Source organism: Luteibacter flocculans (assembly GCF_023612255.1).
Classification (GTDB): domain Bacteria; phylum Pseudomonadota; class Gammaproteobacteria; order Xanthomonadales; family Rhodanobacteraceae; genus Luteibacter; species Luteibacter flocculans.
Window position 1 is genome coordinate 3,092,770 of the sequence record NZ_CP063231.1, and the last position, 112,337, is coordinate 3,205,106.

Consider the following 112,337-nt stretch of genomic DNA (forward strand, 5'->3'; position numbering starts at 1 on the left):
CGACGCGCGCCCGACGTGGCGGGGATCACCTTGAGGCCGTGTGCGGCCTGCAGGATGAGGTCTTCGATGCCGCACTCCCCTTCCAGCATGTGACCCAGGTGCCGGGTCGGCTGCAGGCCGAGCAGGACGTCGACGTTCGCCATGGCGAGATCGGCGTCGAGTAGAAGGACGTCACGGCCGCCCATCGCGAGCGCCATGCCGAGGTTGACCGCCACCGTGGTCTTGCCCACGCCGCCCTTGCCGCCGGCAATCGCGATGCTGCGGGTGGGGCGGCGATCGGCGAGCCAGTGGAGCCCGGCGGCCTGGGTGGAATCGACGTGTGTGCTCATGAAGTAAGTCACTGCCGTGGGAGTCGGTTGCGGTTGAAGAGAAAGAGGGTCAAGCCAGGGCCGGCGCCACACCGCCGAAGCGGTCGGCGAGGATGGCGTCGTCGGGTTCGTCGCTGCGCTGCTTGACGAGCTGCGCAGCCAGGCAGACCAGCTTGCGCGCATCGGCGGACGCAATGTCCTCGGGCACGCGCTGGCCGTCGGTGGTGTAGTCCAGCGGCAGGCCGTGGCGGATCAGTGCGGACAGCGCGCCGCCGATCAGCGGCGCCTCGTCGAGCTTGGTGAGAATGGCGCTCTGCGGAGCCAGCGGCGCATAGGCGCGCACCGCGTTGTCGATGGCCTGCGCCTGCGCGTTGGCCGCCAGTACGAGACAGACGCGCAGATCCGAGGTCGCACGCAGCGTCTCGAACTGCTGCTGGAGCTTCGGATCGTTGCCCGCCAGCCCGGCCGTGTCGACCAGTACCGTGTTGCGGCCGCGCAGCTGGAGCAGCACGTTGCGCAGACTGTTGGCATCCTGCGCGTTGAACACGCGCACGCCGAGCAGGCGGCCATAGTGTTCGAGCTGTGCCCCGGCGCCGATGCGGTACTGATCCGTGCTGATGAGGGCAACGTTGGACGCGCCGTGACGCAGCACCGCGCGCGCGGCGAGCTTCGCGATGGTGGTGGTCTTGCCGACGCCGGTGGTACCGACCAGCGCGATGACGCCGCCGCCGACCGTGTCGAAATTCCGTCCGCTCGTACGGATGTTGCGCGAAAGAATGCCCAGCGGCAGATAACGCGCCTGCTCGGGCGTCATGCCCGGCGGCAGTTCCGCGCACAGCGCGCGAGCGACGTCGGCGTCGATGCCCAGCCGGGTCATCTCGCGCAGCACGCGGGCGCGCAGCGGCTGCTCGCGATCCATCTGGTTCCAGGCCAGCGTCGAGAGCTGCACTTCGAGCATCTCGCGCAGGTTGTTGATCTCGGCACGCACGCCGTTCACGGCGGCATCGTTATTGGGCGTGACGGTGGCGGCGCGCACCACGTCTGCGACGCTGGCGGCCAGCGCCGCGCTCGATTGACGCTGCGGAGCATTGGTGTTCGTCTGGCTGGCCGGTGCCCCGCCCTTCGCGGCACGTTCGACGGCCGCCGCGGTGGCGGCGCGGGCCTGATCGATGCGTGCGGCGCGCTCGGCGTCATCGCGCAGGGCGCGCAGCGGCGACTCGTCGCGCTTCGGCGCGTCGACACCGAAGCCGGCCTCGCGCACCAGTGCTTCGTCGTAATCCAGCGCAGCGATGATCTCGATGCCTTCATCCAGGCGGCGCGTCGACAGAATCACGGCGTCCGGGCCTTGTTCGTCCCTGACCTGGCGCATGGCCTGGCGCATGTCGGGAGCAACGAATCGTTTGATTTTCATGCGTTCGATCCTGTCTTTGTCCTGGCGCCTCTTTCCCAGGCGCCACCATGTTCGTTCGGTCCGCGCGCCTATTCTTCGCGCGGCGTCTCATTCCTATCGCCCGAGGGCCGTCACCAGCTTGACGCGACGGTTGTCCGGAACCTCGTTGTAGGCGAGTACATGCAGGTTTTGGGCCACATGCCGCGTGAAGCGCGACAACCACGGACGAAGTGCCGGCGAGACCAACAAAACGGCCGGTTCCCCCGCCGCTTCCTGACGCCGCGCGGCGTCCGCGACGCTCTGCTGGAGGCGATCCGCAAGACCCGGCTCGACGGCCGCGCCGGCAGGACCGCCACCCTGCAGGGACTGGAGCAGGATCTGCTCCAGTTCCGGCGCCAAAGTAATGACAGGTACTTCCGTCCCGAGGCCGGCGATTTCCTGCACGATCTGTCGGCCGAGGGTGACGCGCACCGCGGCGGCGAGGACGCCGGGATCCTGGCTCTGGCCTGCATGCTCCGCCAACGATTCGACGATGCCGCGGAAGTTGCGGATGGGTACCCGCTCCGCAAGCAGGTTCTGCAGCACCTTGACCACGGCGCCGAGCGACAGGCGCTTCGGTACGAGGTCTTCCACCAGCTTCGGCGTCTGCTGGGCGAGGCGGTCGAGCAACTGCTGCACGTCCTGGTGACCAATGAGCTCGTGCGCGTGGTTCTGCAGGATGTGCGAAAGATGGGTGGCGATCACCGTCGCCGGATCGACCACGGTATAGCCGAGCGTCTGCGCGTGCTCGCGCATGCCCGGCTCGATCCAGACCGCATCAAGGCCGAACGCGGGGTCGCGTGTGGCGATGCCGTTGATCGTGCCGTGTACGCGGCCCGGATCGATCGCCAGCATGCGCTCGGTGTGGATTTCCGCCTCGCCCATCGGCACGCCCATCAGGGAGATGCGGTAACCGTGCGGCGCCAAATCGAGGTTGTCGCGAATGTGCACCGACGGCACCAGGAAACCCAGTTCCTGCGAGAGCTTGCGGCGCACGGACTTGATCCGCGCCATCAGCTCGCCGCCCTGCGCCTTGTCCACCAGCGGAATCAGGCGATAGCCCACTTCCAGACCGATGGTGTCCACCTGGGCCACGTCTTCCCAGGACAACTCAAGCCGCTCGGCAGGCGGCGCGGATTCCAGTGCCAGCTCGGTACCCGGAGCCCCCGTCCCGGCGGCGACACCTGCCGCGGCGTCGAGCTGCGCGCGATTCAGTTTCCACGCCGCAAAGCCGGCGATGCCCGCCAGGATGAGGAACGGAATGTTGGGCATGCCCGGGATGAGACCCATCGTGCCGAGCACCGCCGCCGCGACACCGAGCGCCTTGGGCTGGCCGAAGAGCTGCCCCATCACGTGCTTGCCCATCTCCTGCGACTTGGAGACGCGCGTCACGATGACGGCCGTGGCGATCGAAAGCATGAGGCCGGGCACCTGCGCCACCAGGCCATCGCCGATAGTCAGCAGCGTGTAGGTGCGCGCGGCCTCGGCGGCGGAGAGGCCATGCTGCAGCATGCCGATGAAGAACCCGCCGATGATGTTGATCGCGAGGATCAGCATGCCGGCCGTGGCGTCGCCGCGTACGAATTTCGACGCACCGTCCATCGAACCGTAGAAGTCCGCTTCCTCGCGCACTTCCTGGCGGCGCTCGCGCGCCTGCTCCTGCGTCAACAGACCGGCATTGAGGTCGGCGTCGATCGCCATCTGCTTGCCGGGCATCGCGTCGAGGGTGAAGCGCGCCGTCACTTCGGACACGCGGGTCGCACCCTTGGTCACGACCACGAAGTTGATGATGGTGAGGATCGCAAAGACCACGAAGCCGACGGCGAAGTTGCCGCCGATGACGAACTCGCCGAAGGCCTCGATGACCTTGCCCGCGGCGCCCGGGCCATTGTGGCCGTGCAACAGCACCACGCGGGTCGAGGCAATGTTCAGCGCCAGGCGGAGCAACGTGGCGAACAGCACCACGGTGGGGAACGAGGCCAGTTCCAGCGGTCGCATCACGTACATCGTCGCCAGCAGGATCACCAGCGAGAGCGCGATGTTGAAGGTGAACAGCAGGTCGAGCATGAACGGCGGCAGGGGCAGCATCATCATGCCGAGCATGATCAGCATCGCCACCGGCGCCACGATGCCGCGGCGGCCGATCTGGCGGAACGTGCCCATGAGGTTGGTGGAGGCTGCCATCGTCAGTTGTCCATGCGGTAGGGACCCATCAATTCAGGGTCGATGTCCTGCTTCGGGAGGTCGGGCGGGAGATCGCCCATGGCGATCGCCTGCTTCAACCGGAACACATAGGCCAGGATCTGAGCCACGGCGATGTACAACGCCGACGGGATTTCCCGGCCGATCTCCGTCGTGTGATACAAGGCGCGTGCCAACGGCGGCGATTCCACCACCGGCACCTTCGCGCCACCCGCCACGTCGCGGATCTGCTGGGCGATCACATCCATGCCCTTGGCCACCACGCGCGGCGCTCCCATGCGGTCTTCGTCGTATTTCAGGGCTACGGCGAAGTGGGTCGGATTGGTCACGATCACGTCGGCCGTCGGCACGTCTTCCATCATTCGACGGCGCGCCATCTGATGCTGCATCTGACGGATTTTCGACTTCAGCTCCGGACTGCCCTCGTTTTCCTTGTGCTCGTCCTTCACTTCCTGCTTGGTCATCTTCATCTTTTTGGTGAAGCTGAACTTCTGCCAGGGCGCGTCCACCAGGGCGATGGCGCCGAGGGCGCAGGCGAAGACGAGGGAGGCATGCCCGAAGATGCCGAAGGCCTGGGCGATGCCGTTGCTCACCGGGCCGGTGCCTGCCGTGTACATCTCCTGCGTCGAACGGCGCAGGAACCAGGCCAGCGCACCGCCGATCAGCAGCAGCTTCAGCAAGGATTTGCCGAGTTCGACCAGCCCGTTCATCGAGACCAGTCGGGAAAACCCCTTGATCGGATCGAGCCGGTCGAACTTCGGGATGAGTGCCTGACCCGAGAAATTGAGCCCGCCCATCAACGCCGAGGCGGCGATTGCGGCGATCGCCGTCACGGCGAACACCGGGCCCAGCAGTTTCAAGGCTTCCAGCGCAGCCGCTGCCAGCGCGCGTGAGATGCCGTCGACCGCGAACAGGTCGTCGCGCGAATAGCGCAGCCCCACGTGCATGATGTTGGCCGCATGCACAGCCATCTGCTCGCGCGAGGCGATCATGGTGGTGACGCCCGAGAGCACCACGACCGCGGTGGAAAGGTCGCGCGAACGCGGGAGGTCGCCCTTCTCGCGGGCTTCGCGAAGGCGTTTGTCACTAGGGGCTTCGGTGCGGTCTTCCTTGTCGGTCTCGCTCATGGCGAGGACCTCCCGACGAGTTGACGCATGGCGTCCCACGCCTCGGTCTGCAGCGAATCGAACGCGCCCGGGAGCGCGCGCAACGCAAGCCAGACAGCCAGCAGGCCGAGACAGATCGTGATCGGAAAGCCGACCGCAAAGAGATTCATGGACGGAGCGGACCGGCTGATCGCACCGAAGCCCAGGTTGACCACCAGCGTCGCGGTCAACGCCGGCAAGGCCACGCGTACCGCGCCACCGAACAAGTGGCTGGCGAACTCGAGCACACCCCAAAGACCGTTGGTGCCGATGCCCTGCTCGCTCACCGGCAACGAGCGGAAGCTATCGGCCAGCAGCGCAATCAGCTGCAGGTGACCGTTCATGACCAGGAACAGGAGCGTCACCAGCATCGTGTAGAACTGGCTAAGCACGGGCGTGGTGCCGCCGACACCGGGATTCACGGTCTCGGCGAAGCCGAGGCTCATCGCCTGCGACACGAGCTGGCCGCCGAACGACACAGCTTCGAAGATCAGCTTGAGGATGAAACCGAGCGAGGCGCCAACCAGCACCTGCTGGGCGAGCGTCGCCACGCCCTCCGCCGAGAGCGGCCGGATATCGAGCGGCGCCAACGGCCCAAGCGCCATGGTCAGTAGCAGCGCCAGACCGAGGCGAATCCGCGCAGGAATCATGGTGGCACCCAGCACGGGCGCCACGAGCAGGAGACCCGAGATCCGCGCCAACGCCCAACACGCGCTGCCCACCCACCCTTCGAGCTGGCCGACGTCGATCGGCATCAACGTACCGCCTGGGGCAGGTTCTCGATCAAGGTACGCGTGAACTGCACCAGCGTGCGGAGCATCCACGGGCCAGCGATGATCATCACTAGGGCCATGGAGATCAGCTTCGGAATGAAGCTCAAGGTCTGCTCGTTGATCTGCGTAGCCGCCTGGACCATGCCGATGATGAGACCGACCGCGAGCGCGGTGAGCAGCAGCGGCGCGCCAATCAGCATCGCGATGTGCAGGGCCTGCTGGCCAAAGCCGATGACCGATTCCGGCGTCATTGGAAGAAGCTCCCCGCCAGCGTGCCGAGCAGCAGAGTCCACCCGTCGACCAGCACGAAGAGCATGATCTTGAACGGCAGAGAGATGATCATCGGCGAGACCATCATCATGCCCATCGACATCAGCACGGAGGCGACGACGAGATCGATGATGAGAAACGGAATGAACAGCAGGAAGCCCATCTGGAACGCCGTCTTGAGCTCGCTGGTGACGAACGCCGGCAGCGCCACGCGGTATGGCACCGCATCCTTGTCCGCATAGGGCTGCTCACCGGCGAGCCGGGTGAACAACTGCAGGTCGGGTTCGCGCGTCTGCTCGAGCATGAAGTGGCGGAACGGCGCGGCAGCCAGCGGCAGCGCGTCCTGCACGCTCATCTGCCCATCCATGTACGGCTTGACGCCTGCGTCGTACGCCTTGTTCATCACCGGCGTCATCACGAACAACGTGAGGAACAGCGACAGACCGAGCACTACCTGGTTCGGCGGGGTGCTGTTCGTACCCAGCGCCTGACGCAGGAAGCCCAGCACGATGATGATGCGGGTGAACGAAGTCATCATCAGCAGGATCGCGGGCAGCGCGGTCAACGCCGTCATCAGCGCCAGCATCTGGATCGACAGCGACCACGTCTGGCCGCCGTTGCCGGCCGGCTGCACGTTGAGCAACTGAATGCCCGGCGGCTCCGCGGCAAACGCAACCACGGGTGTTGCGAGCAACAGGATCAGGAACCACCAGGCGGAACGCAGGATCGCGCGCGAGCGGCGGGGGGCCGCGGGACTGGCAGACTTCATGGACGCTTCCACTGGTTAAGCACGTCGCGGAAGCCGCGAATGGCAGGCGACGACGGCGGCAGCACGTCCTCCGCGATCGGGGTGTCGAGCACGTGCAGCGTCCGCAGGCCACCGGTCGGCGAGGCGCCGACGAGCAACTGGGTACCGCCGACCTCGATCAACATGACCTTTTCCTTGATACCGACCGGCATCGATTCGATGACGCGAATCCGCCGACCGCCCGGACGCACCCTTGCCTGGGCGCGACGGCTCAGCCAGCCGACGAAGAAAATGAGCGCCACGACACCGAGCAGGCTGATCAGCACGCGGACGATTTCCGCGCCCGAGTCGACCGCGGGCGCAGCGGCGGGAGCCGCCAGCACGACGCACGGGAGAAGGGCTGCGACGAAGGCGGCGAACTTACGGCGCACGAGAATCACCGCAGCTTGCGGACGCGCTCGGCCGGGCTGATCACATCGGTCAGCCGGATACCGAATTTCTCGTTGATGACGACTACTTCGCCGTGCGCGACGAGGGTGCCGTTCACGAACACGTCGAGCGGCTCGCCCGCGGCGCGGTCCAGTTCCACCACCGACCCCTGGTTCAGCTGGAGCAGGTTGCGAATGCTGATCTTGGTGCGGCCCACTTCCATGGCCATGGTGACGGGCACATCGAGGATGACGTCGAGATTGACCTCACTGCCGAGGCCCATGGTGGCGGCGATAGACGCCTCGGCACCGTTGTCGAGTTCTTCGTGGATGGTGGGTTCGTTCATGGCCGTTCCGTGTAAGAGAGGGTATGCCGGGTTGCTATCCCCTTGAAGCAAGCGGCGTGCCACGATGTCTGCGCGGCGTGAATCGCACGTTTCTGCGCTGGATCAGTCACTTGGACGCCGGGGCGAGGTCGGGAACGGAAGGTGACGCAGGAGGGCAGACGGAAACCTGACGCTCGACGGCAGTTAGTCACCACGACGGGGCATTGACGCGTCACATGGCGGAGAGCTCGCCGCCCGCAACGAACAACGGATGCATTGCGACGTAAGCGTGCCGACTGAGGACAGAATGGGCCGAAAAAAAACGGTTCTTCGCTGAATTCCGGGGCTCTGTCTGGATACGTCGGTTCGTTCGCCGAAGCGTGACTGCATATGTCCGGCGGTTGGCGGGGCTGTTGGCTCGGACGGAGAGGCCTGAGCCTTCGGTGTCCCCCTCGCTGCTCAGACAGGTCCTCCGCGCTCGCAAAGGATGGCCGCTGGCGCGGCCCATGTACCTAGTGGCCTTCGGCCGCTCTCTTGTGCGGAAACTCGCATCGAGGGGGACACCGAAGACTCTCACGATGACTGAGGTCGCGTGTCGGGAGAGCCGCAGACGCAGCTGCGAGCCCCATACGTCGTGCCTGCGAAAGCAGAGGAATCCAGCGACTCCACGCGAACGATCACGAAGGCAAGCCACCCGGCCCGCCGGAGCTATCAACGGGCAGCGTTTTTCTTGAAGAAGATAGCGGTTGCCACCCCTACCATCGTTAATGCAATGGCGCCAATGAGCCAGAAAACGACATCATGCTCGAGATTTTGATAAAGACCGTCTTCGTAGCTGGCAATTTGGGCAATCAAGAACACGGACATGCACGCTATCCATTCTTTGATCCATGAAGGCCGGCTCTGCTGCTTAGAGGTTGCTCCAGAGGCAATCATCACGGGTGCCCACGCATGATCCATGGTTGAACAATCATCGGATCAACGATGTGATCGTTCAGGTAAGTGCCAATGCTGTACCCGACACCCCAGCCAAACATGCCTACGGCACCGACTGCTCCGCCTCTTGCGGCACCTGCTGCCGTACCCTCCAGAATTGCGCCAGCGACGCTGCCGAAAGCAGCTCCCTTCTCTATCTTGTCAGCCAGATAATCACTGAGTGGCGGGCGCCCGCCAGCAACGTATCGAGACTCTTCAAGTGTCAATTTGCGCATCATCATCTCCGAGTGAATTCTCTACCGCTTGTAGAGCGGGAGAAAGCTACGGAGGCTCGTGAGCTATGTATGTAAGGGGTGGGCCGCTTGTACTGTAGTACTTGGCTCTAGGCATTATTTGTCGGCGCTGTACCGCAGTCGACCGCGGCACAGGGGCTCAAGCCGGCTCGGTCACCGGCTGGACTGGAACTGGCGTGGAGCGCGGGGCGCTACGACGCAGCAGCGATTCGAACTGGATCGCCTTGTTGCCGCTGGAGTTCGCCATGCGACCACGGAAAACCGGTACGTCCTCGGCAAAGATGGTGGCCGTCTCGGGGAGACTGATCGGAATCACGTCACCCTTGCGCAGGTGCAGGAAGTCGCGGATCGTCAGTCGGGCTTCCGCGAGCATGGCCGTGACTTCGACTTCCGCATCGAGGATTTCCTCATGGAGGTTCTGGATCCAGCGATCGTCGCGCTCGGCACGGTCGCTCTGCACGCCGGCATCGAGCAATTCGCGGATCGGCTCGACCATCGAATACGGCAGCGTCAGATGGACTTCGCCGCCACCGCCATCCAGTTCGATATGGAAACGCGAGACCACCACGGTTTCCGTGGGGCTCACGATGTTCGCGAACTGCGGGTTGATCTCGGAGTTCAAGAACTCGAAGTGCATCTTCAGGACCGGTGCCCAGGCCTCGGCCATCGCACCGAAGGCTTCCTGCAGCACGATCTGGATCACGCGGTTTTCGGTCGGGGTGAAGTCACGGCCCTCGATACGGGCGTGGTATCGGCCGTCGCCGCCGAAGAAGTTGTCGATCACGGTGAAGACCAGACGCGGTTCGAACACCATCAGCGCAGTACCGCGCAGCGGCTTGATCCGAATGAGATTCAGATTGCTCGGGACCGCCAGCGAGTGCACGTACTCGTTGAACTTGGTCATCTTCACGCCGAGCACCGACACTTCGCACGACTTTCTCAACACATTGAAGAGATTCGCGCGGAAATACCGGGCAAAACGATCGTTGACCATCTCCAGCGTGGGCAGGCGACCGCGAACGATGCGGTCCTGCTGGGTGAAGTCGTAATCGAGGATGCCACCGGGCGGCGGTAGCTCGACCTCGGTCTCGACCGCGCCACCTTCCACTCCTGCGAGCAGGGCGTCGATTTCTTCCTGGGTGAGGATGTCGCTCATGGCCGAGTGATTCCCGTCACTGCATGATGAAGCTGGTGAAATAGACCGCATCCACACCGGGGCGGCCGATCTTTTCCTTCAGTACCCGCTGGATCTCCGCGAGCGCCGCAGCCTGCAGCTTCTGCTTGCCCTTCACGTCGGACAGGCTCTTCACGTCCTGCGCCGAGAACAGCATCAGCAGTGCATTGCGGATTTCCGGATCGGCTTCCTTCGCCGCGGCGATGGCTTCCGGGTCGTGCGACATGACGTTCACGCCGATCTGCAGAAAGCGCAGGGCATTCTCGTCCTGGAAGTTGACGACGAAGGCGGGATCGAGCTGGAGATACAACGCCGGCTTGGACTTCGCCGCTTCAGCGGCGTTCTCCGCACCCTTGGCGTGACCGCCTTTGAGCATGACCCAGGCGCCCGCGCCACCCGCAGCGAGGACCACCAGCGCGCCGATGATGAGCAGCAGGCCTTTCTTCTTTTTCTTGGGTGCCTGTTCGGTCACTTCGTCGGGTACAGCAGCCATGCGGGGAAAACCTCTTGCCTGTCGAATGGAATGGGCCCGGGCGACTCGGCGCCTGGGCCTCGTGAATCGTATTGCAAACCGCGTGCCATGCTCACCGAGAGACAGGAGCGCGCCACAGCGCGGTTGGCGCCCCCCGGCCCGAAGGACTGGCGGTCGAAAATTTGACGACCGACGGTTTTACGTCAGGCAAACGTCAGGCGATCTCGTCCAGAAGGCTGCGGCTTACGGAGGAAACGGCGACTGTCTCTGCGGCGCCGGATGCGCCCGACTCTGCGCCCTGCCCCTGCGAACCGTCGCTGCGCCCATCCGCAGCTTCGCCGCCCTGACGCTGCCCCACGTCCGCCTGCCCCAGGGAGAGGCCATGATGGGCGAGCATGCTGTCCAATTGCGAAAGCGTCTGCTGCACGGCGTGCACCGCCGCAGGATGCTGCGCCAGAATCGCCACGTTGACCTTGCCCGCGTCGAGGTGGACGCGAACGTCCATGCTGCCCAGCTCCTCCGGATGCAGCTTGATGCGTGCTTCCTTGATCTGACCGGAGCCCATCCAGGCAATCTGTTCGCCGAGTTCCTGTGCGAACTGCGGCGTAGTCGCCGCCTGAGTAGCCTGCACCTGCATCACCGGCGCGGCGTTACCCAGCTCAGGGGTATGCATCAGCGGCATCGGGCTATTGGCAGCGTCGACGACGGGGCCATTGTCGTCCTTCGTCGATGCTGCCGCACCGCCTTGCGTCGCCAGCAACGCCGCGAACGACGGCGGCACCACACCCGCAGCCGCACCCGCGACACCCACAGCCGGAAGGGTCGTCTTGTCGAGTAGCGCGGCGGTCGCGTCCGGCACGACGGTACCGGCGGCATCGCCGCCCGCGCCGAGCGCGCCAGCCAACGGCGCGGCAGCGCGAGGCATGCCGAGCGCGGCGCCCGCCTGTTTCGTGACGCCCAGGGCGGCAGCGGCCACGTCGACCGCTTTCGCCGGCACGCCGATCAATGAAAGCATCGTCGCCGCGATGGACGGATCGTCTACAGCGGACGCTTCCTTATCCGAAGGCTTTGCGTCGGGTTCCTTGTCCACCTTGGCATTGGCGGCCGCCGAAGCCGGCGCTGCCGGGGTTGCCTTGGCGTCCTGCGCGTCACGCGCCTGGTCTCGCGGCGCGTGCGCGTCTGCATGGGCCGCATCCAACGCTGCGTCGAAACGCTTCGTGGAGGCGCCGCCCTCCTGCTCGCGACCGGCCGCGGTCGGCGTCGCAGCAGCGGCAGGAGCCGGCGGGCGGGCGATGTTGAGAGCAAGCGTGGCGTTGTTCATGCGATGTACCCGTTCAATGCGTGCATGGGGATGAGGTGGCCGGTCGGACACATCAAGCGTCGCTTCGCGTCGGACGACGGTGCTGCGAACGTTCGTCGGCCTGTTCCTGTTCGCGGCGATCCTGGCTCTTGCGTTCCTGCTCGCGGTATTTCGTGGTGACCGAATCCAGTGCCTTGGCGCGGCCGCGGGCCGCGGTCCAGTCCTCGCGAGCGCGTTCGAGCGCACGCTCGCGGCGCTGTACCTCGCCCAGCTGCTGCACGATCGCCATATCGATCTTTTGCAGGAACTGCTGCCGGTTGAGCAACGCGCTTACGCCAATGCCACTCGGCATCTCGGCGTATTCGTTGCGGTAGCGACGCAACTCCACCAGCTGGTGTTCTGCATCCGCAAGCGCGCGCTGCTGTGTCGCGAGCGCTCGGGTGGCGTCCTCGGCCTTCTCGGCTGCGAGGTTCACGACAGGTTGAAGGCGGTCGGCGCGGGAGGGCATCAGTTCACCTGAGTGACGTCGGCGAGACCGGCTTGAGCCTCTTCGAGGTTGACCGGCACATCGGTTTCCTGCTGCAGGAAGGCCGACAGTTTCGGATAGAGCGCGATGGCCTCGTCGGTGCGCGGATCGCTACCCTTCTGATAGGCGCCCACGGCGATGAGATCGCGCTGCTGGCGATACGCCGAATAGACCTGACGGAAACGCTGCGCGGAACGCATGTGCTCCTTCGTGACCACCGCGGGCATCACGCGGCTGATCGACGCCTCGACATCGATCGCCGGGTAATGACCCGCTTCAGCCATGTCGCGCGAAAGCACGATATGGCCGTCGAGAATGGCGCGTGCGGAGTCGGCGATGGGATCGTGACGATAATCGTCGCCTTCGGTCAGCACGGTATAGAACGCGGTGATGGAACCGCGGCCCTCGGCATCGTTGCCCGCACGTTCGACCAGCGCCGGCAGCATCGCGAACACCGACGGCGGGTAACCCTTCGTGGCCGGCGGCTCGCCGATGGCGAGCGCGATCTCACGCTGTGCCTGGGCGTAACGCGTCAGGGAATCCATGAGCAACAGCACTCGCTTGCCCTGATCGCGGAAATGTTCGGCGACCGCCGTGGCCACCTGCGCACCGCGCAGGCGCGACAACGGCGGCGCATCGGCGGGGGCAGCCACTACCACGGCACGGCGACGACCTTCCTCGCCCAGCGTGTGGTCGACGAATTCCTTCACTTCTCGGCCGCGCTCGCCGATCAGACCGACGACTACCACGTCCGCATTGGTGAAGCGCGTCATCATGCCCATCAGCGTCGACTTACCGACGCCCGAGCCGGCGAACAGGCCGATGCGCTGACCGCGGCCAACGGTCAGCAGTGCGTTGATCGCGCGCACGCCGGTATCCAATGGCGTATCGATCGGCTGGCGCAGCATGGGATTGATCGGCTCGCGGCGCAGCGGCGTGCGCTCGCGCGCGAGCAACGGCCCCTGCCCATCCAGTGGCGCGCCATCGGAGCCGATCACGCGACCGAGCAGCGAATCGCCGACCGGTACACCGGACACCGCAGCCACGGGTATGACGCGGGCATTGGGCAGCACACCATGCATCTCGCCCGTCGGCATGAGCAGCAGCCGGCCATCGGAGAAACCGACGACTTCCGTTTCCAATTGCTTGCCGTCAGCGCCCGCGACCATGCAGCGAGCGCCCACAGGCGCCTCGCAGCCCACGGCTTCCAGCGTCAACCCGACCACGCGGCGCAACTTGCCTTCGGCCTGCAACGGGCGAACGTGCTCTGCGCTTGCGCGCTGTGCCGCCAACGTCTCGCGCCAGCGCGCATGCCGAGCGGCAACGTGTTGATCCCCGCTCACGGTGATTCCGCGCCGTCGCCAGAATCGGCGGAAAACTGGCCTTGCAGGAGTCCGTCGATCACGGCCGCAAGCCGGGTACGCACGCGCCCGTCGAGGCGCGAATGCTCGCTCTCCAGGCGCACGTCGCCGCGCTCCAGCGTCGCATCGTCCACGACCGTGCCTTCGTGATCCAGCGACGAACGATGTTCCCGCACGATGGCGGCGTCAGCCGGGTGCAAATGAATCTTCAAGTGATTCGACGCGGCCGGCAGGACGTCCACGGCCTGCCGCACGACCTCGGTGATCGTCTCGGGACGCGTGGCGATCTCGAAACCCAACACGCGCTCGGCGATGACCGTCGCCAGCGCGACGAGGTCGCCCGCGACGTCGTCATCGAGATCTTTGAAAGGACGCTCCACCGCGGCGAACAAGGCATCGAGCCGGGCGACCTGCGCTTCCAGCTCGCGCTTGGCCATCGCCCTGCCCTCGCTGAGGCCGGCATGAAAGCCTTCCTCACGAGCCTGACGTTCGATCGCCTCGATCTCGGCGACCGTGGGCCGCTGCGGGCCTTCGTCGACCGCCTCTTCCGCTTCGCGAACATCGGGCGCGCCGACGACGGGAAGCTCCCAACGCTCGAAGTTGGCGACCCGCTCGCGGGTGAGGATGGAAGTCAGGCTCATCAGACGAATTCTTCGCCGCCGCCCGCCAGGTTGATCTGCCCGGCGTCAGCAAGACGCCGCGCGGTGGCGAGCACTTCCTTCTGTGCCGCGTCCACCTCGGAAAGGCGAACCGGGCCCTTGACCTCGAGGTCGTCGCGCAGCATGTCGGCGGCGCGCTTGGACATGTTGGCGAAAATCTTCTCGCGAATGGCGGTTTCGGCCCCCTTGAGGGCGGTGATGAGCCGAGCTGAGGGTACTTCGCGCAACAGAGTCTGCATGCTGCGATCGTCGAGTTCGGCCAGGTCGTCGAAGACGAACATCAGCTCCTCGATGCGCTCGCCGAGGCCGGAGTCGATGCCGCGGATGGACGCCATCAGCTCGGCTTCGCGCGCCGTCTCCATCGCGTTGAGGATATCGGCCGCGGCTTTGAGGCCACCCACGTTTGCAGACTTGAGCTTGGTCGAATTGCCGGAGAACTGACGCTCCATGATTTCGTCGAGCTCGTTGAGCGCATGCGGCTGCACGCCGTCGAGCGTGGCGATACGCATGACCACGTCGCTGCGCGTACGGGCCGGCAGGTAGCCGATGACCTCGGCGGCCTGATCGGCCTCCAGGTGAGCCATGACCAGCGCGATGATCTGCGGATGTTCCTGGCCGATCATCTCGGCGATGGCGCGGCTCTCCATCCACTTGAGCGATTCGAGGCCCTTGCTGCTGCGGCCCAGGAGAATGCGATCGATCAGACCGCCCGCCTTGTTTTCACCCAGTGCATTGACGAGGATGCGGCGGATGTAATCCTCGGTACCCACACCGATCGACGTATGCTGACCCACGTCTTCCTGCAGCTTGGTCAACACATGGTCGACCTGCTCGCGGGTGACGTTCTTCAGTGCGGCCATGGCCGTACCGACGGCCTGCACGTCGCGTGCGCCAAGGTGCTTCAGAATCGACGCTGCATCTTCCTCACCCAGCGTGAGGAGCAGGATCGCCGCCTTCTGTGCGCCCGTCAGGGCCTCTTTCTGCTCAGCTGCCATCGTCGGATACCCAGCTCTTCACGACTTGAGCCATCTGTTTCGGATTTTCGGCAGCCATGCGCTTGGCAAGGCCGACCTTTTGTTCGTAGGCGAGCAGCGCGGGGGAACCGAGCTGGGCCTGGGACGAGGTACTGACACGATCGGGCGTCATGTCGTCGTCATCGACCATGACCGACACCGTGGGCATCGGCCCGGCGAGCGCGACGTTGTTCATGACCACCGGCGCCGGCTTCAGCAGCCCCTTCAGAATCGGACGCAGGACGAAGAAACCGACGATGAGCGCGATCATGACACCAAGCCCCTGCTTGATCAGATCAAGCATGCCCGGCCGCTCCCAGAAGGGTGTGCTCTGCGGCGCATCTTCGGCGAGCGTGCCATGGAACGGTTCGTTGATGACGCTGACGCTGTCGCCGCGCGTGGCGCTGAAGCCGACCGCATTCTTGGTGAGCTCGGTAAGGCGGGCCAGTTCCTCGGTGGTAAACGGCACGCTCTTCGTCTTGCCGTCCTTGTCGGGAACCTGCTTGTTGTCGACCACCACGGCCACCGACAGACGAGCGACCTTCCCCGCCGGATCGGTGACGTGGCTCACCGTGCGATCGAGTTCGTAGTTACGCGTGGCGCTTTGCGTCTGCTGCGTCGGCGATTGCGCGCCCTGCGTGCTGGCGGTCTGCGCGCCGGTCTTGCCACCCGCAGCGGGATTCGCCGCCGTAGCGTTGGCACCCGTGTTCGGCGGCTGATTGCTCAGCGCGCCGGGCACACCGCCGTTGTTCGCCGCATCGGTGCGCGTATCGCTACTGGTCTGCTCGCTGCGCAGCGCAGGGTTGTCGTGGTTGAAGGTTTCGCTGGCCTTTTCGGTCTGCGAGAAATCCAGATCGGCGAACACCTGTGCGCGCACCTTGCCGGCGCCAACGAGCGGCGTGAGCAGGTCTTCGACGCGCTGCGTGTACGTCGCTTCGATGCGATTGGACAGGCGAAGGCGGCTGTCGCCGATCGCGGAAGCACTGTCCGGATCGCTGACAGTGAGCAGATTGCCCGCCTGGTCGATGACCGAGACCTGGCGCGTGTCCAGGTCGGGCACGCTGGCGGCCACGAGATGGACGATGGCGGCCACCTGGCCCTGGTCGAGCTGGCGACCGGGATACAGCGTGACGACGACCGAGGCGCTGGCCGGCTTGTTGTCGCGGATGAAGGCCGACGGCTTGGGCAGCGCGAGATGGACGCGGGCGGCACGCACGGACTGCAGCCCGGCGATCGTGTTGGACAGATCGCTTTCGAGCATCGACTGGTAGCGCGAGCGCTCGGCCATGTCGCTCATGCCGAACGGCGAATCCGCCTGCGGCATGGCGCTGGCGGCGCTGCCCTGCGGCAGCCCTTGTCCTGCGAGCTTCAAGCGGATACCGGCGACATCGGCAGCGGGCACGAAGATGGAGCTGCCATCGGCGCTCAAGGTGTAAGGCGTATTCCCAGCCTGCAACGCCTGGGTGACGGCGGCGGCGTCTTTCTGTTCGAGGCCACCGTAGAGCAGGCCGTAGTTCGGCGCACGCGACCACATGACCGCAGCGATGCCGATAGCCACGGCGGCAGCAATGCCTGCCAGCAGGAGAATCTGTCGTACAGCGGGGGTCTGCGCGAGCGACTTCAACGAGTCCATGCGCGACGCATTGCTGTCCGTGGTGGCTACGCCGTTATCTGCCATGGTTCGACTCGAATCCTGTCATTGCGTGCATGTCGCGTCAGATCGACATGTTCATGATTTCTTTGTACGCATCGACCATCTTGTTGCGCACCTCGGTCATGGCGCGGAACGAAAGATCGGCCTTCTGCCCCTGGATCATCACCTGCGCCAGATCGATGCCCGGATCGCCACGCTCGAAAGCCGCCGACATCTTCGCGGCCTTGTCCTGCGTCTTCGCCACACCCTCGATCGACTGCTTGAGCAGATCGCCGAACTCCCCCTTGGCCGCCGGAGCCGCCTCGCCCACACCGCGCAGGGCGGGCATCTCGGTTTGCGCGCTGATGCGGCGCATCTGGAGCAGGAGGCTGTTGACGTCGATCGTGGTCATGACGGTTTTCCAACGCGGGAACGGGTTTGCGACACCCGATGCACGACCTGTGCCAACTCGTCGACGATCAGCCGGCCTGCACCGTCTCGGACAAACCGTACTTGCGCAGCTTCTCCACCAGCGTGGTGCGCTGGACGCGAAGCAGCTTCGCTGCATGAGCCACCACGCCGTTCGCGGAGTTGAGCGCCTGGCGGATCAGCCCGATTTCGATACCGGCGAGGTGATCCTTCAGATCCAGGCCACCCTGCGGCAGCACGGACGGATCGCCTTCGCTGGCGAACGAGAACGACTCGGTGACTTCCGGCTCCGCTTCCATCATCGCGATGAGGGCGGCACCGGAGACTTCTTCCACCGGCAGCGCGCCGCGGTATTTTTCCGGCAGATCCGGCGCACGCACCTCGCCCTGCGGCATGAGGATGGCCATGCGCTCGACCAGGTTGGACAGTTCGCGCACGTTGCCCGGCCAGCCGTAGCGGCAGAGTGCGCCCATGGCGCTGGGCGAGAAGCGGACGGACGACAGCCCGCGCTGCACGAGACGCTGGTTGAACTCGGAGATCAGGGCCGGCAGGTCTTCGAGGCGCTGACGCAGCGGCGGCATTTCCAGCGGGAACACACTGAGGCGGTAGAACAGGTCTTCACGGAAGCCGCCGCGCTCGATGGCGCTCTCGAGATCACGATGGGTCGCGGCGATGATGCGCACGTCGCAGCGCTGCGGACGATTGCCACCCACGCGCTCGAACACGCGTTCCTGCAGCACGCGAAGCAGCTTCACCTGCATGGGCAGGCTCATGTCGCCGATTTCGTCGAGGAACAGCGTGCCGCCCTCGGCCATCTCGAAGCGGCCCTTGCGGGTGCTGATCGCGCCGGTGAAGGCCCCCTTCTCGTGACCGAACAGCTCGCTTTCGAGCAGTTCGGCAGGAATCGCGCCACAGTTGATCGCGACGAACGGCTTGTCGCGGCGCGGCGAGCAGTCATGGATGGTGCGAGCGACCAGTTCCTTGCCGCTGCCGGATTCGCCGAGCACCAGCACGCTCGAGTCGAACGGTGCGACCTGACGGATCAGGGCGTTCACGCGCTGCATCGGGCCAGACTGACCCACGAAGCGGCGGTTGGAATGCGCCGGCTCCATGCGCGACTGCAGCGTGCGCAGGGCTTCCGACAGGCGCTCGTAGCGCAACGGAATGTCAACCAGTTCCACGTTGTTGGTGCGGGTGTCGTCGGCGATCAGCGCCGTGGCGAGCGGGGAGTCCGCGGCCACCAGCATCGGCAGGTTGCGTCCGCCGCGACCCAGAGCCGCGAGGTGGCTTTCCAACTCATTCTCGTCTTCGACATTGCCGACATAGACACCACGCCAGCCTTCGACACCCTCGACCGCCTGCGCACCGCGGGCCAGTACCGGGCGATAGCCCAGGAAGGCCAGCGCGGAGACGACATTGTCGGCACGGGAGCTGTCGGATTCGACGACGAGAAAGTGGGAAGACTTCACGTGGATACCTCGCTTGGCGTGTGTTTCGAAGGTCATCGAGGAATTCGCGATGGAATCCCGTCGGCCTCGTTGCAAGGTATCAATCAAGGAGCGTGCCAACGCCGGAATTCCGACGCATGCCGGAGGAAATTGACGTGGCGGCGGGTTGCGGCGCGGCGTGGGCAAAGCCGGCAAGGAAGTGGCCGGACGCCGTCGGAGCGCGCTGAGCGTCAAGGATGACGACGCGTGTTCAAAATGTGACGCTGGGCGCCACGCGACGTTCCAACGTCACGTGACGTAAAAGGTCACATGGGCTCGGAGGCGCCTTCCGCGGGCCGTCCGAGCGCCCTGGCCTCGGCGACCTGGCGCCGATGCTGGCGGAAAACGAGGCGTTCGATGCCGTCCCGGACCGCCTCGGAGAGCCCTTCGAAGCCCACGAAACCCTTCCCGTCCACCGGCCCGGGCAGGCGAAGGCCGGGCAACTCCAGAGGCAAAGCCCGGCATACGTCGAAATGGATCTTGAGCAGAACCGGCTCGCCCACCGGCGGCAGCGCCGCCCAGGACAGCACGGCACCCGCGGCATTGAAACGCAGGGGCACCCGCGGCGGCAGGCCGGACTGCGGAAGCAAGAGACGGTTCACGATCTCCATAAGGACGTTGAGCTTCGCATCGAGGCGAGCCACTTCCTGAGTCAGCGGGCTATCGTCCTCGACGCTGTCGCTGCGCCGGTCCATGAGTGCGGACACGGCGACGAGAACGCTGGCATTTCGGTCGTTGATAAGCGCGAGGGCGGCCGCATCGGGCCGAGGACAGGCATCGCAGGTGGCGTGAAATGCCGCCTGCCAGGCGACCCGGTCCGAAAATGCGTTCCAGCCTTCGTCGCTCATGCGTTTCACTCCTGCCGAAGCCGCCGCTTAGAACGAACTATACGCGGCCACCGCGCGGCGCACGCGGCGGGAAGTTTCCCAGGCCACCGCCGCTTCGTCGCGAGCGACCGAGACCAGATCCTTGATGAGGCCATCCAGCAGCATGATGGACTTCAAGGTTTCGAGCGTTTCCGGCGCGGGCCGCATGCTGCCCGCGCGCAATACGGGCTCGCGCTGTGCTTCGAGTTCGGTGAGATCGTCCCAGCGACTCTCGCTGGCCGCTGCGTGCATCGATTCGGTCAGGACCAGCGCCCGATCGAGATCGCACCAGACCTCGGTCATGCCCCGGCTCCGGCCACCTGGCGTGCCTCGACAGGAATGGCCACCCAGCTCTGGCGGATCTGGCCGAGCAGACGGCTGACTTCGTCAAGCGCCTCGGGGTCGCTGTGCACGTTGGCTTCGAGCAAGCGGCGACTCATGTAGTCGTACAGCGCGTCGAGCTGATTCACCAGCGGCGTCTTCACCTCGGGATTCAACGCCGATTGCAGGCCACCGACAATTTCCAGTGCCTTCGAAATCGCTTCGCCCTTGCCCGCCACATTGCCCGTGGCGATGCAGCCGCGGGCGAAGCGCATGCGTTCCAGCGCGCCATCCATGAGCATGGTGATGAGCCCGTGCGGATCGGCGGTTTCGATGCCGCCCTGCGTACGGACCTGCTGGTAGGCGCCTGCGCCCTGGGAATATCCGAGTGCCATGTCTTGAGTCCTGGTTACCGCTACTTGTTCGCCGTCAGCGCGTCGAACTGCTGCTGGAGATAGCTGCTGGTGCCCGCCAGCTTGGTCATCATTGCGTCGAGCGCCGAGTACTGCTTGGTGAGGCGGGCGGCATAGTCGTCCATCTGCTGGTTGAAGGCAGTGGCCTGATCGTCCAGGTCCTTCGACTTCTGGTTCAGGTTGGCCGTGCGCTGAGTGAGGATGCCGGTGGTCGAGGTCCAACTGGTGATCAGCTTGTCCAGCTGCGGCGCGATCCCGTTATCGCCGCTGAGCAGGTTGCGGGTCTCCTTCGGATTCTGCGCAAGCACCTTGTTGAGCTGGTTGGTGTCGAGCTTGAGCGTACCGTCCACCTGAAACGAGACGCCAAGATTGCTGAGCGACGTCGGGCCGCTGGTGGTGCCGGTGGCCTGCGAACCGAGCAGCGAGGACACCTGGCTCTTGATGGAATTGACCGTGGCATCGCCGATCAGCGCGCCGACCTGGTTGTTGGTGGCGTCGTACTTGGTCAGCGTCTTATAGGTCGATATGAACGAGTTATAGGCGCTGACCAGCGAACCGAGCGCCGTGCTCACCGCCGTCGTGTCGTTGGCGATGGTGATGCTGCTGCTGCCGACCTTCGACAGGGTGACGGTCACGCCATCGATCGCCTGGGTGACGACGTTGGACGAACTCGTTGCCGGCAGACCATCGATCGTGAACTGGGCGTCCTGCGCCGGGGTCGGCGTGGTACCTGTGGCCGGATCGAAATTGAACTGCGCGAGATTGCCGTCGCCGCCGCTGCTGGTCACCGTGAAGGCATTGGCCTTGCCGGTGGCCGCCGAGGTCAACACAAGATGCGCGCCATCCGTACCGGTGACGATGCTGGCGTTGACGCCAGGATTGTCCTTGGACTTGTTGATCGCGTCGCGGATGTTCTCGAGCGTGTTCGCGCCGGCTTCGATGTCCAGGCTCATCGACTTGCTGCCGATGGCGATGGTGAGGTTGCCCGTACCGACGGCGGTCTTGGAGTCCGTGAACGCGGCGGACGTGGTCTTTTGCGACGTGGCCAGCTTGCTGACGACGATGTTGTAATTGTTGGGCTGCGCGGTGTTGTCGGCGCTGGCCGAGAGGACCGTCGAATCCTGGACCGAGGTGGTCTGCGTGGTGAACGCGGTGCCGTCCGTGAGGGACTTGATCGCGGTCTGCAGGCTGGTCAGCGACGAGGTGAAATTGCCCACCGCGGAAATCTGGGTGGTATTGGCCTGTTTATCGGCCGCGGCCTGCTTGTCCTGCGCACTACGCTTGTTCGCAACGAGACCGCTGACGATCGTGGCGACGTCGATGGAACTGGAACCGATGCTGACTGGATTGGTGGCCATGAAGCTCTCCTTGAAGACGCCTCACTGCCCTGGGCGCCAATTTGTCGACGGCTGGCGCTCTCGCGAACGCCAGCCGTGACAACTAAGCAATTACCCTGCCAAGGTCCGGGTTACCCCGGACCTCTTCGCTCATCCTGTTACTGGAGGAGCTTCTGGACGATCTGCTGGCTCTGGTTGGCCTGGGCCAGGACCGAGACGCCGGCCTGCTGCAGGATCTGCGCCGAGGACATGTTCGCCGTTTCCTGGGCGAAGTCGGCGTCGGTGATGGCCGACTTCGACGCGGTCAGGTTCTGCGAGATGTTCTGCAGGTTGGAGATCGTGGACTCGAAGCGGTTCTGCACGGCGCCGAGGTTCGAACGGAGGTCCGAGATCGACTGGAGAGCGGCATCGACGCGGTTGATCGTGTCGTTGGCGCCATCGACCGTCTTGATGCTGGAATCGGCCAGCGTGGTCGTGGTGGCGACGTTGATCGCGCCAGCCGTCAGGCCGGAGGCCGTGATGTCGGCAGCGGTACCGCCCACCGTGATCGTGGAGGCCGAGGCAAACTTCACCGCACCGTCCGAACCCACGTAGGCATTGATGCCATCGCCCGACTTGGCGTTGACGGCGTCAGCCAGATCCTGCGCGGTGTTGTACGTACCGGACAGGCTGAATGCGGGGTTGCTGCCGACCTGCAGGGTGACGTTACCGAGCGTGACCGGAGCGGCCGAGCCGGCGTCCACACCATCGACGGTCTTGAGCGTGCCGAGCTGGGCGACGTCCGTACCCGCAACGACCGGAGCGGTGGAAGCCTTGCCCGTGGTGCCGCTGGTGAGGACGAGGTGGTTCGTGGCGTCGAAGCTGGCGGTGGCACCCGAGGTGCCGGCGGTCAGCGCCGTGTTCAGCTTGGTGAGGAAGCTCGCCTGATCGGTGGCGCCGGTCACGGCGGCAGTCTGGCCATCAACCGTGATCGAGAAGTTCGCGGTGTAGTCAGCGATGACGCTGGAAGCGGTCGTGACGCCGGCCGTGTTGGCGGCAGCCTTGAAACCGCCGATCGAACCGGTAGCGAGCTGGCCGACCTGGTTGGCCTTCACGCCCTTGTCGAGGCCGACGGTGATCACTTCACCGACGTTGGCACCGACCTGGAAGCTCAGCTGGTTGGCCGAACCGTCGAGGACCTTCATGCCGTTGAAGTTGGTCTGCGTGGCAATACGGGTCACTTCCGAGAGACGCTGCTGCACTTCGGAGTCCAGCGCGGCGCGGTCGCTCGCCGAGTTCGACGCGTTGGTCGACTGCACGGCCAGCTCACGGATGCGCTGCAGGTTGTTCGTGACTTCGTCCAGCGCCGACTCGGTGGTCTGCGACAGCGAGATACCGTCGTTGGCGTTGCGGACTGCCTGGTTCAGGCCGTTGATCTGCGTGGTGAAGCGGGTCGAAATGGCGAGGCCGGCGGCGTCGTCCTTCGCGCTGTTGATGCGGTTACCCGACGACAGACGCTCAATGGCCGAAGCGAGCTTCGTCTGCGAAGCGCCCAGGTTGCGCTGAGCGTTCAGCGACATGATGTTGGTGTTGATGGTCAGAGCCATGGGATTGATCCTTGGTAAGCGGAACCGAATTGCCGGAAGTTGTGCGGCTTAGTCCGGCGGGGTTCCCTGGGGAAGCCTTCCGCCTCAGAGAGGTTTACGGCGCGCCGAGGGGAAACTTGAGGACTTTTTCTACCTGTCAACAACTTTCTTGATCAGGGCCGTGTAGGCGTGAAGCCCCTGGCTCTGTCGGGGGAACTTATCGGCCGGATCGGCTCGGGGTTTAGGAATAATTTCACTGTACTTAATGGCTCGCAAAAAAAAGGGAGCCTTGCGGCTCCCTTCATGCATCTCGATAAGAACGCAACGATCATTCGAGCAGCTTGAGCACCAGTTGCTGTGATGCATTGGCCTGCGCAAGCACGGACATGCCGGACTGCTGAAGAATCATCGCCATGGATTTCTCGGCCCCCTCCTCTGCCACGTCGGCTTCCCTGATGCGAGTTCGCGCTTCAGTGAGGTTCCCGCGGATGTTGTCGAGATTCTGAATCGTCGATTCGAGACGATTCTGCACCGCACCGAGTTGCGAGCGCACGGCGCTTACGGTCTCCAGTGTCGCGTCGGTACTCGCGATGAGCTTGTACGCATCGTCCTTGGTGAGCACCGAGCCATCGGCCAGCGAGGCCGATGTATCCAGATCGTAGTTCGATGCAAAGCCAAGCTTGGTCGCTTCGGCACCGGAAACGGTCAGTGCGGATTTCGAATTGAAGTGCAGTGTTCCGTCCGCCGCGACGAAAGCCGAAATGCCGGCCCGGCCATTCGCATTCAATACATCGGCGACCTGCTGCACGCTACGGAACGAACCGACGACGTCGATCTGCTCACCGGACTTGGTCGCAAAGCTCAGATCGCCCTTCGCCAGTTCGAGTCGCGTGCCGCGCGCACGTTCGATGTTCAGGTCATTGGTCTTGCTATCGATCGTCACCTCGTAGTCGGCACCCAGCGCCGTCTTCAGAAAGGTCTTGGCCTCCTCCGCGCTATTCCCGGTATAGCCCGCCCAATCCACGTCAACGCCAAGGTACGTCTTCGTGCCCAGGCCCGCACCTTGAGCGGCGGACCAGTCGGTTGGCATGGCCTGGGCCGCCTTGGAAGAAAACAAGGCACTGAGATCGACGACACCACTGGCAAGATGCCCGACGCTTTCCGCCCGCATGCTCCGGTCGAGACCCATTTCGATGGTTTCCCCGATATTGGCACCGACTTGGAAAGACAGCTTATCTCCGGTTCCGTCGAGTACCTTCATGCCGTTGAAGCTGGTCTGCGTGGCGATGCGCGTAATCTCGCTGAGCCGCACCGCCACCTCGGCGTTGAGCGCCTTGCGATCCTCGGCGGAATTCGAACTGTTGAGCGACTGCAGTGCGAGCTGGCGGATGCGCTGCAGATTGTTGGTCACTTCATCCAGCGCGCCTTCGCTGGTCTGCGCGAGCGAAATGCCGTCATTCGCATTGCGCCGCCCCTGAGCCAGACCATGAATCTGCGTCGTGAAGCGCGTGGAGATGGCAAGCCCCGCCGCATCGTCCTTCGCGCTGTTGATGCGCATGCCGGAACCCAGACGCTGATAAGCGGTCGCCAGCCTGGCCTGCGTCAGCCCCAGCGACCGCTGCGCGTTGAACGACGCCATATTGGTATTGATGTGAAACGCCATGTCGATGCCCTTCCTCTTCCATGCGAACACGCCACAAGAATCGCGACGGCGTTGCGTGTTCGCGGCTGTGTGATTGCCGCTAGAGGAGATCGACTTGGTGCCGGCGTATTGTTGACGGCGAAGGATGGCGTTGTTGTCGGGTTACGAGCCGCTCGGCGTCATCCACAAAATATGAGGCGCATTGAAGATCAGTGCTGCGATCGCCCAAACAAAAAGGTTCATCGCGCATGGCCGGGGAAGGTTTTCTCGCTGTTGCTGTTGACGACTCGCTTCGTCGGTCTGGCTCGCCTTCGGCCTCGCATCGGCGCCTGTGCCGCTTCGGGAAGCCAGCCCCCGGGCTCGCAGCGCTGCGGCCTACGGCTCTCCCAACACGCGACCTCAGTCATCGTGAGAGTCTTCGGTGTCCCCCTCGATGCGAGTTTCCGCACAAGAGAGCGGCCGAAGGCCACTAGGTACAAGGGCCGCGCCAGCGGCCATCCTTTCCGAACGCGGAGGACCTGTCTGAGCAGCGAGGGGGACACCGAAGGCTCTGGCCTCGTCGCACGAGCTAGCGGTAGCTCCGGGATTCCGCGATGAACCAAACAAAAAGGGCAATCCATTGCTGGATTGCCCTTCTTCCGCCGTTGATAGCCGTCGAGTACGGTGGTTGCCGACTACTTCAGATAATTGAACAACGTCAGATTCTGCATCTTCACAAAAGCCTGCTGTGCCGCGGTCAGCGCGGTCTGCTGCTGCACGAACTTGCTCGATGCGCTGGCGTAGTCGAGATCCTGCAGATTGGACAGCGTGGTGTCGTACTGCAGCTTCGTGTCGTCGCCGATCGCTTTCTGCTGGTCGAGAATGTTCATCCGCGCGCCGATCTTCGTGCGCGTGTTGAGGAAGCTCGTGGAGGCCTGATCCAGATTCTGCAGTTGCGCGTTGATCTGGTTGTTCATTGGTGCGCCACCGCCGGGCGCTTCGAAGGCATTGATGATGCCCGCGACGGTGGAAAAGACGTCCTGCGACGACGACGGTCCGACCGCAAAGGTGTCGCCGGTCGCCGGCGTGCCCGTGATGTTGAGCTGCGCACCCTTGAAATTGATCGTGCCAGTTTCGCCTGTATACGTACCCGTGCTCAGCGGCGGATCGGTGGGAAGCGCAGCGGCATCGCGAATTTCGTAATCCGTGGGCGAGGTAAAGGTAATCGTGTAGTTGCCGCCATCCCAGGACGACGCATCGGTCACCGACGTGGCGCCGACCACGGCCGATCCCGTATTGGCTGCGCCTGCGGTGGTGACGAAGGTGCCATTGCCGCCACGGATGGACATGAACACATCCGAGCCGCTGTCACCGGTGGCGACCTGCAAGCCGGCTGCCGCCGCGACCATGCGCTGGTTCTGATCGCCGCCGTAGCTCACGTTGAGACCATCCGCGGTGAACGGCTGGGTGGTCGTCCGGCTGCCAGCGAAGACATATTCGCCCTGCCCATCTCGTGTATTGCCCAGTGCGACAAGCTGCTTGAGCGTCTGCCGCAACTCGGTGGCGATCGACTGGCGCGATTCATCCGTCTGCGTGCCGTTCATGCCTTCCAGCGTGAGCGAGCGGATGCGGTCGAGGATGTCGCCGGCCGACGAGAGCGCCTGCTCTTCGACCGACAGGCGCGTGGTGGCCGATTGGATGTTGCGCGTGTACTGATCGTTCTGTGCGCTGGCGGAATTGGTATCCACCGCGCGGGCCGCGGCGGCCGGATTGTCGGCAGGCGTCTGGATGGCCTTGCCGTTGCCGAGCGCCAGCTGCGTCTGCGACATCTGGTACTGGCGATCGAGCAGTGTGTTGACCGCCTGCTGCTGACCCCAAGAAGTGGAAATGCGCATGATCAGCCTCGTACCGCGCTCAGAAGGGAATCGAAGATGGTGTTGGCCGCATTGATCACCTGTGCCGACGCCGCATAAGCCTGCTGAAAGCGCAGGAGACTCGCCGCCTCTTCGTCCATGTTCACTCCCGAAAGACTCTGCTGGGCCGACGTGGCCTGGTCGAGGATGCTTTGCTGCGCGTCCAGCGCCGTGTTCGCCTGGGCACCCGCGGTGCCGACCTGGGCGATCAACTGGCTGTAGGACTTGCCGACCGTGGTGACACCATTGTCGAGCACGCCCTGATTGGCTACCGCCGCCAGGGCGAGCGCATTGCCGTTGTCGCCGCTGGCCGACGCTGCGGGTTTCACACCGAACGTGTCGTTAGCGGCAGGTACACCGGAAAGCTTGAGGGTCCACCCGTTGCCAGTGATCGTGTCGCCGTCCGCATAGGTCTGGGCCGGGCCACCGTTGATCGAGTACGAGGTGGGCGAGCTGAACACGATGCTGACCGGCGTCTTGAAGGCCGGATCGGTGGGGTCGGTGACGGTAAGGGCGCCGAGCGTCGCCTTGCCCGTGTTGATCGCGCCCTTGCTCGCCATCAACGGCCCGGACGCCGCGATCTTGCTGGTATCGGTCACCGCCACGCTGATGGTGGAGGCGGCGTTACGGGTCGGCTGGATCTGGAAGCTGTCACCTGCCTGCGGCGTGCCGGACGGCACTGTGAGCGCCAGACCATCGATAAGGATCGGATCGGCCGCTGTGCCGGTACCCGTCGACGGCACGGCGACGCCCGCAGTCGTGGTGACGTTCCACTTGGTGCCGTCATAGCGCATGAGGTAATCGGCACTGCCCAGCTTGCCGACGTCGGTGACGGCCGCCGTTACCTGCGCGTTGCCCTTATTGCTGGTGCTGTTGAAGACCGCCGGGGCGCTGATGTCGAAGAACTTCCCGCCCGCATCGCCGTTGAGATCGACACCTTGCGCGTGCTGCTTGTTGAACGCGTCGGTGAGCGCAATGGCAGCGCGTCCCAGTTGGTTGCGCGCCGGATCGAGCACGTTCGTACGGAAGTCGAACGCAGCGCCGAGCGAGCCTGAACCGAACTGATTGCTGATGACCGAACCGGTGGGACCGACGACTTCCAGGCGCGAGGAGTCGTACTGATTCTGCGCCGTGGATAGTTTCGAGGCGTCGGTGCCGTTCACCAACGGCTGGCCGTTGCCGATCGACACGGTGACCATGCCGTCGCTGCCCTGGCTGACGTTCACGCCGACGATCTGCGAGAGCTGGGAGATCGCCTGGTCGCGCGCATCGAGCAAGTCGTTGGGAGAGGCGCCACCGACTGACGCACGCTGAATCTCGCCGTTGAGGTCGGCAATGCTGCGCGCGAGGCTGTTGATGTCGCCAACGGCGGCGGTGATCTGCTGGTTGGTCTGCTGATCGATCTGCTGGAACTGCGACGACAGCGAGCGGAACGTGGAGACCAGCGTATTCGCCTTGCCGATCAGGGCTTGGCGACTCGCGGTATCGACGGGCGCATTTGCCACGTCGCTCACGGCACCAAAGAAACCGTCAAGCGCCGTCTGCAGATTGGCAGAGCCGCTCACCGCATTGTTCGCGGCCGACGTCAGTCCGGCGTACTGGAGCGCCCGGCTCTGGCTTGACGTGGCGGACCACACGGACTGCGTGAGGAACTGGCTGTACGCGCGCTGCACGCTGACGGCATCGGCACCGCGGCCGACGTAGTAGCCACCGTTGTATTCCGGCGCGCGCGCGTTGAACGTCGTGGTCTGCCGCGTGTACCCGGCCGTGTTGACGTTACTGATGTTGTGTCCGACGGTGGACAGGCCCACTTGCGAAGCAAGCAGTCCGGAAACACCGGTGGAAAGCAGGTCGGCCATCCTCGTATCCCTTCTATGGTTTCATTGGCCCGCGAAGCTACAGATCCGCCGCGATATGCTTCAGCGCGGAAAGCGCCTGCGCCATCACGGGGCCATTGGCGATGTCGGTCAGCTTGCGGGCGTAGCTCGGATCGGTGGCGTAACCGCCCTTCACGAGCGCGTGGGCGAAGCCCGCTACATCGTCGCCCCGCCCCACAGCCGCCGCGTAGCGGGGGCTACTGGAAACCATGTCGGCATAATCCTTGAACGAATCGGAGGGCGAGTCGTACGCACGGAAGCTGTCCTTGCGACGGACCGCCACGCCATCTTCGTATTCGACGGTGGGCACGTTCACGCGCTTGCCATCCCAACTGCTACCGGCCTTGATGCCGAACATGTTGAAGCTGGTGGTGCTGCCCTGGGCAGGCATGTGCTTGCCCCAGCCGGTCTCGAGTGCGGCCTGCGCCAGCAGCGCACGCACGGACACGCCGAGCTTCTTCGCCGCCTCGATGGCGTGCGGCGCCAGCTTCTGCACAAATTCTTCCGGGCTGGAAATGGACAGCTTGCCCACCGCCCCCGCGACGGCATTGGCGCCATCGCCGACCGCACGCCCTGCCTGACCGAGCATGCGCTCGAGCGAGTCCATGAGCCCGCTGTCCTGATCCGACGGCGAGGACACGGCGGCCGCTGTCGATGCGTCACCCGTTACGCCTGCAAAGAGATCGTTCGACGCGCTGCCCTTGGCAGCGGTACCGCCAAGCTGGCGAACCAGCATGTCGGCGATGCCGATCCCCTTGCCCTGCGACAAGGTGAGCGACAACTGGTGATCGAACATGTCGCGGTAGGCATCGACGGCCTGGGAACCCATGATGTCGTCGCCCAACGCCGAGCTGGCGTCGCGCATGGACTTCAGCATCATCTGCGTGAAGATCGACTCGAACTGCTTTGCCACCGTGGGCAAGGCGGCCTTCGAGTCCGTCTGCGCCGCCGAACGAAGGCCCGCAAACGCGGACATGTCCGTGTAGGTGCCAAGCCTCTGCGTATCGACGGGTGCGACCATGTCAGATCACCACGAGTTCGGCGTGCAGGGCACCGGATTCCTTGAGCGCCTGCAGAATGGAAATGAGATCGCTCGGCGATGCACCCACCTGGTTCACCGCGCGCACGATGGCGTCCAGGCTGGTGCCCGGCCCGAACTTGAACATGTGGCCACCCTCTTCGCTCACCGCAACCTGGCTGCTGGGCACGACCGCGGTCTGTCCGCGGCTGAACGGCGCCGGCTGGCTGACCTGGGGCTGCTCGCTGATGGTGACCTGGATGGAACCATGGGCCACCGCAGCGGCACCGACCTTCACGTCCGAACCGATCACGACGGTGCCGGTCCGCGAATTGACGATGATCCTCGCGGGCGCGTCGCCCGGCGTCACTTCGAGCGCCTGGATGGTGGACAGCCAGCTCACGCGCTGCGACGGGTCCAGCGGCGCGCGCACCGCCACGGAGCCGGAGTCGATGGCATTGGCCGTACCCGCACCGAAGCTCTGGTTCACCGCCTGCGCGATACGCGCAGCGGTGGTGAAGTCGGCCGTGTTGAGGTTGAGCATGAGGTCGCCGCCCTTGTCGAACGACGTGGCAACGCTGCGCTCGATGCTGGCACCGCCCGGAATGCGACCGCTGGCCGAGATGTTGACCTGCACGCTGGAGCCGCTCTTGCCCTGCGCACTGACGCCACCCACCACGACGCTACCCTGAGCGATCGCATAGACCTGGCCGTCGGCACCCTTCAGGGGCGACATCAGAAGTTCGCCGCCGCGGATGCTCTTTGCGTTGCCGATCGAAGCGACGGTGACGTCGATGCGCTGGCCGGGCTTGGCGAAGGGCGGCAGTTCGGCCGTGATCGTCACGGCCGCAGCGTTCTTCAACTGCGGGCGCACGTTGGCGGGCACGTTCACGCCGAACTGCTGGAGCATGTTCTCCAGGCTTTGCGTGGTGAAAGGCGCCTGGCTGGTCTGGTCGCCACTGCCGTCGAGGCCCACGACGAGGCCATAGCCGATCAACTGGTTGCTGCGCACGCCACCGACCTGCACGAGGTCGCGAATGCGATCGGCGTGCGCAGGAAGCATGGCGCCGAGAGCCAGCACGGCAGCAGCGGTGCGAACGATGGCGCGAAAGCGGCGCATGGCGTTCATCAGAAGGGCATCCACTTCGAGTCGAAGAAGCGCGACAGCCAGCCGCGCGTGTTGGCATCGGCGAGCGTGCCCTTGCCGACGTATTCGATGCGCGCATCGGCAACGCGGCTCGATGCAACGACGTTGTCGTTGCCGATGTCTTGCGGACGGACGATGCCCGAGATGCGGACCAGTTCCTCGCCCTGGTTGATCGTGAGCCACTTCTCGCCGCGCACGACGAGTGCGCCGTTCGACAGTCGCTGGGCGACGGTGACGGTGATCTCGCCGGTGAGCTGGTTGCTCTGGCTCGACGTGCCGTCGCCGGCAAAGGCGTTGTTGCTGGACAGCGAGCTGTCGGCGCTCTTTCCGCCGATTTTCAGGCCCTGGCCGAGCAGCGTCGGCGACGAGATGGTGTTGCCGTTCTTCTTGTTCGTGCTCGTCGCAGCCTTCTTGCTCGCCTGCGTCGATTCCACGAGGGTGATCGTGAGGATGTCGCCGATACGGTGCGCACGCGGATCCGCAAACAGCTCCATGGACTGCTGGTCGGCGTAGATCGAGCCGGTAGCCTGCGGCTGCGCGGCGGGTTCGACCGGCAACGTGGCGGTGTACATCGGCTTGGGCGTGGGCGGCACCATCGCGCATCCGCCGAGCGCGAGCAGCGGCAGCGCGGAGACGAGAAATCGGGCGAAGGAACGGTTCATGAGCGGTCTCAGGTCTTGTTGGAGATGAACTGGAGCATCTGATCGGCCGCCGAGATCGCCTTCGAGTTCATCTCGTAGGCGCGTTGCGTCTCGATCATGTTCACCATTTCCTCGACCACGTTGACGTTCGACGTTTCGAGGGAGTTCTGTTCGATCGTGCCCAGGCCGTTCAGGCCGGCGGTGCCGGTCTGCGGTGCGCCGCTGGCGGCGGTCTCCAGGTACATGTTGTCGCCGCGCGGCTCCAGGCCCGCGGGGTTGACGAAGTCGGCGAGCTGGATGGTGCCGATCTGCTGCGACGCGGCGTTGCCCGCCGTGGTGACGCTCACCGTGCCGTCCTTGCCGATGCTGATGGTCGACGCGTTGGCGGGAATCGTGATGGCGGGCTCGATGGGATAGCCGTCGTTGGTCACGATCTGGCCGTCCTGATCGCGCTTCAGTGCGCCGTCGCGCGTGTAGCCCACCGTGCCGTCAGGCATCGTCACCTGCAGGAAGCCGCGGCCTTCGATGCGCATGTCGAGCGGATTGTCCGACTGCTGCACGCCACCCTGCTGGAACATCTTCTGCGTACCGACGACGCGCACGCCGGTACCGATCATGAGGCCGGTGGGCGACTGGGTCTGTTCGGTGGTCTGCGCGCCGGCCTGCCCACGGTTCTGGTAGGAAAGGTCCTCGAACTCCGCGCGCGAACGCTTGAACGCGGTCGTATTGGTGTTGGCGAGGTTATTCGACACGACATCCATGCGCGTCTGCTGCGCGTCGAGGCCGGTCTTGGCGATCCAGAGGGACGTGAACATCGTTGACTCCTGCGCACTTGGCGCTCTACGTGCCGGCGACGGAATTGCGTCGCGCGACGGTGGTTATCCCACCTGTAGCAATTTCGATGCCGACTGGGCGTTCTCGTCGGCACTCTTGATGGAACGGACCTGCATCTCGAACTCGCGGGAGAGCGAAATCATCTTCACCAGCACGTCGGAAGGGTTGACGTTGCTCGACTCCAGCGTCCCCGAGACCAGCTTCACGTTGGCGTCGGCGGGGGCCTGGCTGCCGTCTTTCATGTGCATCAGGCCGTCGGCGGCGTAGCTGAGCTGATCATTGCCGGGGTTCACCAGCTTGATCCGGTCGGTGGTGGCGACCGTGGCGGGCGACTCGCCCAGCGGCACGACGGAAATCGTGCCGTCGGAACCGATCTTCACGCTGGACGCCTGAGGAATCGTGATCGGACCGCCGCCGCCCAGCACCGCATTGCCGCGCACGTCCGTCAACAAACCGTCGGCGTCGATACGCAGGTTGCCGGCGCGGGTATAGCCCTCGGTACCGTCCGGCGTCTGCACGGCGATCCACCCGTCACCCTGGACCGACACGTCCAGGTCGTTGCCGGTCTGCATCTGCTGTCCGGCCGTGGTATCCCAGCCCGTACCCTGGGCCACGCCGTTGATGCGCGTCTTCAAGCCATCGCCACTGACGGGCAGGCTCTGGAACGCGGACAGTTCCGCCTTGAAGCCGGCGGTATTGGCGTTGGCGAGGTTGTGCGCCACCTCGGCCTGCGCGCGCATGATCTGCGACGCGCCAGTCATGGCGACATATACGGAGCGGTCCATGGCGTTTTCCTCGTGAGCCGATGATGGCGGACGCGGCGATGCCGCGCCCGCCGTCTACGTCAGTTGCGGATGTTGATGATCGTCTGGGTCAGCTTGTCGTCGGTGGAGATGACCTGCGCGTTCGCCTGGTAATTGCGCTGCGCCTTGATCATGTTCACCAGCTGCGCCGTGAGATCGGCGGTGTTGGACGATTCCAACTGGCCCGACTGCACGGTGCCCACGTCACCGGAGTTGCCAACGCCGCGAATCGGCTGACCCGACTCGGACGACGGCACCCAGTTGGTGTCGTTGAGCTGACGCAGCCCCTGGTTGTTGGCGAACGTGGCGAGAGCGAGCTGGCCCAGCGGCGTGGAAACGCCGTTGGAATAGTTGGCCGTCACGGTTCCGTCCTTGGCGACGTCGATCTTCGAGAACTTGCCGGCCGGGTAGCCATCGGTAGGGCTCGCGGTAGTGGCGTAGTTGTCGCCGAACTGCGTGATCTTGTTCACGTCGACCGTGAGGTTCAGCGGCGCCGCGCCCGGGTTCGGAGACACCGCGCCGAAGTTGAGCTTGCCACCGGCCGGCGTGGTGATCGCGCCACCCTGGCTGAAGGTGATCGGCTGCGCCGCTCCCACCTGCGTGCCATCGACGGTCATGTACGCGTTCCACGTGTTGGGCGCGGCGGCGTCTTTCACGTAGTAGACGTTGGTCGTGTGCGTCGCACCGAGCGAGTCGTAGGCCTGGAACGTCGACAGATAATTGTAGGTCTGGTCGTTGGTGGGATCGAAGGCACCACCGGTCGGCGCCGTGGCGCTGGCCGACAGGTTCGCGGTGAGGGTCACCGAGGTACTCGCCTTCGCCGGGCTGGAACCCGTGGTGATCTTGAGATCGGCCAGGGTACTCATGTCGTAGCCACCGCTGGCGGTCGGCGGGTAGACCTGCACGAACTGGCCGGTGGCGTTGACGATGTTGCCGTTGTCGTCCGGGTGGAAGTTACCGGCGCGCGTGTACGAATAACCGGCACCGTCGCGCAGCGTGAAGAAGCCCGCGCCGCTCAGACCGAAGTCGTAGGAGTTGCCGGTCTGGCTGAGCGTGCCATCGCTGAACTGCTGGGCGATGTTGGTCAGGCGCACGCCGCTGCCGGCGGCGTTGGCGGAAAGGTTCTCACCGGCAACCGAGTAGACCTGGGAGAACTCGGCACGCGAGCCCTTGAAGCCCACCGTGTTGACGTTGGCGATGTTGTTGGCGGTGACTTCCAGGTCGGAAGACGCCGCGTTGATGCCGCTGAGGGCGATTTCGAATGGCATGGGGTATTCCTCGCTGGACTTACAGGATTTGCGCGATCTGACTGAGCAGGGCGCCGCCGTAACCGGCCACCTGCACGTAGGTACCGTCGGTGCCCGAGGCGCCGACGCCTTCCACCTTGCCGCGAACGAACGTGTCGATCGCGGTCCCGCCGGAAGTAGCGGATATCTGGTAAACGCCGTCGGCGAGCTGCGTGCCGTCGTCGGATTTGCCGTCCCAGGAGAACTTGACGAGGCCGGCATCCGGCTGGCCCAGCGGCAAGGTGCGCACGACGTTGCCGGCCTGATCCTTCACCGTCACGTTCACGTAGGTGCCGGAGCTGCCGACGTTCACGGCGCCGTTGAGCGCGCCATCGGTGAGCTTGCCGGCCGACGAAGGCACGAGCACTTCCTGGCCCACCAGCGACGCGGCGCGAACGAACTGGTCGCCGGTCAGGTTGGTGGCCAGCGAGTCGAACGACTGCTGCAGCTCCTGCGTGGCCGCCACCTGCGAGAACTGCGCCATCTGGGCCACCATCTGCGTGGAGTCCATCGGCTTGGTCGGGTCCTGGTTGGTCATCTGCGTGACCATCAACTTCAGGAAATCCGATTGCGTGAGCGTCTGCTGCTGGAGCTGGCCCGACGACGACGTGGCGGTCGACGAGGAGGCGGCGGAACTGTTGCCGTTGATGGAATCGACCATGAGATGTCCCTTACTTGCCGAGGTCCAGCGTCTTCTGCATGAGCTGCTTGGCGCTGTTCATGACTTCGACGTTGTTCTGGTAGGAGCGCGACGCGGAGATCATGTTGACCAGTTCGTCGACCGGGTTGACGTTGCTTGAATAGACGTAGCCGTTGGCGTCGGCCAGCGGATTGGAAGGCTCGTAACGCGACTGGATCGGCGCCTGACTCTCGGAAACGCCCAGTGTGCGCACGCCGCCGTTTTCCATCTCGCCGTTGACCTGCTGCTGCACGGCCGAGAACAACGGCTGCTTAGCGCGGTAGGCCCCGGCTTCGCTGCTGGCGAGGCTGTCGGCATTGGCCATGTTGCTGGCGGTGGTGTTGAGTCGCGCGGACTGCGCGGCCATGCCGGAACCGGCGACGTCGAAGATCTTGAGCAGGCTCATGAGCTGGACCCCGTGATGGCGAGACGCATGGTGTGGATCTGGCCGTTGATGAAGCTGAGGGAGGCTTGGTAGTGGATGGCGTTGGCCGCGAACTGCGCCTGTTCGACCTGGGTGTCGACGGTGTTGCCGTCCATCGTGGGCTGGGTCTCGGCGCGGTAGGCGAGCTTGCCGGCGTCGGCGAGTGCCACAGCGGGATTGCCGCCAATGTGGCCGGGTTCCGTTGCCGTCATCGGCAGGGACGTACCCTCGGCGGCACCGGTGGCGGCGGCCATCGCCTTGCGGAAGTCGAGATCACGGGCGAGAAAGCCCGGCGTATCGGCGTTGGCGAGGTTGGAGGAAATGACCTCCGCACGGCGCTGCCACAGGCCCAGGGCCTGTGCGTGTACGCCGAACAATGCATCCGATTTGTCGAGCATGGGCTCTTACCCCTGTGACCTTGGCCCGAGGGGTTGAGCAATTCGCGTGCCATATCGCCGTCGGCTGCTGCAAACGGCGCTGTAGCGCCGTTCGGGCCGTGGTCTGGAGCCACCGGGAGGGGGCGGGCGTCGGAATTCCGGCGCTTGCGGCGACGGCGTGTCGCCGCCGCCCCTGGAACAGATCGGATCGCGCCGTCAGGCGGGCAGCAGTTCCAGCACAGCGGTCGCCAGGATGTCCGGCTGGAACTTGGCGATGAACCGGTCGGCGCCCACGCGCTCGACCATCGCCTCATTGAAGACGCCGCTCAGGGAGCTGTGCAGCAGCACTTTGAGGTGACGCAGTTGCGCGTCCTCACGGATGGCGCGGGTCAGTGCATAGCCGTCCATCGACGGCATTTCGATATCGGAAACGACCAGGGCGACACGCTCGGCGGCGGGCCCCGCGGCCATGCGATGAAGAATCTCGAGTCCTTCGGACCCGTCCTTGGCGATCACACTCTCCAGATCCATCTTGCGGAACAGGTCCACCAACTGTGTGCGCGCGACGAGGGAATCGTCCACCACCAGCACACGACGGTTGCGCGCAGGTTGCGCCTGGGCCGCGTGCTGCACGTTTTCAGAGAGGTCCACCGCGCGCGGATCGACGCTCGCCAGAACCTGCTCGACGTCGACGATGGCGATGAGGTCGCCATCCAGGCGAGTCACAGCGTTGACCCGGGGGCCGTAGCCGAGCGCGGAGGGGGGCGCCGCCATCTGGGCACCATCGACATGCACGATGCGGTCCACGTCGGAGACCAGGAATCCCTGCACCGAGCGGTTGAATTCGGTGACGATGAGGTGCGCGCTGTCGACAGTCGCCAGCGGCGGGTAGCCCATCGCTGCAGCGAGATCCACCACCGGGATCGTATGACCCCGGTAGTCGAAACTGCCGGCGACCAGGTCATGCATGCTGGGCATGTGCTCCAGCCGCGGCCGACGCAGAACCTCGCGAACCTTGAACACGTTGATGCCGAAGGCCTGCCGCTCGCCCAGCCGAAACAACAGCATGGCCACGCGATTGTGCCCGGCCAGGCGGGTGAAGGTTTCCACGGTGTCGAGAAGCGGTCGTGCCATGGGCGGGCATGTCGTCGAGAGAGGTATGCGATCCGTATCGGCGGCCCCGACACTTTCTGTAGGTGCGTTCGGCACAACGCCGATCCCGCGGCATCCAGAGGCGCCGGGCTTGTCCGTCGCACCCCAAAGACATTCTTGCCTGTGGGCGCACTCCTCATGGCAGCGAAGGCCACACGTCAATGGCACGGCGATTGCTTGACTCAAGAAAACCGGCCCCCGACCGATCTAAAGGGGCGACTAACCGACCAAGCGAAAGCGAAATCATGACCCTCCTCTGGAGCCAGCACGTCCGCCTCATCGCCCATGCCGCTGCCAGTGGCGACGCCGCGCGAGTCCGCGCGCTCGCCGCGCAATACCCGGCCGCCGCCAGCGCGATGGGCGCCCTGCTCAAGCCTGCCGAGCCCCGTACCGTGGCGGCCACCACGATCCAGGCGATCGAACAGCAAGGCATGACGCTGACCAATACGCAGGCGCTCGGCACGACCCTGCAGGAACTCGGCACGTCGATCGAAGGCGCCCGCGACACCGCCGGGCGTTTGACGGACGCCAGCGCCAGGATTTCGACGGCCATCGACCAGGCCCTTTCCGGCGTCGCCGGCATCGTGGACGCCGACACCAACGGACAGGCGACCTCCGCCGAACTGGACGGCCAGTTGCGCCTGCTGCGCAGCGCCCTGTCCGGCATGAGCCGCAATCACGCCCAATTCGCCGAATACTTCACTGCCATCCGCAAGCTCACGGCGACGGTGCAGGACATCGCCCACCAGACCAACCTCGTCGCGCTCAATGCCGCTATCGAGGCGGCGCGTGCCGGTGAAGCCGGTCGTGGCTTCGCCGTCGTGGCGGACGAAGTGAAGCAGTTGGCGGAAAAGACCACCCAGGCCACCGCCGAGATCGACCAGGTCACCCAGGCCGTCGGCGAATTCTCCGGTCACCTGGACGACACCGTCCAAACCAGCCTGCGTCGCCTCGAACAATCGCAGTCCGGCATCGCCGGCATGCAAAGCTCGCTGGGGCGCATCGACGACGCCGTGCGCGGTGCGCGCGGCAGCCTCGAATCCGCTCGCGAGGGCATGCTGGCCATGCAGGGTCGCATCGCGGCCATCCAGGCCAGCCAGGCCACGGTCGGCCGCGTGGCGAACGAAGCGCGCCGGCAGGCCGACTCGGCGGCGCGCGCGGCCGTATTGGCGCATCGCCTGGGCCTCGCCCGGCTCGAGACCGAGGGCAACCTCGATGCCGCCAGCCTCAGCCAGATGATCCGCGAGGCAAGCCAGGGCCTGCGCTATGCCCTTGAGCTCGCCTCGCGCGACCCGTCCGGCCTTGACCGCCGCTGGCTCGATACCACGCCGCTGATGCGCTGCATCGACCAGCTCCGCGCGCTTCGTCCGGATGGCTCGGCCGATGCCGTGCGTGCGGCCGGTGAGCGCTTCTCGACGCTGGCCTCGCAGTACGCGATCACGCTGGGCGAAGGGCGCCACGCCGACGCCGGCCATATGCTGCCTGGCCTTACCCGGGAGCTGGACGCGATCACGCACGGTCTGTCCGTTTCGCTGGCCGAGCGCGCTGCATGATGCGTCGCGTCCTCGCTGTCGCCACGACCGCCGCCCTGCTCGCCTGCCCGCTCTGCGCGGTAGCCGCGCAGTCGCTGGACGTCGTGCGCGCTACGGCGGTGGACTGGCTGCAGCAGCACCGCACGCTGCCCGGCGCGCGCATGACGGCGGAAGCCGGCACGCTCGACAGCCGTCTGCATCTCGCCGATTGCCCGAGTCCGCTCGACGCATCGTTGCCCGGTAACCGGCCCCTGGGGGCTCGCGTCAGCGTCATCGTCCGCTGCCCCGTACCCGGCGGCTGGACGGTCCGGGTACCGGTCAGCGTGAAGATGTTCACCAGCGTCCTGGTCACCAGCCGGCCGCTTGCGCGCGGGGACGGTATCGGCGCCGCCGACGTTCATGCTGAAGAGCGCGACGTTGCCAGCCTCGCCTACGGTTACGTGGCGGGCCTCGATCAGATCGGCGGTCGCGCCCTGGCACGCCCGCTCAACGCGGGGACGGTACTCACCCCCGGCATGCTCGCCGGCCGACAGGCGGTGCGCATCGGCGACGCCGTAAGCATGGAGGCCAATGTCGACGGCGTGACGATCCGTGCGGAGGGCGTCGCCATGGGCGCGGGCGACACAGGCGCCCGGCTCAAGGTTCGCAACGCCTCCTCGGGCAAGATCCTCGACGCGATCGTCAGCGGCCCGGGGACCGTGGCCGTCCTTCCCTGACTGAAACCGGAACCAGCTCACATATCACGGCCATTGGCCGGTTAAAGTTCGCCGACGGACCGCCGATACAGGGTCTGACGGAACACCAGCTCCGAGGGACACACCCATGACCAACACGATCAAGCCCGGCCTTCAGGCTCCCCAGCCCCAGGTGCAGCTGCGCTCTCAGAACACTGCTGCCGGCTCCGCCAGCGCAGCGTCGGGCACGGTTGCCAGCCGCCCGAGCGACGACAGCGTCAAGATCACCGACTCGGCAAAGGCGCTCGACGCCGCCAGCCGGGGCGACGGCATCGACACGAAGCGCGTGGAAGACATCCGCGCCCGCGTCGCCGATGGCACGTACAAGCCCGATGCCCAGGCCATTGCGAGCAAGTTCCTCGCGATGGAAGGCCAGATGGGTGGCGTGAAAGCATGAGCGGCCCGCTCGGCTCCGACTTCGATACGGCGCTCGCTGCCGTGATGGGCGACCTCGCTCGAGAAGTCGACGCCCTGCACGCCAGCCTGGTCGAAGAACGCATGGCGCTCGACCAGGCTGATTCAGCCGCGCTCGAAGCAGCCGGCCGCACGAAGAGCGACCTGCTGGACCGCATCGAAAAACTGGAGGTCGAACGCCGCCAGTTGTCCGACGCTTCCGGCATCGACAGCCTGAACGACCCACGCTGGGCGCACACGCTGGATCGCCTTCGCGAATGCCGGCAACTCAACGAAGTGAATGGCCGCATCGTCGGCCAACGGATCGGCCAGGTTCGCCAGGCGCTCGCACTGATCTCTGGCGAGGGCCCGGCAGGCAGCACCTACGGTCCCGATGGCGTCGCCAAGGTACGACTCCGTTCCGCGATGCTTGCCCAGGTTTAATCCCTACGAAACAGCGACACTCAAGGCACCACCCAGACGGCGAGAAGGAAGCAATGGCAGTAACTCCCCAAGCTGTCGCGGTAAACGACGACGGCATCCTCCCCATCGTCCGCGTGCCCATTCTCGACCGGAAACAATCGCTGTTCGCCTACGAACTGCTCTTTCCGCGTCCTATCGGCAGCGACATCGATGCCGCATCGCTTGCTCATACCCAGGCGACGTTGAGCGCGATTGCCGACGGCAGCCTCAAGCGCCTCGTTCGCGACAACCGCGCATTCCTGCACATGTCGCGTGAGCTGCTGCTCGAGCACGCCGACATCCTGCGTCACAACGCACGATTGGGTGCCAGCATCAGCGCCGATGTCGGCACCGACGAAGATCTGCTGCTCAAGCTCCGCGAGATGAAAGGCCACGGCTGCCTTTTCATGCTGGAAGACTTCAACCTGCCGGCAGACCCGGAGCACCGCGCCGGTGTCGACGCGCTACTGCGGATCGTTCAATTCGCCAAGGTTGCCGTGAATCACCGCCACCCCGTGGCGGCGCGCGCGCACATGGATTACGTCCATGCGTTCGGCGTCAAGGTGATCGTCACCGGTATCGATGACCACGAAACCTTCGTGGACTACGCCGAGCAGGACGTGGACGGCTTCCAGGGCAAATACCTGCTTCGTCCGGAGCGAGTGGACATGCCCCGCCTCACACCGAGCAAGCTCGGTGTGCTGCGCCTCATGGGCGCGCTGCAGGACCCGGACAACGGCCCCGTCGAGCTTGGCAAGATCATTCGCGACGACGCTATCCTCAGCTACAAGCTCCTCGGTTGCGTGAACTCGGCGTACTTCGCGCTGCCTCGCCAGCTCAAGTCCGTGGAGCAGGCGGCGGTGTTCTTCGGCGTCAACCGCATGCGCAACTGGATCTTCACCATGGCCGTCTCGGGCATGGACGAGCGTCCGCCGGAGCTGCTTCGTCTGGCGCTGATCCGCGCGCACATGTGCGAAAAACTGGCGCGCGCGGTGAAGCCGGACTTGCAGGAGATGGCGTTCACGGCGGGCCTGTTCTCGCTTCTCGATACGCTCATGAACGTGTCGATGGCCTACGTGCTCGAACACCTGCCCCTGGCTATCGAGATTCGCGAAGCGCTACTTGAAGGCACCGGGCCATTCGCACCGATCCTCGACCAGATCCGTCATTGGGAACAGGGCGAACTGGACGGTGGTTCCGCGCTGCGCGAGGAGCACGTGAGCACCATGGCCGCGATCTATGTCGAGGCGGCGAGCTGGGCCGACCACGTCTACGCGTTCGCTGACGGCTCCGCTACGGCAGAAGCATAACGAAGGAGGCGCCGGCTATCCTGCCGGCGTCCGCTGCTGCACCCGCCAGATCGCAAGCCCTCCGCCCAGTACGGCGAAGAGAAGCCAGACGCTGGCGGTCATGGCGTCGTGTACCAACCACATGGCGCCCGCTACCGCCGTCACCACCACGGCGCCGATACCGATCGCGAACAACGCATCGCCACGCAGACGGCTGGCCTGCGCCAGCAGCAGCGCACCGACGGCAGCCATCAGAAACGCCGCAAGCCGAACGATCAGCACGGCGGACGGCGGCTCCGGCAAGGCCGGTAGAACGTCGAGCAGGCTACGCTCCCCCACCTGCACGTCGAAACCGTCGCCACCCTCGCGATTGCTGGCAGGCACGAGCGTGTCGCCATCGATCCGGGCGAGCACCGTCATCGACTGCAAAGGCACGGCTTCCCAACTCACTCGGAGATCACCGAGCCGCGGATGCGCCGGCTTGCTGCTGGTGACCAGGGCGTCGTCGACGCGCTGAAACGTGGCGGCAAAATTGGGCGGCAACTTCTTCTCGTCCGGCGGTACGCTGACCCTGCCCGGAAACGCGCGAAGAATCGGCTCGGACAGCTTGAAGTTGCCGAGCTTCACCTCACCCGCCTCGAACTGCCGCCCCTGCACCGGAAAGGCACCGGGGTTCACGTGCCCGGCTGGCTTGGCGAAGCTGGTCGCGTCAATCGGTCGATCGACCCAATCGAGTTCGTAGTGGGTGGCGCCGCCGACGGTGATCTCGCGCCACTGGAACATCTCCACGTGACGGATGAGGATCGGCGATTCCGCGCTGACGTTGAACTCCTTGTCGCGCGGTGCCTCGACAATCTGCGGCACGCCGCTGACGCGGGTAAGTGAGCCGTACTGGCCTGCCGTGGGACGCCCGGCCGCCCCGAGGTCCAGCACCGGCGCACCGTGGCGCGCCAGCGCGGCGGCGTAGTCCATCACGCGGCGCTCGTTCCACGCGATCAGGCCCAGTCCGGCCAGCAACAGGATCGCGCCGGCCACCCGGAAACCCAGGGCCACGCCAGCCTGCTTCACCTTGTACCTCGACGTCATCCTGCCCCCTTCATGCAGTCGCCCAGCCCTCGGTTCCGGCCAGTCGCTCAAGCATATCGGCCGCGAGATAGCGGCCTTTATCGTCCCTCTTCACCGAAGCGACGGCGCAAGCGGGATCGTGGGTGAAAAACAGCCTCACATCGCGCGCGATCTTGTCGTCCAGAAAGGCCTTCTTCTCGTCGATGAGCTTCTCCGGCCAGCGGTCGTAGCCCATCGTCACGGGCAGGTGCACCCAGGGCCGCCCCGGTATGAGGTCGGCGCAGAATACGACGCCCGCCACTTCCGCCAGCATCAAGCCTGGCGTGTGACCTTCAGAAAACTCGAAGCGCACGGCCTTACCAAGCGACGACGACGCGCCCTCTCCCACCAGTTCGAGCCGACCGCTGTCTTCCAGCAGTCGGACGATCTCCGGAATGAACGAGGCGCGGTCGCGCGGATGAGGATCGCGAGCACGTGCCCAATGCTCGGCACCGACAAGGAACCGCGCATTCGGGAACAACAACCGCGCAGGCTCGCCCTCCGCCCATGGCGCAAGCAATCCACCGGCATGATCGAAATGCAGATGGGAAAGCACCACCGCGTCGATGTCTTCGTGACGCACCCCCGCCTCGGCCAGCGAATCCAGGAGAACGTGCCGTTCCTCGACCACGCCATAGCGTTCGCGCATGGCGGGGTCGAAGAACGCGCCGATCCCCGTCTCGAACAGGACGTTGCGGCCGTCGAGATCGGTCACCAGCAGGCAGCGGCACGCAAGCGGGATACGGTTGTGTTCGTCGGGCTCGATCCAGCGCGACCACATCGCGCGCGGCGCGTTGCCGAACATCGCGCCGCCGTCGAGCCGCTGCGAGTTACCGATCAACGACCAGAGTTTCATGCGTGCATCCTCATTGCACCTTGCCGAGCCCCGAAGGCCGCCGCGGATCGCTCGCGGCCTCCAGCGTCTGCGTACGATGATCCCAGGTCACCACGTTCATGAACCCCCAGGGCGAACGATTCTTGAGCACGTGCCCCATGTCGGTCAGCGTCTTGGCCGTGGCGTCGTCGAATACGCCGGCCTCCACGTCCACGCGGTCGGGCAGGTATTGATGGTGATAGCGCTTTTGCGCGGTGATCTGCGATGCGCTCTTGCCATCGACGAAGGCCAGAATGCCCTCGAGCACCTGCGTGATGATGGTGGAACCACCGGGCGAACCGATCACCGCGGTGCGATCGGCACCGAACACGAAGCTCGGCGACATCGACGACAGCATGCGCTTGCCGGGTGCGGGGGCGTTGGCGAGTGTGCCGCGCAAACCGAACGCGTTCGGCTGTCCTGGCACGAGCGCGAAGTCGTCCATCTCGTCGTTGAGGACCACGCCGGTGCCCTTCGCGATGAAGCCCGAACCGAATTCGAGATTCACCGTCAACGTGGAGGCCACCATGTTGCCGTCCGCGTCGATGATCGAGAAATGCGTGGTGTGCATGCCCGGCTCCGGCGCCATGGCGGTCGGCAGCAGGTCGGAAGGCGTGGCCTTGTCGGGGGAGATCGTCGCTCGCAGGCCATCGGCGTAATACGGCGACAGCAGCATGTCGAGCGGCATCTTCACGAAGTCCGGATCGCCGAGGTATTCGTTGTGATCGCGGAACGCGCGGCGCATCGCCTCGATCGTGAGATGCGTGGCGTGGGCGGCATCGAGCTTGGTCAGATCGAAGCCGGAGAGAATGTTGAGCACCTCCGCAATCGCCACGCCACCCGACGACGGCGGCGGCGCGGTGACGATGCGATAACCCTTGTAGTCCACGCGCAGCGGTTCGCGCTCCTTCACCTTATAGGCTTCGAGATCGGACGCCTGCCAGTTGCCCCCGGCATCGCGCGATGCGGAGACGAGCAGCGCGGCTGTTTCACCCTTGTAGAACCCATCGGCGCCCTTCGCCGCAAGACGCTCGAGCGTACGCGCCAGATCGGGCTGGCGAAGTGTCCAGCCCTGCTGCGGCACCTTGCCGCCCGGCAGATACACCGCCGCGGACGCCGGATAACGGGCGAGCACCGCCTTGCGATCGTCGATGGCGCTGAGGAAACGCGCGTCGGGCTGGAAACCTTCCTTGGCGATGCGGATGGCCGGTGCCAGCGACACGGACAGTGGCAGCTTGCCGTAGTGCTCGGCCATCCAGACCAGACCGGCCGGCTCACCCGGAATGCCCGCCGAAAGCGGACCGTTGGTCGACACGTCACGATTCGGCTTGCCGTCCTTGCCGACGTAGGTCTTCATGTCCACGGCCTGCGGTGCCGTCTCGCGCGCGTCGAGGAACACGTCGCGGTTGTCCGATGCACGGTGCAGCAGGGCCATGAAGCCACCGCCGATGCCCGAACTCTGCTGCTCGACCACCGCCAGGGTGGACGCCACGGCTACCGCTGCGTCGAACGCGTTACCGCCCTTGCCCAGCACTTCGAAACCGGCGTTGGTGGCGAGGAAGTTGGCACTGGCAATCGCCGCGTGCCCCGGTCCCCGCGAAGGAGCCGGCGTGTCGAGCGCAGCCACCTGCCCGGCGGTGACGACAAGAAGAAAGCTCGCGGCGAGCATGCGCCACGACGGGGCACGGACCATAGGGTTGTCTCCGATGGGGATATCGACGCGGACGAGATTACCGCATGACGCCCGGGCGAACGCTTATTTGGCGTTCTGCGCCATCAGGTGCTCGTACTTGAGCATGAGCTGCTCGCGGGTCTCCACGTGGTCCGGATCGTGCGGAATGCATTCCACCGGGCACACCTCGACGCACTGCGGGTTGTCGAAATGCCCGACGCACTCGGTGCAGAGGTTGGGATCGATCACGTAATACTGCTCGCCGAGCGATATGGCCTTGTTCGGGCACACCGGCTCGCACACGTCGCAGTTGACGCAGGTGTCGAGGATCAGGAGGGACATGCGGCGATTTTACCGCAAGGCGCGAGGTAGCGCGTTGCCCGCGTGAGTCGGCGCTGCGCGCCTGTAAGCCGGCCGCTGTGCGGCCTGTAAACCGTAAGCAGGCAAATGAAGAAGGGCGCCAGCGGCGCCCTTCTTCACGGTTCACGCTTTACGCTTCACGCACTCACATCGCGACGAAGCGGAAGGTCGCGCCGCTCGGGGCCACGGCGTCAGCCACGCGCTGCTGGTCGGCCTGATCGCCGATGAACAGCACGATCACATTCTTGAACGAGCCGGCGTTGGCACCCTTGAACGCTTCGATCATCAGATCGGCAGTCTTGGCCGAGTCCGGGCCACCGAAGACGAGCATGTTGCCCGGCGTGACGCCGCGGGCGACCGTGCCCTGCACGTTCTCGAGCTGGCGCGCGCGACCGTCCTGACCGGCCTGGTCGTCACCGGCGGGCACGAAATACGGGAACGGACGGTCCGCCGTCATGCCCTGCATGTTCTTCCGGACGATCTGGCCGAAGTACTGGCTCCACGCCTTGGTATCGCTCGGGTTGGTCGGCTTCGCGACGGCGGCTTCCTGCTGCGTGGCAGCCTGGTCGGTGTCTTCGGACTTGTTGCAGGCCGAAAGGGCCAGGGCGGCGGTCAGGGCCACGGACGCGGCGAGGACGAACTTACGCATGATGATCACCTTTGATTTTCAAGAGTTGCGCCAGCGCTGGCGCATGGCCTGCTGCACCGCCGGATGCACGAAGCCGGAAATATCGCCACCCAGGCGACCGATTTCACGCACGAGCGAGGAGGAGATGAAGCTGTATTGTTCCGCCGGGGTCAGGAACAGCGTCTCGGCCTGAGGAATCAGGTGACGGTTCATGCTGGCGAGCTGGAATTCGTATTCGAAGTCCGACACGGCGCGTAGGCCACGCAGGATGACGCCTGCCCCGATCTCCGTCACGAAGTCGGCAAGCAGGCAATCGAAGCCGCGCACGTCCACGTTCGGCAGGTCGGCAAGCGCCAGCCTGGCCAGGGCGATGCGCTCGCCGAGACTGAAACCGGGCCCCTTGTTGCGGCTCTCCGCTACCGCCACGACGATGCGGTCGAAAAGCGGCGCCGCGCGCGACACGAGATCGGCGTGCCCGTTCGTAATGGGATCGAAGGTGCCGGGGTAGACGGCAAGTCGCGGATTGGCCGGCACTGGAGTCATGAGAGGCGGGTCGGGGAAAACGCCGGTTAGCTTAACGGATCGGCCGGGGTGCGGCGATAGAGGGCGTAGGCCACGTCCCCGGCATGCCCTTGGCGGTGCGGCAGCCATGTGTCGGGAAGTCGGAAGGCCGCCGTGCGCGGGGCTTCCACGTAGATCCATGCGCGGGGCGCCAGCCAGCCGCCCTCCTCCAGCGCCCGGGCCGCTTCCGCCCACGCGTCCAGGGCGAACGGCGGGTCGAGCAGCACGAGATCGAAGGGGCGGCCGGCAGCTCGCAGCCAGCGCGTCGCGTCGTCGCCGGCCACCTCGCCAGCCACCTTGAGCCGGGCAAGATTGGCCTTCAGCGCCGCGGCGAGGCGCGGCTCACGCTCCACGAAGGTCGCCGCCGACGCGCCGCGCGAGAGGGCCTCGATGCCCAACGCGCCGGTACCGGCGTAGAGATCGAGGCAACGAGCCCCTTCGACGACAGGCTGGAGCCAGTTGAACAAGGTCTCGCGGACCCGCTCCGGGGTAGGCCGGAGGCCCGGCATATCCGGTACCTCAAGCTTCGAGTTGCGCAGGGTTCCGCCAATGATGCGGATACGGCCGGGAGTATTCATCGCTCAGCGGCCAGTGAAGGCTGGGGTGGTAGCATGCGCCCATTGTCTTTGAATCCCCCGTGCAATGCTCAAGTTCTGGAAAAAGAAGACCACCGAGCCGGCGCCGGCCGAGTCCGCGGCCACCGACGAGCGGGCTGACCTGGTCGCCGATCCCGCGTCGTCCGCCGAGAGCGGCGTCGCCACCTCCGAAGCGCTGGCCGAGGCCGCTGCGCCGGAACCTCAGGTGCCCGACATCGACGCCGAGGTCGAGGCCTCCGTCGTGGTCGAAGCCGCCCGTGAAGCCGAACATGCCCCGGCAACGCCGGCACGACGTAGCTGGCGCGAACGTCTCTCGGGCAGCGGGTTCGCCAAGAGCCTTTCCGCGCTCTTCGTAAAGAATCCCCGGCTCGACGACGACCTCCTCGACGAACTGGAAACCGCGTTGATCACGGCCGATGTGGGCGTGGACGCCAGCACGCGACTCGTGGAAGACCTCCGCAAGCGCATGCACAAACGTGAGTTCGCCGACGCCGACGCATTGCTGAAGGCGCTGCGCAGCGAATTGGTGGCGCTGCTGAAGCCGGTCGAGACGCCGCTCGACGTCGCCACCGCCAGCCCCTTCGTGATCCTGACCGTCGGCATCAATGGCGTGGGCAAGACCACCACCATCGGCAAGCTGGCGCGCCGTTATGTCGATGAAGGCCGCAACGTCATCCTCGCCGCAGGCGACACGTTCCGCGCCGCCGCGGTGGAACAGTTGAAGACCTGGGGTGAGCGCAACAAGGTGCCCGTGGTCTCGCAAGGCCAGGACGCCGACTCCGCCAGTGTCATCTTCGATGCGCTGCAGGCGGCACGCTCGCGCGGCGCGCAGGTGCTGATCGCGGACACGGCAGGGCGCCTGCACACGCAGGGCGGCCTGATGGACGAGTTGGGCAAGATCGGCCGCGTGATGAAGAAACTCGATCCCAGCGCACCGCACGAGGTGCTGATGGTCATCGACGGCACGACCGGGCAGAACGCCATCAGCCAGGTGCGTCAGTTCCGCGAGACCGCAGGCGTTACCGGCCTGGTAGTCACCAAGCTCGACGGCACCGCAAAAGGCGGCGTGATGTTCGCCCTCGCCCGCGAATTCGGCCTGCCGATCCGCTACGTGGGGCTGGGTGAAACCGCCACCGATCTGCGTGTGTTCGACGCAGAGGCCTTCGTAGACGGCCTGCTCCCGGCGGCTCTCGGCGGTTGAGTGAACGGCATGGCGGAAAAGCCGCGGCCATGACCCGCCGACTGCGAATCGGGCTTTACATCGTCGGCGGCATCTTGGCGATGCTGATCCTGGCGATGTTCATCGCGATGTACGTGGTGCTGCAGCCCGCGCGCTTCACGGCGCTGCTGCAGTCGCGAGCGCGCGACGTCGGGCTCGAACTCACGCTTGCCAACCCGGCCAGCCCCACCGTCTGGCCCAAGCCGGCGCTGGAACTGGAAGGCATCACCTTGCGCAGCCGCGGTGTGGACACACCCATGCTCGTTGCAGCACGCGGCAAGCTCGTGCTGCCGTGGCACACGCTCATGGGCGGCGAAGCCCGCATTTCGCGGCTCGAGGTCGAAGGCGCGCGGATCGACGTCGATGCCGTATCGACGTATCTCGACACCCTGCCCTCGCGCCCATCGACGGCCGGCGCCATGCTGCCTACCGCGGACGCGGGTTTTCGCGTGACGCGAGGCACGCTCACCCGCGGCAATGCACTACTGCTCGCCAACGTGGACATCGATGCGGGACGTCTTGCGAACGGCCGTCCATTCACACTGGCCCTTTCCGCATCCACGCCGGACGGCATTCCCTACGCACTGGAACTTGCGACCACGCCATCGCTGGCGCAAGGCGTGCTGACGTTGAGCGATCTGACGGTCGGTTTGTCGAGCACGTCGCGGTTCGACGCGACGATGCGCGGCACCGCGACCTGGCGTGGCGCTGCCGACGTGGGCGGCACCTTGTCGGGAAAGATCACGCGCACGGCGGCGCCGCCGTATGACATCGTGCTCGCCGTGACGCCTGCCAACCAGCGCGATCCGTTGTATGTGGCACTGAAACTCGACGGCGACAACGACCATACCGATATCCGCATTCCGCCCATCGCTCTGGCCGATTGGTGGGCCGGTCTTCGCACCGGTGCGCCAATCACGCCGCCACCGCTGCTCGGCACGCTCGAAGCGAAGGCCGTAGACGTCGGCGCCGTGCATGCCACCGGGCTCCGCATCAAGGCTTCGCCGACCGAGCCCGTCAACGCATCCACGAGCGCCCTTCCCGCGACGGCCCACAGCGCGCCATGAATCGTTTCGCCGAAGAGCTGCTGCGCTGGTTCGACCACCACGGGCGCAAGGATCTGCCGTGGCAGCATCCGCGCGATGCGTATCGCGTGTGGCTGTCGGAGATCATGCTCCAGCAGACGCAGGTGATCACCGTCATCGGTTATTTCCAGCGTTTCGTGGAGCGCCTGCCGACGCTCGCCTCGCTCGCTGCAGCCGACGAAGACACCGTGCTCGCACTGTGGTCGGGGCTGGGCTATTACCGACGCGCGCGTTTCCTGCATCGCGCGGCGCAATTGTGCGTGGAACGGCATGACGGCGAACTGCCGCGCGACCTCGACGCGCTCATGGCCCTGCCCGGCATCGGCCGCTCCACGGCCGGAGCGATCCTTGCGCAGGCGTACGGCCTGCGCTTCCCGATCCTCGACGGCAACGTGAAGCGCGTGCTGACGCGATACCACGGCATCGCCGGGTTTCCGGGCGAAAGCGCGATCGAGAAGCGGCTATGGATTCACGCCGACGAACACACGCCCGCGGAACGCACGGCCGACTACACGCAGGCCATCATGGATCTGGGCGCCACCGTCTGCGTGCGCAGCAAGCCTGCGTGCCTGATCTGCCCACAGGCGGCGACGTGTGTCGCCCATCGCGACGGCCTCACCGCGGTGCTGCCCACGGCAAAGCCCGGAAAGAAGATTCCCACGCGATCGCTCGCGATGCTGCTCCTGCGCGATGCACAAGGTCGGGTGCTGCTGGAGAAACGCGGCCCGCAAGGCGTCTGGTCGGGGCTATGGAGCCTGCCGGAAGCCGCGGACGTCGAGGCCGCCGGTGGTGTGGCGTCTCGACTGGCCCGTGTACGCAACGCCGATCCGCTTCCCGCCTTCACCCACGTCTTCAGCCATTACCGGCTGGACGTCTCCCCCATCCTGTTCGACCATGCCACCCCGCTTACCGCTGTGGCGGACGGCGAAAGCCGGCGCTGGTGCGATCTCACGCAGATCGCTTCGCTTGGCCTGCCGGCACCGGTGCGCACGCTACTCGACAACCTTCCGGAGATCACCCCATGACGCGCATGGTTCACTGCGTGAAGCTCGGCCGCGAGGCCGAAGGACTCGACTTCGCTCCCTGGCCCGGCGACCTGGGCAGGCGCGTCTACGAGAACGTATCCAAAGAGGCGTGGGCCCAATGGCTGTCCCACCAGACCATGCTCATCAACGAGATGCGCCTCTCCCCGCTCGACCCGAAGACCCGCAGCTTTCTAAGCGGCGAAATGGAGAAATACTTCTTCGGCGGCGAGGTGGCCCAGCCCGCGGGCTACGTTCCACCCGATCCCAACGCTTGACGCCGACGCCGTCACCCGATTTAATACGCGGCTCCACTCGCCGCAACGCTCGTTGCAGGCACCCGTGGCTCGGTAGCTCAGTTGGTAGAGCAGGGGATTGAAAATCCCCGTGTCGGCGGTTCGATTCCGTCCCGAGCCACCATTATTCAAGTGATTTGGCCCGCCACCTTGGCGGGCTTTTTCTTTTGTGCTTCCCCCATGCCTCCTCCTCTTGGCGTTCGCTGCGGTCCGTCTCCGGTCGGGCGATAACGCTTAGAGGGCGTCGGGCACAAACTTCGCCAAGCATTGGTGCTTGGCTCGCTTACCCACTGGAATCAGCACGGCGGCCGTCACGTGGTAAGGCTTGCCGGTCTTTTGGTCCTGGGAGTCGACGAAGGTGCCCGCGTGATACTCGATATCGCACTGATCGTATTTGTCACAGACCGCCAGCTTTGTGCAGATGATTTTGCCATCCCGTTCGTAGATGTAATACGTGGCTTCCGAATAGGGGGGGCGTGGGTAGGCTTCGGTTCGGATGGTGACCGCGGGGACCTCCGCGGCGCAGGCCGAACCCGAAAGAGCCAATGCGGTAATCAGTAAGCGAGCAATCCAGGGGATGCGCAGGGTCATTCCAGTGGCCTTCCGTGAGGATGCACCGATGGTGCCGCATCCCCGTTTCGCCGCCAAGCCGGTCCAGGCTCGGCCGCAGCTACAAAGTACTCACCTAGCGTCGGAGGCATTGTCCAGGAGCCCCATGCCCTCCCGTAGTGCGGGGGGATGACGGACAGTCTGTGGTCTTATCTGCGATCGCTCAGACCTGCCGCGTCGCGCCGTCTTGCGTGTCCCAGCGGCCCGCCCACTAACCGCCAGGCGTCGGCGCCGGTGGCGGCGTGGGCGGTTGCGGTGCGACCGGCGGCGGGGGCGGCGTTTTGGGCGGCACAGGCGTGTATTGCGCAGACGCCATGCGCCAACCGTCGGGGCCCTTGACCACGCTCGCACCGAGGGTCAGGCGTCGCTGCATGCCTTTCATCGCGAAGACGACGGTGCCGGTGACGAATGCGCTGTTGCCGTGGGTACGTGTCTTGACGTCCTCGAACGAGGTTGGCGGCATCTCGCTCTTCTTGTCCGGCGCGTAGAAGCCGAGCACCGCATCGTGCTCGTCCACTTCGCCGCGCGGCGATACCTCGACGAACTGGGGCAGGAGGATCGCGCGGAGCGCGGGGACGTCGAAGTCGTGCTCTGCCTTCATGTAACGGGCGACCGCTGCCTCGGGAGTGCTTTCGGCGGCGCTGACCGTTCCGGCGGCGGAAAGGAGTGCGAGGGATAGCAGGGCCATTCTGGAGCGCGACATGGACATCTCTCGTGACCGAAGGTAGCCGGATCATCCGGCGCAGCCGATGCTTGCGCATGGCCCGTTCGTCACCCTGCCCCGTGCTACCGGCCACCACCTGCTGTGCCGGTGTCGATCACCACCGGAAGCACCCGACCGATCGATGGATCACGTGGCGCTGACCCGAGGCAACACCATCCAGCCACCCGAAAGGGTTTCCTTGAGCACTTCGACACGTCGCATCTGCCCCGTCACCGCCGAGGCTGACGAGAGTGCGAACTCGACCGCGCGACCTTCGGTGGGAAACAGATGCTTCGCGCCGCCGGGCAGTACCACACGCCAGACCCGTTCGTTCATGCCTGGGTAGAAGATGAAAATGCGAAACGGACGGCCTGCGTCGTTCATCGACGGCGCCTGCGTCGCAGTTCGGCTTTCACGTCCCACGAATGCTCCCCGACGTTCTTCACGGCACTTCGCAAGACGTTCTCACTCACGCCGAGAGCGCGCGTCCAGTAACGGATGTCCGAACGCAACGTGACATTCACTCGCGTCAGGTCGGTCGGCGCGGCGACAAAGATCTCTTCGTTCATGGCGCGGCCTCGTAGGAAGAAGCACCTGTACCACGAGCTTTGTTACGCGCACGTAACTTCGACGCGGACGCTCAGATGTTCACGTCCCTGCCCCGCGTCGCCTCGCACTGACGCAAGGCGCCATCCAGCACGGTGGCCTCATCCAATGCGCTCGCGGGTGGGGCCGACTCATGCAGCATGAGCGACAGGCGCGCTTCCATCGCGCGCACCAACTGCCCACGCGCGTCCTGCCCGCATGGCGTACGCGGCTTCCACAGGCTCAGCTCGCGGGTACGCAGTACCAGGCGATCGATATACGGACTCTGGTCTCGCGACGGTTGTTTTTCCGCATCGGCGAGCTGCGTTCGCCAGAGGTCCAACTCAGCGTGCAAATCGGCGGTGTCGGCGGCGAGTGCCTTGGCGTCCCTCTCCCTGGCGCGATGCGAGGCCGTGAATGCAAGCATCGCCGTCGTGGCGGAAGCGATGAACGCCACCGCTACGATGATCCACACCACCTTGCGTCCATTGGCCGGCTTGCCGGGCGAATCGTGATCCAAGTTCATGTCGCCTCCGGCGTCCGTCGATCGAGCCGTCTATTCTGCCTCAGCCGGGCCCCGCGGGCGGTTTTCCTGGGTGGACATGGCGTCGCGGGCGGTAACGTGTCACGACACGGGCGCACTGCTCTGGCTATAGTCGGCGTTCCCGTTCGGAAGGAAGCTCGTCCCCATGATTCGATTCCGTCACCTGGCCATCGCCGCTGCCCTGGCTATTTCCGCGACCTCGGTCGCCGCCAGCGAGTTGAAGGTGATGACGTTCAACGTCCGCACGATCACCGGCAACGACGGCCTCAACGACTGGAATCATCGACGCGACCTCTTCGCCGATACCATCCGGCAACTCCATCCCGACGTCATCGGCACGCAGGAACTGCACAAGCAACAAGGCGACGACACGGTGGCGGGGCTACCGGAATACACCTGGTTTGGCCGCGATCGTTTCGGCAAGCACACCGACGAGCACATGGGCATCTTCTACCGCAAGGACACGCTCAAGCTCGTCGAATCGGGTGATTTCTGGCTCTCCGACACGCCGGACAAGGTCGGCAGCATTACCTGGGGCAACCTCTTTCCGCGCATGGTGAACTGGGCGCTGTTCGAACGCATCTCCGATCACAAGCGCTTCTACCTGCTCGACACGCATTACCCGTACCGCGACAGCGATGAGGATGCCCGCTCGCGCAGCGCGCATGAAATGAACGAGTGGATCGCCAAGCTGCCGAAGGACGTGCCGGTCATCGTCACCGGCGACTTCAACACGGGACCGGACAGCGAATCGCACAAGACCCTGACGGCGACGCTCAAGGACGCGTGGGAAACCGCGCCGAAGCGCGAGGGCCCGGCCGAGACGTTCCACAACTTCACAGGCAACGCCACCAAGCGAATCGACTGGATTCTCTACCGCGGTGTATCGCCGACGTTCGTGCAGACCGTTACGACGTCGAAAGACGGACGCTATCCGTCGGATCATTTTCCGGTGTTCGCCGACTTCGACCTCTGAGGAATGGACGGCAGTGGAGCGGCTGCTTGCGCCGCCCCACCGCCGGCTTGCCTACGGCGCGTTGGACGTCGATGATGGCGACCATCCATCCCGGGGGATACACCATGCGCCGACTTCTCGCTGCTGCTTTTCTGGCCGTCACCGCCTTCTGTGCTCACGCGGCAACGCCGCCCGCAACCAGCGCCTCCTATTTCGACAACACCGGCCGCGACGATGTGCTGTCCGGCGGCCAGAAGTCGATCGTCATCGACACGCCCAAGGGCAAGTTCAAGGTCTGGACCAAGCGGGTCGGCAACAATCCGACCATCAAGGTACTTCTGCTGCATGGCGGCCCGGGGGCAACGCACGAATACTTCGAGGCGTTCGACAGCTACTTCCCCGGTGCGGGGATCGAGTATTACTACTACGACCAGCTCGGCTCGGCCTTCAGCGACAAGCCGACCGATCCGTCGCTCTGGGACATCCCACGCTTCGTGGACGAAGTGGAACAGGTGCGCCAGGCGCTGCACCTGGACAAGGACAACTTCTTTGTCCTCGGGCATTCCTGGGGCGGCGTGCTCGCAATCGAATACGCGCTGAAATATCCGCAGCACCTCAAGGGGCTGATCATCTCGAACATGATGGACAGCATTCCCGCGTACAACGAGTACGCCACCAAGGTGCTGATGCCTGCCATGGACCAGAAGAAACTGGCCGAGGTAAAGCGACTGGAAGCGGAGCACAAGACCGACGATCCGGCATACATGGCGATCCTCATGCCGATGCACTACGAAAAGCACATCCTGCGCATGCCGGCCGCGCAGTGGCCGGAGCCGGTGGAACGTGCCTTCGGTCACATCAACGAGCAGATCTATGTGTCGATGCAGGGCCCGAGCGAGTTGGGCGCCAGCGGCAAGCTCCTCCACTGGGATCGCAGCGAGGCCTTGAAGACGATCAAGGTTCCGACGCTGGTCATCGGGGCGCAGTACGACACGATGGACCCGAAATACATGGCCGCCATGGCGAAGAAGATGCCGGACGCGCGCTTCCTGCTGTGCCCCCAGGGCTCGCACCTTGCCATGTACGACGATCAGAAAACCTACTTCACGGGGCTGATCAAATTCCTGAAGGACGTGGACGCGGGCAAGCCGCTGAATTGACGTGCCGGATGGGCCCGGGCCCTTGTGGGAGCCGCCATGGCGACGAGAGCTTGCCGGTGGGAGCCAGCCTGCTGGCGATGGAGCTTGCCTCGCCGCTACACCGCTTCGTTGGCTTATCGCCACCAGGGTGGCTCCCACCGGTGCCTTGGCCTATCGCCGCGGGGTGAACCAGGTAAGTCTTCGCTCCTGAGACGCCTTTCTGGCAACATCGTTCGGTTATCGACGCGCAGTAGCGCGCCTGCCGGATGCACAAGCCCATGAATTTGCAAGCCAATTACGAACAGATCCCGCTCAAGGATTACGCCGAGCGGGCCTACCTCGACTACTCCATGTACGTGGTGCTGGACCGCGCCCTCCCCTTCGTGGGCGACGGACTGAAGCCCGTGCAGCGGCGCATCATCTACGCCATGAGCGAGCTGGCGCTGGGCGCCACCGCCAAGCCGAAGAAATCCGCGCGCACCATCGGCGACGTGATCGGCAAGTTCCATCCGCACGGCGACTCGGCCTGCTACGAGGCCATGGTCCTCATGGCTCAGCCGTTCTCCTATCGCTACCCGCTGGTGGACGGTCACGGCAACTTCGGTTCGCCGGACGATCCCAAGAGTTTCGCGGCCATGCGATATACCGAGTCGCGCCTCACGCCGATCGCGGAAGTGCTGCTCTCCGAACTGGGCCATGGCACCACCGATTGGGTACCCAACTTCGACGGCACGCTGGAAGAACCGTCCTGGTTGCCCGCGCGCGTGCCCCACGTCCTGTTGAATGGCTCGATGGGCATTGCCGTGGGTATGGCCACCGATATCCCGCCGCACAACCTGCGCGAGGTCGCCAGCGCCTGCATTCGCCTGCTCGACGATCCCGACGCCACGATCATCGACCTGTGCGAGCACGTGCATGGTCCGGACTACCCGACCACCGCCGAGATCATCACGCCGCGCAAGGAAATCGTGGCGATGTATCAAAACGGCATTGGGTCGATCCGCGCCCGCGCGGTCTACGAGCGTGACGACGGCAACATCGTCATCACAGCCCTGCCCCATCAGGTCTCGCCATCGAAGATCCTGGAGCAGATCGCTGCGCAGATGCGCGCGAAGAAGCTACCGATGCTGGAAGACCTGCGCGACGAGTCGGATCACGAGAATCCGATCCGACTCGTGCTCGTGCCGCGCTCCAATCGCGTCGACGTCGACGAGATGATGCAGCACCTCTTCGCCACCACCGACCTGGAGAAGAGTTTCCGCGTCAACCTCAACATGATCGGCCTCGACGGCCGGCCGCAGGTGAAGGACCTCAAGATGGTCCTCAGCGAGTGGCTGCGCTTCCGTACCGATACCGTTACGCGACGCCTCAACCACCGTCTCGGCCGTGTCGAGCGTCGACTGCACATGCTCGAAGCGCTGCGCATCGCCTACCTCAACATCGACGAGGTGATCCGCATCGTCCGTACCGAGGAAGAACCGAAGCCCGTGCTGATTGCGCGCTTCCGGCTCGACGAGGAACAGGCGGACTACATCCTCGAGACGAAGCTGCGCCAGTTGGCGCGGCTCGAGGAAATGAAGATCAACGAGGAACGCGACAAGCTCGAGGAAGAGCGTGCGCGGATCAATGTCCTGCTCAAGTCGCCAGCCAAGCTCAAGGGCCTTATCAAGGAAGAGCTGCGCAGCGACGCCGAGAAGTACGGCGACGAGCGTCGCTCGCCGCTGATCGAGCGCAGCGCCGCCCAGGCGCTCGACGAAAGCGCGCTGGTCGCTTCCGAACCGGTCACGGTCGTGCTGTCACAGAAGGGCTGGGTACGCGCCGGCAAGGGGCACGACATCGACGGCGAAGCGCTGTCCTACCGCGATGGTGACAGCCTGCTGGCCGTGGCCCGCGCGCGGACCACACAGCAGGTCGCGTTCATCGACTCCACCGGCCGTGCCTATGCCACCGCCGCGCATACGCTGCCGTCGGCACGCGGCAACGGCGAACCCTTGACCGGCCGCTTCAGCCCACCGGCTGGCGCCCGCTTCGATGCCGTGGTAGCCGCGGACAACGATACCCGCGTCATCCTGGCCACCGACTTCGGCTACGGCTTCGTGACGCGCTTCGAGGCACTCACCGGCCGACAGAAGGCGGGCAAGCAGATCATCACGCTGAGCGATGGCGCACGGGTACTGGCACCTGCGCTTACGGCCGATCCGTCGCGTGACCGCATCGTCGTGGTCACCGGCGAAGGCCATCTGCTGATGTTCTCGGTCGCGGAACTGCCGGAACTCGACAAGGGCAAGGGCAACAAGCTCATCGAGATCCCGAAGGCCAAGCTGGTCTCCGGTGAGGAACGCGTCGTCGGCATCGCCGTGGTCGCCGAGGGCAAGGGCGAGGTCACGCTTTATGCGGGGCAGCGTAAGCTCACGCTGAAATGGGCGGACCTTGTCGAATACGGCGGCAACCGCGCCACGCGCGGCGGTGTACTGCCGCGTGGCCTGCGTCGTGTGGAGCGCATCGAAACCACCGGTTGATGCGGTGGACTTCGGTGGGAGCCAGTCTGCTGGCGAAGGGAGCTTGCCGCGAGCACCCATCGCCAGCAGGCTGGCTCCCACCACGTTACAACCGAGTCACGTCCCACGACACCATTCGTCCGTCCTTGTACGGCATCACGCCATGGAAAGGCCGCGGGTCGGTGTCGAACACCAGCGGCAGGAAATGGCGATCGCCCTCCCACATCGGCAGGGCATCGAGGGCATCGAGCGCCACCCACTCCAGCGACCCCTCGGGATTCGATGCGAGGGGCGTACCCTCGAAGCGGGTGATGACGAAGATGAAGCCGAGCCAGTCCTCGCCCCGCTTGCCGAAACCCGGCCAGTTCAGCGTGCCGCGCAGGCGCATTTCCACACACTCGATGCCGGCCTCTTCCCTGATCTCCCGGCGCATGCACGACGCGACGTCCTCGCCTGGCTCCATTTTTCCGCCGAGGCCATTGTATTTGCCCAGGTGCTGATCGTCTTCGCGGGCGTTGCGGTGGATCATGAGGACGCGCTGGCCGTCCGGCGACAACACGTACCCGAGCGTGGCGACGATGGGGGTATAAGGCATGGCGAGGGAAGGCTTGGGGAAAAACGCTGGAGTTTACGCCTTGCGCCGCTCGCCCGCGTCATCGCCCTTGCACTGCCAGGCCCGTCCGGCGAACATCGTCCGATGCTCCCGCTCCCTTCGTCCCTCGCGCTTGGCGCATCCGCGCTGCGGTTTCTCGCTATCGGTTGCCTCGCGGCCCTTGCCGTCGGCTGCGCCGATCCGGCGGATGCCGTGGACGGGCGCGACGTCGTCTTCGACAGCCAGTCCTATTTCGTCGTCAACGTAGACACGCGTAACGAGGACATCGAACTGATCTGGCGCAACCCCGATACCGGCGAGCCCTTCGGTGGCATCGAAGCGCTGAAGACCTGGACGGCGGGCAAAGGGCGCCCTCTGGTCTTCGCGACCAACGCGGGCATCTACGACCGCGAGTTCAAGCCCCTCGGGCTTTACGTGGAGAACGGCAAGACGCTTGTGCCGCTGAATCTGGTGCATGGCAATCCGCGTTCGGGCAACTTCTCGTTGCTGCCCAATGGCGTGTTCGCCGTCTATGACGACGGCAGCGCGGAGGTCCGTAGCAGCGAAGCCTTTCGCGCGGCAGATCGCAAGCCGCGCTGGGCAACGCAGTCCGGGCCCATGCTGGTGATCGACGGGCAGATCAATCCCCAGTTCGACAACGGCTCGGACAGCATGAAATGGCGCAGTGGCGTCTGTGCTCGCACCTCGCACGACGTCGTCTTCGTGGTCAGCCGCGCGCCGGTCAATTTTCACAGTTTTGCGCGGCTGTTCCGCGACGAGATCGGCTGCCGGGACGCGTTGTTCCTCGACGGCACGATCTCGCAGGCATACACGCCGGACGACGGCTACGTTGGCGCACCCGTGTTCATGACCAAGCCTTACGCCGGCATCGTCGCGGTATTTCCGAAGCGGCGCTGATCGTCAGGCGCGAGCGTTACCTCGTTTGCCTCCATGAATGATTGCTCCCAGTATCTACCCCGCGTGACAACGGCTCGTAAGTGCGTTGGAGTTCGGATGTCCCGTCGGAATAGGCGTTACTCACACTCCTGTCCTTACCGATCATGTGACGGTCGAGCGCGGCATCGGCATATCGCGCATGCCCGGGCGATCGATCGCGAAGCTTGATATTGAACACATGGGGCCCTGTGGTTCTCGATATCATTGCCATGTAGACCCCCACCTCCGGATTGTCTCCGTACGGGCGATTGCGCAATTTTGCTTGATTGAGCTTGAACCTCGCCGTCTGCTCCTGGAGCAAGTCCAGAAAAAACGGATTACCGCTGTGGGAGCCGAAGGCGTTGGTGTTGAACTCACCGAGCATATTCAGATCCCTGTTGGTCACGAGTGGGCCTGTGAGTATTTCGTCTTTCGCTGCCTGCAGAGGATTTTCGCCGAAGGCGGGCTTGAGCATGTCGTCCGTATCGAGGTACATACCTCCCTTTTTGTACTGGATGTAGTTGCGGAGGATGTCACTGGCTGCGGCCAGATTCCGCGTTGCCCTCTCATTCTTCTGAAAGAAAAGAAATGCCTCGTAGTGCGTCGATGCCTTGAAGCCTTCGAACAGCTCCGTGTTTCGCAGATCCACCACCTCCACACCCGGCAGCTTGCTGCGTAGCCTGCTGAGGCTCCCAGAGGTAGCATCATCCGGCAGCACGTAGAGCGTCGGCTTATACCCTTTCGCATTTGCGATGCGGCTGTTGTCGCCAATAAGGTCCGTCAATGCCTTTTCCTTGAAAGGCAGCCCGTCCTTGCCACGCACGCCGCCGAGCCTCATCAACTCGTTGACGTCACCAATCCAAATTTGATTGATTACTTTTGGAATGTCGCTCCTCGGTCCCTGGCGGACACTCGGCCATGACACAGGATCGCGACTGATTCCGAACTCGGTCAGTGCCGCACGCCTGGCCTCACCCGTAGCGCGCGGAGAAGGCACCGCCGGAGCACCCGATGGCCCGCCCGTGACTACGGACTTCCATGCACGGGCGGCGGTGTCGTACTCGACCTCCTCCCACAGTTTTCCGTTCCGGTCGACCAAGCGCCATCTGCATGTTTGCAGATCGAAACGTATGGGCGTCTGGTAGCCGTTCAGGGGCACCATGATGTTTCCGTCCCTGGGCCGATCGATGCCTCGGAAGATGCCCTCCCCCCAGCGCGGCTCGCGCCATTCGATGGGTGGCGGCCTATCGGGAAAACCACCCAGCAACCCGGTATATGGACGCGGATGCCACTCGCCGTTGGTCAACGTAATTGGCCGGCTATTGCCCGCGGCCGTCGGGTGGTAGATCACTCTCTCGACGCTGCCATCGGGCTTGGAGACATTTCGGCTCTTGAACACCTGCCCACGTATCTTTACGTACTCTTGCCCGACGCTATCGCGATACAGATTCGGAGACGGCGAATGCATGGCGCCGGTATCGACATCGCGCACCGCAAACTGCCGCGCGAGACCGTCCCATGCCTCAGATGATCGCGGCGCCGCAACGTTGGCAGGCATCGGGAGCGTAAAGCTTCGCCCCACCGTGGAATGGCGACCGAAGGTGGCCAGTTTGCCTATGGATCGGCCCAGGGCCTTGCCCGCGTAAATGAGTGGACGGGCAAGTAGCGGCGGCCCTACCTCCAGCGCGATGGAGAGTCCAGCCATGCCCAGCTTCCCGTAACAGCCTTCTGCGCCATCCACGAAGCACTCCACGGCTCCCGTCATTCCCATACCGCCTTCCACGAGACCGTAAAGCGGCAGAACCATGCTCAGAAGATCCGACGCACCATTGACGTGATGCGCGACCTCCAGCCGGTCCTTCCGCGACGTCGAAACGGCCATGTGTCGCGATTCGTTCCGAAGCTGGACGAAAAAGGCGAGCGCACTCGCCCGGAGGAAATCGCCCTCGATTGGAACCATTTGCACGTCGCTTCGCCCGCCCCGCAGAAGAATCCGCGTCGCGGCTGCTCGCTCGCCTGAGACGATGGATTGGACGATGTAGGTGCGCAACGCGGCATCGGTTCGGAACAGAGTCGATATGTCGCCGAGGCTGCGGAACGCGCGAAACGCGCTGCCACTCGGCGCATGAGGAGTGTAAAGAACGAACGCTTGGTCTCCCTCCTGGCCTGTCTCGAAAAGCACGACACCACCGCCTACGCTGGCCTCTCCGACGTGAAGATGGCGCACAGCAATTCGCGACGTGGCGCTCGGATGGGCAAGGGCGTGAAGTATCGAGCCAGTCGTTTTTTCCGTCAGTTCGGACCGTGGCAGCGAACCGCCGCTCGCTACCAGCTCGAACGCCATTCGGTGTCCCAACGCCAGTGCAAATGCGTCGAGGTCTATCGTCGCTTGAAAACGATCGACCGCATCGATGTAGCGCTTGGCGACATCCGCCTCACGGACGATACGCGTGACTACTTCATCGGACAGACCGGCGATAGGCAACCCTCTGTCGTCAAGGACCTCGTAATGCGAGAGCTGTCTTTGCGTCGCGACCATGTTCTCAAGCGCGATCTCTGTAAGGCTCAGTTTTTTGCCGGTGTGCCAGGTACCTTTCTCGTCGACCTTGTTCCAATTGCCGTCGTCACCCTGCCAGCGTCGTTGCTTACCCTTGTGGTGTTCGCGGTAGGTCCACTCGAACACGGAAATCGCGTCTGGATCGGTCACTTCCAAACCGGCTGCGACCAGCAGCTTCCTCAGGATGTCTCGTGACAATTCTTTCAAGTCACCAGGAATCGCCAGATCCTTGGTGGTGGCATCGAACGATGCACTGAATTTCTTGAGATAGGTTGCCGCCTTCGTCCACCATGCTCGTTTGGCGGCCATCGTCCCGTCGACAACGTCATCGGGCATCAGCAGCTCGAGAACGCGGCGACTGTTGTAGGCATGGATGACAAACCGTTGATCGAGATCGTCCACCGGGTCGCCATGCGAAGCCAACGTGTGTACGAGTTCTTCTGCCTTCATCGTAGCCTGGGTGGCATGACGGAGTGCCTCGGCGAACTCGCTGGATGCGTTCTGAATCACGCGGCCAATCATCCAGACGAGCCCATTGTCGACGGCGTGCGTGCGTACGGTCGCTGACTCACCGAGCGCCTGCACGATCCACGCATGCATGACCGCGGCGCTGTCGAATACCTTTGTCGAAAGATTGGGAGAAAGCAGCAGCACCTTCCCACAATCGCCCTGAGGAAAGGTCGTGCATGCGCGCTCAGAGACCATCAGCGCGTCGGAGGGCACCACGCTGTTATCGCCTTTGCCTGCGAGGGTGACTTCAATGCCAAGCACGCCAGGCGATCCTTCGCCCGCACTTGGATCAGGAGAAATCACCGCAGAGAGAAGCGACGTGGCCGCCTCGTCGAGCGAGCCCTCGTGGACGCCTGCCTCCACCTCCAGCTTCCTGAGTGCGCCTATCGCTCGCGCCACCCATTGCTTTCGCGTCGGAGCCACCCTCTCGGTCGTGGACCTTCGCTCCGGAAGGGGCTGGTTCCAGAATGCGTCGGACTGCTTGTCGTACGCGTGCTTGAAGCTGGCCGATGTCGCGAGGGCCGCCTCCACCTTGGTCAACCCGGAACCGCCGGCAAGTTCAGAAATCCTCGCGGCGGCGGCCGTAGTGCTCGCAGCGCTGAAGAAGCCTGTCTCGGACTGGTTGTAAACCGGAAAGACACCTTTCGCGGCGATTGCTTCCCGATAGACGTCCAGCAGGCGACGGGAGGACACCGTCTTGCTCGCTTCATTCCCATCCGCTGTGAACGTCGTTACGTAGATGTCGCCAACATCGTATTTCCGCAGAATACCCGGAAACTTCTGGTTCAATTCGTCAGCAAGCGCCCTCTTGGATGCCGACGCGAAGTCGGGCCTACCGGCTATCACCGAGCGCATGTCGCTCAGCAATTGATTGATCGCCTCGGCATCGGGCATCGCCACGGCGGCACCGAGTTTCGCGTTGTCGGCGCCAGTGACTCGCGTCAGCAAGCGCGCTGCGTCCAAGGCATCGTCTGCAGACACTATCTGCCCGTCAGCAAGCTCTTGCGCTGACGACGATGCGGTCTGGCTGAGGCTCATGGCAATCAGCGCCGTCAGCGTATGTCGCACGAACGGTCCCATAGGTAGTCCTTTACGTCTGTGGTGCCCGAGAGTTTTGCGGGCGAGACCACCAGGACCTATAGGCCTTCGCTACATCCGGCGTAGTCTATTGCCGCAGCATGCGATCGCAGATCGCTTCGTAGAGATCGGGCAAGCGTTCCAGATCGGCCAACGACACGCATTCGTCCACCTTGTGGATCGTTGCGTTGACCGGTCCCAGCTCGATGACCTCGGCACCCATCGGTGCGATGAAGCGGCCGTCGGAGGTGCCGCCGCCCGTGCTTTCCTCCGGGTCGATGCCGCAGAGTTCGCGGCAGACTTCGGCCGTGATGCGACGCAGGCGCCCGCCAGGGGGAGCAAGGAAGGGATGGCCCGAGAGATGCCAGTCGAGATCGAACGCCACGTCATGCGCCCGAAGGATGGCCTCCGTGCGCTCACGCAGGCCATCGGCCGTACTGGCGGTGGAGAAACGGAAATTGATCAGCGCTACCAACTCACCGGGGATGACGTTGTTCGCGCCAGTGCCCGCGTGGATATTGGACACCTGGAACGACGTGGGCGGGAAATCGGCATTGCCATCGTCCCAGCGCTCCGCAACCAGGGCCGCAAGCGCAGGTGCGAAACGATGAATCGGATTCAGCGCCTTGTCCGGATAGGCCACATGGCCCTGCACACCTTTTACGGTCAGCGTGCCGGACAGGGAGCCACGTCGACCGACGCGAATGAGGTCGCCGAGTGTCTCCTTGGCCGAGGGCTCACCGACCACACAGGCATCGATCCGCTGCCCGCTGCGCGCGAAATGTTCGACCACCTCGCGTACGCCATGCAGCGCCACGCCTTCCTCGTCGCTGGTAAGCAGCAGGCCCACCGTGCCCGAATGCTGCGGATGTGCCGTGACGAAGCGCTCCAGCGCCACGACCATTGCCGCCACCGAGCCCTTCATATCCGCCGTACCGCGGCCATAGAGCATGCCGTCGTGCTCGGTGGGCTCGAAGGGCGGAAACCGCCAACGCTCCTCCGGACCCGGGGGAACCACGTCGGTGTGCCCGAGGAAGGCCAGCACAGGTTCTTCCGTGCCGTGGGTCGCCCACAGGTTGTCGACATCGCCGAAGCGCAGATGTTCGATATGGAACCCTAAGCGTTCGAGACGCGCAGCAATCAACGGCAGGCAACCTGCATCGTCGGGCGTGACCGAGCGGCGGCGGATCAAGTCCCGGGTGAGATCGATGACAGCAGACATGGCTACTTGGCGAATCGCTTCTTGAAGGCGTTGTCGGAGAAGCCGACGGACACCGTGTCCCCATCGACGACCACCGGACGCTTGATCAGCGCAGGATATTCCTTCAGCAGCAACGTCCATTCCGGATCGGTACGCGGAGCCTTGCGCTGTGGCAGCAGCGTGCGCCACGTAGTGGACGCCTTGTTTACCAGCTTTTCCCATCCGCCAAGGTGCTCGGCCCAGGCTTTAAGCGTGGCGGCAGGCACCGGGTTGGCGCGGTAATCGATGAAGTCGTGCGCGACGTCGAAGCGCGCCAACCAGTTGCGCGCCTTCTTGCAGGTATCGCAGTTGGGCAGACCGTAGAGCGTGATCGTCATCGCGTCATTCGCCGCTGCGCAGGAGTTCGTTGATGCCGGTCTTGGAACGCGTCCTCTCATCCACCTGCTTCACGATGACTGCCGCGTAGAGACTGTGGCTGCCATCCTTCGCCGGAAGGCTGCCCGACACGACGACGCTGCCGGCCGGCACGCGGCCGTAGCTGACCTCGCCGGTGGCACGGTTGTAGATACGCGTGGACTGGCCGAGGAAGACCCCCATGCCGATCACGGAGCCCTTCTCCACCACCACGCCTTCCACGACCTCGGAACGCGCGCCGATGAAGCAACCATCCTCGATGATGGTCGGATTGGCCTGCAGCGGCTCCAGCACGCCACCGATGCCGACGCCACCAGAGAGATGCACGTTGGCACCGATCTGCGCGCACGAGCCCACGGTCGCCCAGGTATCCACCATCGTCCCGGCGCCGACGTAGGCACCGATGTTGGTGTAGCTCGGCATCAGCACGGCATCTTTCGCGATGTGTGCGCCACGGCGTACCAGCGCGCCCGGCACAACGCGCGCGCCGAGGCTCGCGTACTCGGTGGCATCGCCATCCGTAAAGCGCAGGGGCACCTTGTCGAACGCGCTGGACGGACCGCCATCCATGACGCGGTTGCCATTCATGCGGAAGTAGAGAAGCACCGCCTTCTTCAGCCACGCGTTGACCGTCCAGCCGCCTTCACCGTTGGGTTCTGCCACGCGACGCTCGCCGGACTCCAGCAGATTGAGCACCTGCTCAACCGCCTCGCGAAGATCGCCCTCCATCTCGTTCTGGGTGAGGGAGGCGCGACGCTCGAAGGCGTCGTCGATGATGGATTCAAGCGTTTGCATTTGCATGAGGGGAAATCCTGGGGCTTTCGGAGCCGATATGCCGCAACAGGCACGTCCGCACGATCTCCCGATGGTTGGGCGATAGCGGGGCGTCGCTGCGATCGGTGAGTTGGAAGAAGTCCTCGACACGTTCGCCGAACGTGGCGATGCGCGCATCATGCACGCGTACTTCAGCTTCGGCCAGCGCTTGCGCCACGGCGGCAAGCAAGCCGGGACGATCGGTGCAGACCAGGGCGAGTTGTGTGCGTTCGCCCGCGTCCACGAACTCGATGCGCGGAGCCATCTGGAAATGCCGAAGATGCCGCGAGAGGCTACGCTTGGGTGGACCGTGACCCACCGGCTGCTCGAGCGCGCGGAGCATGCGCCCGCGAAGTTCCTCGGCGCGCTGCAAGGTCGCGGGTGCCTGCGAATCCGATTCCAGCAGGAGGAACGTATCGAGCGCCTTGCCGGTGCTGGAGACGAGCACGCGCGCCTCGACCACGGAGAAGCGCAGGCGATCGAGCACGGCCGTCACCGTCGCGAACAGACCGTCGCGATCGGGCGTGTAGATGAAAAGCTCCGTGCTGCCGCGCACCGAGAATGGATGCACTTCCACCAGCGGTGTGGCGCCGTGCGCACGAAGGATGGCGGCGGTCTGCCAGGCGATCTGTTCGGGACGGTGGCGCAGGAAACTCGTGTCGGGAAAGTCTGCCCACACTTTCGCGATGGCATCGGCCGGCACGTGTTCCGCCGCCAGCATGGCGAGCGCGCGCTCGCGGCATTCGCGCACGCGCGAGGTGGCATGGCCGGGCTGCGCGAGATCGCTGCGCAAGGCGAAGCGCGTGGCCGTGTAGAGATCCGCGAGCAGGCGGTCCTTCCACGCGTTCCAGAGCTTGGGACTGGTGCCGATGATGTCGGCGATGGTCAGCAGGTAGAGATGATCGAGGTGTTCCCAGTCCTGCACGATCGCACCGAAGCGATGTACCACGTCGGGATCGGTGATGTCCTGGCGCTGCGCGGTGGTGCTCATGGTGAGGTGATGGCGCACAAGCCATGCAACCAGCTCGACGTCGTCCGTCGGCAACTCGAGACGCGTGCAGAATGCGCGCGCCTCTTCTTCGCCCAGCACGGAATGGTCGCCACCACGGCCCTTGGCGATGTCGTGAAACAGCGCGGCGAGCAACAGAAGTTCAGGCTTTTCCAGGTGCGGCCAGACCTCGCAGGCGATGGGAAAGTCGCGACGGGCGGCGGGATCGGCGAAACGCGCCACGTTGCGCAGCACGCGCAAGGTGTGTTCGTCGACGGTGTAGACGTGAAACAGGTCGTACTGCATCCGCCCCACGACCTTGCCGAAGGCTGGGAGGATCGCCGCAAGCAACCCATGTCGGTTCATGCGCCACAACGCTTCCACCGCGGGCGCCCCTCGACGCAGCAGCGTGAGGAAGGCCGCCAGCACCTGGGGATCATCGGCCAGCGATTCGCCGAGCGCTGAAACAGCATGCTGAATGCGTCGCATGGTTTCCGCGGTAAAGCCCGTGATTCCCGGCTCGTCGAGGCGCGCAATGAATATCTCGACGAGCGCCGAAGGCCGGCGTACGAACAGATGCGGATTGCGCAGTGCGATACGCGAGCCATAGCGAACATAGTCGCTGCCCACCGGCTGCGGTTCGGCCGCCGGGTCCAGCATTTCCTCGAAGCGCTCGACCAATTGCGTGCCGGAACGCTCGATCTGCGTCGCCGCACGGTAATAGCCCTGCATGAACTGCTCGACGCCAAGGTTCTTCGCGTGCTCGTCCTCGAAACCGAGCCGAGCCGCGAGCGCGCGCTGGTAGTCGAACAGGAGACGCTCTTCGGCGCGACCGGCTTCGAGATGCAGCGCGTAGCGATAGCGGCGGAGCGTTTCTTCCGCGCGGGTCAGCCGCGCCGCCTCGACCGGTTCGAGCAGGCCTTCGGCCACCATCGCGTCGAAATCGGGCGCATGCGCCAGTCGCATGCCCAACCAACGGAGCGCGTCCAGCGTGCGTAGCCCGCCGGGGCCATCCTTGAGGTTGGGCTCCAGGTTCTGCGCGGTATCGTCGTAGCGCGCGTGGCGGGCGTCGCGCTCGGCCAGGCGGGCGGCCAGATAAGCGCGTGGCGGCCAGATGTCGGGATCGTCGAGGATGCCGCGCAAGGCGGTGCCGAGGATCGGCCATCCCGCCAGGCGCCGCGCATCGAGCAGGCTGGTGAAGACGCTCGCGTCCTGCGCGGCAAGTTCGCGACACTGGTCCACTGTACGCACCGCATGGCCTGGCTTGAGGCCTACATCCCACAGGCACGCAAAGAACAGCTCCAGCGCCCGCGAGAGCGCGGGCGAGCTTTCGCCCACCATGGCCAGTAGATCCACGTCGGACCGCGGAAACAGCATGCCGCGACCGAATCCGCCCACCGCGAACAGCGCGGCGGCGGCCATGTCACCCAGACAGGCGCCCCACACGTGAACGACGATGCGCTCCACAATCTCGGCCCGACGGCGGGCCAGGGCGGAGGCGTCCTCGCCATCTCGGAACGCCACCGTGAGCGCCCGATCCACGTCACCAAGCAATTGGCGCAGCGAGCGGCGCGCTTCCGGCGAGACGCCCGAACGGGGCACGACGGCGGGCAGGCGTGGAAGCGGTGGCAGCGTCACGTCCGAACCTCCTGGGAAAAGCTCGTTTCCGGCGCGCCTTGCGGCACGACCCGGTACGCTTCGGCGCGCATACGGTGCGCCGTACTACGGAAGAACGATCAGGCGGCGTCGGGCCACGGCGTAAGGATCTCGAAGCCGTCTTCGGTGACGGCAATGGTGTGTTCCCATTGCGCCGACAGCGAATGATCCTTGGTCACCACGGTCCAACCGTCCGGCAGCGACTTCGTCTGCGGCTTGCCGGCGTTGACCATCGGCTCGACGGTGAAGGTCATGCCAGGCTTCAGTTCAAGCCCCGTGCCCGGGCGACCGTAATGCAGAACCTGTGGCTCGTCGTGATAGACCTTGCCGATGCCGTGGCCGCAGTACTCGCGCACGACGGAGAAACCCGCCGCCTCGGCATGCTTCTGGATTGCCGCGCCGACGTCGCCGAGCGTGGCGCCGGGTTTCACGGCCTCGATGCCCTTCATCATCGCTTCGAAGGTGGTGTCCACCAGGCGCTTTGCCAGCACGCTCGGCGTGCCCACGAAATACATGCGGCTGGTGTCGCCGTGCCAGCCGTCCTTGATCACGGTCACGTCGATGTTGACGATGTCGCCGTCCTTCAACACCTTGCTCGGGCTAGGAATGCCGTGACAGATGACGTGGTTGACCGAGGTGCAGGTCGTCTTGGGGTACCCGCGATAGCCCACGTTGGCCGGAATAGCCTTCTGCACGTTCACGATGTGATCGTGGGCGAGCTGGTCCAGATACTCCGTGGTAACGCCCGGCTTCACGTGCGGCACAAGCATCGCCAGCACCTCGGCGGCCAGACGGCCGGCCTCGCGCATGGCCTGGATTTCATCGGGGGTCTTCGGTACGACAGCCATAGTTCTCTCTTTTTTCTTTGCCCTCAGGGGATTGGGCCTGCCTTCCCAGATGGGGGCGCCCCTCCCGGTTGCCAGCCTCGGCTTGCGGCGAGAGGCTTCCAAAGGCTACAATCGGCGAGTTTTGCTGACCGGCGCAGTCATCCACAGGATGAACACGGCGGCGATTCGAAGCGCGATTGTAACCGCACGGCGCCACGCTTGGCCCCGGCGCAAGGCAATCGCTTTAACGCCACACACGCATCGGCACCGCCTTCGGGGTGCCCTACCTGTCGTCGTCGCGAAAGGCGTCGCGTCCAGGTCGGGTCGAAGCCGGGGATGCGTGGAGGTCCCAACCCCCATAGAACCGCCAGAGCGGTTCGCCCAGGAGTATTCCATGGCACAAGTCACCATGCGCGAGATGCTGGAAGCCGGCGTCCATTTCGGTCACCAGACCCGTTACTGGAACCCCAAGATGGCTCCGTACATCTTCGGCGCCCGCGGCAAGATCCACATCATCAACCTCGAGAAGACGCTCCCGCTCTTCAACGACGCGATGAACTTCCTCTCGGGCCTGGCCCAGAAGGGCGGCACCATCCTGTTCGTCGGCACCAAGCGTTCGGCCCGCGAGTCCCTCGCCGAAGAAGCCGCTCGCGCCGGTCAGCCGTTCGTCACCGCCCGCTGGCTCGGCGGCATGCTGACCAACTTCCGCACGGTGAAGCAGTCCGTCGCTCGCCTGAAGGAACTCGAAGCCGCCGAAACCGACGGTTCGTTCGAGCGCCTGGTCAAGCACGAAGTGCTGGCCCGTCGTCGCGAGCGCGAGAAGCTGCAGAACTCGCTGGGCGGCATCAAGGACATGAACCGTCTGCCGGACGCCCTCTTCATCGTCGACATCGGCCATGAAGACATCGCCGTGCAGGAAGCCCGCAAGCTCGGTATCCCGGTCGTCGCCGTTGTCGACACCAACTACGATCCGGCCCTCGTCGACTACGCCATCCCGGGTAACGACGACGCCATCCGCGCCATCCAGCTCTACGCCCGCGCCGCTGCCGACTCCATCCTGGAAGGCAAGGCTGCCGCTCCGAACGCCGCCCGTGGCGACGCCAACGAGTTCGTCGAGCTGGACGAAGAAGGCAACCCGGTCGCCAAGGACGAGGCCCCGCGCGGCGAGCGTCGTGGCGCGCCGGCCAAGAAGGGTGCCCCGCGTCGCGAAGGCGGCCGTGACGGTGGTCGCGGCGCCCGCGCGTAAGCGCCCGCCCCTTCCGCATCACCCGGCGCCGCGGCAACACCGCCGCGGCGCCCATCAAAACATTGAGGAATTACCATGGCTGACATCAGCGCTAGCCTCGTCAAGGAACTGCGTGAGCGTTCCGGCGTTGGCATGATGGAGTGCAAGAAGGCACTCGTCGAAAACAACGGCGACATCGAAATGGCGATGGAATGGCTGCGCAAGAACGGCATGGCCAAGGCTGACAAGAAGGCCGACCGCGTCGCCGCCGAAGGCCTCATCGCCGTCGCGAGCAAGGCCGGCTCGGCCGTGCTGGTCGAAGTGAACAGCGAGACCGACTTCTCGTCGCGCAACGAGCACTTCATTCAGTTCACCAAGGACGTGGCCAACGTTGCTCTCGAGACCGGCGTTGCCGACATCGAAGCTCTGAAGGCCGCCAAGCTCGGCGACGCCTCGGTCGAGGAAGGCGCGAAGGCGCTCACCCTCACCATCGGCGAGAAGTTCGAAGTCCGCCGCATGGCCAGCGTGCAGAACGACGGCCCCATCGGCGCCTACTCGCACAGCGGCCGCATCGGCGTTCTGGTCGCGCTCAAGGGTGGCTCGGAAGAGCTGGCCAAGGGCATTGCCATGCACGTCGCCGCGATGAACCCCAAGTTCATCAAGGTGGAAGACGTTCCGGCCGACTTCCTCGAGAAGGAAAAGGAAATCGAGCTTTCGAAGATGACGGACAAGGACAAGGCCAAGCCGGCCGACATCCTCGACAAGATCGTCTCGGGCAAGGTCAACAAGATCCTGGCCGAAGTGACCCTCGTCGGTCAGCCGTACGTGCTCGACGGCGACGTCACCGTGGCGGAAGCCCTCAAGAAGGGTGGCGCCGAGATCGTGTCGGTCGCGCGCCTGGCAGTTGGCGAAGGCATCGAGAAGGTCGCTGACGATTTCGCGGCCGAAGTGATGAAGCAGGCCGGCCTGGCGTAAGCCTTTCCCGTAAGCTGCAAAGAAAAGGCCGCGATTGCGGCCTTTTCTTTGCGTGAAGCGTAAACAGTGAACCGCACGTAGAAGCTGCTCCGTTTTTGCTGTTCACGGTTCACTCTTCACGGTTCACTCTTCACGCTAAACTACGGCCGTTTTGCCCCACACAATCTGGAGACCCCCATGAGCAATCCGCTGAACCACCGCCGCATCCTGCTCAAGCTCTCCGGTGAAGCCCTCATGGGCAGCGAGGATTACGGCATCGATCCGAAGGTGATCGGGCGGCTCGCGAAGGAAATTCTCGAAGTTCGCGACGCCGGTGTGCAGGTGGGCGTCGTCATCGGTGGCGGCAACATCTTCCGCGGCGCTGGCCTCGCGGCCGCGGGCATGGACCGCGTCACCGGCGATCACATGGGTATGCTCGCCACCGTGATGAACGCGCTGGCCATGCAGGACGCCATCGAGAAACTCGGCGGCGAGGCACGCACCATGAGCGCCATCAAGATCAACGAGGTATGCGAGGACTTCATCCGTCGTCGTGCCATCCGTCATCTGGAAAAGGGCCGCGTGACCCTGTTCGCCGCGGGCATCGGCAACCCGTTCTTCACGACGGATTCGGCCGCCGCGCTGCGTGCTGTCGAAGTGGGTGCGGACCTTCTGCTCAAGGCCACCAAGGTCGATGGCGTGTATTCCGCCGATCCGAAACGCGATCCGAGCGCCCAGCGCTACGACCATCTCACCTATAACCAGGTGATCGAGCGTCGGCTGGAGGTCATGGATACCGCCGCCATCGCCTTGTGCCGAGAGAACAAGCTGCCCCTGCGCATCTACGACATGACCGCGCCCGGCAACCTCATGAAGATCATGCACGGCGAGGCGGTAGGTACGCTCGTCGACGCCGGCTGAACCGACGCTTCCGTGGCACGGCGCAGCATGGCCGTGCCGACGCCGCTGCTATACTCGCCTGCTGACCCGTTCCACCGGATGAAAGCCCATGATCAACGACATCAAGAAAGATGCTGAGACCCGCATGGGCAAGAGCATCGACTCGCTAAAGCACGACCTGAAGACGATCCGCACCGGCCGCGCCAACCCGTCGATCCTCGAGAACATCCGCGTGCCCTATTACGGCACCGACACCCCTCTCTCGCAGGTCGCCAACGTGACCACGCCGGATGCGCGCTCGCTGTCCGTGAAGCCGTTCGACAAGAGCATGGTCGGCCCGATCGAGAAGGCCATCATGGCGTCCGATCTGGGCATCACGCCGACCACGATGGGCATGGACATCCGCCTGAACTTCCCGCCGCCGACGGAGGAGCGCCGCAAGGAACTCGCCAAGAGCGTGGCGAAGGAAGGCGAGCAGGCCAAGATCGCCATCCGCAACGTGCGCCGCGATGCCGTGCAGCACGTCGCCAAGCTGCTCAAGGACAAGGAAATCACCGAGGACGACCAGAAGCGCGCCGACGACGACATCCAGAAGCTCACGGACAAATACGTGAAGCTGGTCGACGACGTGGTCAAGGAAAAGGAAAAGGAGCTGATGGCGCTCTGACGCGCCATCGGAACCGTCCCATGGCAGCGAGGCCCGACGCCCGGGTACCCCGCCACCTCGCCATCGTGATGGATGGCAACGGCCGCTGGGCGAAGCAGCGCTTTCGCCCGCGCACGTTCGGTCACCATGCCGGCCAAAAGGCCGTTCGCGAGGCCGTGGAATTCTGCCTGCGCCAGGGCATCGCGTCGCTGACGCTGTTCGCCTTCTCCAGCGAGAACTGGCAACGGCCGCCCGGCGAGGTATCCGCCCTGATGGAGTTGTTCCTGAAAGCGATCGACCGCGAGGTGGACGAGCTTCACGGCAACGGCGTGCGCATTCGCTTCGTGGGCGATCTGGAACCCTTCGCGCCCGAACTGCGCGAGCGCATGGAAGCCGCCATGGCGCGCACCGAGAACAACGCCGCGCTCAACATGAACGTGGCAGTGAACTACGGCGGTCGCTGGGATATCGCGCGCGCCGCACGCCTCGCGGCAGAAGCGGCAGCTCGCGGCGAATTCGCCATCGGCGATATCGACGAACAGCGCCTGCACGGTTATACCTGCCTGGCCGACCAGCCGCCGCTGGACCTGTTCATCCGCACCGGCGGCGAGCGCCGGGTAAGCAACTTCCTGCTCTGGCAGATCGCCTATGCCGAGCTCTACTTCACCGACACCCTGTGGCCCGACGTCGACCAGGCCTGCCTTGCCGAGGCCCTGGACGACTATGCCCGCCGCGAGCGCCGCTTCGGGCGCACCGGCGAACAGGTCGCGGGCTGACGCCGGAATCCCATGCTCAAGCAACGCATCATCACCGCTGCGATCCTCATACCCCTGGTCCTGGCGCTGATCCTCCTGCCGCCCACCGGCTTCTTCGCCGCGCTGATCGCTATCGTCTTCGTGGGCGCGGCGTGGGAATGGAGCCTGCTGGCGGGCTGCCGCACCCAGGCAGGCCGTGCCATCGTCACGGTGGCAGCGGCCGCGATCTTCGCCGCCCTGCTGATCATCCGCACGCCGGGCCTGCTGACCCTGCTGACCGTCATCGGCGTAGCCTGGTGGATCGGCTGCTGCTTCTGGCTGCGAAACTTCAACTTTTCTGCCGCCCCCAATGCAGAGAATCGCCTGCTCAAGCTCGGAACCGGCGCACTGGTGATCGTGCCCGCCTTCGCCGCGGCCACACTCCTGCACTCCAGTGAGCGTGGCAACTGGTGGACCCTGCTCGCGCTCGTGATCGTCTGGGCCGCCGACACGGGCGCCTATTTCAATGGACGGCAGTTCGGCCGGCGCAAGCTGGCGCCGCGCATCAGCCCGGGCAAGACCTGGGCTGGCGTGTACGGCGCGGTCATGGCGGGCGGTCTCGTGGCCTTCCTTGGTGGATACCTGCTCGGCGTGCGCGGCACCTGGCCGCTGTGCGGCATGGTCGTGCTCGGCATCGCCACCGTCGGCATTGCCGTTGTGGGCGACCTGTTCGAGAGCCTGATGAAGCGCCATGCGGCCGTGAAGGATTCGGGCGCGCTCTTCCCTGGGCATGGCGGTCTGCTCGACCGTCTCGACAGCGTCTTCGCCGCCTTGCCTGTGTTCGTGGCCGGCAAGCTCCTGCTGGGCCTCTGAGCATGAGTCCGCGTCAGGTCGCGGTGCTGGGCGCTACCGGCTCCATCGGTGGCAGTACGCTCGACGTCATCGCCCGCCATCCCGAGCGTTTCCGCGCCAGCGTGCTCGTGGCCCATCGCGATACCCAGGCGCTGGCCGTGCTGTGTGAGCGCTTTCGTCCCGACCTGGCGATCATCGCCGATCCCGCCATGGAAGCCGACCTTGCTCGCCGGCTTGCAGCGGCCGGCGTCGTCTGCGAGGTGGCCTCCGGCGCCGACGCCGTCACCGCGGCGGCAGCCGGACCGCTGTGCGACACGGTCGTCGCCGCCATCGTCGGCGCGGCAGGCCTCGATTCCACCCTGGCCGCGGCGCGCGCGGGCAAGCGCCTGCTCCTGGCCAACAAGGAATCCATCGTGATGGGTGGCGCCCTGCTTCTGGACGCGCTGCGCCAGGGCGGTGGCGACCTCATCCCTATCGATTCCGAACACAACGCCATCTTCCAGTGCCTGCCTGGCGGACGGCCCGACCTCGCTCGGTCGGGCGTTCGCCGGCTCATCCTGACCGCCTCGGGTGGCCCCTTCCGCGGCCGGAAGCGCGCCGATCTGGGCGCGATCACACCCGACGAAGCCTGCGCACACCCCAAGTGGTCCATGGGCCGGAAGATCTCGGTCGACTCCGCCACCCTGATGAACAAGGGGTTGGAAGTGATCGAAGCCCATCACCTGTTCGCCGCACCGGTCGATGCCATCGAAGTGGTGGTCCACCCGCAAAGCCTGGTCCATTCCCTTGTCGACTACGTGGACGGGTCGGTCCTCGCGCAGCTCGGCAACCCGGATATGCGCACCGCGATCGCCTGCGCCCTCGCCTTTCCCGAGCGGATCGAGGCGGGCGTGGCGCCCCTCGATCTGGCCGCCCACGCCCGGCTCGACTTCGAAGCCCCCGACCTGGAAACCTTCCGTTGCCTCGCCCTCGCCTTCGCGGCGCTGCGCGCGGGTGGCGATGCCACCGCCATCCTCAATGCCGCCAACGAGGTAGCCGTAGAGGCGTTCCTCGCCGGTTCCCTCCCCTTTTTGGGCATCTCGGAACTGGTAGAGCGCGTACTTGAGGAACTGCCGGCCCAAGCCGTGGTCGATGTCCAGACCCTTGTGGCACGTGACGCCGAAGCTCGTCGGGCGGCGCGGGGCGTGCTCCATCGCGCTTACTGCTAAACTCGCTCCACTCCAACACTTTTTCCACCGAGACCCTCCCTCCCCGATGAGCCCTGTCCTAGGTTCCGTGTTCTGGCTGCTGGTTACGCTCGGCGTGCTGGTGACCTTCCATGAATTCGGCCACTACTGGGTCGCTCGCCGCTGTGGCGTGCGGGTGTTGCGCTTCTCGGTGGGCTTTGGGCGCCCGCTGTGGCGTCGCGTGGCGAAGGACGGCACCGAGTATCAGATCGCAGCGATTCCCCTTGGCGGCTACGTCAAGATGCTGGACGCCCGCGAGGGCGACGTCTCGCCGGCCGAGCGCGACGAAGAATTCACCGGCAAGTCGGTGTGGAAGCGGATCGCCATCGTCGCGGCCGGTCCCGCCTTCAATCTCATCTTCACCGTCGTCGCCTTCTGGGCGATGTACATGATTGGCAAGCCGGATGTGGCCCCGGTCGTCACCGCAAATACCGGTAGCGTGGCCGCCGCTGCGGGCATCCGCCCGGGCGATCGCCTGATCGCGATGAATGGCGATGCCGTGGCCACGTGGAGCGACGCCACCGAGATCCTCGCCAACGCGCTGCTCGGCAACGAACCGCTGCCGGTGCGCGTCAAGGGCCTCGACGGCACCCAGCGAGACGTGGTGCTGCCCGTGCAGCGGCTCGATGCCGGCGGCGACATCGGCAAGCGTTTCGACCAGCTGGGACTCGGCCTGCAAGCGCCGCCGGTCGTCGGCCAGGTCGTGCCGGGCGATCCCGCTGCCCTCGCCGGCATCCGCACAGGCGACCGCATCCTCAGCGTCAACGGCAAGCCGGTATCGGATTTCAGCGACTTCACCCGGATCGTGCCGGAGCAGGCTGCGATCTCGCCGAAGCTCAACGTCGCCGTGCAGCGTGACGGCCAGACAAAGACCATCGAAGTCACGGCGCGGATGAAATCCGAACAGGGCCAGCCCACGCGCTGGCTGATCGGCGTGGCCCGCCAGGCCCCGGAAGAAGCCACGCTCCGCTACGGACCCGTGCGCGCCTTCAGCGAGTCGCTTCGCGCCACCTGGTCGGGCACCACGTCCACCTTCAACCTGATCGGCAAGATGCTCTCCGGCGAGGCATCCACCAAGAACCTCTCCGGTGTCATCGGCATCGCGCAGGTGGCCAACGATTCGGCCAATCGCGGCCTCGGCTGGTTCCTCAACTTCCTCGCCCTGGTCTCGCTCAGCCTTGCCATTCTGAATCTGCTTCCCATCCCGGTCTTGGACGGTGGGCACCTGCTGTATTACCTTATCGAGTTGATCAAGGGCAGCCCGGTCAGCGAACGCACCATGATCGCCGGCCAATATGTGGGCATCCTCCTGCTGTTCACGCTGATGGGGCTCGCGTTCTTCAACGATATTCAGCGAATGCTCGTGTCGTGAGTCGGTGCCGCGCAGTACGCGGGTCCGACGCACGTGCGCGCCTTCGCACGGCATCACCGTATCACCCAGGCTACGGGCGCACACGCGCTCTGCGCCGAACGACGCTGGGCATGAGCCCGGCGCGTGCTCCTCTTCGGTCGCCGGCCTCGTCCGCCGTCGACTGGAATTAACCCAACGGAATCGACGATGAAGCGTATCGCCGCCCTGATCCTGCTTGCCTCCCTGTCCGCCAATGCGCTTGCCGCTTTCGAGCCGTTTGTCGTTTCCGACATCCGTATCGACGGCCTGACGCGCATCGCGCAGGGCACGGTGCTGAGCTACCTGCCGATCGAAAAGGGCGAGACCCTTAGCGACGACAAGGCCCAGGCCGCTATCCGCGCCCTGTACCAAACCAAGTTCTTCAGCGACGTCGAACTCGACCGCCAGGGCGACATCCTGGTGATCAAGGTCATCGAGCGTCCCGCCATCGCCAAGCTCACGCTGCGCGGCAACAAGGACATCAAGGAAGACGACCTGCGCAAGGGCCTGAAGGAAATCGGCCTGGCCGAAGGCGAGACCTTCGACCGCCTGTCGCTCGACCGCGTGCAGCAGGAACTGATCCGCCAGTACTACAACCGCGGCAAGTACAACGTCTCGGTCGAGCCACACGTCACGCGTCTGGATCGCAACCGCGTGGCGATCGACATCGAAATCCGCGAAGGCAAGGCAGCGAAGATCAAGGAGATCAACGTCGTCGGCAACAAGGCTTTCAGCGACAAGGAAATTCGCGACGGCTTCGAGTCGAACACCACCAACTGGCTGTCCTGGTACTCGAAGGACGACCAGTACTCGCGCGAGAAGCTCTCCGGCGATCTGGAGAAGCTCAGCAACTACTACATGAACCGCGGCTACGCCGACTTCGGCATCGATTCCACCCAAGTGGCGATCAGCCCGGACAAGCGCGCCATGTACGTGGACGCGAGCGTGAAGGAAGGCGAGGTCTACACCGTCTCCGACGTGAAGCTGCTCGGCGAACTGATCCTTCCCGAAGAGACCCTGCGCAAGCTGGTCTTCATCCACAAGGGCGACACCTTCAATCGCGGTGCAATCGAAGCCAGCACCGACGCGATCAAGGGCATCCTCGCCAACATCGGCTACGCGTTCGCCAAGGTCACGCCGATTCCGAAGCTCGACAAGGACAAGCGCACTGCCGACCTCACGCTCTTCATCGAGCCGGGCAAGCGTGTGTACGTTCGTCGCGTGGTGTTCCAGGGCAATACCCGTACGGAAGACGAGGTGCTGCGCCGTGAAATGCGCCAGCTCGAAGGCTCCTGGTATTCGCAGGGCGCCATCGATCGTTCGAAGACCCGCCTGCAGCGCCTCGGCTACTTCAAGACCGTGGACATCGACAAGGCACTGGTTCCCGGCACCGTCGACCAGGTCGACCTGACCGCCAAGGTCGAGGAACAGTCGGCCGGCTCGCTGATGTTCGGCGTGGGTTACTCGCAGTATTCCGGCATCATCCTGTCGGCGTCCGTGTCGCAGAACAACTTCCTCGGTACGGGTGACCGCTTCTCCATCGGCGCGGAAACCAGCACGTACTACAAGCGCGTCAACGCGAGCTACACCAACCCCTACCTGACCGACTCCGGTATCCAGATCGGTTACAACCTGGGTTACAGCAAGCTCGACTACGGCGATACCGACCTCGCCAACTACACGTACAGCACGAAGTCGTTCGAGACCACGCTGTCGTTCCCGATCACCGACTTCGACTCGGTGTCGACGAGCCTGGGCGTCAGCTCCAATCTCATCAACACCTCGTTCTACACGCCGAGCCAGCTCGTGGCGTACCAGGACGCCATTGGCAACAAGACGATCCATTCGTGGACGTCGAGCCTCGGCTACTCGCACGACACGCGCAACAGCTACTGGGCCCCGACCCGCGGTGGTCAGCTCACGGCATCGGTCTCGGGTTCGCTGCCGGGCTCCACCGTGCAGTACTACAAGCTGTTCGGCGAAGCCAACCACTACTGGCCCATCGGCAAGGGCTTCGTGCTCTACCTCGACGGCCAGATCGGGTACGGCAAGACCTACGGCCAGACCTACGATCACAACGGGTACTACTACACCGTCGGCGCGGACGGCCAGCCCGTCCAGCACCTGCTGTACCAGAAGGGTGACAAGGTCGAATTCCCGTTCTGGGAGAACTACTACGCCGGTGGCGTGCGCGACGTGCGCGGCTTCCAGGACAACACCCTCGGTCCGCGCTTGTGCGACGGCGGCAGCACCACGCTGGCGCCGAACTCGAAGGGCCAGTGCACGGGCGGCTACTACAGCTACGGCCAGCCGGTCGGTGGCGCGTTCAAGGTGCTGGGTACGGCGCAGGTGTTCCTGCCCCTGCCCTTCCTGAAGGACGTGAACACGGCCCGCGTGTCCTGGTTCGTGGACGTCGGCAATGTCTACAAGAACTATGGCGCGTTCGACGCCAGCGAGCTGCGTGCCTCCACCGGCCTCTCGCTGCAGTGGCAGGCGCCGATCGGTCCGCTGATCATCAACTTCGCCGTGCCGTTCCGTAAGAAGGACGCCGACAGCCGCTTCGTCGAGCGCATCCAGTTCACCTTCGGCAACACGTTCTAAAGCTCCAATCAAAGAACCTGTAGAATCAGAGGGGTGGCTCAAACGCCACCCCTTTCTTTTGGGAGTTTTCCGTGAGCGGGAATCCGCAATTCACTCTTGGCGAACTGGCCGAGCGGTTCGGGCTGGAGGCGCACGGCGATCCGGCCACCACCGTGGACGGTGTCGGCACCTTGGCGACAGCCACGCCCAACCAGTTCACCTTTCTGTCGAACCCGAAATACACCTCGCAGCTCACCGAATCCCAGGCGGGCATCGTGGTACTCGCGGCCGAGTCCCTGCCCTTGCGCCAGGGCGCTGCGCTGGTAGCGAAGGACCCCTACGTCGCTTACGCGAAGATCGCGGCGCTGTTCGAAAAGCATGCCGATGCGCCGCATGGCATCCACGTGAGTGCCGTGGTGTCGCCGTCGGCACGCGTGCATCCCAGCGCGAGCGTCGGTCCTTGCTGCGTCGTCGAAGATGGCGCCGTCATCGAGGAAAACGCCGTACTCGGTCCGCATTGCACGATTGGACCGGGTTGCGTCGTCGGTGCAGGCAGCCGCCTCGTGGCGCGCGTGACCCTCGTCATTCGAGTCACCCTCGGCAAGCGTGTCCTCGTGCATCCGGGCGCGGTCATCGGCTCCGACGGGTTTGGCATCGCGTTCGACCGCGACCACTGGGTCAAGCTTCCCCAACTGGGCGGCGTGCGCATCGGCGACGACTGCGAGATCGGGGCCAACACGACCATCGACCGCGGTGCGCTCGACGACACGGTGCTCGAAGAGGACGTACGCCTCGACAACCAGATTCAGATCGCCCACAACGTGCACATTGGCGCGCACACGGCCATGGCGGGCTGCTCGGCCGTCGCCGGTAGCGCGAAAATCGGCCGTTACTGCCTCATCGGCGGCAATGCGGGCATCCTGGGCCACCTCGAACTGGCCGACCGGGTTACCATCACGGCAAAAAGCCTCGTGACGGCATCGATCAGGGAATCCGGTGAATATTCGTCCGGCTCCCCGCTGCAGGAGAACCGCCTATGGCGGCGAAATGCAGCGCGCATGAAACATCTCGACGAGTACGCGCGTCGCCTCGCGGCGCTGGAAAAGGATAAAGGGCAATGACCGAAACGAAAGCTGCCGTGACGCTGCCGGTGGACGTGGAGCAGATCCAGCGGCTTCTGCCGCATCGCTACCCGTTCCTGCTGGTGGACCGGGTCATCGAGATCGATCCGGGCAAGACCATCACCGCGATCAAGAACGTCACGATCAACGAGCCGTTCTTCCAGGGTCATTTTCCCGGCCATCCGGTCATGCCGGGCGTTTTGATCGTCGAAGCCATGGCGCAGACGGCCGGCCTGCTCACGCAGATCACCAGCCAGATCGACGGCCAGTCGGGCAGCCCGCTGTTCTACCTGGTCAAGGTGGACAACGCGCGCTTCTCCGCTGTGGTCGCCCCCGGCGACCAGCTGCGCATGGAGGTGTCGCTCAAGCGTCTCATCCGCGGCATGGGCCTGTTCGAGGCGCAGGCCAAGGTCGACGGCAAGATCGTCGCCTGCTGCGAACTGATGTGCGCCGCGAGGGCCGACAAATGATCCATGCCACCGCGCAGATCGATCCGTCCGCACGTATCGCGGACAACGTCAGCATTGGTGCCTACAGCATCATCGGCGCGGACGTGGTCATCGGCGAAGGCACGACCATCGGTCCGCACGTGGTGATCGAAGGTCCCACCGTCATCGGGCGGGACAATCGCATTTCCCAGTTCGCCTCCATCGGCGGCCCGCCGCAGGACAAGAAGTGGCAGGGTGAGCGCACCGAGGTCGTCATCGGCGATCGCAACCTCATCCGCGAGTTCGTCACCATCAACCGCGGCACGGGTGACGGCGGCGGTATCACCCGCATCGGCAGCGACAACTGGCTGCTGGCCTACGTGCATGTTGCGCATGATTGCCAGGTGGGCAACCATGTCGTTTTCTCGAACTACTCGGCCCTGGCCGGGCATGCCGAGATCGGCGACTGGACCATCCTCTCCGGCTATTCCGGCGTGCATCAGTTCTGCAAGGTGGGCGCGCACGCGTTCATCGGCATGGGCTGTCTCGTGGGTTCGGACGTGCCGCCGTTCGTGATGATGGCCAACGAGACGCGTGGCCGTCCGCGCGGCATCAACAGCGAAGGCCTGAAGCGACGCGGCTTCGACACCACCCGCATCGCCGCCATCAAGCGTGCCTACCGCACCTTGTACATGGCAGGCCTGCCGCTCGCCGAAGCACGCGAACAGCTGATGGCCCAGGCCGAAACGAGCGAAGACGTGCGTCAGATGCTCGAATTCATCGACCGGAGCGAGCGCTCGCTCGCCAGGTAATGCCCGTCGGCGCCGCCATGGCGCCGACGCTTCACAAAGCCGCCTCGCCGGCTGCGGGAGACCACCCCTACCATGCAGCAGACCATGCTCTCGTCCGATGCTCCGCTCATCGCGCTCATCGCGGGCGAGGACTCGGGCGACCAGCTTGGTGCCGATCTCATCGATGCGCTGCGCGAGCGTTACCCGCTTGCGCGCTTCGTCGGCATCGGTGGCCCGCGCATGCTTGCGCGAGGCTTCGAGTCCTGGTACGACATACGCGAGTTGTCGGTGATGGGTTTCGCCGAAGTGGTGAAGCATCTTCCGCGCTTGCTCCGCCTGCGCCGGGAGCTGCTCGCCCGCCTCGTCGCCGCGAAGCCGTCGATCACCATCGGCATCGACGCCCCGGATTTCACCCTCGGCGTCGAGCGCAAGCTCAAGCAGGCCGGTTTCCTCACCGCGCATTACGTCAGCCCGTCGGTTTGGGCGTGGCGGGAGAAGCGCGCGGCAAAGATCGGCGAATCCGCCGAACGCGTGCTTTGCCTGTTCCCTATGGAGCCGGCCATCTATGCACGCCATGGCGTGGACGCACGCTTCGTGGGTCATCCGCTGGCCGACCGTTTCCCGATGGTGTCCGATCGGGAAGCGTCCCGCGACGCCCTCGGTCTTCCTCATGACGCGCCCGTCCTCGCCGTCCTGCCCGGCAGCCGCCCGAGCGAAATCGAGCGCGTGGGAGCCATCTTCATCGAGGCCGCCAGACGTGTCGCGGCCGCCATGCCTGCCGTGCGCATCGTGGTGCCGGCGGCCAACGAGCGGGTTCACGCGCGCCTGGAAACCCTGCTCCAAGGTTTTCCCGGCACGCCCCCTCTGCTCACGGACGGCCGCGCGCACGAGGCCATGCTCGCGTCGGACGCGGTGCTGCTCGCTTCGGGGACGGCCACGCTGGAGGCGATGCTGGCCAAGCGACCCATGGTCGTCGGCTACCGCGTATCGCCCACCAGCTATCGCATCGCCAAGGCCCTGCGTATGCTGAAAACCGACGTCTACAGCCTGCCGAACATCCTCGCCCGTGCCTGCGGGCTTGGCCGCGAACCGCTGGTCCCGGAATACATGCAGGACGACTGCACCCCCGGCAATCTGGCTCAGGCCACGCTCGACCTCCTGGCCGACAGCGAACGCCGCGGCGAGATCGTCGCCGCCTTCGAATACCTGCATCAGGAACTGCGCGGCGGCCTGGACGGCCGGGCCGCGGACCACGCTGCCGAGGCGATCGCGGAGTTGCTGGCCCGTGCCGGCTTGCCCGCAAGCGCGCCCGCGCACTAGGCTTTGCCGATGCCCCGCAAGCGCAACGTCACCTCGCAACTCGCCCGCGATCTCATCATCGCCGGGGTAGATGAGGCTGGACGCGGCCCGCTGGCCGGCCCGGTCGTGGTGGCCGCCGTCATTCTCGACCCCGCCCGGCCAATCCGCGGCCTCGACGACTCCAAGCAACTGAACGAGGCCGTTCGGGAAAAGCTGCACGATCGCATCCTGGAACGCGCCCTCGCCCATTGCGTGGTCTTCGTCGAACGTGACGAGATCGACCGCATCAACATCTTCCAGGCGACGATGGTTGGCATGACCCGCGCGCTCATGGGCCTGTCGATGGCTCCGCAGATCGCGCTGGTGGACGGCAACCGCCTGCCGCGGATCCTCCCCTGCGAGGGCCGCGCCGTCATCGGGGGCGACGCGACGGAACCGGCGATCAGTGCCGCCTCGATCCTGGCGAAGGTCAGCCGGGATCGGCACATGCAGGCCATCGAGGCCGTGCATCCCGGCTATGGGTTCGCGAAGCACAAAGGCTATGCCGTGCCCGAGCACCTGGAAGCCCTGCAACGACTGGGGCCCTGCGACATCCATCGACGCAGCTTCGCTCCGGTGAAGCGCTGGTTCGAACCGGACACAGTGGACCAACCCATGGCGGACCTTTTCGCCGCCGCGGTCTAGGGACGCTCTGAACAAGTTATCGCAAGCGCCATGACGTCAGGAAGGGCTGCCAAGGTGGCTGCGTCGCGCCGGGAAGGGTGGTCCCCTTTCCAAGCGACGCGGGCGCCTTGGCGGCCCTTCCTGACGTCACCCTATCCCTTTGTGTTTATGCGTGAGGGCCGAGCCTGTCTGTCCGCAGCTCTTCGGTGCGCCGGCTCAACAGACGGCCAGTCTGCCTTCGCCGACGCCCCTGTGATCTGCGAACAGACAGGCTCGGTGGCGCTTGCGAGAACTTGTTCAGAGCATCCCCGGCCGCGGCTGTCGGACAACCCCTAAAGTCCCTTCGGCCCCTGCCGATACGAAAGCTGACGCCCTCCCCTGAGGGTGTGCACCTTTCCCCTATCGACAGGTAACACCCATGAAGAAGATCGCCATCGCCGCTGTCCTGTTCGTCGCCGCCCCGTTGTCCGCCAACGCCGCTTGCGCAGCCAAGGACTTCGCCATCGACGGCTTTGCCGTGAAGTTGCAGCAGGGCTCGGGCCAGCCGCGCTTCAGCATGAAGGGCAACCTCGTCAACAAGTGCGGCGAGCCGGCTGCCGCGCAGATCCGCATCGACGCCAAGGACGCGTCCGGTAAGGTCGTCGCGAGCAAGCAGGGCTGGCCCGCCGGCACCTCGAACATCGAGCCGGGCAAGAGCGTCGACTTCGACCTCGGCCGCCTGTTCCGTTATTCGCCGGACATGCAGGATTACACCGTCGTCGTTTCCGACGTGAAGGCCTGGTAAGACGCTTTCGGCTCAAACCGGCGCCAGGGGCAGCGAGCATCGCTGCCCCTGGCGTCGGTACGTCAGATCTCGATCCAGGGCACCGTGTCGCCCGCGGCGAATGCCGAATCGCTCGCGCGGAGCCAGGCCAACGCATGCGCTGAGGCGAGATTGCTCAGCATGTGCGATTCCTGGTGCGGCAGCAGGTGCAATACCGCCGTGCTGTTCGTGACGTCCAGACGCATGCGCACCAGCCGGTCGCGCTGCGCATCCGCCGGTACGGCCGAAGCCAGCACGCCCGTGCGCCAGGCCGGTTGCGTTCCGGTTTCACCTTCCAGCAAGCCCAGTACCGCACGCGCATGCACCGCCAGGCACACCAGCACAGCGGCCGGATTGCCCGGCATACCCAGCAACGCCTTGCCTTCGCGCATGCCAAACCACAGCGGCTTGCCCGGCTTCTGCGCCACCTTCCAGAACACCTTGCGCACGCCGAGTCGATCGGCGACGAGTGGAACGAAATCGCGATCGCCGACCGATACGCCGCCGCTGGTGATCACCAGGTCCGCGCTGTCGAGCGCCGCACTCATGGCGTCTTCGAGCGCGGCTTCGTCATCGCGCACATAGGCCACGACGGGCTCGCCGTAACCGTGCTCGACGAACCACGCGCGCAGCAGCGGTCCGTTGGCGTCGTATACCTGTCCCGGTAACAGCGGCTCGCCCACCCGCACCACCTCGTCCCCGGTCACAAGCACCGCGATACGCGGCCGACGACGAACTTCCACCGAACCGACGCCGGCCATCGCCAGAGCGGCCACCAGGCCGGCGTTGATCCGCTGACCCGCTTCCGCGATCACCGTGCCGATCGTCAGCTCCTCGCCTTCGTGGCGTATGGCGTTGCCCAAACGGACAGGTTCACGCAGCACGATGCGATCGTCGTGGCGATCCACGACTTCCTGCATCGCCACGGCGTCGGCGCCGTCGGGGATCGCGCCGCCGGTAAGGATTCGCACCGCCTGGCCCGGCCCTACGGATACCGCAGCGGGCTGCCCGGCTGCCGAGGTACCGACGAGCAACCGTGCTGCCATTCCGTCGGCAGCGCGAACCGCATAGCCGTCGACGGCGCTCTGGGTGAACCGAGGCAGCGCGACGCGCGCCGTTGGCGATTCCGCCAGCACCGCACCCAAGGCCAGTTCGAGCGAAATGTGGTGCGTCGGCAGGGGATGCACCGAGGTCCGATAGTGTTCGAATGCCGCGTGGATCGGCAGGAGCGCCACCTCAGTGACCCTCGCCGTAGCCACCGGGATGCCGGCCACCCGAGCGCCCGGTCTCCAGCAGATGGACGAGGCCCGGCAGCGTGGCGGCCAGCGATTCGCTGGCGCCGCCACGGCTTCCCGGGAACGTGGCGACGAGCGTGTCGCGCACGTAGCCTGCGACGCCGCGGGAGAGCATCGCAAACGGCATGCGCTTCTGGCCAAAGGCGCGTGCCGCTTCCATGATGCCGGGGATCTCGACGTCGAGCATCGGGCGGATCGTATCGACGGTGATGTCGCGCGGACCGAGGCCCGTACCGCCCACCGTGATCACAAGCGCGATACCGCCATCCACCAGCGAGCCAACCAGATCGCCCAGCACAGCGGCATCGTCGGCAATCACCGCATACTCGACGGGGGCGAATCCCGCCTCGACCAGCGCATCGCGCACGTACGCACCCGCGGTATCGCGCTTCGCGCCACTGGCCACCGTATCCGACAGAACCACCACCGCCGCGCTGTGCGGCGTCGCGAGCGTACGGCGATAGTGCGACTTGCCGCCGGTCTTGCGTTCCAGGCGGCAGTCCTCGATGTGCAGCTCATCGGGTTCCGCATAGGGCTTCAGCATGTCGTACAGCGTGAGCGCGGCCAGACTGGCCGCGGTCAACGCCTCCATCTCCACGCCCGTCGGGCCGATCGTCTGCACCTCGGCGATCACGCGCACGGACGTATCGGCCAGTTCGTAATGCACGTCGGCGCGATGGATCGGCAACGGATGGCACAGCGGAATCAGCTCGTCCGTGCGCTTGGCGGCAAGAATGCCCGCGACACGTGCCGTCTTCAGCGGATCGCCTTTTTCCGTGTCGCCCGTGCGTAGCAGGTCGATGCAGGTGGCCGGCGCATGCAAGGTGGCGGTGGCGCGGGCAACGCGCAGGGAGTCCGGTTTCTGGCTGACGTCTTTCATCCGTGGCTCGTATGGGAGTGGTGGCGGTGCGGCGTTGGTGCGGCGTCGTCGAGGTCGTCACGGATGCAACAGCCTTCGACGAAGGCGCTGCTTCCATCCGCGTAGAACTCTTCTTTCCAGATCGGCGCGCCGTGCTTTACCGCATCCACCGCGTAGCGGCACGCATCGAACGCCTCGGCGCGATGCGGCGCACGCACGACGCACACGATAGCGACGTCGCCAATGGAAAGGTCGCCCAGCCGATGCACGATGCGCACGTACGGCACGCCATAGCGCTCGCGTGTGGCCTGTTCGACCTCGCGAATGACCTTGGCTGCCAGCGGCTCGTGCGCCGTGTACGTGAGATGGCGGACGGCGCGGCCTTCGTGGTGGTCGCGCACGGTGCCGACAAACAAGGCGAGGCCACCACATTCGGGATGGTCGCTGAGTTCCAGCAGGGGCTCGATGGTGACAGGCTGGTGTGAGAGAACGTCGTGCGCCATGCCTAGCCTCCCGCCACCGGCGGAAGCAATGCGATGCGCCGATCGGCAGGCAACGGATCGGCACGGCGGATGATGGTATCGCCTGACACACAGGCACAGCGTTCGAGCGAGCTGGCCAATGTCGGGCGTGCCTGCGCCAGCAGCGCCAGCGCATCGGCGACCGTGCGTGGCTCGTCGCCCGCGTCGATCCGGCATTCCTTTTCCCCGGCCAGGCGCTCGAGGTTCGCATAGAGTTCGAAAACGATCGGTGTCATGGTGGTTCCTTCGACGAGGGCGGGTCAGCCACCCATCGCGTGCATGGTCAGCGGTCGATCCACCGGGCCGGGACGCGAGGCATAGCCGGCATCCTTCAGCCATACGGCCCGTGCGACCTGCGCCGCGAGCGTGGCATCGTCGATGCCTTCGCGCAGGCGTGCGCCCAACGGCGTGCCGATCGGCGAGAACAGGCAGGTGAACAGCTCACCGGTGGCCGTGATTCGTAGACGATCGCAGGTGGCGCAGAACGGATTGGACACGGTGGAAATGATGCCAAGAGGATAGCGGCCGTCCACCCGGTACGGCGTGGCCGGATCACTGCCCCGCGGCAGCGCTTCCACATGATGGGAGCCCGCGATGGCCGCCAGCATTTCGGCTTCGGAAAACACGGCATCGCGTTTCCACTGTCCCGGCGCATCCAGCGGCATGTATTCGATGAAACGCAGCGACAGACCGCGCGCCATCGCCCACTCCAGCAGAGGCACCACGTCCTCGTGGTTGTCACCACGAACGACGACGGCATTGAGCTTGATCGTCGCGCCGGCATCGGCAAGCGCAGCGATGCCATCGAGCACCGGGGCGATCTCCCGGCGGGTCAGCCGGCGAAATGTGTCCGGATCGATCGCATCCAGGCTCACGTTGAAATCGTCGATGCCCGCCTGGACGAGCTCACGAGCCTTCGGCGCGATGCGCGAGGCATTCGTGGTCATCGACAGACGCGACAGCCCGCGCTCGCGAAGCGCGTCGATGGCTCGCACGCATTCAGTGAGATCCCGACGCAGCAGCGGTTCGCCGCCGGTCAGCCGGATCTGGTCGATGCCGTGGTCGACGAACAGGCCCGCAAGGCGCACGATCTCGTGCCGCTCCAGCAGGCTCGCGCGCGGCAACCAGTCCGGATGCTCCGGCATGCAATAGGTGCAGCGAAAATTGCAGCGGTCGGTAAGCGAAATCCGCAGCTTGCGCTTGGTACGTCCGTGGCGGTCGATGAGGGGTGACATGGTCGCCTTAGCAAAGCACGGGGAGCGTGAGGCGGGAGTTTCCGCTGCGTCACGCTGCTACTCCGGCCATCCTGCCAGACTTCGCCCACGAACGCCTTGCATCCTTCCACCATTCAACGACCGCCCTCGCATTCATGCCAGACTTCCCCCATGAACGCCACGGACCCTTCCCCCGCTCCCGCCTGGCCAGTTTGGCCTGATTACGCTCTCGTCGAAGACCTGCTGCCGTCGTTACGGCAGTTCGCTCACGACGGACGCGTGGCACTGGCGACCCTGGTCACCACGGAAGGGCCGTCGCCTCGGCCGTTGGGTAGCGAAATGGTCATCGCGGCCGACGGCCGCGTCGCCGGCTACGTCTCGGGGGGATGCGTCGAAGCCGCCGTCGCCAGCGAAGCGGCGATGGTGCTCGCGGAAGGCCGCCCCCGGTTGCTCGACTACGGCGTGGGGAGCGATGTCGTGGACATCCAGCTCAGTTGCGGCGGGCGCATCGGTATCTTCGTTCGCGAGTTGGTCGAACCTTCCGCCTACGTCGCAGCCCTGCTCCTGGCACGGCGAGAACGACGCACGGTCACCGTCTTCGCCAGTGCCGCCAGTGGCGCCTGGCAGATCCGGGACGGTGTCTGCGAGGGCGACGCAGACACGTACGCGATCGTGCAGCGCCCTCCCCTGCGCATCGTGGCGGTGGGTGGCGATCCGGTCACGCTCGCGGTGGCGCGCCTTGCCCCGTTCCTGGGCATGGAGGTGACGCTGCTCCGTCCGCACGGCCCGCAGACGCCACCGCCAGAGCTCGACCTCGTGTCCTACGATGCGCGGTCGCTCCCGGTAGCGCTTGCCGAGCTGGTCCTCGACGACCGTACGGCCGTCTATTCGTTGAGCCACGACGCGGAAGTGGACCATGCCGTCGCCGCTCGGGCACTGCGCTCCCCCGCGTTCGCGGTGGGCGTGCTGGGCAGTCGCAACAAGATCGACACGCGTGTGCAGCGGCTCAGGGAGGGCGGCATCGGCGACGACGAACTCGCCCGGCTGCATCTTCCGGCCGGTTTGCCGATCGGAGCGCAGACGCCGCACGGCATTGCCGTCTCCATTCTGGCGCAGGTCTCCCAGCGCGATCGCGCACGGATGCCGTGAAAGCCCCGCACGACGCCGTGATCCTCGCCGCTGGCGGCAGCCGTCGCCTCGGGCGACCGAAACAATTGCTGACCCGTGACGGCGAAACCCTGGTGGCCCGGACGGCACGCCACGTACTGGCGACCTCGCCCATGCGAACGCTCGTGGTCGTGGGCGCTCATGCCGACGCGGTGATGGCGGCGCTGGATACCTGTGCCGTCGAATTCGTCTTCAATCCCGATTGGGAGACGGGAATGGCCTCTTCGCTGCGCATCGCGGCGGCGATGCTGGCGGACAGGCAGCGGCCCGTGCTCGTCACCGTGGTCGACCAACTCGCGCTGGCGTCGCATCACCTTGCCGCGCTGCTCGACGCACACGATGGCGTTCGCGACACGGTGACTGCCTATGGCGGCGCCCAGGGCGTACCTGCCGTACTCACCGCCACCACCTTCCAACGCGCCACGGCACTGCAGGGCGATGAAGGATTCCGTCGCCTCTGGCACGACACGTCTCCGCACCCTGTCCGGGCGGACGAACTGGCCGACGACCTCGACGATCGTGACGACATGCGTCGCGCCATCGAAGCAGGTGATCTGGACCACCCGGCCTAACCCGCGCAAGAAAAAGACGCATTACCGGGTCATACTCAGGACACCCCGCCACGGGAACCACGCGATGCCTGCGACCCGCCTCGTCTATCGCCACCGCTGGCCGGTGCGCGTCATGCATTGGATCAACGTGATCTGCCTGTGCGTACTGCTTGGCAGCGGTCTGCAGATCTTCAACGCCCATCCGGCGCTGTACTGGGGCGAACGGTCCGATCCAGGCAAGGCCGTGCTGGCGCTGGAGGGTGGCGTGGATGCGCAAGGTTCGCCTCAGGGCATGACGCGAATCGGCCGCCATACCTTCGATACCACCGGCGTACTAAGCGCGAGCAAGGTCGACGGGCAATGGACCTCACGAGGTTTTCCCGCATGGGCCACCATTCCGGGCCCCGGCTGGCTCGCCATGGGGCGACGTTGGCATTTCTTCTTCGCCTGGCTTTTCGTCGCCAATGGCATCGCCTACGTCGGCTGGTCGATCGCGACCCGGCATCTCGCGCGTGACCTCGTGCCCACCCGCCGCGACTGGCGAGGTATCGGCCGGTCCATCGTCGACCATCTGCGCCTGCGCCATCCGCAAGGCGACGAGGCGCTTCGCTATAACGTGCTCCAGCGGCTGGCGTACCTCGTGGTCATCTTTGTCTTCGGCGGGGGAATCGTATTCATGGGCCTGGCGATGTCGCCGCGCATGGATGCCGTGTTGCACGGACTGGTCGACCTCGTCGGTGGCCGGCAATCGGCACGGACGATCCACTTCGTAATCGCCATGGGCTTCGTGGCCTTCGTCCTGATCCACGTGGCCGAAGTATTCCTGAGCGGCCCGATCAACCAGCTTCGCGGCATGCTCACCGGCTGGTATCGCGTACGCAAGGCGCCTGATGAACCCGAGGCATCCCCGCATGACTGATCGCCGCACGTTTCTTCGCCGCACTCTTCTGGCCCTCGGCGGCGCCACGCTGGCCGGTTGCGATCGCATTTCCGAAAGCGAAACCGGCACGAAGGTACTGGCATCGGCGGAAGCCGTCACCCGCCGCGTGCAACGATTTCTCTCGCCGTCGACCGCTCTGGCGAAGGAGTTCACCGAAGCCGACATCTCGCCCGTGTTCAAGCCCAACGGCAGCACCATGCCCGATACGCCGGCCTACCAGGCCTTGCTGCGCGATGGTTTCAGCGGTTATCGCCTGGAAGTCGACGGCATGGTGGAGCGACCGACCCGCTTGTCGCTGGACGAGTTGAAGTCGCTCGGCACCCGCACGCAGATCACGCGTCACGATTGCGTCGAAGGATGGAGTGCCATCGGCAAGTGGACGGGGACGCCGCTGGCTGCCCTGCTCGATCATGTCGGTCCGAAGGAAGGCGCCCGCTACGTCGTGTTCCATTGCTTCGACAACATCGAGGAAGACACGCCTTATTACGAGAGTATCGACCTGGTCGAAGCGCGCCACCCGCAGACCCTGCTCGCGTATGCGCTGAACGGCGCACCGTTGCCCGTGGCGAACGGAGCTCCGCTGCGCCTCCGTGTCGAGCGCCAGCTCGGTTACAAACACGCCAAGTACCTGCGTCGCATCGAGCTGGTCGCGAGCTTTGCGGAGGTGGGCGAAGGCAACGGCGGTTACTGGGAAGACAACGGTTACGAGTGGTACGCAGGCATCTGAACGAGGCTTTTTCCGCACTGCGTCACCGCGGACCCTGAAAAAAAGGGCTGTAAAGGCAAAAAAACTCGTCGGACCCTATTTTCAGCGGACGAAAGCAACGCTAGAGTGAGTCGCCCGCAGGGCACCGGCCAGAACGGCCGCCTCATTCGAACAAAGTGACAAGGATAACCATGGCCAAGACCACCAAAACGGCGGCGAAGAAGGCCGCTGCCAAGGCTCCCGCCAAGGCTGCGAAGGCGCCGGCCGCCCTCAAGCCCATCAAGGATCCGCTTTCGAAGTCCTCGCTCGTCTCGCACATCGTCGAGCAGAGCGGTGTCGACAGCAAGAGCGTGAAGGCCGTGCTGGCTTCGCTCGAAGGCGCGATCTCCGCGTCGGTTCACAAGAAGGGCGCCGGCACGTTCACGCTGCCCGGCCTGCTCAAGATCACCTCGGTTGCCGTTGCGGCCAAGCCGAAGCGCAAGGGTAAGGACCCGTTCACCGGCGAAGAGCGCTGGTTCGCGGCCAAGCCGGCGTCGGTCAAGGTCAAGGTCCGTCCGCTGAAGAAGCTCAAGGACGCGGCCGCCTGATCCCTCGCGGTGGCGCGTCCACCGCGATCGACGAGGTAACCCGAAACCTCCGCCTCATGGCGGAGGTTTTTTTTTTGGACGTCTGAAAAGCGCCTTGCTGTGGGGCCTCCATGGCGGTGACAAACCAACGAAGCAAAAGGTGGGAGCCACCCTGGTGGCGACAAGCCAACGAAGCGGAGTAGCAGCGAGGCAAGTACCCCATCGCCAGCAGGCTGGCTCCCACCAGCAAGCTCTTCTCGCCGCCATGGCGGCTCCCACACCCTGCCCCCCGTGCCGCAAGTCATACTTGACTACACCTGTCGTCAAGCGCACCCTGCCTACATATGTAGTCAGGAGCAGCCGCATGACCAAGAAGACGATCGGCGATCAGGAGCTCGCGCTTCTGCAGTACATCACGGATACGCCGAAGCGTTCGGTAGCGGAGGTCTGGGCGGGTTTCGGGGAAGCGCGCGGGCTCGCGCGGTCTACGGTGCTTACGATGATGGAGCGCCTGCGCGCCAAGGGCTACCTCACCCGCCGCAAGATCGACGGCAGCTTCCGTTACAGCGCTACCAACGGTACGGGCGAGGTCATGACGGGCGCCGTCGCGCGCTTTGTCGAGAAGACCTTGCAGGGTTCCGTGTCCCCGTTCGTGGCGTGGATGTCGGAACGGGGGCAGGTCAGCGACACGGAACTGGCGGAACTGGAAGCTCTGGTAGGCACGTTGCAGTCCCGGCGCAAGGGACGCTGACATGGACGCGCTGATCGATACCGTACTCTCCCGGCTTGCGTATGCCTCGTTGCAGGCCGTGCTCCTTGGCGCATTGGTCGGCGTGGCCTGCCGTTTCATTCCTTCGTTGTCTGCGGCAGCCCGAAGCGCGCTGTGGTGGTTGCTCGGGGCGCAGCTGCTGATCGGGCTGCTTGCTCCATCGCCTGTGACGTTGCCGCTGTTACCGCCCGCCGTAACGACGACGGTCGTCGTCACTGCACCGGTCATCGTCACAGCAGCACCGGATGCCTCGGATGTCGCCACCTCGACGTTTTCGTGGGCCGCGCTTCTGCTCGCGGCCTGGGCAGCTGCCGTGCTGGCGCAGTGGATAGTCGCCGCGCGTCGTGGCTACCGACTCGTCGGCATCGTGAAACGTGCCTTGCCGCACGACGACGTCCGCGTGGAGACGCTCTGTGCACGCCGGGCGCGTGAACTCGGTTTGCGCCGATCGCCGCGCCTGAAGGTGAGCGACGAGGTCGATTCGCCGCAGGTCGCCGGTCTGTGGCGACCGACGATTCTTCTGCCGCTCGACGACCGCCTCAACGACGATGAGCTCGACATGGCGCTCATGCACGAGCTGGCGCACGTGCGCCGCGGCGACCTGCTGCTGGGTTGGGTGCCGGTGCTCGCCCGCTCGCTGTTCTTCTTCCATCCGATCGTGCATCTGGCCACGCGCGAATACGCACTTTGCCGCGAGGCCGCCTGCGATGCGCTGGTCGTGGCGCGTGGACGCCAGGCACCGCAAACGTATGGACGCCTGCTGCTTCGCCTGGGTATCGCGCCGCACCCGCACCACGCGCTTCCCGGCGCGTCCCCCACGTTCCGCACCCTGAAGAGGAGACTCGACATGCTAGGCAACGCGACCGATGCGCCGCACCGCGCGCTCACTGTGGCGATTTTTGCTGTCCTTACCGTGGTCGGTGTCACGCCGTGGCGCGTGGTCGCCGCCGAGCAGGGCACCAAGCGCACAGGGGTGTTCGCTTCCCCCAGCCCCGCACCGGCGCCTTCACCCGCCGCGCCGGCGGAACCAGCGGCACCAGCGGCACCAGCGGCGCCCGCGCCTCACCCGAACTTGTCGCCGACGCCAGCTGCACCGGCAGCGCCTCTCGCCGCGCGTCCCGCGGGTCCGCCCCCCGCACCACCCGCACCACCGATGACCAGCAGCTTTTTCACGGGCGACTGGAACAGTGATGGCAACCAGGCGTTCGTCTTTTTCAGCAACGACATCCAAGTGATGAACGGCAGCAACGCGGACGTGCGCCGCGCGGCGGCACAAAAGAAGGGTTCCGGCGATTTCGCCTGGTATCAGGACGGTAAGCAGGCCTGGATCGTGAGAGACCCTGCCTATGTGAAGCGCATCCACGACGTCTACGCGCGAAGCAGCAAGGCGGCCGACGTCACGGCGGCGAGCGCGGAGAAACAGGCGTCGATCGCTCAACGGCAGGCCATGCTGAACGAGCAGATGGCGAAGCTCGCGGAGCGGCAGGCCGAGCTTGCCGTCAAGCAGAGCGACCCGAGCGGTCCGCACGATCCATCGGCGTATGCCGCGGGTCACGCCGCGATCGGCAAGGAACAGGCGGAAATCGGACGGCAGCTCGCGGAACTCGACAGTCAAAACGCTGCGGAAGGTAAATTGATGGCGGACCGTAATCGACGCCAGGCGGAAGAATCGCGGAAGGCGGCGCAGGAAGTAAGTGCGATCATGGCCCAGGCGATCCGCGACCACGCCGCGGAACCCGCGCGCTGACGGAAGCGCCATGCTCCGGTATCGTGGAAGGCTTCGCGCGCTCGCGCGGCATCCCTTTCACGCTACTGGAGGCGTCATGCAACTCGAATCCGGCACGGTCATCGAGGCTCGTGCCCTGCTCTTCGACATGGACGGCACCTTGATCGATTCGCGCGTCGTCGTCGAGAAAATCTGGAAACGCTGGTGCGACGAGAACGGCATCGACTGGCACGAGGTGCTTCCGCGCCTGCACGGCGTTCGCATGCTCGACTCGGTGAAGATGTTCGCGAAGCCGGGCATGGACGTGCAGGCGGTGTACGACCGCCTCTATCGCGAAGAAGTCGAAGACGTGGACGGTATCGTCCCGATTCCCGGTGCCCCCGAACTGCTCGCGGCCCTGCCGCCCGACGCATGGACCATCGTGACGTCGGCGGATACGGTGCTGGCGAAGGCGCGTCTCGGTGCCGCGGGCATCGTGCCGCCGCCGCGCATGGTCACCGGCGAGATCGTGGTCAACGGAAAGCCCGACCCGGAGGGTTATCTTCTCGGCGCGCAGCGCATGGGCGCGGTGCCCGCGGAGTGTCTCGTGTTCGAGGACGCCAAGGCCGGGATCGACGCCGGACTGGCGGCTGGCGCACGGGTCATCGCCATTGCGGGCGATCACCCGGAAGAAATCGCTCCTGGCGTGGATTGGATCGCCGATCTCAACGCACTGATGTTCGACGGCATGTACGACGGCAAAGTGCGCCTCCGCGTTCGCTGACGAGCGCCTCCGGTCCTATCAGTAGACGTCGCGGCGGTAGCGCCCCGTCACCGCAAGGTGGTTCACCGTGGCGTCGCCGAGCACCGCGCGCAACGCCGCGTCCACCCCCGGCGCCATGCCGTCGAGACTTCCGCAGACATGGATGCTCGCGCCGTCGCGCACGAACTGCCTGAGCGCGTCGTCTGCCAAGCGCAGACGATGCTGCACGTAGCGCACGGCGACGGCGTCACGTGACCAGACGAGGTCGAGACGCTCGATGTGTCCGGCCTCGGACCAGGCTTCGAGTTCATCCACGTGCAGGCGGTCGATCGCCGCCTGGCGCTCGCCGAAGATCACCCAGTTGCGTCGGTGCGCCCGGGCGATACGCGTCTTCACCAAGGCGCGAAGGCCGGCAATGCCGGTACCGTTGCCGATGAGCAGCAACGGTCGGTCGTCCGACGGCGCATGAAACCCGGGATTGCGGCGAACACGCAAGTCGATCGTGCCACCCAACGCCGCGCGCTCAGTAAGCCACCCGGAACCGAGGCCGAGCGCGCCGTCCTTGCCGCGCATCTGCCTCACCACCAGATGCAGTGCACCGTCTTCGGGAATGGAGGCAATGGAGTATTCGCGATGCGGCAGGATCGTGCCTTCGGCGCGCGGCCCCACCTCCGCAATGTCGCCCGCGGCCCAGACCATGTGCGCCGGATCGTCCGGTATCAGCGCGAGATGAAAGCACGGGCCGCCAAGGCTGCCGGGATTCAGGAGCCGGCGTTCGACGAGGCGCCACGTTTGATAGGCCGGGCGTACCCAGTCGGCCATGCCAGGCGTGCCGGCGAGATGTGCCACGTGATGCTGCCAGTGGCGCAGGCTCCCTTCGTCGCCGTTGTCCACATCGACCCGATCGAAGAGCGGCGATGCGCCGCTGGCACGCAACCAGTCGTCCAACTCGCGACCGAAGGCGCAGAAGTCGTCGTAGTCGCGGTCGCCCAAGGCCAGCACGCCGTAAGCCAGTCCGCGAAGCCGTGCCGGTGTGCGCATGGCCTCGCCGTGGAACAGCGTGGCGACATCGGGCGCGTCGCCTTCTCCCGTGGTGCTGGCGATGAACAGCGCCTGCGATGCTTGGGTCAGGTGCGACAAAGTGAGTTCATCGAGCGAGCGGAGATCGACAGGCAAGCCACCGTTCTTCAACGCGGCGGCCGTGCGTTCGGCAAGCTCCGTGGAAAAGCCGGTCTGCGACGCGTGCACCACGAGGATGCCACCGACCTCCTGCGTCGCGGCGTCCGTCGATCGCCGTACGCGAGCGATAACGAAGGCCATCCATGCGAGGGCGAGGCCGCCCGCCCACGCCATGCGCGGCGGTGAGGTCACCTGGACGGCGGCGCTGTCCTGCAGGTGCCAGCAAAGCAGGGCCAGTACGACGAGCAGCGCACCGATGGCGGCCTGTCCGATACGCGCGTTCATGCCATCGGCCCCCGCAAATTCATGGCTTAGCCAACGCGGCGAAAGCCGGCGACATGCGTTCCTCCAGGCGACCGTCGTCGCCATGCAGGATGAACAGCACGGCGATGCCGTGGCGCTTCGCATAGGCCAGACCCTGTTCGGGGCCGAGCACCGTCATGGCCGTACCCAGGGGATCGGCGTGCAGGCCGTCGTCAGCCACGATGCTGACCGACGCGACCCGATGCGCCACCGGAGTTCCTGTGCGCGGATCGATGTGATGCGAGAAAAAGCGCCCGCCGTCCTCGAAAAAATGACGGTAATCGCCCGAGGTGGCAATGGTCTTCTCGTCCAGCACGACGACGCGTTCCAGTTCGTCCTGCCGCTGCACGGCGCCCGCTGCCGCACCCGGCCGTTCGACGCCCACCCGCCACGGCGAGCCATCCGTTTTGCGCCCGTGCGCACGCAGTTCGCCGCCCACCTCGACGAGGTAGGCCGATGCGCCTGCACGATCGAGAAAGGCGGCAACCTGATCCACACCGAATCCCTTGGCGACCGAGGAAAGATCCACGTACACGCCACCGGGTTGGAACGCGCTCTGGGTTGCCTCGTCGAGGCGAATGCGCTGCCAGCCCACGCGCGCTCGCGCGGCGGCCAATGCTGCAGCGCAGGGGGTCTCGCGTCGTCGCTCGCCCGGTCCGAAACCCCACAGATTCACCAGCGGCCCAATGGTAGGGTCATACGCTCCACCGGTATCGCGTGCCAATGCCAATGCATGACGCAGCACGGCGAAGAACTCGGGCGGCAGGGTATGCCAGGTACCCGGAGGCGCGCGATTGAAACGACTCAGATCCGACGCGTCGTCGTAGGTGCTCATCTGCGCTACGACCGTGTCCAACTCGGCCTGGATACCTTGCTGGATCACATCGCCGTTCGCGCCCTTGGGCAGCACGACGTTTGCGGACCACGTCGTGCCCATGGTCTCGCCGCCGAAGCGGCGCACCTCGCTGGCGCTGGCAGCGAACGCGCCCCATGCCAGCCCCATGGCGAATGCGCGGTGGCCGATGCGATGCATGGTTACTGAGGCAGCACTTCCAGCGTCGCCGTATAGGCGAGCCGGCGTTGCTTGGCTTCCTTCACCGAGGTCTTCGTGTCCTCAGTCGATGCATTCACCCAATACATGCCTGCGTTCGGCCAGGTGAAGGAGAACTTGCCATCCTTGTCGGTGGTGGTGTCCATTTCGCCTTGCGCATTGCGATAGCGCGTGGCGCCTTCGATCGCCACCACCTTGAGGTTCGCCGCCGGCTTGCCGTCGAGCAGGAGCTGGAAGGTGGCCTTCTCGCCGGCCATGAGGTCGTTCGGCGAGGTCACCGGCACCAGCTCGAGACCTTTGTTCGTCGGCTTCAATGCGCTGCCACCGGGCGAGCCCTGCGTCACGAACGTTTCCACGCGATTGGCCATCTCGCTGACCTGGACTTGCTTCGCCCCGGCCGGAATGGCGCTCTTCATATCCTCGGGCTTGCCGCGCCAGCGCTTCTTCTGGCCATCGATCTCGTAGTTGGCGAAGAGACCCTGATTGACGATCGCGAGACGGTACGTGCCCTTCTGCGGCACGGGCAGGTCGAAGGTGCTGCGGTACTTGCCCGTGGCGGCGTTTTCCGGCTTCACGATGGAACCGTCCGGAGCGGTAATGACCAATGCATCCAGCGGCGCCGGAAAGTGGTCCGGATAGTAGAGATCGTTGGAGACCGCGGCGTCGACGGTCACCCAGGCATCGTCGCCGGAAATCACCGTGGCCGACGGCACCATCCACATCTTGTGCGCCTGCGCGGCGACAGGCAGGACGAGCGCGGCGCAGAGAACGGCGCGAGCGAGTACGTGCTTCATGGGCAAGGTTCCGTTCAAGGGTTGAGGTCGAGGTCGATCTGGCCGAGTTCTTCACTGCCCTTGGCGGACAGATGCACCGGGCGCGTGGCGGGCCAGTCGAAGGGAATGCGTTGCGCCTCGCGACCGCCGACTTCGCGCGCGGCCTCGACGACCAGTTCGTAGTGCGCAGGAGGCAGCGTTCCGAGCGGCGGCTTGCCGTCAGCGAAACGCAGCTGATGCTGACCGGCAGGACGCGTGGCGCCGGAGACGCCATCGATGGGCATGTTCTGGTCGCGGCCGGTGCGCCGCCACCACTGGCGCATGTCCTTCAACCACTTGGTGCCCTCGCCATCTGCTTTCTTGGTGTCGTACCAGACCGCCAGGTTGGCGGCCACACTGTGATCCTCGCGTTCGACCCACACGGCCACGTACGGGCGGTGGTACTCGGCGACCTTCAACGCCGGGATCTCCACCGAGAGGTTCATGTCGGCGGCGCGCGCCAGCGCGGGCACGAGGCAGAGGACGAACGGGAGGTTTCGACGCATGAGCGATTCCATCAGTGGATGAAGATGAGAGCGAGGATCACCGGCAGCACGAAGCCCAGTGCCACCATCGGCCAGGTCATGCCGCGCTGCGCGGCGTGCATCTTGAGCAGGATCAGTCCGGTCACGGCGAACACCAGGCAGGCCAGCGCGAACACGTCGATAAACCAACGCCAGACGGGTCCCGTGTTGCGCCCCTTGTGCAGATCGTTGAGGTAAGCGAGCCAACCGCGATCGGTCGTCTCGTACTGCACCTCGCCGGTCTCGCGATCGATGCTCACCCAGCCATCGCCACCGGGACGCGGCAGCGACAGATAGACCTCGTCGTCGCTCCACTCGCCCGGGCGCCCCTCGATGTGCGCGCCGGTGTGGCTCGCCACGTAATCGGCCACCGTGGCGGGAACGGGCGCGGAAGCACGGCCGGCGCCGAGACTCTCGCGCAACGCGTCCGGCAGCGTCGTCACATGCCGCTCCACTTTCGGCGTGGCTTCGATCTGCGCCGCGTGGTTGAGGGTGAAACCGGTCACAGCGAACAACAGCAGCACGGCCAGCGACACGGCGGAACTGATCCAGTGCCAACGATGCAGGTGTTTGAGCCAGAACGCGCGGCGTTGCCGATCGACGGAGTCGCGCATGTGCTGGAACGCCCCTGGAAAACACGTAGGAAGGGCGTCGATAGTAAACCACAATGCGAATCGTTCGCAATTGCATGAAGGCGCCGACCTCGGAAAGCGCCCCGAAAGCCTGTCGCGACAGCATGCGCTGAGCCCCCGCTGGAGCGTATCCTTGGCCCTCATGCGCATACTCCTTGCCGAAGACGACGCCGCCATCGGCGCGGCCGTACGTGCCTCCCTCCAGCAGGGCGGCCATGCTGTGGACCACGTGACGGACGGTGCCAGCGCCGACCACGCGCTACGCGACCACGATTACGATCTGCTTGTGCTCGACCTGGGCCTTCCGCTGCTCGATGGCAGCGACGTGCTCGCCCGCGCGCGCAAGCGCGGCGCGAACCTGCCGGTGCTCGTCGTCACCGCACGCGAAGGCTTGAAGGAACGGGTTCGCGTGCTGGACCTCGGCGCGGACGACTATCTGGTGAAGCCTTTTGCTCTGGCCGAGTTCGACGCGCGCGTGCGCGCGCTGCTGCGCCGACGCACGAGCCATGGTGCCCCGGAGTTCCGCATCGGCCGGCTGCGTCTCGACATTCCCGGGCACCGCGCGTGGATCGGCGACACACCGCTGGATCTGACTGCGCGCGAATTCGGGCTGATTGAGGCGCTTGCCGCACGTGCGGACAAGGTCACCAGCCGTGCGCAACTGGTCGAAGCCCTGTGCAACTGGGACGAGGACCTGACCGACAACGGCCTCGACATCGCCCTGCACCGTCTGCGCAAGAAACTCCAGGGCTCGGGCACCAGCGTGCGCACGATCCGCGGACTGGGCTACCTGCTCGAAGAAACTGCGGATGCCTGAACGCCGCGCCGCTGCCGCGCGTCGCGCCGCACGGCTCAGTCTGCGCCGCCGCCTGCTCACCTTCCTGCTGGTGCCGGTGCTCGGCGTGCTCGTACTGGACGCGGTGATCGGGTACTTCGTCGCCCTCGCCTATTCCAACCGCGTGCATGACGCGGATCTTTCCGACTCGGCACTCACGCTGTCGGAGATGATCGACAGCGACGCCCTGAGCGGCGAGCTGACGGCGCAGGCGCGCTTCCTCCTCGAATACGATCCCGACGGACGCAACTACTACTCCGTGGTCAGCGACCGTCACGGTCGGATGATCGGCAATGCCGAACTTACCGGGCCGGGTGTCACGATCCACACCGATGCGCCGCCGAAGCTCTACGACACGGCATTGGGACGGCGTCCGCTGCGCGCTGCCATCATGCGCGTGCCGAACCGACACGATGCTGGCGACGTGCTCACCATCACCGTCGCGGAAAACCTGCGCGACCGGCACACGCGGGCACGCGAGATCCTCTTCCTCACCCTGCCGATGCAGGCGCTGCTCATCGTGGCGGTGCTCTGCCTCGTCTGGCTCGGAGTGAGTCACGGGCTGGGTGTGCTGGAGCCGCTCACCGCACGACTCAGTCGCCGCGGCCACGACCTGGGGCCGATCGGCGAGGAAGACGTGCCGGTGGAAATCCTGCCGTTGACGCGGACCATCGACGACCTGTTCGCGCGCATGCGCAACATGCTCGGCCTGCAGGAACGCTTCATTGCGGACGCGGCGCACCAGCTACGCACGCCGCTGGCGGGCATCCAATTGCACGTAGAACGCCTGGAAGGCACGACCGACGACGCCGAACGCGCGGACGCCCTGGCGCACGTGCATCGGCTCGCTGCACGCGCCGCACGCACCTCGGCACAGTTGCTCGCACTCACGCGCACGCAGTCGCCGGACCTCCCCGACCACGACGGCATGGACCTGATCGACCTGTCCACACTGGTCCCCGAAGCGGTGGGCATGCGTGTGCACCAGGCCCTGAGCCTTGGCGTGGATCTGGGTTACGAAGGCGGCGAGGGCCCCTGCCTGGTACGCGGCGACGCGCTCCAGATCCAGGAGGTGATCGACAACCTCGTCGACAACGCCTTCCATTACGCCGGCCGTGGCCACGCGGTCACCGTCTCCCTCGCCGGTACGGAGGACGAGGTGATCCTGGCCGTGGAGGACGATGGCCCTGGCGTGGACGAGGCCTTCCTCGATCAGTTGGGCGAGCGCTTCTTCCGGGTGCCCGGCAGCGACCAGGAAGGCACCGGTCTTGGCCTCGCCATCGTGGAGAGCATCGCGGAGCGTCATGCGGCAAGGGTGGTGTTCCGACGTGGCGCCGAGTCCGGGCTGAGGGTGGAACTGCATTTTCCTGCGCCGCTCACTGGAAAGCCGGGTGAAACCGCGCACTGAGACGATGGCCCCCTCATGAGTCAATGACGCGAGGCGTCCTTGTGGCCACAACGGCGGAATTCCACTTCGAAGGCGGACGCGATGGCGTCCTGCTGATCCATGGCCTTACCGGCACACCGACCGAGATGCGGATGGTGGGCAAGGGCCTCAACCGCGCCGGTTTCACCGTCGTAGGCGTCCAGTTGGCTGGCCACTGCGGCACCGAGGAAGACCTGCTCGCCACCAGCTGGGAAGACTGGTACGCCAGCGTCGAGGCGGCCGCCGACCAGTTGCGCGGACGCGTCGATCGCGTCTTCGTCGCCGGTCTGTCCATGGGCGCCCTGCTGGCGCTGCGCCTTGCCGCGGTCCGACCCGAGTGGATCGCGGGCGTGGGTGTCTTCGGCGCCACCTTCCGCTACGACGGCTGGTCGATCGGCTGGACCGGCAAGCTCTCGTTCCTGCTGCCCATCTTCAAGCGCCTGGGGATCGGCCGCGGTCGCAGCTTCATCGAGCAGCCGCCGTACGGTATCCGCGACGAGCGTCTGCGCGCGCAGGTCAGCGCCGCCATGTTCTCCGGCGACAGCGAAGCGGCCGGCCTGCCGGGCAATCCGTGGCACGCCCTGGCCGAAATGGTGAAACTGTCGCGCGACGTGCGTCGGCGCCTGCCGGACGTGGTGGCACCCTGCTTCGTCGCGCATGCCGCCGACGACGACGTCGCCAGCGTCGCCAATGCCGATCTCGTGGCCCGGCGCGTACGCGGTCCGATCGAAATGCTGTTGCTTGCCGACAGCTATCACATGATCACCATCGATCGCGAAAGGCGCACGCTCATCGAACGCACGGCCGATTTCTTCGGCCGCATCGCACGCGATTCGCGCCCCTCGCGCATGGCAGCGTAACCATGCACGGCCTCGTGCTCGCGCTGTGGATAGCGAACGTGGTGCTCGATACCGGCGGGCAGTTGGCGTTCAAGGCGGCCGCCGGCGACAAGCGAGCGGGCGATGGGCTCGCGCGCTGGCGCTACATGCTCGCCCGCCCCTGGCTGTGGACCGGCATCGCCTGCTACGTCGCGGAATTCGTGGTCTGGATCGCTTTTCTTTCGCTGGTACCGCTGTCGGAAGGCGTGCTGCTCGGCTCGATCAACATCGTCGCGATCATGCTGGCGGGCCGCGTGCTGTTCCGCGAACGGCTGAGTCCCTTGCGCGTCACCGGCATCCTGCTGGTGGCCGCTGGCGTCGCCATCGTGGGAGCCGGCACGTGAAGCGCTTCTATCTCATCGGGTTCGCCCTGCTGCTCGGCTTCGATACGCTGAACCTCATCTGCTTCAAGCTGGCGGGCACGCATGCGCTGCCGGTCGAAATGAACGTGGCGTGGCTTGCCAGGGTGTTCTCGTATCCGTGGATCTACGGCGCGGTGGTCGGCTATCTCGGCGCCTTCGTCACCTGGATGAGCCTGCTCAAGCACGCGCCGATCGGCCCGGCATTTGCCGCGTCGCATCTGGAAGTGGTCAGCGTGATGCTGTTGTCGTGGTGGATGTTTGCCGAACCGGTCACGCCGACTCAGATCCTGGGTGCGGTGGCGATCGTCGCGGGTATCGTCTGCCTTGCGTTTGCCGAGAGCGGCGAGGATGCGCATACCGATGCCGTTCCGGCCCGAGCGTGAAGCACCGCCGACTGCAGGCTTGCCGCTGGGTCTATCCGACCTGACGGGTGGCGCGCCCGCGCCACTCACCGCCCTGGCGGCAGCATGGCTGGGCGTCGAGCAGGTGCAGTTGGAATGCTCCGGCACCTCGGCGCTCACCATCGCGCTCGCCACACTGCACGAGCACGCGCGTTCGCGCCGCGAGGTGGTGATCCCCGCGTTTACCTGCCCACTGGTGCCCCTGGCGATTCGCCGCGCCGGCCTCGTGCCGCGCCTGGTGGACGTGAAGCCCGGCCATTTCGACATGGACCCGCAACGCCTGGCCGAAGCGTGCAGCGAACGCACCCTGGCCGTCGTGCCGACCCATCTGGGCGGACGTACGGCAGACGTCGCCATCGCGAATGACGTGGCGCACGCCGTCGGCGCGTCCACCGTGGAAGACGCCGCGCAAGCGCTGGGCGCGCGCATCGACGGGCGGTTTGCAGGCACGCATGGCGATATCGGCTTCTTCAGCCTCGCCGCCGGCAAGGGGCTCTCCATCTTCGAAGGCGGCTTGCTGGTGGCGCGCGACGACGCGTGGTACGAACGCTTCCGCCGCGTGTCGCGACGCATGGTGCGCTGGCAGCCCGTATGGGAATTGCGGCGAACGCTGGAACTCGCGGGTTACGCCGCGCTCTATCGCCCGCTCGGTCTCGGCACGGCATATGGCAGGCCGATGCGTCGGGCCTTGCGGCGCGGCGACCTGCTGAGTGCGATGGGCGAACGCTTCGACGCGGACTTCCCCATGCATCCGGTCGGTCGCTGGCGGCGTGCGGTCGGTGCCCGTGCGTTTGGACGGCTGCCGTCGTTCATCGCCGCGACGACCACGCAGGCGGCAGCGCGTGTGCCGGCGCTGGCGTCGATCCCCGGCGTGCATGTCTTCAAGGACGACGGCGGCACCTGGCCCTACCTGATGCTTCGCCTGCCTGACGAGGCGACGCGCGACGCCGTGCTGCGACGCCTGTGGAGTTCGCGGCTGGGCGTCGGTCGCATGTTTCTCCATGCCCTGCCCGACTACGACTACCTCGGCGAGCTGCCCGGTGGCGACGATGTGCCGAATGCGCGCGACTTTGCGGCGCGCACGCTCACCATCACCAACAGCCCGTGGCTCGACGACGCGTCCTTTGCGCACATCTGCGCCGTGATCGAGGCGGTGGTGGTGTCGCGCTGAGGTGGTCCGCTAAAGACCCTGGGCCTTGCCCTGCTCCACCAGCGTGAGCGCAACCTTGTCGCGCAGGTATACCGGCAAGGCCAGTTCGGGGGCGACCGCGTCACCGTCGCGAAACCGGCGCACGGCCAGTTCCGCCACGTGTCTTGCCTGCGGGTAACGCGCGCCTTCGGCGGAACGGATCGGTGCCGCGATGCGTTGGCGAAGCGCATCCTCGTACGTGGTCCAACCCGTGCCGACCACATGCCACGCCGACACGTCGGGCAGCACCAGTGCAGCCGCCGTATCCACGCGTTCGCGGTCGAGCAACGCCACGCTCCCGTCGTCCTCCCGGCGCCATGCGGCGACGTAGATCTCGCCCATCCGCGCGTCGATCACCGAAAGCACCGCCGCGTCGTCCTCGGGCGCTTCCAACGCCAGCGCCTGCAACGACGACACCGTGACCACGGGCACGTCCAGCGCCATGGCCATGCCCTGCGCGAGCGACACCCCAAGGCGCACGCCGGTGAAGGCACCAGGACCGCGGCCGACCGCAATGCCGTCGAGCGCCGTGCGGCTCAGCCCCGCCTCGGCGAGCAAGGCATCGGCCATCGGCAGCACCAGCTCTGCATGCCGGCGCGGCGCGACCTCGCTGCGTTCGATCACCTCGTCGCCGTGGACGAGGGCGACCGAACAGGCTTCGGTGGAGGTTTCGATGGCGAGAAAATTCATGGCGTGTCCAACGGGGCAAGGGGCGGCGCCGTATGCGCGTACCAGTCGATCCGGCGGGTCAGGTACATCAGCAATGCGATCACCCCGACCAGGACCGCCGAGCCGATCAGCAACGCGTACTGCTCCGCGCCGATGAGGCCATACAGTATGGCGTAAACCAGGGCGATGACGCCGCCGAGGACCAGTCCGGCCCGGCGCGCACGCAGCGCTGCCATCGCGTAGCCACCCACGATCAGCACCACCGTCGCCGCCGCGACTGCATAGGCGGGGCCGAAGCCGATCTGTTCGGACAGCGCGAGCAGAAGCACGTAGAAACTCGCCATGGCGGCACCGACGAGCAGGTACTGGACCGGATGCAGGCGCAGGCCCTTCAGGACTTCGAACAGGAAGAACGCCACGAAGGTCAGCGCGATGAACAGCAGCCCGTATTTGCCGGCGCGATCGTTCTGCTGGTAGACGCCGCCTGCCTGGTAGAGCTTCACGCCGACCGCGGACGGCTCCAGCCGCGAGGCGACGTCGCCGTCGTTCGCATCCCAGTGCTGTCCATAGGGACGATTGAGGTCGAGCACCTGCCAGGACGCGTCAAAGCCCCGCGCATCGACACGATGCGTACCGGGGAGCAGCGCCCCCGTGAAGCTCGGATCGGGCCATGGCGCGCGGAGGCGCATGGTGTTAGTGCGTGCCATGGGCAGCACGGAGAACGATTCGGTGCCCGCGATGCGCAGGGTCATGGCGAAGTCCACGGGCGTCTCGCGCTCCGGATCGATCTGTATGGGCGTAGCGAGCACCGTGTACGGCCCCATGCGGGCGGCTGACGATGAGAGCCGCGCATCGTGCCCGTCGATGGTCACGGAGGTGATGCCCTGCAGGCCTCGGGTATCGGCAATCAACAGGCGAAGCTCCGCCTTGCCGGGACTCCAACTGGCTGTCGAATCCGCCGCGAAACGACGCACGTCGCTCGGGAGAAGTCGTCCGCGCAACGTCACCTCGCCCGTGTACACCGGCACTTCGTACATGCCGGCATGGCGACGCTCGACGACCAGGTCCGCCACCGTAGTCAACTCATCGGCCAGCACGATCTCCGTGCCATCACGCACGCTGACGACCTTGCCGTCGCTGCCGCGCATGTCCTGACGCGTGGGCACGGCGAGCACGAAGCCGCCGATCGTCTGCGGGCCACCCCACCCTTCCGCCACGCGAACCGAGGCGGCATCGCGCATGGCCTGCCGCTCGCGCACGAGGCCATCCGCCTGCGACAAGGGAATGAGCATGATCAAGGCCAGCAAGGCGACGCCGAGCACCTTCGCCGTGATCGATTGTGTCCAGCGGAACATGGGATTTCCGCGGTCCTGCGTCGTGCGTGTCATGGCGTTCCTCTCGCTACGGTGATGCCGAGATGGTCAACCGCAAAAAAGTGCGAGGGCGGGTCGGATTCTGGCGCGCTCCGGGCAAGCCCTGGCGGAAGCCGGCCCGCGGGCTAGGCCGAGGACACGTGGCGTTACATCCCGACGTGGCATCTAAATCGGGCTCAAGAGTGAGAGTGTTCTCATGACGTGCGGCGGCATTCCATGGAGCATTCGCCGCAACCCTCACGAGGACAGCATGATGCTACCCGTCCAGCTAGCGATGCCCCTGGCCCTGATGGTCGGTGCCGCCATCGCCGCCACGACCTCTCCCTCGCGCCATGGCGACTGGGAAGCCGACACGGGCCCAGGTGATGGTCCGAACAGCGACCGCGCTACCGACAGGCACGGCGACATGCGCATGCTGCGCCTGTCGCTGCAACCGGGTGCATCGTTGCCCTGGCGTCGCGACGCCATACCGGGCACAGGCTACGTGCTCGAGGGGGAACTGCACGTGCGGACGTCCGGCACGGCGAAGGTCATGCGTACCGGCGACTGTCTTTTACCGAGCATGGCAGCGGAGGGCAGCACCGTGGCCGGCCCGCAGGGGGCGACGGTGCTGGTGTTCTACGCGGAACGCCACGCCACGCGAAGCTGATCCACCAACCCTGCCGCGACGCTAGGACGAGGGAGCGGCAGCGTCCCTGAAGAAGGCGACGACCTCGGCCAGATCCCGCGTGCGCGGCATCGGCGGCAGGCTGGCGAGGAACAGGCGGCCATACCCCTTGGTGCTGAGGCGCGGATCGCACAGCACCAGCACGCCGCGATCGTGCACGTCGCGGATAAGGCGCCCGGCGCCCTGCTTGAGCGCAATCACCGCCGTGGGCACCTGCCAGCCCATGAACGGATTGATCCCGGCTTCTTCCAGGGCCTCCAGCCGCGCCTGCAACACGGGATCGTCCGGCATGGCGAAGGGCAGCTTGTCGATCACCACCACGCTCAACGCCTCGCCGGCCACGTCCACGCCCTCCCAGAAACTGGCCGCGCCCAGCAGCACACCGCGGCCACTGGCACGGAATGCCTCTAGCAGGCGATGGCGCGGCGCCGAGCCTTGCACGAACAGCGGCCACGGCACGCGGCCTTCCAACTGCTCGGCGGCCCGGCGCAACGCACGATGCGACGTGAACAGCAGGAAGGCCCGGCCGTCGGACGCATCGAGTACCGGGCGGATGGCGTCGATCACCTTGTCGGTGTAGTCGCGAGCCGCAGGATCGGGCAGGCCCTGCGGCAGATACGCCAGCGCCTGATGCTGGTAATCGAACGGGCTTTCCACATGCAGCGTGTGCGGATCTTCCAGCCCCAGTTGCCGAGCGAAGTGCCCGAAATCGCCCGCTATCGAGAGCGTGGCGGAGGTATGGATCCACGCGGCATCGGTGGACATCCGCATCGCTCGCAGTGGCGACGCGAGATCCAGCGGCGTGGCGTGCAGCGCGAAGCCCTTGGGCCAGGTCTCGTACCAGCGAACGTCGCTCGCCGAGTGTTCCTCGGCAATGCGGTCCAGGCGCAGGCTCAGCATCTGTGCGCGTTCGTAAACGTTGGCCAGTCCTCGCGAGCGCTCTCCCAGAGAGGCCAGAAGATCGGCGGTGGCGGCCATGACGTCGCGCAGTTCGGTCAGCAGCTCGCGCGCCGACGTATCGCGATCCAGCGCGCCGAACGGGCCGCGTGGCGGCAAGGGATCGATCGCCAGGCGCAACCGTTTCACCAGATCCTGAATGACCTCGACCGGTTCCAACAGCTGGCTGGTGGCGCCGGTGACGCCCTGCCCTTCGGCCAGCGCGTCATGGCCCAGGTCCACGAGTTGGCGCGAGCTGACGCTCTGCGAGAAGAACTGTCCGGCCAGCTCGGGAATCTGATGGGCCTCGTCGAGGATGAAGGCGTCGGCACCGGGCAGGATTTCCCCGAAGCCCTCCTGCTTGAGCGCGAGATCCGCCATGAGCAGGTGGTGATTCACGACCACGAGATCCGCTTCCATGGCCTCGCGGCGCGCCTTCACGACATGGCAGTCCTCGAAGAACGGGCACTCGGAACCCAGGCAGTTCTCCGGCGTGGAGGTCACCCGCGGCCATACGGGGGAATCTTCGGGAATGTCCGCCATTTCCATGCGATCGCCACGCCGCGTGCGCGCCGACCAGGCACGGATGGCGGAGAGCTGCGACACCAGCTGCCTGTCCGCGTTACCTTCGCGCACGGCCTGGTCCAGGCGATAAAGGCACAGGTAATTGGAGCGCCCCTTGAGCAGGCTGAGACGCGCCCGGCTGCCGAGCACGGCGTGCACGCGCGGGAGATCGCGGAAGAACAGCTGGTCCTGCAGCGCCTTGGTGCCGGTGGAAACGATGACCTTGCGCCCCGACATCAAGGCGGGAACGAGATAGGCGAAGGTCTTTCCGGTTCCGGTACCGGCCTCCGCGATCAGCACGTCGCGCTCGGCGATGGCGTCGGCCACCGCGGAGGCCATGCGCTGCTGGGCTTCGCGAGGCGCGAAACCGGGCACTTCGCGGGCGAATGGGCCCTCCGCGCCGAGGATCGCGGCCACTTCGAGTTCAGTCATCCGCCAAGTATCGCCTACAATGGCGGTCTTTACGCCTGCCAAAGCGCGCCCGATGGCGCGAGCCGAGAGCCTACGCATGGACAAGAGTTTCGAGCCCAGCCAGATCGAGTCGAAGTGGTACGCCCACTGGGAAGCCAATGGCTATTTCAAGCCGTCCGGCAAGGGCACGCCGTACACGATCATGCTGCCGCCGCCGAACGTGACGGGCACCCTGCACATGGGCCATGCGTTCCAGCACACGATCATGGACACGCTGGTCCGCTACCACCGCATGCGCGGCTTCGACACGCTCTGGCAGCTCGGCACCGACCACGCCGGCATCGCGACGGAAATGGTCGTTACGCGCCAGCTCAACGCCGAAGGCAGGCAGCGCGCCGATCTCGACCGCGACGCCTTCATCTCACGCGTGTGGGAATGGAAGAAGGAATCCGGCGGCACGATCGGTCGCCAGATGCGCCGCATGGGCGTGTCCGGCGACTGGAGTCGCGAGGTCTTCACGATGGATGAAGGCCCGTCGAAGGCCGTCGTCGAAACCTTCGTGCGCCTGCACGAGGAAGGCCTCATCTATCGCGGCCAGAAACTGGTCAACTGGGACCCGGTGCTGAAGACCGCGATTTCCGATCTCGAAGTGGTCAGCGAGGAGGAAGACGGTTCGCTCTGGTCCATTCGCTACCCGCTCGCGGACGGCACCGGCGAGCTTGTCGTCGCCACCACGCGCCCGGAAACCATGCTGGGTGACGTGGCCGTCGCCGTGCATCCGGAAGACGAACGCTACGCGCACCTGATCGGTCGCATGCTCGCGCTGCCGCTGTCCAACCGCCAGATCCCGATCATCGCCGACGACTACGTCGAGAAGGAGTTCGGCACCGGCTGCGTGAAGATCACGCCTGCGCACGACTTCAACGATTACGCGATCGGCCAGCGTCATGGCCTGCCGATGATCAACATCCTCACGGACGACGCAAAGATCAACGACGCGGCGCCGGAGAAATACCGCGGCATGGATCGTTACGTCGCGCGCAAGGCGGTGCTTGCCGATCTCGAGGAGGCGGGCCTGCTGGTCGAGACGAAGAAGCACAAGCTGCAGGTTCCGCGTGGCGATCGCACCGGCGAGATCATCGAGCCTTACCTGACCTGGCAGTGGTTCGTGAAGATGGACACGCTCGCCGCCCGCGGCCTCGAACTGGTCGAGCAGGGCCACGTGCGCTTCGTGCCCGAGAACTGGATCAACACGTATCGTCACTGGCTCGGCAACATCCAGGACTGGTGCATCAGCCGCCAGCTCACCTGGGGTCACCAGATTCCCGCGTGGTACACCGACAGCGGCGAGATCGTCGTGGCTCGCAGCGAGGCCGAGGCAAAGGCCCAGGCAGCCGCGCAGGGTTACAACGGTGCGCTGCGTCGCGATGCCGACGTGCTGGAAACGTGGTTCTCGTCGGCGCTTTGGAGCCACTCCACCCTCGGCTGGCCCGATCCGCAGGCGCAGGCCGAGCGCGGCTTCGACCGCTACCTGCCGACGAACGTGCTGGTCACCGGATTCGACATCATCTTCTTCTGGGTCGCCCGGATGATCATGATGACCGACCACTTCACCGGCGAGGTGCCGTTCAAGGACGTCTACGTCACGGGCCTGATCCGCGACAAGGACGGACAGAAGATGTCCAAGTCCAAGGGCAACGTGCTCGATCCGCTCGATCTCATCGATGGCATCGATCTCGACGACCTGCTCGCCAAGCGCACCCGCGGGCTGATGCAGCCGAAGATGGCGGAGAAGATCGAAAAGGCCACGCGCAAGGAATTCGCCGACGGCATTCCGGCCT

114 protein-coding genes, 1 tRNA gene and 1 pseudogene (2 of these 116 only partly in view) are annotated in these 112,337 nt (G+C 65.3%); 45 read left to right on the top strand and 71 right to left on the bottom strand.

Translation table 11 applies throughout. The features are described 5' to 3' along the window. The 39 genes from IM816_RS13320 to IM816_RS13515 form a co-directional block, all read right to left on the bottom strand. Positions 1-329: the start of a P-loop NTPase gene (locus IM816_RS13320; protein ID WP_072321701.1), read on the bottom strand. 547 nt of this gene lie to the left of the window's left edge; only the first 329 of its 876 coding nucleotides appear in the window; it begins with the start codon at positions 327-329; the stop codon falls past the left edge of the window. A 49-nt stretch (positions 330-378) separates the two neighbouring features. Continuing rightward, positions 379-1,719 (bottom strand): flagellar biosynthesis GTPase FlhF, encoded by a 1,341-nt coding sequence (gene flhF / locus IM816_RS13325; protein ID WP_250338446.1) that lies wholly within the window; start codon positions 1,717-1,719, stop codon positions 379-381. A 93-nt stretch (positions 1,720-1,812) separates the two neighbouring features. Beyond that, positions 1,813-3,921, bottom strand: coding sequence for a flagellar biosynthesis protein FlhA (gene flhA / locus IM816_RS13330; RefSeq protein ID WP_250338447.1), 2,109 nt, complete (start codon positions 3,919-3,921; stop codon positions 1,813-1,815). Positions 3,922-3,923: 2 nt separating this feature from the next. Beyond that, entirely contained in the window at positions 3,924-5,066 is a 1,143-nt protein-coding gene (gene flhB / locus IM816_RS13335) for a flagellar biosynthesis protein FlhB (RefSeq protein ID WP_250338448.1), read from the bottom strand. Further along, positions 5,063-5,839 (bottom strand): flagellar biosynthetic protein FliR, encoded by a 777-nt coding sequence (gene fliR, locus IM816_RS13340; RefSeq protein ID WP_250338449.1) that lies wholly within the window; start codon positions 5,837-5,839, stop codon positions 5,063-5,065. Before fliR ends, flhB begins: the two co-directional genes overlap by 4 nt. Further along, on the bottom strand, positions 5,839-6,108 hold the full coding sequence (gene fliQ / locus IM816_RS13345) for a flagellar biosynthesis protein FliQ (protein WP_072321706.1): 270 nt from the start codon (positions 6,106-6,108) through the stop codon (positions 5,839-5,841). The genes fliR and fliQ overlap by 1 nt, the downstream gene beginning before the upstream one ends. Continuing rightward, positions 6,105-6,896 (bottom strand): flagellar type III secretion system pore protein FliP, encoded by a 792-nt coding sequence (gene fliP / locus IM816_RS13350; protein WP_250338450.1) that lies wholly within the window; start codon positions 6,894-6,896, stop codon positions 6,105-6,107. The genes fliQ and fliP overlap by 4 nt, the downstream gene beginning before the upstream one ends. After that, positions 6,893-7,306, bottom strand: a complete 414-nt coding sequence (fliO, locus tag IM816_RS13355; protein ID WP_250338451.1) for a flagellar biosynthetic protein FliO — start codon at positions 7,304-7,306, stop codon at positions 6,893-6,895. The genes fliP and fliO overlap by 4 nt, the downstream gene beginning before the upstream one ends. 5 nt (positions 7,307-7,311) lie before the next feature. Further along, complete coding sequence (gene fliN / locus IM816_RS13360) at positions 7,312-7,587, bottom strand: flagellar motor switch protein FliN (RefSeq protein ID WP_250340764.1); 276 nt, start codon at positions 7,585-7,587, stop codon at positions 7,312-7,314. A 753-nt stretch (positions 7,588-8,340) separates the two neighbouring features. Beyond that, complete coding sequence (locus IM816_RS13365) at positions 8,341-8,496, bottom strand: hypothetical protein (protein ID WP_250338452.1); 156 nt, start codon at positions 8,494-8,496, stop codon at positions 8,341-8,343. A gap of 68 nt (positions 8,497-8,564) precedes the next feature. After that, complete coding sequence (locus IM816_RS13370) at positions 8,565-8,846, bottom strand: hypothetical protein (protein WP_250338453.1); 282 nt, start codon at positions 8,844-8,846, stop codon at positions 8,565-8,567. Positions 8,847-8,997: 151 nt separating this feature from the next. Beyond that, positions 8,998-10,014, bottom strand: a complete 1,017-nt coding sequence (gene fliM / locus IM816_RS13375) for a flagellar motor switch protein FliM (protein WP_250338454.1) — start codon at positions 10,012-10,014, stop codon at positions 8,998-9,000. Between the two features lie 16 nt (positions 10,015-10,030). Then, positions 10,031-10,525, bottom strand: coding sequence for a flagellar basal body-associated FliL family protein (locus tag IM816_RS13380; RefSeq protein WP_250338455.1), 495 nt, complete (start codon positions 10,523-10,525; stop codon positions 10,031-10,033). Between the two features lie 193 nt (positions 10,526-10,718). Further along, complete coding sequence (locus IM816_RS13385; RefSeq protein ID WP_250338456.1) at positions 10,719-11,825, bottom strand: flagellar hook-length control protein FliK; 1,107 nt, start codon at positions 11,823-11,825, stop codon at positions 10,719-10,721. Positions 11,826-11,877: 52 nt separating this feature from the next. Beyond that, positions 11,878-12,312, bottom strand: coding sequence for a flagellar export protein FliJ (fliJ, locus tag IM816_RS13390; RefSeq protein ID WP_250338457.1), 435 nt, complete (start codon positions 12,310-12,312; stop codon positions 11,878-11,880). Further along, entirely contained in the window at positions 12,312-13,673 is a 1,362-nt protein-coding gene (gene fliI, locus IM816_RS13395; protein ID WP_305884057.1) for a flagellar protein export ATPase FliI, read from the bottom strand. Before fliI ends, fliJ begins: the two co-directional genes overlap by 1 nt. Continuing rightward, positions 13,670-14,332, bottom strand: coding sequence for a FliH/SctL family protein (locus IM816_RS13400; RefSeq protein WP_250338458.1), 663 nt, complete (start codon positions 14,330-14,332; stop codon positions 13,670-13,672). Before IM816_RS13400 ends, fliI begins: the two co-directional genes overlap by 4 nt. Beyond that, positions 14,332-15,321, bottom strand: a complete 990-nt coding sequence (fliG, locus tag IM816_RS13405; protein WP_250340766.1) for a flagellar motor switch protein FliG — start codon at positions 15,319-15,321, stop codon at positions 14,332-14,334. Before fliG ends, IM816_RS13400 begins: the two co-directional genes overlap by 1 nt. Before the next feature lie 13 nt (positions 15,322-15,334). Further along, on the bottom strand, positions 15,335-17,041 hold the full coding sequence (fliF, locus tag IM816_RS13410) for a flagellar basal-body MS-ring/collar protein FliF (protein ID WP_250338459.1): 1,707 nt from the start codon (positions 17,039-17,041) through the stop codon (positions 15,335-15,337). Positions 17,042-17,078: 37 nt separating this feature from the next. Beyond that, a complete protein-coding gene (fliE, locus tag IM816_RS13415) occupies positions 17,079-17,408 on the bottom strand; it encodes a flagellar hook-basal body complex protein FliE (RefSeq protein ID WP_072321717.1) in 330 nt (109 codons plus the stop codon). Between the two features lie 67 nt (positions 17,409-17,475). Then, entirely contained in the window at positions 17,476-18,894 is a 1,419-nt protein-coding gene (locus tag IM816_RS13420) for a sigma-54 dependent transcriptional regulator (RefSeq protein ID WP_425602645.1), read from the bottom strand. Positions 18,895-19,178: 284 nt separating this feature from the next. Then, entirely contained in the window at positions 19,179-19,760 is a 582-nt protein-coding gene (locus IM816_RS13425; RefSeq protein WP_072321718.1) for a PilZ domain-containing protein, read from the bottom strand. A gap of 27 nt (positions 19,761-19,787) precedes the next feature. Continuing rightward, the gene (locus IM816_RS13430; protein WP_072321719.1) at positions 19,788-20,081 is read right to left on the bottom strand and encodes a flagellar protein FliT; all 294 of its coding nucleotides are present in this window, start codon (positions 20,079-20,081) and stop codon (positions 19,788-19,790) included. Further along, positions 20,078-20,494 (bottom strand): flagellar export chaperone FliS, encoded by a 417-nt coding sequence (fliS, locus tag IM816_RS13435; RefSeq protein WP_072321720.1) that lies wholly within the window; start codon positions 20,492-20,494, stop codon positions 20,078-20,080. The genes IM816_RS13430 and fliS overlap by 4 nt, the downstream gene beginning before the upstream one ends. A 20-nt stretch (positions 20,495-20,514) precedes the next feature. Next, complete coding sequence (gene fliD, locus IM816_RS13440; RefSeq protein WP_250338461.1) at positions 20,515-21,870, bottom strand: flagellar filament capping protein FliD; 1,356 nt, start codon at positions 21,868-21,870, stop codon at positions 20,515-20,517. Positions 21,871-22,007: 137 nt separating this feature from the next. Next, positions 22,008-23,435 (bottom strand): flagellin N-terminal helical domain-containing protein, encoded by a 1,428-nt coding sequence (locus IM816_RS13445; RefSeq protein ID WP_250338462.1) that lies wholly within the window; start codon positions 23,433-23,435, stop codon positions 22,008-22,010. 307 nt (positions 23,436-23,742) lie between these two features. Next, positions 23,743-25,077, bottom strand: coding sequence for a flagellin N-terminal helical domain-containing protein (locus IM816_RS18765; protein WP_305884059.1), 1,335 nt, complete (start codon positions 25,075-25,077; stop codon positions 23,743-23,745). Positions 25,078-25,730: 653 nt separating this feature from the next. Further along, complete coding sequence (flgL, locus tag IM816_RS13460) at positions 25,731-26,930, bottom strand: flagellar hook-associated protein FlgL (RefSeq protein WP_250338463.1); 1,200 nt, start codon at positions 26,928-26,930, stop codon at positions 25,731-25,733. Between the two features lie 2 nt (positions 26,931-26,932). Next, positions 26,933-28,807 (bottom strand): flagellar hook-associated protein FlgK, encoded by a 1,875-nt coding sequence (gene flgK / locus IM816_RS13465; RefSeq protein ID WP_250338464.1) that lies wholly within the window; start codon positions 28,805-28,807, stop codon positions 26,933-26,935. A gap of 37 nt (positions 28,808-28,844) precedes the next feature. Continuing rightward, entirely contained in the window at positions 28,845-29,846 is a 1,002-nt protein-coding gene (flgJ, locus tag IM816_RS13470; RefSeq protein WP_072321727.1) for a flagellar assembly peptidoglycan hydrolase FlgJ, read from the bottom strand. Between the two features lies 1 nt (position 29,847). Further along, a complete protein-coding gene (locus tag IM816_RS13475) occupies positions 29,848-30,963 on the bottom strand; it encodes a flagellar basal body P-ring protein FlgI (protein WP_072322293.1) in 1,116 nt (371 codons plus the stop codon). 8 nt (positions 30,964-30,971) lie between these two features. Beyond that, on the bottom strand, positions 30,972-31,652 hold the full coding sequence (flgH, locus tag IM816_RS13480) for a flagellar basal body L-ring protein FlgH (RefSeq protein WP_250338466.1): 681 nt from the start codon (positions 31,650-31,652) through the stop codon (positions 30,972-30,974). Positions 31,653-31,660: 8 nt separating this feature from the next. Further along, positions 31,661-32,446 carry a flagellar basal-body rod protein FlgG gene (gene flgG / locus IM816_RS13485; protein ID WP_072321729.1) on the bottom strand — a complete coding sequence of 262 codons (786 nt, stop codon included), beginning with the start codon at positions 32,444-32,446 and terminating at the stop codon, positions 31,661-31,663. A 63-nt stretch (positions 32,447-32,509) separates the two neighbouring features. After that, positions 32,510-33,250: a flagellar basal-body rod protein FlgF gene (flgF, locus tag IM816_RS13490; RefSeq protein ID WP_250338467.1), complete on the bottom strand. Its 741-nt coding sequence runs from the start codon at positions 33,248-33,250 to the stop codon at positions 32,510-32,512. 59 nt (positions 33,251-33,309) lie between these two features. Next, complete coding sequence (flgE, locus tag IM816_RS13495; RefSeq protein ID WP_250338468.1) at positions 33,310-34,536, bottom strand: flagellar hook protein FlgE; 1,227 nt, start codon at positions 34,534-34,536, stop codon at positions 33,310-33,312. A gap of 19 nt (positions 34,537-34,555) precedes the next feature. Beyond that, positions 34,556-35,215, bottom strand: a complete 660-nt coding sequence (locus IM816_RS13500) for a flagellar hook assembly protein FlgD (protein WP_072321732.1) — start codon at positions 35,213-35,215, stop codon at positions 34,556-34,558. A 10-nt stretch (positions 35,216-35,225) separates the two neighbouring features. Next, a complete protein-coding gene (flgC, locus tag IM816_RS13505; protein ID WP_072321733.1) occupies positions 35,226-35,639 on the bottom strand; it encodes a flagellar basal body rod protein FlgC in 414 nt (137 codons plus the stop codon). Next, positions 35,636-36,055 (bottom strand): flagellar basal body rod protein FlgB, encoded by a 420-nt coding sequence (gene flgB, locus IM816_RS13510; protein ID WP_072321734.1) that lies wholly within the window; start codon positions 36,053-36,055, stop codon positions 35,636-35,638. The genes flgC and flgB overlap by 4 nt, the downstream gene beginning before the upstream one ends. A 195-nt stretch (positions 36,056-36,250) precedes the next feature. Continuing rightward, entirely contained in the window at positions 36,251-37,168 is a 918-nt protein-coding gene (locus tag IM816_RS13515; protein ID WP_250338469.1) for a chemotaxis protein, read from the bottom strand. A 263-nt stretch (positions 37,169-37,431) separates the two neighbouring features. Here IM816_RS13515 and IM816_RS13520 point away from each other — a divergent pair, with 263 nt between their 5' ends. The 5 genes from IM816_RS13520 to IM816_RS13540 all read left to right on the top strand — a co-directional run bounded on the left by IM816_RS13520 (position 37,432) and on the right by IM816_RS13540 (position 41,617). Further along, positions 37,432-38,739 carry a methyl-accepting chemotaxis protein gene (locus IM816_RS13520; RefSeq protein WP_250338470.1) on the top strand — a complete coding sequence of 436 codons (1,308 nt, stop codon included), beginning with the start codon at positions 37,432-37,434 and terminating at the stop codon, positions 38,737-38,739. Continuing rightward, complete coding sequence (flgA, locus tag IM816_RS13525; protein WP_072321737.1) at positions 38,736-39,434, top strand: flagellar basal body P-ring formation chaperone FlgA; 699 nt, start codon at positions 38,736-38,738, stop codon at positions 39,432-39,434. Before IM816_RS13520 ends, flgA begins: the two co-directional genes overlap by 4 nt. 106 nt (positions 39,435-39,540) lie before the next feature. After that, positions 39,541-39,849, top strand: a complete 309-nt coding sequence (flgM, locus tag IM816_RS13530) for a flagellar biosynthesis anti-sigma factor FlgM (RefSeq protein ID WP_250338471.1) — start codon at positions 39,541-39,543, stop codon at positions 39,847-39,849. Next, a complete protein-coding gene (locus IM816_RS13535; protein WP_250338472.1) occupies positions 39,846-40,289 on the top strand; it encodes a flagella synthesis protein FlgN in 444 nt (147 codons plus the stop codon). The genes flgM and IM816_RS13535 overlap by 4 nt, the downstream gene beginning before the upstream one ends. A 53-nt stretch (positions 40,290-40,342) precedes the next feature. After that, positions 40,343-41,617: an EAL and HDOD domain-containing protein gene (locus IM816_RS13540; protein ID WP_250338473.1), complete on the top strand. Its 1,275-nt coding sequence runs from the start codon at positions 40,343-40,345 to the stop codon at positions 41,615-41,617. 15 nt (positions 41,618-41,632) lie between these two features. Here IM816_RS13540 and IM816_RS13545 read toward each other — a convergent pair whose 3' ends face one another. The 7 genes from IM816_RS13545 to rsmD all read right to left on the bottom strand — a co-directional run bounded on the left by IM816_RS13545 (position 41,633) and on the right by rsmD (position 47,373). Then, the gene (locus tag IM816_RS13545; RefSeq protein WP_250338474.1) at positions 41,633-42,682 is read right to left on the bottom strand and encodes a TMEM43 family protein; all 1,050 of its coding nucleotides are present in this window, start codon (positions 42,680-42,682) and stop codon (positions 41,633-41,635) included. Positions 42,683-42,692: 10 nt separating this feature from the next. Then, complete coding sequence (locus IM816_RS13550) at positions 42,693-43,556, bottom strand: MBL fold metallo-hydrolase (RefSeq protein ID WP_250338475.1); 864 nt, start codon at positions 43,554-43,556, stop codon at positions 42,693-42,695. 10 nt (positions 43,557-43,566) lie between these two features. Then, on the bottom strand, positions 43,567-45,267 hold the full coding sequence (gene ggt / locus IM816_RS13555; RefSeq protein ID WP_250338476.1) for a gamma-glutamyltransferase: 1,701 nt from the start codon (positions 45,265-45,267) through the stop codon (positions 43,567-43,569). A gap of 63 nt (positions 45,268-45,330) precedes the next feature. Next, positions 45,331-45,588, bottom strand: coding sequence for a YfhL family 4Fe-4S dicluster ferredoxin (locus tag IM816_RS13560; protein ID WP_072321744.1), 258 nt, complete (start codon positions 45,586-45,588; stop codon positions 45,331-45,333). A gap of 163 nt (positions 45,589-45,751) precedes the next feature. Beyond that, on the bottom strand, positions 45,752-46,255 hold the full coding sequence (locus IM816_RS13565; protein WP_072322294.1) for a hypothetical protein: 504 nt from the start codon (positions 46,253-46,255) through the stop codon (positions 45,752-45,754). A gap of 18 nt (positions 46,256-46,273) precedes the next feature. Further along, on the bottom strand, positions 46,274-46,777 hold the full coding sequence (gene coaD, locus IM816_RS13570) for a pantetheine-phosphate adenylyltransferase (protein WP_072321745.1): 504 nt from the start codon (positions 46,775-46,777) through the stop codon (positions 46,274-46,276). A 26-nt stretch (positions 46,778-46,803) separates the two neighbouring features. After that, entirely contained in the window at positions 46,804-47,373 is a 570-nt protein-coding gene (rsmD, locus tag IM816_RS13575) for a 16S rRNA (guanine(966)-N(2))-methyltransferase RsmD (protein WP_250338477.1), read from the bottom strand. A 64-nt stretch (positions 47,374-47,437) separates the two neighbouring features. Between rsmD and ftsY the strand changes: the two genes are divergently transcribed. The 5 genes from ftsY to IM816_RS13600 all read left to right on the top strand — a co-directional run bounded on the left by ftsY (position 47,438) and on the right by IM816_RS13600 (position 51,137). Then, the gene (gene ftsY, locus IM816_RS13580; RefSeq protein WP_250338478.1) at positions 47,438-48,592 is read left to right on the top strand and encodes a signal recognition particle-docking protein FtsY; all 1,155 of its coding nucleotides are present in this window, start codon (positions 47,438-47,440) and stop codon (positions 48,590-48,592) included. Positions 48,593-48,621: 29 nt separating this feature from the next. After that, positions 48,622-49,677: an AsmA family protein gene (locus IM816_RS13585; RefSeq protein WP_250338479.1), complete on the top strand. Its 1,056-nt coding sequence runs from the start codon at positions 48,622-48,624 to the stop codon at positions 49,675-49,677. Further along, entirely contained in the window at positions 49,674-50,720 is a 1,047-nt protein-coding gene (gene mutY / locus IM816_RS13590; protein ID WP_250338480.1) for an A/G-specific adenine glycosylase, read from the top strand. The genes IM816_RS13585 and mutY overlap by 4 nt, the downstream gene beginning before the upstream one ends. Beyond that, complete coding sequence (locus IM816_RS13595) at positions 50,717-50,995, top strand: oxidative damage protection protein (protein ID WP_250338481.1); 279 nt, start codon at positions 50,717-50,719, stop codon at positions 50,993-50,995. The genes mutY and IM816_RS13595 overlap by 4 nt, the downstream gene beginning before the upstream one ends. A gap of 66 nt (positions 50,996-51,061) precedes the next feature. After that, positions 51,062-51,137: transfer RNA gene (locus IM816_RS13600), tRNA-Phe, on the top strand. Positions 51,138-51,247: 110 nt separating this feature from the next. Here IM816_RS13600 and IM816_RS13605 read toward each other — a convergent pair. The 5 genes from IM816_RS13605 to IM816_RS13625 form a co-directional block, all read right to left on the bottom strand. Continuing rightward, positions 51,248-51,604 carry a hypothetical protein gene (locus IM816_RS13605; protein WP_250338482.1) on the bottom strand — a complete coding sequence of 119 codons (357 nt, stop codon included), beginning with the start codon at positions 51,602-51,604 and terminating at the stop codon, positions 51,248-51,250. Between the two features lie 229 nt (positions 51,605-51,833). Then, complete coding sequence (locus IM816_RS13610) at positions 51,834-52,325, bottom strand: nuclear transport factor 2 family protein (protein WP_250338483.1); 492 nt, start codon at positions 52,323-52,325, stop codon at positions 51,834-51,836. A 147-nt stretch (positions 52,326-52,472) separates the two neighbouring features. Beyond that, entirely contained in the window at positions 52,473-52,709 is a 237-nt protein-coding gene (locus IM816_RS13615; protein WP_072321752.1) for a hypothetical protein, read from the bottom strand. After that, the gene (locus IM816_RS13620) at positions 52,706-52,894 is read right to left on the bottom strand and encodes a DUF3606 domain-containing protein (RefSeq protein WP_250338484.1); all 189 of its coding nucleotides are present in this window, start codon (positions 52,892-52,894) and stop codon (positions 52,706-52,708) included. The genes IM816_RS13615 and IM816_RS13620 overlap by 4 nt, the downstream gene beginning before the upstream one ends. Before the next feature lie 71 nt (positions 52,895-52,965). Then, positions 52,966-53,436 (bottom strand): hypothetical protein, encoded by a 471-nt coding sequence (locus IM816_RS13625; protein WP_250338485.1) that lies wholly within the window; start codon positions 53,434-53,436, stop codon positions 52,966-52,968. A gap of 163 nt (positions 53,437-53,599) precedes the next feature. Between IM816_RS13625 and IM816_RS13630 the strand changes: the two genes are divergently transcribed. The 3 genes from IM816_RS13630 (at position 53,600) to parC (ending at position 58,067) form a co-directional block, all read left to right on the top strand. Next, entirely contained in the window at positions 53,600-54,430 is an 831-nt protein-coding gene (locus IM816_RS13630) for an endonuclease/exonuclease/phosphatase family protein (protein ID WP_250338486.1), read from the top strand. A 104-nt stretch (positions 54,431-54,534) separates the two neighbouring features. Next, positions 54,535-55,569, top strand: a complete 1,035-nt coding sequence (locus IM816_RS13635) for a proline iminopeptidase-family hydrolase (protein ID WP_250338487.1) — start codon at positions 54,535-54,537, stop codon at positions 55,567-55,569. 257 nt (positions 55,570-55,826) lie between these two features. Continuing rightward, a complete protein-coding gene (gene parC / locus IM816_RS13640) occupies positions 55,827-58,067 on the top strand; it encodes a DNA topoisomerase IV subunit A (protein ID WP_250338488.1) in 2,241 nt (746 codons plus the stop codon). A gap of 85 nt (positions 58,068-58,152) precedes the next feature. Here parC and IM816_RS13645 read toward each other — a convergent pair whose 3' ends face one another. Continuing rightward, a complete protein-coding gene (locus IM816_RS13645; RefSeq protein ID WP_250338489.1) occupies positions 58,153-58,641 on the bottom strand; it encodes an NUDIX hydrolase in 489 nt (162 codons plus the stop codon). A gap of 102 nt (positions 58,642-58,743) precedes the next feature. Here IM816_RS13645 and IM816_RS13650 point away from each other — a divergent pair, with 102 nt between their 5' ends. Further along, positions 58,744-59,556 carry a phosphodiester glycosidase family protein gene (locus IM816_RS13650; RefSeq protein WP_250338490.1) on the top strand — a complete coding sequence of 271 codons (813 nt, stop codon included), beginning with the start codon at positions 58,744-58,746 and terminating at the stop codon, positions 59,554-59,556. 16 nt (positions 59,557-59,572) lie between these two features. Here IM816_RS13650 and IM816_RS13655 read toward each other — a convergent pair whose 3' ends face one another. The 6 genes and pseudogenes from IM816_RS13655 to map form a co-directional block, all read right to left on the bottom strand. Next, a complete protein-coding gene (locus IM816_RS13655) occupies positions 59,573-63,721 on the bottom strand; it encodes a dermonecrotic toxin domain-containing protein (RefSeq protein ID WP_250338491.1) in 4,149 nt (1,382 codons plus the stop codon). A gap of 85 nt (positions 63,722-63,806) precedes the next feature. Further along, positions 63,807-64,940: a succinyl-diaminopimelate desuccinylase gene (gene dapE, locus IM816_RS13660; RefSeq protein ID WP_250338492.1), complete on the bottom strand. Its 1,134-nt coding sequence runs from the start codon at positions 64,938-64,940 to the stop codon at positions 63,807-63,809. Positions 64,941-64,942: 2 nt separating this feature from the next. Next, on the bottom strand, positions 64,943-65,296 hold the full coding sequence (locus IM816_RS13665) for an arsenate reductase (protein WP_250338493.1): 354 nt from the start codon (positions 65,294-65,296) through the stop codon (positions 64,943-64,945). Between the two features lie 4 nt (positions 65,297-65,300). After that, positions 65,301-66,287 (bottom strand): 2,3,4,5-tetrahydropyridine-2,6-dicarboxylate N-succinyltransferase, encoded by a 987-nt coding sequence (gene dapD / locus IM816_RS13670; protein ID WP_425602582.1) that lies wholly within the window; start codon positions 66,285-66,287, stop codon positions 65,301-65,303. Continuing rightward, positions 66,235-68,772, bottom strand: a pseudogene (glnD, locus tag IM816_RS13675) ([protein-PII] uridylyltransferase); the annotation flags it as partial. The gene dapD and the pseudogene glnD, both read right to left, overlap by 53 nt. A 98-nt stretch (positions 68,773-68,870) precedes the next feature. After that, positions 68,871-69,638: a type I methionyl aminopeptidase gene (gene map / locus IM816_RS13680; protein WP_250338495.1), complete on the bottom strand. Its 768-nt coding sequence runs from the start codon at positions 69,636-69,638 to the stop codon at positions 68,871-68,873. A 373-nt stretch (positions 69,639-70,011) separates the two neighbouring features. Between map and rpsB the strand changes: the two genes are divergently transcribed. From rpsB to IM816_RS13755, 15 genes are all read left to right on the top strand, one after another. Then, positions 70,012-70,863, top strand: a complete 852-nt coding sequence (gene rpsB, locus IM816_RS13685) for a 30S ribosomal protein S2 (protein WP_072321766.1) — start codon at positions 70,012-70,014, stop codon at positions 70,861-70,863. Positions 70,864-70,938: 75 nt separating this feature from the next. After that, the gene (gene tsf / locus IM816_RS13690; protein ID WP_250338496.1) at positions 70,939-71,817 is read left to right on the top strand and encodes a translation elongation factor Ts; all 879 of its coding nucleotides are present in this window, start codon (positions 70,939-70,941) and stop codon (positions 71,815-71,817) included. Between the two features lie 177 nt (positions 71,818-71,994). Beyond that, positions 71,995-72,717 (top strand): UMP kinase, encoded by a 723-nt coding sequence (pyrH, locus tag IM816_RS13695; RefSeq protein WP_250338497.1) that lies wholly within the window; start codon positions 71,995-71,997, stop codon positions 72,715-72,717. Between the two features lie 88 nt (positions 72,718-72,805). Then, positions 72,806-73,363 carry a ribosome recycling factor gene (gene frr, locus IM816_RS13700; RefSeq protein ID WP_250338498.1) on the top strand — a complete coding sequence of 186 codons (558 nt, stop codon included), beginning with the start codon at positions 72,806-72,808 and terminating at the stop codon, positions 73,361-73,363. A gap of 20 nt (positions 73,364-73,383) precedes the next feature. After that, positions 73,384-74,118 (top strand): polyprenyl diphosphate synthase, encoded by a 735-nt coding sequence (uppS, locus tag IM816_RS13705; protein ID WP_250338499.1) that lies wholly within the window; start codon positions 73,384-73,386, stop codon positions 74,116-74,118. 12 nt (positions 74,119-74,130) lie between these two features. Then, entirely contained in the window at positions 74,131-74,949 is an 819-nt protein-coding gene (locus tag IM816_RS13710; RefSeq protein ID WP_250338500.1) for a phosphatidate cytidylyltransferase, read from the top strand. A 2-nt stretch (positions 74,950-74,951) separates the two neighbouring features. Then, positions 74,952-76,136: a 1-deoxy-D-xylulose-5-phosphate reductoisomerase gene (locus IM816_RS13715; RefSeq protein WP_250338501.1), complete on the top strand. Its 1,185-nt coding sequence runs from the start codon at positions 74,952-74,954 to the stop codon at positions 76,134-76,136. 46 nt (positions 76,137-76,182) lie between these two features. Further along, positions 76,183-77,526, top strand: a complete 1,344-nt coding sequence (gene rseP / locus IM816_RS13720) for an RIP metalloprotease RseP (RefSeq protein ID WP_250338502.1) — start codon at positions 76,183-76,185, stop codon at positions 77,524-77,526. Positions 77,527-77,712: 186 nt separating this feature from the next. Then, positions 77,713-80,145 (top strand): outer membrane protein assembly factor BamA, encoded by a 2,433-nt coding sequence (gene bamA / locus IM816_RS13725; protein ID WP_250338503.1) that lies wholly within the window; start codon positions 77,713-77,715, stop codon positions 80,143-80,145. Positions 80,146-80,216: 71 nt separating this feature from the next. After that, entirely contained in the window at positions 80,217-81,245 is a 1,029-nt protein-coding gene (gene lpxD / locus IM816_RS13730; RefSeq protein WP_072321775.1) for a UDP-3-O-(3-hydroxymyristoyl)glucosamine N-acyltransferase, read from the top strand. Further along, positions 81,242-81,715, top strand: a complete 474-nt coding sequence (fabZ, locus tag IM816_RS13735) for a 3-hydroxyacyl-ACP dehydratase FabZ (RefSeq protein ID WP_072321776.1) — start codon at positions 81,242-81,244, stop codon at positions 81,713-81,715. The genes lpxD and fabZ overlap by 4 nt, the downstream gene beginning before the upstream one ends. After that, the gene (gene lpxA / locus IM816_RS13740) at positions 81,712-82,485 is read left to right on the top strand and encodes an acyl-ACP--UDP-N-acetylglucosamine O-acyltransferase (protein ID WP_250338504.1); all 774 of its coding nucleotides are present in this window, start codon (positions 81,712-81,714) and stop codon (positions 82,483-82,485) included. Before fabZ ends, lpxA begins: the two co-directional genes overlap by 4 nt. 72 nt (positions 82,486-82,557) lie before the next feature. Then, positions 82,558-83,784 carry a lipid-A-disaccharide synthase gene (gene lpxB, locus IM816_RS13745; protein ID WP_250338505.1) on the top strand — a complete coding sequence of 409 codons (1,227 nt, stop codon included), beginning with the start codon at positions 82,558-82,560 and terminating at the stop codon, positions 83,782-83,784. A 9-nt stretch (positions 83,785-83,793) separates the two neighbouring features. Next, positions 83,794-84,447, top strand: a complete 654-nt coding sequence (rnhB, locus tag IM816_RS13750; protein ID WP_250338506.1) for a ribonuclease HII — start codon at positions 83,794-83,796, stop codon at positions 84,445-84,447. Between the two features lie 397 nt (positions 84,448-84,844). Beyond that, complete coding sequence (locus tag IM816_RS13755; protein WP_072321780.1) at positions 84,845-85,210, top strand: hypothetical protein; 366 nt, start codon at positions 84,845-84,847, stop codon at positions 85,208-85,210. Positions 85,211-85,272: 62 nt separating this feature from the next. Here IM816_RS13755 and IM816_RS13760 read toward each other — a convergent pair whose 3' ends face one another. Genes IM816_RS13760 through moaA form a run of 5 tightly spaced genes read right to left on the bottom strand, consistent with a single transcriptional unit; the run spans position 85,273 to position 89,138 of the window. Next, entirely contained in the window at positions 85,273-86,463 is a 1,191-nt protein-coding gene (locus IM816_RS13760) for a molybdopterin molybdotransferase MoeA (protein WP_250338507.1), read from the bottom strand. Between the two features lies 1 nt (position 86,464). Continuing rightward, positions 86,465-87,403, bottom strand: coding sequence for a bifunctional molybdenum cofactor biosynthesis protein MoaC/MoaB (gene moaCB, locus IM816_RS13765; RefSeq protein ID WP_250338508.1), 939 nt, complete (start codon positions 87,401-87,403; stop codon positions 86,465-86,467). After that, the gene (locus IM816_RS13770) at positions 87,400-87,885 is read right to left on the bottom strand and encodes a molybdenum cofactor biosynthesis protein MoaE (RefSeq protein ID WP_072321782.1); all 486 of its coding nucleotides are present in this window, start codon (positions 87,883-87,885) and stop codon (positions 87,400-87,402) included. Before IM816_RS13770 ends, moaCB begins: the two co-directional genes overlap by 4 nt. Before the next feature lie 2 nt (positions 87,886-87,887). After that, on the bottom strand, positions 87,888-88,139 hold the full coding sequence (locus IM816_RS13775) for a MoaD/ThiS family protein (protein WP_072321783.1): 252 nt from the start codon (positions 88,137-88,139) through the stop codon (positions 87,888-87,890). Positions 88,140-88,163: 24 nt separating this feature from the next. Next, on the bottom strand, positions 88,164-89,138 hold the full coding sequence (moaA, locus tag IM816_RS13780; RefSeq protein WP_250338509.1) for a GTP 3',8-cyclase MoaA: 975 nt from the start codon (positions 89,136-89,138) through the stop codon (positions 88,164-88,166). A 150-nt stretch (positions 89,139-89,288) separates the two neighbouring features. Here moaA and IM816_RS13785 point away from each other — a divergent pair, with 150 nt between their 5' ends. The 8 genes from IM816_RS13785 to IM816_RS13820 all read left to right on the top strand — a co-directional run bounded on the left by IM816_RS13785 (position 89,289) and on the right by IM816_RS13820 (position 96,305). Continuing rightward, positions 89,289-90,266: an XdhC family protein gene (locus IM816_RS13785; RefSeq protein WP_250338510.1), complete on the top strand. Its 978-nt coding sequence runs from the start codon at positions 89,289-89,291 to the stop codon at positions 90,264-90,266. Next, entirely contained in the window at positions 90,263-90,856 is a 594-nt protein-coding gene (locus tag IM816_RS13790; RefSeq protein WP_250338511.1) for a nucleotidyltransferase family protein, read from the top strand. Before IM816_RS13785 ends, IM816_RS13790 begins: the two co-directional genes overlap by 4 nt. Positions 90,857-90,920: 64 nt before the next feature. After that, entirely contained in the window at positions 90,921-91,754 is an 834-nt protein-coding gene (locus tag IM816_RS13795) for a cytochrome b/b6 domain-containing protein (RefSeq protein ID WP_250338512.1), read from the top strand. Beyond that, on the top strand, positions 91,747-92,502 hold the full coding sequence (locus IM816_RS13800) for a molybdopterin-binding protein (protein WP_250338513.1): 756 nt from the start codon (positions 91,747-91,749) through the stop codon (positions 92,500-92,502). The genes IM816_RS13795 and IM816_RS13800 overlap by 8 nt, the downstream gene beginning before the upstream one ends. Positions 92,503-92,672: 170 nt before the next feature. Beyond that, positions 92,673-93,068 carry an HU family DNA-binding protein gene (locus IM816_RS13805; RefSeq protein WP_072321789.1) on the top strand — a complete coding sequence of 132 codons (396 nt, stop codon included), beginning with the start codon at positions 92,673-92,675 and terminating at the stop codon, positions 93,066-93,068. A gap of 343 nt (positions 93,069-93,411) precedes the next feature. Next, complete coding sequence (locus IM816_RS13810; RefSeq protein ID WP_250338514.1) at positions 93,412-93,798, top strand: BlaI/MecI/CopY family transcriptional regulator; 387 nt, start codon at positions 93,412-93,414, stop codon at positions 93,796-93,798. A 1-nt stretch (position 93,799) separates the two neighbouring features. Then, entirely contained in the window at positions 93,800-95,563 is a 1,764-nt protein-coding gene (locus tag IM816_RS13815) for a M56 family metallopeptidase (RefSeq protein WP_250338515.1), read from the top strand. A gap of 76 nt (positions 95,564-95,639) precedes the next feature. Next, positions 95,640-96,305, top strand: a complete 666-nt coding sequence (locus IM816_RS13820) for an HAD-IA family hydrolase (RefSeq protein WP_250338516.1) — start codon at positions 95,640-95,642, stop codon at positions 96,303-96,305. An 18-nt stretch (positions 96,306-96,323) separates the two neighbouring features. On the opposite strand, the gene IM816_RS13825 is transcribed toward IM816_RS13820, so the two are convergent. From IM816_RS13825 to IM816_RS13845, 5 genes are read right to left on the bottom strand one after another with little or no spacing between them, the layout of a single operon-like run. Continuing rightward, positions 96,324-97,748, bottom strand: a complete 1,425-nt coding sequence (locus IM816_RS13825) for a sulfite reductase subunit alpha (protein ID WP_250338517.1) — start codon at positions 97,746-97,748, stop codon at positions 96,324-96,326. Positions 97,749-97,767: 19 nt separating this feature from the next. Beyond that, positions 97,768-98,799: an FAD:protein FMN transferase gene (locus tag IM816_RS13830; RefSeq protein ID WP_425602583.1), complete on the bottom strand. Its 1,032-nt coding sequence runs from the start codon at positions 98,797-98,799 to the stop codon at positions 97,768-97,770. A gap of 2 nt (positions 98,800-98,801) precedes the next feature. Further along, positions 98,802-99,611 carry a DUF4198 domain-containing protein gene (locus tag IM816_RS13835; RefSeq protein WP_250338518.1) on the bottom strand — a complete coding sequence of 270 codons (810 nt, stop codon included), beginning with the start codon at positions 99,609-99,611 and terminating at the stop codon, positions 98,802-98,804. A gap of 14 nt (positions 99,612-99,625) precedes the next feature. Further along, positions 99,626-100,135, bottom strand: a complete 510-nt coding sequence (locus IM816_RS13840; protein WP_250338519.1) for a DUF2271 domain-containing protein — start codon at positions 100,133-100,135, stop codon at positions 99,626-99,628. 11 nt (positions 100,136-100,146) lie between these two features. Continuing rightward, on the bottom strand, positions 100,147-100,767 hold the full coding sequence (locus tag IM816_RS13845; protein WP_250338520.1) for a PepSY-associated TM helix domain-containing protein: 621 nt from the start codon (positions 100,765-100,767) through the stop codon (positions 100,147-100,149). Between the two features lie 160 nt (positions 100,768-100,927). Between IM816_RS13845 and IM816_RS13850 the strand changes: the two genes are divergently transcribed. The 6 genes from IM816_RS13850 to IM816_RS13875 are packed head-to-tail and all read left to right on the top strand — an operon-like array spanning position 100,928 to position 105,858. Next, positions 100,928-101,602, top strand: a complete 675-nt coding sequence (locus IM816_RS13850; protein ID WP_072321796.1) for a response regulator — start codon at positions 100,928-100,930, stop codon at positions 101,600-101,602. Beyond that, the gene (locus tag IM816_RS13855) at positions 101,595-103,028 is read left to right on the top strand and encodes a sensor histidine kinase (RefSeq protein WP_250338521.1); all 1,434 of its coding nucleotides are present in this window, start codon (positions 101,595-101,597) and stop codon (positions 103,026-103,028) included. Before IM816_RS13850 ends, IM816_RS13855 begins: the two co-directional genes overlap by 8 nt. A 41-nt stretch (positions 103,029-103,069) precedes the next feature. Further along, positions 103,070-103,906: an alpha/beta hydrolase gene (locus IM816_RS13860; RefSeq protein ID WP_255369363.1), complete on the top strand. Its 837-nt coding sequence runs from the start codon at positions 103,070-103,072 to the stop codon at positions 103,904-103,906. 2 nt (positions 103,907-103,908) lie between these two features. After that, positions 103,909-104,268 (top strand): EamA family transporter, encoded by a 360-nt coding sequence (locus IM816_RS13865; protein WP_250338522.1) that lies wholly within the window; start codon positions 103,909-103,911, stop codon positions 104,266-104,268. Further along, entirely contained in the window at positions 104,265-104,669 is a 405-nt protein-coding gene (locus tag IM816_RS13870; RefSeq protein ID WP_250338523.1) for a DMT family transporter, read from the top strand. The genes IM816_RS13865 and IM816_RS13870 overlap by 4 nt, the downstream gene beginning before the upstream one ends. Continuing rightward, complete coding sequence (locus IM816_RS13875; RefSeq protein ID WP_250338524.1) at positions 104,647-105,858, top strand: DegT/DnrJ/EryC1/StrS family aminotransferase; 1,212 nt, start codon at positions 104,647-104,649, stop codon at positions 105,856-105,858. Before IM816_RS13870 ends, IM816_RS13875 begins: the two co-directional genes overlap by 23 nt. A gap of 9 nt (positions 105,859-105,867) precedes the next feature. Here IM816_RS13875 and tsaB read toward each other — a convergent pair whose 3' ends face one another. Both tsaB and creD read right to left on the bottom strand, forming a co-directional pair. Then, positions 105,868-106,566, bottom strand: coding sequence for a tRNA (adenosine(37)-N6)-threonylcarbamoyltransferase complex dimerization subunit type 1 TsaB (gene tsaB, locus IM816_RS13880; protein ID WP_250338525.1), 699 nt, complete (start codon positions 106,564-106,566; stop codon positions 105,868-105,870). Continuing rightward, a complete protein-coding gene (gene creD / locus IM816_RS13885; RefSeq protein ID WP_250338526.1) occupies positions 106,563-107,933 on the bottom strand; it encodes a cell envelope integrity protein CreD in 1,371 nt (456 codons plus the stop codon). The genes tsaB and creD overlap by 4 nt, the downstream gene beginning before the upstream one ends. Before the next feature lie 235 nt (positions 107,934-108,168). On the opposite strand from creD, the gene IM816_RS13890 reads away from it, so the two are divergent. Then, the gene (locus tag IM816_RS13890; RefSeq protein ID WP_250338527.1) at positions 108,169-108,567 is read left to right on the top strand and encodes a cupin domain-containing protein; all 399 of its coding nucleotides are present in this window, start codon (positions 108,169-108,171) and stop codon (positions 108,565-108,567) included. Positions 108,568-108,588: 21 nt separating this feature from the next. Here the strand turns inward: IM816_RS13890 and yoaA are convergent, their stop codons facing one another. Then, positions 108,589-110,517, bottom strand: a complete 1,929-nt coding sequence (gene yoaA / locus IM816_RS13895; RefSeq protein WP_250338528.1) for a DNA repair helicase YoaA — start codon at positions 110,515-110,517, stop codon at positions 108,589-108,591. 76 nt (positions 110,518-110,593) lie between these two features. On the opposite strand from yoaA, the gene IM816_RS13900 reads away from it, so the two are divergent. Beyond that, positions 110,594-112,337, top strand: partial view of a valine--tRNA ligase gene (locus IM816_RS13900; RefSeq protein WP_250338529.1) — the 5' portion only. It continues 1,010 nt past the right edge of the window; 1,744 of the gene's 2,754 nt are visible here — the first part of the coding sequence; it begins with the start codon at positions 110,594-110,596; its stop codon lies off the right edge, out of view.

What these genes read in the sequence shown, in the direction of transcription:
- IM816_RS13560 (WP_072321744.1), bottom strand. Translation starts at nt 45,588, where the DNA reads ATGTCCCTCCTGATCCTCGACACCTGCGTCAACTGCGACGTGTGCGAG.
- mutY (WP_250338480.1), top strand. Translation starts at nt 49,674, where the DNA reads ATGAATCGTTTCGCCGAAGAGCTGCTGCGCTGGTTCGACCACCACGGG.
- IM816_RS13845 (WP_250338520.1), bottom strand. Translation starts at nt 100,767, where the DNA reads ATGCGCGACTCCGTCGATCGGCAACGCCGCGCGTTCTGGCTCAAACAC.
- flgJ (WP_072321727.1), bottom strand. Translation starts at nt 29,846, where the DNA reads ATGGTCGCACCCGTCGATACGCAGAGGCTTGGCACCTACACGGACATG.
- IM816_RS13425 (WP_072321718.1), bottom strand. Translation starts at nt 19,760, where the DNA reads ATGAGCGACGAAGGCTGGAACGCATTTTCGGACCGGGTCGCCTGGCAG.
- fliQ (WP_072321706.1), bottom strand. Translation starts at nt 6,108, where the DNA reads ATGACGCCGGAATCGGTCATCGGCTTTGGCCAGCAGGCCCTGCACATC.
- IM816_RS13635 (WP_250338487.1), top strand. Translation starts at nt 54,535, where the DNA reads ATGCGCCGACTTCTCGCTGCTGCTTTTCTGGCCGTCACCGCCTTCTGT.
- IM816_RS13515 (WP_250338469.1), bottom strand. Translation starts at nt 37,168, where the DNA reads ATGGCACGACCGCTTCTCGACACCGTGGAAACCTTCACCCGCCTGGCC.
- flhB (WP_250338448.1), bottom strand. Translation starts at nt 5,066, where the DNA reads ATGAGCGAGACCGACAAGGAAGACCGCACCGAAGCCCCTAGTGACAAA.
- IM816_RS13835 (WP_250338518.1), bottom strand. Translation starts at nt 99,611, where the DNA reads ATGAAGCACGTACTCGCTCGCGCCGTTCTCTGCGCCGCGCTCGTCCTG.
- flgK (WP_250338464.1), bottom strand. Translation starts at nt 28,807, where the DNA reads ATGGCCGACCTGCTTTCCACCGGTGTTTCCGGACTGCTTGCTTCGCAA.
- IM816_RS13630 (WP_250338486.1), top strand. Translation starts at nt 53,600, where the DNA reads ATGATTCGATTCCGTCACCTGGCCATCGCCGCTGCCCTGGCTATTTCC.
- fliS (WP_072321720.1), bottom strand. Translation starts at nt 20,494, where the DNA reads ATGGCACTCGGATATTCCCAGGGCGCAGGCGCCTACCAGCAGGTCCGT.
- IM816_RS13365 (WP_250338452.1), bottom strand. Translation starts at nt 8,496, where the DNA reads ATGTCCGTGTTCTTGATTGCCCAAATTGCCAGCTACGAAGACGGTCTT.
- flgB (WP_072321734.1), bottom strand. Translation starts at nt 36,055, where the DNA reads ATGCTCGACAAATCGGATGCATTGTTCGGCGTACACGCACAGGCCCTG.
- flgF (WP_250338467.1), bottom strand. Translation starts at nt 33,250, where the DNA reads ATGGACCGCTCCGTATATGTCGCCATGACTGGCGCGTCGCAGATCATG.
- IM816_RS13520 (WP_250338470.1), top strand. Translation starts at nt 37,432, where the DNA reads ATGACCCTCCTCTGGAGCCAGCACGTCCGCCTCATCGCCCATGCCGCT.
- IM816_RS13710 (WP_250338500.1), top strand. Translation starts at nt 74,131, where the DNA reads ATGCTCAAGCAACGCATCATCACCGCTGCGATCCTCATACCCCTGGTC.
- dapD (WP_425602582.1), bottom strand. Translation starts at nt 66,287, where the DNA reads ATGATGCGCGCATCGCCACGTTCGGCGAACGTGTCGAGGACTTCTTCC.
- IM816_RS13865 (WP_250338522.1), top strand. Translation starts at nt 103,909, where the DNA reads ATGCACGGCCTCGTGCTCGCGCTGTGGATAGCGAACGTGGTGCTCGAT.
- IM816_RS13615 (WP_072321752.1), bottom strand. Translation starts at nt 52,709, where the DNA reads ATGAACGACGCAGGCCGTCCGTTTCGCATTTTCATCTTCTACCCAGGC.
- IM816_RS13585 (WP_250338479.1), top strand. Translation starts at nt 48,622, where the DNA reads ATGACCCGCCGACTGCGAATCGGGCTTTACATCGTCGGCGGCATCTTG.
- flgC (WP_072321733.1), bottom strand. Translation starts at nt 35,639, where the DNA reads ATGAGCCTGCTCAAGATCTTCGACGTCGCCGGTTCCGGCATGGCCGCG.
- flgL (WP_250338463.1), bottom strand. Translation starts at nt 26,930, where the DNA reads ATGCGCATTTCCACTTCTTGGGGTCAGCAGCAGGCGGTCAACACACTG.
- coaD (WP_072321745.1), bottom strand. Translation starts at nt 46,777, where the DNA reads ATGACTCCAGTGCCGGCCAATCCGCGACTTGCCGTCTACCCCGGCACC.
- IM816_RS18765 (WP_305884059.1), bottom strand. Translation starts at nt 25,077, where the DNA reads ATGGCGTTTCACATCAATACCAATATGGCGTCGTTCAACGCGCAGCGG.
- bamA (WP_250338503.1), top strand. Translation starts at nt 77,713, where the DNA reads ATGAAGCGTATCGCCGCCCTGATCCTGCTTGCCTCCCTGTCCGCCAAT.
- IM816_RS13605 (WP_250338482.1), bottom strand. Translation starts at nt 51,604, where the DNA reads ATGACCCTGCGCATCCCCTGGATTGCTCGCTTACTGATTACCGCATTG.
- IM816_RS13475 (WP_072322293.1), bottom strand. Translation starts at nt 30,963, where the DNA reads ATGCGCCGCTTTCGCGCCATCGTTCGCACCGCTGCTGCCGTGCTGGCT.
- IM816_RS13545 (WP_250338474.1), bottom strand. Translation starts at nt 42,682, where the DNA reads ATGACGTCGAGGTACAAGGTGAAGCAGGCTGGCGTGGCCCTGGGTTTC.
- yoaA (WP_250338528.1), bottom strand. Translation starts at nt 110,517, where the DNA reads ATGACTGAACTCGAAGTGGCCGCGATCCTCGGCGCGGAGGGCCCATTC.
- IM816_RS13535 (WP_250338472.1), top strand. Translation starts at nt 39,846, where the DNA reads ATGAGCGGCCCGCTCGGCTCCGACTTCGATACGGCGCTCGCTGCCGTG.
- IM816_RS13620 (WP_250338484.1), bottom strand. Translation starts at nt 52,894, where the DNA reads ATGAACGAAGAGATCTTTGTCGCCGCGCCGACCGACCTGACGCGAGTG.
- moaA (WP_250338509.1), bottom strand. Translation starts at nt 89,138, where the DNA reads ATGTCACCCCTCATCGACCGCCACGGACGTACCAAGCGCAAGCTGCGG.
- flgM (WP_250338471.1), top strand. Translation starts at nt 39,541, where the DNA reads ATGACCAACACGATCAAGCCCGGCCTTCAGGCTCCCCAGCCCCAGGTG.
- IM816_RS13815 (WP_250338515.1), top strand. Translation starts at nt 93,800, where the DNA reads ATGGACGCGCTGATCGATACCGTACTCTCCCGGCTTGCGTATGCCTCG.
- IM816_RS13655 (WP_250338491.1), bottom strand. Translation starts at nt 63,721, where the DNA reads ATGGGACCGTTCGTGCGACATACGCTGACGGCGCTGATTGCCATGAGC.
- IM816_RS13805 (WP_072321789.1), top strand. Translation starts at nt 92,673, where the DNA reads ATGGCCAAGACCACCAAAACGGCGGCGAAGAAGGCCGCTGCCAAGGCT.
- IM816_RS13830 (WP_425602583.1), bottom strand. Translation starts at nt 98,799, where the DNA reads ATGCATCGCATCGGCCACCGCGCATTCGCCATGGGGCTGGCATGGGGC.
- flgG (WP_072321729.1), bottom strand. Translation starts at nt 32,446, where the DNA reads ATGTTCACGTCCCTCTGGATCGCCAAGACCGGCCTCGACGCGCAGCAG.
- tsaB (WP_250338525.1), bottom strand. Translation starts at nt 106,566, where the DNA reads ATGAATTTTCTCGCCATCGAAACCTCCACCGAAGCCTGTTCGGTCGCC.
- IM816_RS13665 (WP_250338493.1), bottom strand. Translation starts at nt 65,296, where the DNA reads ATGACGATCACGCTCTACGGTCTGCCCAACTGCGATACCTGCAAGAAG.
- rsmD (WP_250338477.1), bottom strand. Translation starts at nt 47,373, where the DNA reads ATGAATACTCCCGGCCGTATCCGCATCATTGGCGGAACCCTGCGCAAC.
- frr (WP_250338498.1), top strand. Translation starts at nt 72,806, where the DNA reads ATGATCAACGACATCAAGAAAGATGCTGAGACCCGCATGGGCAAGAGC.
- flgH (WP_250338466.1), bottom strand. Translation starts at nt 31,652, where the DNA reads ATGAACCGTTCCTTCGCCCGATTTCTCGTCTCCGCGCTGCCGCTGCTC.
- creD (WP_250338526.1), bottom strand. Translation starts at nt 107,933, where the DNA reads ATGACACGCACGACGCAGGACCGCGGAAATCCCATGTTCCGCTGGACA.
- flhA (WP_250338447.1), bottom strand. Translation starts at nt 3,921, where the DNA reads ATGGCAGCCTCCACCAACCTCATGGGCACGTTCCGCCAGATCGGCCGC.
- fliR (WP_250338449.1), bottom strand. Translation starts at nt 5,839, where the DNA reads ATGCCGATCGACGTCGGCCAGCTCGAAGGGTGGGTGGGCAGCGCGTGT.
- fliP (WP_250338450.1), bottom strand. Translation starts at nt 6,896, where the DNA reads ATGAAGTCTGCCAGTCCCGCGGCCCCCCGCCGCTCGCGCGCGATCCTG.
- IM816_RS13380 (WP_250338455.1), bottom strand. Translation starts at nt 10,525, where the DNA reads ATGGCTGCTGTACCCGACGAAGTGACCGAACAGGCACCCAAGAAAAAG.
- IM816_RS13855 (WP_250338521.1), top strand. Translation starts at nt 101,595, where the DNA reads ATGCCTGAACGCCGCGCCGCTGCCGCGCGTCGCGCCGCACGGCTCAGT.
- flgA (WP_072321737.1), top strand. Translation starts at nt 38,736, where the DNA reads ATGATGCGTCGCGTCCTCGCTGTCGCCACGACCGCCGCCCTGCTCGCC.
- parC (WP_250338488.1), top strand. Translation starts at nt 55,827, where the DNA reads ATGAATTTGCAAGCCAATTACGAACAGATCCCGCTCAAGGATTACGCC.
- moaCB (WP_250338508.1), bottom strand. Translation starts at nt 87,403, where the DNA reads ATGAAAGACGTCAGCCAGAAACCGGACTCCCTGCGCGTTGCCCGCGCC.
- fliJ (WP_250338457.1), bottom strand. Translation starts at nt 12,312, where the DNA reads ATGCCCTCCCGCGCCGACCGCCTTCAACCTGTCGTGAACCTCGCAGCC.
- rseP (WP_250338502.1), top strand. Translation starts at nt 76,183, where the DNA reads ATGAGCCCTGTCCTAGGTTCCGTGTTCTGGCTGCTGGTTACGCTCGGC.
- ggt (WP_250338476.1), bottom strand. Translation starts at nt 45,267, where the DNA reads ATGGTCCGTGCCCCGTCGTGGCGCATGCTCGCCGCGAGCTTTCTTCTT.
- IM816_RS13445 (WP_250338462.1), bottom strand. Translation starts at nt 23,435, where the DNA reads ATGGCTCTGACCATCAACACCAACATCATGTCGCTGAACGCTCAGCGC.
- lpxB (WP_250338505.1), top strand. Translation starts at nt 82,558, where the DNA reads ATGCAGCAGACCATGCTCTCGTCCGATGCTCCGCTCATCGCGCTCATC.
- IM816_RS13810 (WP_250338514.1), top strand. Translation starts at nt 93,412, where the DNA reads ATGACCAAGAAGACGATCGGCGATCAGGAGCTCGCGCTTCTGCAGTAC.
- IM816_RS13890 (WP_250338527.1), top strand. Translation starts at nt 108,169, where the DNA reads ATGATGCTACCCGTCCAGCTAGCGATGCCCCTGGCCCTGATGGTCGGT.
- IM816_RS13430 (WP_072321719.1), bottom strand. Translation starts at nt 20,081, where the DNA reads ATGACCGAGGTCTGGTGCGATCTCGATCGGGCGCTGGTCCTGACCGAA.
- IM816_RS13500 (WP_072321732.1), bottom strand. Translation starts at nt 35,215, where the DNA reads ATGGTCGATTCCATCAACGGCAACAGTTCCGCCGCCTCCTCGTCGACC.
- IM816_RS13540 (WP_250338473.1), top strand. Translation starts at nt 40,343, where the DNA reads ATGGCAGTAACTCCCCAAGCTGTCGCGGTAAACGACGACGGCATCCTC.
- IM816_RS13645 (WP_250338489.1), bottom strand. Translation starts at nt 58,641, where the DNA reads ATGCCTTATACCCCCATCGTCGCCACGCTCGGGTACGTGTTGTCGCCG.
- IM816_RS13595 (WP_250338481.1), top strand. Translation starts at nt 50,717, where the DNA reads ATGACGCGCATGGTTCACTGCGTGAAGCTCGGCCGCGAGGCCGAAGGA.
- IM816_RS13840 (WP_250338519.1), bottom strand. Translation starts at nt 100,135, where the DNA reads ATGCGTCGAAACCTCCCGTTCGTCCTCTGCCTCGTGCCCGCGCTGGCG.
- IM816_RS13785 (WP_250338510.1), top strand. Translation starts at nt 89,289, where the DNA reads ATGAACGCCACGGACCCTTCCCCCGCTCCCGCCTGGCCAGTTTGGCCT.
- IM816_RS13775 (WP_072321783.1), bottom strand. Translation starts at nt 88,139, where the DNA reads ATGACACCGATCGTTTTCGAACTCTATGCGAACCTCGAGCGCCTGGCC.
- IM816_RS13800 (WP_250338513.1), top strand. Translation starts at nt 91,747, where the DNA reads ATGACTGATCGCCGCACGTTTCTTCGCCGCACTCTTCTGGCCCTCGGC.
- IM816_RS13625 (WP_250338485.1), bottom strand. Translation starts at nt 53,436, where the DNA reads ATGAACTTGGATCACGATTCGCCCGGCAAGCCGGCCAATGGACGCAAG.
- ftsY (WP_250338478.1), top strand. Translation starts at nt 47,438, where the DNA reads ATGCTCAAGTTCTGGAAAAAGAAGACCACCGAGCCGGCGCCGGCCGAG.
- IM816_RS13385 (WP_250338456.1), bottom strand. Translation starts at nt 11,825, where the DNA reads ATGAACAACGCCACGCTTGCTCTCAACATCGCCCGCCCGCCGGCTCCT.
- IM816_RS13550 (WP_250338475.1), bottom strand. Translation starts at nt 43,556, where the DNA reads ATGAAACTCTGGTCGTTGATCGGTAACTCGCAGCGGCTCGACGGCGGC.
- fliN (WP_250340764.1), bottom strand. Translation starts at nt 7,587, where the DNA reads ATGGGCCTCGGCAGTGAGGTCAATCTCGACGTCATCCTCGATGTGCCC.
- IM816_RS13755 (WP_072321780.1), top strand. Translation starts at nt 84,845, where the DNA reads ATGAAGAAGATCGCCATCGCCGCTGTCCTGTTCGTCGCCGCCCCGTTG.
- IM816_RS13715 (WP_250338501.1), top strand. Translation starts at nt 74,952, where the DNA reads ATGAGTCCGCGTCAGGTCGCGGTGCTGGGCGCTACCGGCTCCATCGGT.
- IM816_RS13825 (WP_250338517.1), bottom strand. Translation starts at nt 97,748, where the DNA reads ATGAACGCGCGTATCGGACAGGCCGCCATCGGTGCGCTGCTCGTCGTA.
- rnhB (WP_250338506.1), top strand. Translation starts at nt 83,794, where the DNA reads ATGCCCCGCAAGCGCAACGTCACCTCGCAACTCGCCCGCGATCTCATC.
- tsf (WP_250338496.1), top strand. Translation starts at nt 70,939, where the DNA reads ATGGCTGACATCAGCGCTAGCCTCGTCAAGGAACTGCGTGAGCGTTCC.
- lpxA (WP_250338504.1), top strand. Translation starts at nt 81,712, where the DNA reads ATGATCCATGCCACCGCGCAGATCGATCCGTCCGCACGTATCGCGGAC.
- fliF (WP_250338459.1), bottom strand. Translation starts at nt 17,041, where the DNA reads ATGGCAGATAACGGCGTAGCCACCACGGACAGCAATGCGTCGCGCATG.
- IM816_RS13610 (WP_250338483.1), bottom strand. Translation starts at nt 52,325, where the DNA reads ATGTCGCGCTCCAGAATGGCCCTGCTATCCCTCGCACTCCTTTCCGCC.
- IM816_RS13565 (WP_072322294.1), bottom strand. Translation starts at nt 46,255, where the DNA reads ATGCGTAAGTTCGTCCTCGCCGCGTCCGTGGCCCTGACCGCCGCCCTG.
- IM816_RS13370 (WP_250338453.1), bottom strand. Translation starts at nt 8,846, where the DNA reads ATGATGATGCGCAAATTGACACTTGAAGAGTCTCGATACGTTGCTGGC.
- uppS (WP_250338499.1), top strand. Translation starts at nt 73,384, where the DNA reads ATGGCAGCGAGGCCCGACGCCCGGGTACCCCGCCACCTCGCCATCGTG.
- flhF (WP_250338446.1), bottom strand. Translation starts at nt 1,719, where the DNA reads ATGAAAATCAAACGATTCGTTGCTCCCGACATGCGCCAGGCCATGCGC.
- pyrH (WP_250338497.1), top strand. Translation starts at nt 71,995, where the DNA reads ATGAGCAATCCGCTGAACCACCGCCGCATCCTGCTCAAGCTCTCCGGT.
- IM816_RS13650 (WP_250338490.1), top strand. Translation starts at nt 58,744, where the DNA reads ATGCTCCCGCTCCCTTCGTCCCTCGCGCTTGGCGCATCCGCGCTGCGG.
- IM816_RS13820 (WP_250338516.1), top strand. Translation starts at nt 95,640, where the DNA reads ATGCAACTCGAATCCGGCACGGTCATCGAGGCTCGTGCCCTGCTCTTC.
- fliD (WP_250338461.1), bottom strand. Translation starts at nt 21,870, where the DNA reads ATGGCCACCAATCCAGTCAGCATCGGTTCCAGTTCCATCGACGTCGCC.
- fliE (WP_072321717.1), bottom strand. Translation starts at nt 17,408, where the DNA reads ATGACCACGATCGACGTCAACAGCCTCCTGCTCCAGATGCGCCGCATC.
- IM816_RS13400 (WP_250338458.1), bottom strand. Translation starts at nt 14,332, where the DNA reads ATGAGCCTGACTTCCATCCTCACCCGCGAGCGGGTCGCCAACTTCGAG.
- dapE (WP_250338492.1), bottom strand. Translation starts at nt 64,940, where the DNA reads ATGTCTGCTGTCATCGATCTCACCCGGGACTTGATCCGCCGCCGCTCG.
- flgE (WP_250338468.1), bottom strand. Translation starts at nt 34,536, where the DNA reads ATGCCATTCGAAATCGCCCTCAGCGGCATCAACGCGGCGTCTTCCGAC.
- fabZ (WP_072321776.1), top strand. Translation starts at nt 81,242, where the DNA reads ATGACCGAAACGAAAGCTGCCGTGACGCTGCCGGTGGACGTGGAGCAG.
- IM816_RS13850 (WP_072321796.1), top strand. Translation starts at nt 100,928, where the DNA reads ATGCGCATACTCCTTGCCGAAGACGACGCCGCCATCGGCGCGGCCGTA.
- fliM (WP_250338454.1), bottom strand. Translation starts at nt 10,014, where the DNA reads ATGAGCGACATCCTCACCCAGGAAGAAATCGACGCCCTGCTCGCAGGA.
- rpsB (WP_072321766.1), top strand. Translation starts at nt 70,012, where the DNA reads ATGGCACAAGTCACCATGCGCGAGATGCTGGAAGCCGGCGTCCATTTC.
- IM816_RS13875 (WP_250338524.1), top strand. Translation starts at nt 104,647, where the DNA reads ATGCCGTTCCGGCCCGAGCGTGAAGCACCGCCGACTGCAGGCTTGCCG.
- IM816_RS13795 (WP_250338512.1), top strand. Translation starts at nt 90,921, where the DNA reads ATGCCTGCGACCCGCCTCGTCTATCGCCACCGCTGGCCGGTGCGCGTC.
- IM816_RS13770 (WP_072321782.1), bottom strand. Translation starts at nt 87,885, where the DNA reads ATGGCGCACGACGTTCTCTCACACCAGCCTGTCACCATCGAGCCCCTG.
- map (WP_250338495.1), bottom strand. Translation starts at nt 69,638, where the DNA reads ATGGCTGTCGTACCGAAGACCCCCGATGAAATCCAGGCCATGCGCGAG.